Here is a 115343-nt window from a genome sequence, read left to right on the forward strand (position 1 = left end):
CCCGTTAGTTGAACAACCGCTGCCAGTAATTTACTGACAGCCATTTTATTTACTAAGGGGATTCTTTAATTAAGTTGTAGAAAACGTATGATTTCACCGTCAATTATTTCTTCGCTAAACCTCTGAAACCCCAAGGATTCATACAGGTTCCCAGCAATCAAGTTGTCGGGTCTGTGCCCGATCATTAATCTATTACAACCATTTTGACTCATAAGATCAATTAATTTTTCCATTGCTTTTTTGCCAAAACCATTCCCTTGATGATTCTCATCAATCATCAGTGCAGGTATCCAATGGTTACCGTCTTCGTCGGGAGTTTTACAAAAGACAATAAATCCAACTAGCAACGCCTCTGAATATATTGCACGCAACTCAAAATCATGAACGAAATTAGATTCTGCAATCCAATAAACAACAGGAGCTGGAAAAACACTGTTTTGTTCTTGCTTTACATTTAACTTGGTACAATCGTACCAGTTCTCAATTGATACTGGCTTTAATTCAATAACCACATAAATTCCTCCAGAATTTTGATATCACAGAGGAATTCCTCTGTGATTATAATTGAACTTCCTCCGTAACAACCACGACAGCAAAGATTTTCTTCATACCTCACCACTCCCTTCAATAATGGAACACATATCCAATAGTATACTACTAATTAATTCTTTGCGATTAGTATAAAACTGTTATAAAAAAGATTTCTCGAGTCCTGCCTTAGTTTGATCATTCGCCACGTTATCCTGCCCGTTAGCTTAATACGTTCAATTAACAAGCATACCGTAGACTTATTGGAAAGGCACTTATGACCAGTTCATTCCATATATACCTATCACAACATATACAAAAGCTATCAGCAGAACCCAGTATAAGAAATTAAACGGATTATCCCCAAGGTTAAGTTGGACTTTTATCCAATATAGCGGAGCTTTCATTATCCCCCTCCTATAGAGTCAATTAATCATTAAATAATATTAATAATATAAGGTGAATATAAATAATGTAAATATTTATATACAAAAAAAATATTAAATATGTAATATAATTCATAATAATGCTAGATAATTCCTATCTAGCATATTCCCATTGATTATAGAGGAGGTCCATCCGTGAAAAAACAAAGCATACTGCTCTTATTATTCACAATCTTGCTGTTCGCAGTTACTTCACAGGTTAGTGCAGAAAGCACTTCAGTTTACTCGGAAAGTTTGTTGGATAATAGCACGCAGATACTTCCTGTGAGTTCTACCAAGACATTACTCGTAGATAAAATAAATCGTCAAATTCAGCTTCTCGAAATAAACACTGGAAAGATCGTATGGAGTAAGAAGTTTCCTGCCATATATGATTGCGAGGTTCTCATGAACCCAACCAAAATTGTAGTCATTACGGAAGAGAAAAATAAACCTCTGAAAGTAACATTTTCTGTGGAAGGAACGCAGTTAAGTCAGCAGATTTTTGCTACGATAAATCTAACCGAGAATCAGAAGCTTCAATGGTCTCCTGCTAGTCCTCAAGAGAAAGAAAGGTTTGCTCTTGTCAATGAAGACCATATTCTCGTATATCAATCTCCGTGGAAGAAACCCGTTATAAATATATCTATTACAGTACCAAATGATAAGCAGTATGAAAGCCCAATTGTCCAAGACGTTCAATTCAAATCCCCGTACGCCGTAGTCAAAATTTACGGGAGCGGTATTGGTCAGTCGTTGGATTATTATAAAATCATTAACTTGGTAACAAAAAAAGTCAATGTATTCGCGTTAACCTGGAATGTGAAAAGTAGGTTTGTAGTTGAGGGATCGACATTGGTTGTCAATACTTCAAGTATTAGCGGCAGTCCCTTAGGAGTTCCAACAAATACATTGCACACAATTTACGCAAGATATGACTTAAAGACAAACCAAGTTACTTCGAGTATAAAGCGCACTTTTACCATGTTTGATTCCAACTGGTCTTCTAGTTACTTTAACGGTTATCTTCTCATTACGGATTCTGAACAAAATCAACATGCTCTATTTCAACAGAATGGTAAACTCGTCGCTCAGAGACCTGCAACGGCAACCGATTTACACAGCAGATTGGTCGGTTACTACAACGAACAAGCATATAACATAGCTTGGACTGATACTAAAACTGTTGAACTACTTGCCGACAAAATAAATTAACTAAACCTTCATCAATTCGACTAAACCCAAATTTTATTACAATGGGGATGTGAGTAGCACGTTCCCCAACTCTACTGCTCGTTAGTTGAAAAAAGGTAGCCGTTCACTGACCGGCTGCCTTTTTGACTTTATTGAGCTATCGTGTTCCGTTAGTTGAACGACTAACTGCACCATCGAATCCGACTTTTCTACTTTCGCTTAGAACAAATCAACGTAATTTCCCCTCAAGTTGCCTCGACCTTTTCTCAACGAATACAAACGTTGTGGAAGTCAACTTGGACTTATAAGTGATTTCTAGTTAAAATACTTGTTGATAATATAATTTGATTTACGAATTAAAGGAGTAGTTGAATGGCGACACTGCGAGATAAACAGGAAAATGGTACTTATGTTGAATTCTCTTTTTTAAAGTGCATAACAGGTGATTACGAGGGATGTCGACTTAATTTTAAATATTATAAGGAAAATAAAATAGACTATGAGTTAGATTTTGGATGGACAAATCTGACGATAAGAAATTATGTTGAAGTGACTTCGAATTTTCCGCTTGAAGAGTTAAACAACTTTAAGTTAAATGAATTGTATGAATCTTTTGAAAATCATCTTTATGCATTGGGATGGACTAAATTTAAAGAAGAGAACACATATAGGCTCCACTTCTCTGGATCTCAACAAGATTTTACATTAATTGTAATTGATGATGAAGTCAGACAATTTGGACACGTTTTAAAAACGGAATGGGAAAAAGGACTTAGTCTAGCATAGGCATCTTTCAACACATATTGTAAGTATCCTGCCCGTTAGTTCAATAAAGTGCGATTAAACTTGCATAAACATGAGTATTTTTCCACTTAAACCACTATCAGCGACAATGTAGGTAGCATTGTGTCAATAACGATTATGTAGGCACTTTTGTGTCATTGGACATCGGATGTGTCACATTTCGTAAATCGTGATAATTACAAACAAAAGGAGCCTCACTGGCTCCTTTTGTTCTACGAACATTAAAAAATCCCCGTTTGGCGATTATAATAATTTTTTGCGGTCTTCAATACCTTGGTTATAAATGTTCAATATTGTAGCAAGATCAATTGTTGTGTTCTCTATCCTTTCAACTATTTATTCTTCTGCTTTGCAACTTGCATACCGCCGATGATAAGCATGATAATCCCAATTACTGCTAGAATAATCCGAACTAAGAATGGACTCAATGAAAACACAGTTTCACCTTGCCAGTGCAATCCGAACAACCTTTCATTCAGCCCCACAATCGCCAATAATGGCGTAAGAAACAAACTCAGCGCTAATAATACTATCCCCGAAATAATATTGCTATTCATTGATTCAAAACCTCTTTTCCAATTAAGATAAATGAAGATTAGTTCACAATAAAACGATCTATCATTGCCTTAGTCTGCAGTGGAATCCATTCGGGATGTTTCATTGGGTCAAATAATAGTTTTTCCACGCCAACAGCTCCTTATCTAAAGTATCCAATACTATTGATACGGAAAATTATGTAAGTTGTTTCAGTTAAACTATCCTGCCCGTTAGCCATGCATGCAGCGCAAGCGCCGCACCACAGATGATGGAAGTAATTTCGTTCTTCCATGGGAGTATAATAAAAAGAGCAGGATACCGAAGCACCTGCTCATCAATGTGTGTCATTCAACTATCGTGTCCCGTTAGTTTAACGAACACTTCATTAAATCTTATATCCATTTAATAAAAAAGGTATTGTCAAATTTCACGTTGTTCCTTTCTGCCCAAATAGCCAAATCCGCTACGCCTTTCTCTCCATTCTTTACAAACCTAAAACACATATTGATTGGGATAATTTGTGCTCTATAAGGCTTTATTCCAATAACAGGGTTTTTGGAATCCCCCATGCTCATGATGACCTTAATTTGCTCCGCTTTAATTATTCGTCCATTTAATAAGATCGTTTCATCATGCAGGTATAGCTCAATTGGCTTCTTGAATGTTCGATATATGGACCATAACATGACTACTGTAGAAAAACAGAATATCACAATTGCGGTGAACCGTAGTATCGTACTGTCCTTTTCAACCAATGATCCATTTATTAGAAAGAGTGCACATAAAGCAGCCATAGATATAATGTTTTTTATCCCCGAAGGATTTCTGACAGTGTATTTGAATTGACTAAGCTCCAAACTTTTTCGACCTCCCCTAACCCATTTTCCGTTAGTACCATAATACTATTTTTATCCATAACCAAATAGTGAATTTAGGGTTTTCCATATTACAGTCTAGGTGAACCAATTTTTGCACTATCCTGCCCGTTAGTTCAATGAAAAAGCAGGATACCGAAGCATCTGCTCATCAATGTGTATTATTCAACTATCGTTCTCAGTTAGTTCAATTAAGTTACGTTTGAAAATGTTTGTATAGGTCCATGTGGGTCTTTTTGTACTAGCTAATCCGCATCCATGCACATCCATTTGCAGACTTATGACTGCTATGACTCCCCTACGAATCCCTTTACTTTTGATGCAAAAAAAACCCAGCTATTATCATATCCTACGTCAAACGTCCACCCGTTAGAACGCAGCTTCTCGCCTAAATAGATGTAATCGGCACGTTGCTTATCGTTTAGGATAACATCTAAAGTTCCGTCACCAACCTTGAACTCATTCATGTAATCGTGCAATTTCCACAGGATATCTTGCTTATCAATATCTCTTTCCATTCCAATGTGTAAGATAATTGAATCGATGGCATCATCCAGTTTCTGGGTAACAAGAGTTTCGTTTTTCCAATTATTATCTAGTTGATACTGTATAGTTTCTTCAAGTTGAGCTAGTTCTCGGTAAATGTAAGCATTCAATAATTCATATTTCAATTCTTGATTTCTGATAACATGTTTATGATTCATAAATAATTCAACATTCCCGATTAGCGATACTACTAGAATTACTTTAATCCAGTCTATTTTCCTCATACTTTCTCCAATCGCTCCTGAAATATCGACCACTTCCAATAAAGTGCAGTCACACATCTATGGCTGCTTAGGGGTCGATCACTCGTGACAAAGCTACTCCAAATCTGGTAGTAATGTATTAAACGTTTTAATGAAGAAAAAGTTACAAGCAGGTTCCACTAACCTGCCCGTTAGTTGAGAAAACGGCAGCCGATTTCCGACTGCCGTTGAGTTCGTTTTGATTGAGCTATAGTGTCCCGTTAGCACAATAATTTAGGGGTTTATATTATTTTCACTTACATGTGTGACAACGAATCCTGAATCGTAATTGTGACGGAATGTGATTTGATAATTTTCTGTTTTCTTATCTACCTCGTTATTAATAACTTCATGTACACTCGCTAAAACATCTAATTCGTAAAATCCCCCCGTAACCTCTCTCATATCGGTTACTTGAAATGGGTCAAAGTAATAAACATTTTCTTTCCCTGTCTTTAAGTATTGCTTTTCTTGGAGTGCCCATAGTGTCCTCCGTTGCAATTCAGTTGTTAACATTCGCTCCAATCGTTCTTCCCTTGTTTGTGGGGATCCCCATAAAGCAATCCATTCAATTGCATCTTTTCCTTTAGTCGTTTCATCATGTGGTTGAGCAACACTTGCTGACTGAATGGATAGTATCGCCCCAATGGAAAGGACTAGAGTAGATATCAATTTATTTTTCATATTATCACCCACCCATAACTTCCCTCATTTGGCTAGGTTTTATGTACCAAGAAAATGTTCTGTTAAACTGCCCGTTAGCTGAACAACGTTACACGTTGTACCAATACATCGGATGCTCAGCGATTTGATCAAAACCAAGTTTGTTTGCAAGAGATATTGATACTTGATTATCTGAATGACAACTCCAGTTTGGTATTAGTTTTTTACTACGACAGTCATTGATAAACCCGATACCAACTTTAGTTGCGAGCCCTTTCCATTTATGCTCCTCGATTGTAATAATATCAATCTCAGCAAAACCTCCGCCAACGTAAGGGGATGAACAAACGCTTATGATTTTATTCTCTTTTGTAATAAAATGTCCAATGCCTCGCTCATTAAAGTGCTTGTTAGAATCCCACACCAGCTTATAGTAAGTATAGAAATCCTCGCGATATCTATTCGAGATATCTTCGTTTAGAACTTCATAATGCAATCCTTCATTGATCTTTATATGTATGTCTTTACTAATTTCAATAAACTTTTGATCATTAAGTCGGAAATAAGTGCGTTTTATTTTATTTGCATGTACTAGTCGATATTTCTGGAAAGCCCTTTCCCATTCGTCTGTGAACATCGCCAATGCATAAAAGCCAATGTGGTTGTCTTTATTATTTAGAAAGTTTGCTACCGCGTCATTAAATCTATGATCTGTAGCAGTACCAACTAAGCAATAAAACCCACCGCAGCTAATAAGAAATGCAGCAGTCGGATCTATTTTACTGTTTACAAATATCTTTCCTTTTTGCGTCTGTTCAATTACTGAAAACGCAAAGACTGCTTTGTTTTGGATTTTTGAAAACATCGGTAATACTTTAGTAAATTCGTTCCTACTCAGCTCGAACATAGCCCACCTCTTTCATTACAATTATTCGACAATAGTTTCAGTTCACCTTTAACACGCTATCCTGCCCGTTAGTGCAATAAAAGACTGCCGCAGCAGCCTTTCCGTTAGTTGAATATTCTAATCTAATTTTAATGCAGAAAAAATGAGCTGATCGAGGTTTTAGTGGAGCGTGAAAGCCTTATTTCTTTTTAATTCTTGAAATTTGGCATTCTCCTGTGTTTCGTTTTTTGTTCGAATGCAAATGCAATACGAATTAGTGTCGGTTCACTAAAAGCCGTTCCTGCGAATGTAATTCCAAATGCTCTTCCATTCTCTTGGAACCCAGCAGGAACTGCTATGGATGGATAACCCGCTCTCGCACATATATCAGCTCCGACATAAGAAGGAAACAGGATTGTATCCAATCCATACTTTTCTAAAGCATAATCTATACCCCTATTTTGTGAATAATATAAATCAGTAATAGACTCTAGAATATATTTCGGACTCTTTAATGGCTTATCTAGTGTTGATCGATATTTCAATGAATCTTGTCCATATTTCAGAGCCTTCTCCGTATTCTGTTCGTTCCATTCAATTAATTCATTTAAAGTATGAATAGGAAGATGAGCGGGGAGACTTTGCAAATAGTGTTCAACAGAATGCTTAAATTCAATGTTCATTTTGTTATATTCCCACTCTTTATGGAACGATGGAATTTCTACATCTTCTATTACTATGGCTCCAGAATCTTTAAGTTTTGCCACAGCATCATTAAATAATCTTTCATCATACTCGCCAATGTCACGATATTTCTCAGGTGGAACATTTCTGAAAACGCCTATGGTTGCATTACTTAATCCGTCTTTATCCAAAAATGCTGTATAGTCCACATTAGAATGTTCATTCTTCCAGGTAGCGGGATCTCTTTCATCCTTGCCCGCAAGAGCACCCAATAAGATCGCTGCATCAGTCACAGTCCTTGCCATAGGTCCAGCTGTATCCTGAGAATAGGTCCACGGAATTATTCCTAATCGACTTATTAAACCTACGGTTGGCTTTATGCCAACAATAGCGTTCTGTACAGCTGGGCTTAAAATAGAGCCAGATGTTTCTGTCCCAACTGCGATTGTAGTAAGATTTGCTGCAACGGATGCGGCAGATCCCGTACTAGATCCACCAGTAAAAAAATCCCCATATGGATTTTTTGTTTGCCCCCCTATTGAACTGTATCCCGCCCACATTGATGAAGACATCCCATTTGCCCATTCTGTCATATTTGTTTTCCCAAGAATAATTGCACCTGCGTTCCTTAGTTTTTGGACAAGGAAGGCATCCCTTGAGCTTACATGGTTTTCCAAGGCTAGTGCACCCGCACTTGTATGCATTTTATCATTTGTTTCAATATTTCCTTTCAATAATACAGGGACACCATGTAAAGGGCTTCTTGCTCCTACTAATTTTCTTTCTTGGTCTAATGCTTCTGCAATAAAAATCGCATCTGGATTAATTTCCATAATAGAGTTTATCATCGGGCCACTCTGGTCAATCGTTGCGATCCGATACATGTAATACATTACAAGCTCTCTTGAAGTAACTTCCCCCTTATCCATTGCATCCTGTAATTCAAGTATCGTTACTTCTTCACTATTTAATTTTTTTAATCCAAAGATATGTTCCATGATGAGCTCCTACTTTCGATTTTGGGTCATTTCATTCATGTGAATCCTATGATCCTAATTATAGAATTGACTGCTTATAAATATATATATAAAACAATTACTATTCGTATTGCACATAAAAAGGCTTGCGGGTTTACCCCGACAAACCTTATGATCTAGTTATTTTTTGAGTACACAATTTTTTTGATACTATCATGGGAAAGGCAGAATAGTTCTGAGAGCTGATCAATATTAGATCCCTCACCGAATTTCTGGCGAATCTGGCTGTTTCTGAGGTTCAGGTAATTTCTGTTCCCTGATTTTTCACCCCACTTTTTGCGAGACCCTTCAGAGTTGGGGATGTATACCATTCGACCTTGCACATACTTCTGTATTTCCTTAAGTAAGTCTTCTGGCAATAAAGCTTCAGCACTTATATATTTCAAAGTAGATCTACTCCTTAAAATAGAATTTAATTTTAAGGTAGCAAAACCTATACTATAAACTGTTTTCACCATACAAGTCTGAATGAAAACATGCGATTACTTCATTATGCTCCATACAAATAACCGCCGTGGTCATAATATAGACTTTGCATGGAGCTTGTTATTTGCGGCATTATTGTTGTTCAATCTTAACCCTCCTTATCGCGATTTCACGATTTATGATAACCTATTACTAATCACACTTCTTAATAATTATTCTATGTTATTCAAGTTAAATCCTTCTTAACATTAAGCTATCGTGTCCCGTTAGCTCAATAATGATGGTCATAAGTTTTACCGATCTTTTAAAGGTGCATGCCCCTTCAACCAGTGCCACTCGCTTTCTTCTCGAAATCTTGATACCCATCCCTCAGTAGGTTTATCCCACTCCGTATACTCTAGTATCGCATTGCAGAATTTTTCGGAATTTTTATGATTCGGTTCATTGAGCAAGTTATTAATAAGATCCAAAAAGTTATCTGGTTTATTCTTTGCATTTTGTAACTCTGTTAGAAACCATTTGTGATATGGATATAAAATTTTATTGTGTGCTAGAATCATACGTCCACCATAAAGAATTAACTCGTTAATTGCCCATCCCAATAAATACTTGTCATTTCGCTTTTCAGCTTCTGGAACAAACCAGCGTGACGCTTCTAAATGAGCATAAAAAGACTCTATTTTTTCTTTCTGCTCATGTTCCAGATAAATAGGAATCTTTTGAATTAACTTTTCTAGATCAGGAACATGTGAATAGGCTACGAACGCCCCAACATATGCTGCTCTTGTCGGCTCATTTCCTCTTTCGGCAACTTCATATAAAAACCTCAAATTTACAACTGTACCATCAATATAACCGTTTGGATAAGTACAAACATCATTACGGCAATAATGAAAATCCTTGATTAATTCTCTACGCTGAAATTCCTCATCGGTAACGACAAGGATAATATCTACATCCGAATCTTCCCTTTCCCTACCCTTTGCGATTGATCCTCCTATAATTAAAGCTAAATATCGTTTGTCCTCATGTAATTCAGATACAAGATTCTGAATTGTCTTAGCATGGTGTTCCCACATTGACCCCACTCCATTTCAACAAAATCTGATGCTAGTGTTAGGATAACTAGAATTAGGTATGATCGCAATCATTTTCAGATGAATTATCCTGCCCGTTAGCGTAACGAAGGACTACCTTAGGGTAGTCCTTTAAATACCTTTTATTTTCTTTATCAACTAGGAAGGGATGAGTTGATTATTAAGAATCAAATAAAAATACAATACTGCTCCAATAAGGCGGTGGTATTTTGCTCTCATAACGTGGAGTACATTCCTTGATACTTTGGGAAGTACTAGACTCAACCTGTGGTTTCTATGGGGCGCTGCCTCTTGTGCATTATAATTACCATCGTAATTCATCTGCGTTTTGTAATTCGGTATTATTCATTTTGAATGTCTTTGCTTCATCTACGTTTAAGAAGATCCTCGTAGATGTATAGATACCCGTGTCATCAGCTGGCTCAATAAGAATATCAGCTGACTTTTTTTGTTGAGTGTCTATAACTTCTTTCAATACAAAGTTAAAAATCCCTATTGCTTGAAAGATGGTAAGGCTAACTGCCATTATTATAAGTTCGGATTTCTGTATATAGTTTATAGAAATTCGTTGATCCTCTTCCAATGCTTTTTTGAAAAGATGAGCATCCGGCGAGGAGAATTTATCCATTTTCACATATTGTTTAAATGGTGTCTCATCTATCAGAGAACGATACAATTTTGAAAACCACATTGCGTCATCTTGGCTAAGGGGCAACTCCGGAACAAATGAAACACCTAATTTTTTTTCGAGTTCATAAACCATGTTCCAAAATTTCAAAGATTCTAGGTTCTCTTTATTATCCAAATCAGATTTGTCTGCTTCAGGAAAAGGGTAACCACTAATTTTTGCGGATCCCTTTTGGAATGCATCATATAGTGTTAAACTCTCGATAATTTCCTTGATACTTTTGGCTTTATCTATATTTATATTAAAATTGAACTTCATCATACCTTTCAATTCGTCGAGAACATATGAAACTGTAAATGCCTCATCTTGGACGCTTCCATATAAAATTTTATGCATATCGGCATAAGGTTTTCGTTCAACCATGACCTGTTTATCAATAGCTCCCCCCTGAAGTGTTATAACAAACGAAGGTGGAAATGGCTCTGGGGCGATAATGAATTCTTGCATTTCCTGATTCGCGGTGAGAGGGAATTTTATTAGATCTGTAAAATCAAACTTTTTACCATTTATAGTTAGTGACGAGTTCTCTAACGGGATCTCTTGCTGTGTTCGATAAGCGTACTCCATGATTTCCTCAGCTGTTTTTAATTCATCATTGTAAGGAGCTACTGAGATTTCCATCTGCATCTCTCTGTTATTCGTTGTTGTCAGAATTGCTGCACCCTCCGGCCCTTTAGCGTATTTAAAATTTTTAGGTAACTTAGAATTTAAATAATCCAGTATTTCCTTCGGTACACTAATCTCTTGTTTATCTTTTTTGAAGGCATCTCTAAAATTTGCGAACACTTTACCAATCCTCCTTCAATTCCTTAAAAACAAGAATTTTCGAACATAGGATCAATCTTCCCTGTTTATCTGCACTGATTTTATCCATAATGAACGAGATTAATTCCTCTCGGTCTGCTTCTGAATGAACTACCAGATACTTAATATGTTTGAAATCTAGCTTTAGCCAAGAGTTTTCTCTTATAGTGAGGCCATTGGAATACATATTTATTGTATCTGGATTTAAATGCTGTTGAGGCAAAATTAGTGGCATTTCTGAGTCTCTGGGATTAGGGATAAACCTCCACTCTCTTTCGTCATGAAAGTTCATATATTTGTTTTCAGAACCAGTAGTCATATTCCCATTTAGGGGTTTCATAAATAATAAATTCATTAGTAAGTAATTATTATATTTTTCATATCGGGTTGAATCATCTATATCGTCAATTTCTAGGGCTAGGTTAAATACGTGAGCGAAGTCCTTAATAAGATCTGATTCTGTGTTAACATAATTGATAGGCTGAATACCATTATCTATTCCCCATTCTTTATGAAGACCTATCCCATAGTCTCCGTAATTTTCCATATGATGCACAAGTTTGTTGAGATGGATGTCACAGAAACACTTCATAGGAAAACAGATAGATTTAATGTCCTTTAACTTTAAATAGCTGATATCTTCCAAGTTATAGCGGGGAATCAAAGCTTTATTAAGGAGTGTCATTTTAAGATAATCTAATTTCTTCATGAAATTAAAAAGAACATTTGCGCTTTGTTTCGGGACTAAATATGGTGAGTGAGTATCAATAGGCACATCTAGTACTTGTATTTCTGGATTTTCCAGAGTTGTTTCTTCCAATGGATCTGTCAAGTAAGGGTCCTCCTATGAGAAAAAATTATCACCATAGCCAAGATAAGTAATGAATTATGCCGTGTTATTTTACCTAGTTATATATATCACATTAGGAGATACTACTAAAAATGTCCAATGGAATGGAAGCTTCCAATTTTAGAGATGATCTAGCTACGATCATCTTCTCACTGAACTTGAGCAGAGACGCTAACTAAATGCATGTTGAAACATTTCTCTCCTTGCCTCCTGATACCTCTCATTTGCATCTCGTGACGAGGAAGATAACGTACTAATAAATTCATCATTAACATCTAGAATTCTTAAAACAGGCTCAGAAAAATGATATGAAACGTAGCTTTCGATATGATCGTCCACTTGGCTAGCGTCAATCTTTTTACAAAAAAGTGAATAACTATATTCTGTAATACGAAGATCACGCAACTTACTCCATACCGCTTTTTTGTTGCGGCGAACACCCTGGAATAAAGTCATCCACGTCTCGAGATAATTTAAACGAAGATATTCTGTGATTTGAGTCTTGGCGAGAAGATCTGCCGCCTCCCAGTCCGCCTTAAATTTAAGGAAATTCTCATAGTCCTCTCTCTTAACCCATTGGGTTGAAGTCTCAATCATTCCCGATCTGTGATAATTATAGGAGTATGTAACATATGTCATCTCACATTCCGCACAGTGAAGGCTGATAGCTTCCTCTATTCGTCCCCAATCATCCGATCGACATACCGATCGCACGTAACCCTGACCACAAGGGCAAGGCTTTCTATCATCACTGAAAGTCTCCCAACTCATACCGCGCCACCTTTCAATATCTTAATAGTAACTGGTATCTAACTATTTTTGTTTTTTAAACTGTCCACTTGACAAGGAGCACTTCAATTCGGTGTCTGATCCGTATGAACTAACCTTTTATTCAGTATCATATCGTCTGGGTGGAATTTGTGCACGGTTATTTATAATGTACTTTGCCAATTCAGTTTGTTTCTTTATCAGATTTAAACACACGATAATAGATTATTGTATTAAAGATTATCATTAAAAAAGAGCATAATAAACCAGACCCAGAATAACACTTTCTTTTAAAATAGGCTGAGCCTCAATAGATAGGGAGCGACAATCTGTGATGTACCGTGATCCGTTGGAGTCAGATTGCATCACTACCAAATTTACTGACGGTATTGACGAAATATCCATTTCAATGTTCATAATTGCAACTCCTTCTTCTACCTTTTCTACACACTCCAGCGCAAGGTTAAGATATAAAAGGCTTACCTACCGCCGTCATGCAGCACAACACCGCGCGCCGAGAGCTGCGCGCGGCAATAGATCTTCTTCTTTGCTACGACAATGGCCAACTCGTCGTTTTTTTCTTCTGTCCACTGCCTCGATACTTTAATAGTGCAATTAATTTTTCACCTTTCACTGCCTTTTTTTTACTTTTCATCAAAATGAGTATAATAGTTTCTAGTATTCTTTATATCCTTTATTAAGTCTTCTAACTTTATATCTTGGCTTAAAATAACAATAACACTTCAACATCTATTAGTTTTATTGTACTTATTTACCAGCCTTATAGACTCTAAGATTTGATATGTTTTGATTTGATTAATGCGTATTGCAACAATTCCTCTTTATCCTCTGGTTTCATTTGTCTTAAGATATTTAGAAGTTGTAACTCCTTACTTGATAAATCTGCCATTATTATCTGATGAGAGCTATTTCTTTGACTTCCTTTTAGTAGCCAATCCAGAGTGACTTCGAATTGGTTATGTATCGAAAGAATCGTATCCATCGAAGGATTACAGTTGCCCTGTTCAATATCACTCAAAGTCCCTTGGGATACATTAATCTGCTTTGCAAATTCAATTTGAGTGAGACCAACAGCTTTTCGTAACTTTCGAATATTCTGTCCTATGATATTCATTAGTCATCTCCATTTTTATTCATTTCGGAAAGTGTCAATTTACGTTTCCAGATATAAAGCTTGAATAAAATAAATTGCCACTTTCCGTAATATAGATACTTTCCTCTGATTTTATTAAAACCCCCGCAGTCATAGGCTTTCTCATGATTGCGAGGGTTTCAGTTGTGACAGTTCATCTTATTTCTTATGACATTAGTTCATCCAACGTGTGACAACAGTACGTATTACCCACACTTACTTCACAACCACTAAATTTTATATGCCTTCATCGCTTTACGAAGCTCTTTAATTGTTGGGCGCTTACCGTACATAAGTACACCTGTGCGATAGATCTTCGCGGATAACCATCCGAAGAATAAGATTGAGATCACCAGAAGCAGGATCGATACCCATATTTCCCATACCTCTATTTCACCGATACCAATTCGTACAATCATGGTCGTTGGCGATAGAAATGGGATGAATGAAGCTACTTTCATCAACATGGTATTTGGTGCTCCCATACTGAAGCTTCCCACGTAGAATGCAGCAAGCGATAACATCGTAATCGGCATGATAGCCTGACCTAAGTCTTCTGTACGGCTCACAATAGAGCCGACAGCTGCGAACAATACTGCGTATAGGAAATATCCCAAGACATAGAATGTGAACCCGTAGACTAACACATCTATACTGACCTGTGAGAGATCTATATTGAAATCTGCAAGCACTTCTTTATTCTGTGGCATGAATAGATTTCCTAAGATCACCAGTACGAATACAGCAATTTGGGTCAAGCCCACCAAGAACATCCCGATAATCTTCCCGAACATTTGAGTCAATGGTGATACACTTGTGATCAGGATTTCCATAATCCGTGAGCTTTTCTCTGTCGTCACTTCAGAAGCGATCATGTTGCCTGTAGTCATGGAAGTAAAGAAGAATAGAATAATCAGGAGATACACCACTCCGAACTCCATCATCTGTGTTGATTTATCTTTGTCATTAGCCTTAGGAGCAGAAGCATCTGCATTTATATTTTGTGCATTAAATTGTACAGGAGTTTTTAGTTCAGCAATTTGCTCAGGCGTCAGTGAGTCCTGTACAATAACCTGCATCTTAACAGCCTGTAATGCACCTGAAAGCTCTGCCTGTGCGACCGCATTCAGACCATCATCTTCGTCAGAAGAATATACAACGGACGGGAATAGTGTCTTCTGATCTTCTGAGAACTGTAGATATCCGTCAATTGTACCGGCTTCAATATCTTTCTTTAAACTTGCTACATCGGATGTATCATATTTCACGAAAGTAAATTCATCATTGTTCTGTGCCTTCCAATAACTATCTAGCTGTTCAGCCACTTTAGCCTGCTCTCCATATACCAGACCTATCTTCGTACTACCTGACTTCAAGTCTTCCCCCGTAAACAACTGAATGAAATAAGGAATATTAATAGCAATAGACATAATAATAGCCAATATTAGCGTTGTTATGAGAAACGCTTTGGTTCTCACCTTATTGCGAAATGTAAATCCAATGACAGTACCTAATTTATTCATGAGATTCACCTACCTCTTTTATAAAGATTTGATTCAATGTGAGTTCCTTTAACTCGAACTTCTCAACAACACTCTGCTGCATCGCTGTCTGCAATATCTGTTGAGCGGCGGATGCATCGGAAATATTGATCAAATACCCACCTTGTTCCTGAATAGTCACCTTAGTTACGAACGGAATATTCTCAAGTCCAGTGATTTCACTTGTCGTTCCTAAAGCTACCTGTTCGCGTGGATATCTACTTTTGATTTCCTTCAGACTTCCCTGAACAATCGGGTTAGAACGGTGCATAATCGTAATGTTCCGGCATAACTCTTCAACGTGTTCCATTCGATGTGTCGAGAATAGAATACTGGTTCCTTGATCACGTAGCTCCTTAACCGTTGCCTTTAATAACTCCACATTCACAGGATCCAATCCACTGAATGCTTCATCGAGTATGAGGATCTGAGGCTTATGCACAACAGCAGCAATGAACCCAATCTTTTGTTGATTCCCTTTGGATAATTCTTCAATTCGTTTCTCGTAATATTCAGGGACTTCGAAGCGCTCTAACCAATACCGTATGCTCTTATCTGCATCCTTTCGAGACATACCTCGAAGTTGAGCCAAATAACTAAGTTGCTCACTCACTTTAACCTTCGGATAGAGCCCTCGTTCTTCAGGTAGATAGCCCACGATTTGCCGAAGTTCATCACTATGAGGTTTACCATTGTAGCGTATACTTCCTCCATCGGGATATATAAGTCCTAGTACCATACGCATAGTTGTCGTCTTTCCAGCACCGTTTGCTCCAAGAAGTCCATAGATCTCACCTGTCCCTACTCCTAGAGACAATTCATTTACTGCTGTCTTATCTCCAAATTGCTTGATTACCTTTTCCAGCTTCAGTGATTCCATAATTATTCTCCCCTCTCAGACTGCGCTATGACAGCCTCATCTCTTTGAATCCACAGACTTAATATTTCATCTAGCTCTAATCCACGTGTCTTCATTAGTTGTATTCCTGATTGTTGTAAGAGATTCTCGAGTTGCTTGCACTCTGTTGTAATTAAGCGCAACACACCTATGGACTCCTGCTGCGCAGACACAATACCAGGTAAATCCTCTACCATACTACTATCGCCTTTCACCCATACTTCCTTCCAATTATCCAGAAGACTATCTTTCTCGACCATCCCAAGTATTCGCCCCTGATGAACAAGGATGATGAAATCTGCAAGTCTCCTAATCTCATCTACAATATGGGTAGACAATAGAATTGTCGATTCTCCCTGTGCCATATATTCTTGAAGCTCATCAATCATTCTCTTCCAGGCAAAGGGATCAAGCCCAGATGAGGGTTCATCTAACAGTAACAACTTAGGACGTGATGCCAAAGCGACCGAAATTTCAACTTTTCTTCGCTCACCCTTGGACATTTTGTTCAACTTCGTGTTAGCCGGAATATTAAACGACTTGAATAATTTCTGTAACAGCATATCATCCCAATCTGTATACCAATAGGAACGAAACTTGGCGACTTCTTGCGCTGTCATGAGGTCTTCTTCAAGGTTAGACTTCTCTGATACATAGCCAATTTGTTGCTTAATTTCTGGTGGAATCCCACTAGGATAGGACTGACCGAACCATGTAATATCCCCTTCATCAGGTATCACGGTCTGCATCAACATATTCATCATCGTGCTTTTTCCTGACCCATTCTCTCCTACGAGGACAACCACATATCCTTGTGGAATAGACAGATTAAGGGGACCTATTATTTTATTTCTTCGCTTCTTCTTAACAGCTACCATCTGCACAACCATCTGCTCCATAACGATTACTCCTTCCCAATCTTAGGATGATATTTACGGGCTACTATATCTAGAAACAATCTCTTTATCTCTTCTTCACTGCACTGAACGGATATCCCAGCGTCAATCGCTTTGCCCAAAGCATCCTCAACAGATTCTCGCTTGAATGTTTCCCTTTTGGAGTCTCCAACTTTTGCAACAAAAGTTCCTGTTCCTTGCTTCGTTCGGAGTAACCCTTCCCCCTCTAAATCCTGATATACTCTTCGAACCGTAATGACACTACAATTCAATCCACTAGCAAATTCTCTAATCGATGGCAAAAGAGTATTCTCCTCGATCTGACCATTTATGATAAGCGATCTTAGTTGCGTCTTGATCTGATGATACAATGGTTCCGCACTATTCTCGTCTATTTGAATCGGTATCCACACCTTTCACACCTCATTTCTCAACTCTTGTGTAACTAATTACAGAAGATCTCTATGTTGTAATCTTCGAAAGGTTAACTTACCTAATAAAGCCAAACTAATCATTCCACCTACTAAAGCGCCCCACATGACAGGCGATAATACTCCCCACTCATTGCTCATCTTTATTGTATATAACAGCAGATTGCCCCCTAGTGACCAAATGGTGATTGCTACAATAACCGTAATAACCATCATCACCATGGTTAACCAGAAATATTTCCGTCCACTATTAGTGAATTCGAGATGAATATAGATCCCTGTGACACCTAGCGCATATCCAATCCATGTGAGCGCAAAGCATATGTAATTCCCTATAGATATTTCCGATCTCAACTGAGAGCTAAATCCATATATGATACTAAAGACAATCACGCTATTCATCGTAAATGCAATTAACATCTGAATATATCTATAGCACATAATGACTTGGGGTGAGATAGGTAGTGTTCGTAAATAGATTAACATTTGTGTGTATGAATCATCCGTCAAATATTTAAAATACTTCTTTGAGAAATAAAAGCCCAACATCGGAATGATAATTAGTAACATGATATCTGCCATTAGAATAAATTGGTTCTGATCATGATATAGACTCCCGATAAACATACTCATCGAGACACCGATATAACTCATAAAGATAAAAGACATGATCACCATGTATTTATCAATTTTTATATCCTTTTTAAAAATCACCCAAGCATCTCTTATTACAGTGTTCACGCTCATCGCCTCACTCTTAAAGATTATTGTTCTTTATCATTGTGGAATCTCACTGTTATGGTGGTGTGTTCGGTGTGCTTACTGTATATATCTTTATACACAGTATAATGTGTGCTTAAACATACGTCAAGAGTTATTTGATATTTTTTCCATAAAAAAAGACCCCCCAGTTATACTGACGGATCTCATCATTAGAATGCTAATATCTCTTATAACACTGTCTTCCTACATACCGAAAATAGCTTCCCACATTGGCTTCGTATGACCACCTGGATATAGAAGGTATAACAGTGTGTATACAGCAACACCTGTAATCGCCGTAAAGAACCACATAATTGAAGTCACTCTTCCCCATTTACGATGCTTCGCAAACTTGGCTTTAAATCCGAGTGTCAGTGTCGTAAGTCCAAATACCGCCGCAACCGTTGCCAGGGTAATGTGGAATATCAAGAATACGCGATAATAAATCTCAAGATCATCCGGTCCGCCCCATTCGGTATTACCCACGAATATCGTGCGTGATGAGTAGATAACGAAGAAGATTAATGCTGCAATAGCTCCAGCAATCATGACCTTCTTATGTGCTTCTTTCCTACCCTTAATAATAAGGATCCAACCAATGGCAACTAATACTGCACTTATGACTATGAACGAGGTACTTATCGTTGGCAGCAAGAAATATAAATCCATGTATATCCTCCTAAAAGTTTTTTTGTAGCAATGCTTCTTGAAAATACTTCGCAAAAAAACTAGCTTCGGAAGCATTACCTTTTTTTAGCGTTACTTCCGTGTAATCACTTCGTAAAAAATCACTTCGTAAGCGCTACTTAGTTTTTTTATAGCAGCGCTTCTTGAAAATACTTCGTAAAAACTAGCTTCGGAAGCATTACCCTTTTTTAGCGTTACTAAGTTTTCCTACGTATGATTCAATGTACTATCCTTTAGCTCACTTGGATTCATATCATCATCTTCGCGATTCTCTTTCTTATACCAGTGAAAGAATACGTAAGCCAATATCGAAGCGAAAATAATCTCCTGTATGAACTTCATCAGAATACCGCCGACCTGTTGATCAACAAGCGGTGACATGAGATTAAAGAATGTAGGACCACCGAACTTCTCCAACATCGCTAAAGGATCTCCACTAATGCAATATCCCATCGCTTGTGCCCAAACATTCGGATCACTGTATGTAGTATACATCGGCTGGGAAGCAAAAATAATTAATCCACATGCTGGAGTCAATAATACCATATTTAAAAAGATATATCCCATTTTGCCAAGACTAGACCCTTTTTGACTCTCAGGTAATGGGTTAAGAAGTGTCCACCACATTAGCATAGCTGTTACGAACAATACAAGATAATACAACCGGTGTACGTTAAAGTGCAACATGACATAGTCGTGAATAGCTGGAATGTGATAGAGAGAGAATAATCCATTGAATAACAGGGCCGCCACCACCGGCTTCGCCAGAAATTTCAAACTCCGCAATGGATTCACCTTCAATAACGCTCGCCATAACCAACCAGGAATTCCCATCATGATTAACGGAGGTGCCACTAAATACGAAAGCGCCATCGTTAACATATGGAACGAGAACATCATATGACCTAATATACTTACTGGCCCGCCCTGCGCAAGATAGAGCATAAACATACCTGCGATAAACATACCTTTCTTCATCCATGAGACTTGCTTGGCTCCTTCTAGCTTCTCACTAAGTGGACCCACAACAAGCAAATACCCCACAGTTAAGAGTAACATGAATACCAGAAATAATGGACTCCATAAGTCCGCAACACTAAAGTATTCTAATCCGAGCATCTAATAACCTCCTACATAACAAGGCGTATTTTGTCAAAATACGTACAATTTCATTGACAATAACCCATCCAAGAAGAAACGGCTACACAGTCCCTTTAGGGGCGAGTATCCGTCTCTTCATAAATATAAGGAATAGCATAACAAGTGAAACTTATACATTCTTATATTTTAAAAAGAAGAGGTGGCATGAGCCACCTCTTCTCATCTTACCACCACATCCAAGACAATGCAGTAATAATAGCCGTACCTGCTACAAAGAATCCACCTAACATGAATATGATCGGAATCATATGTCCTTTATCCTTCAAGTGCATCCAGTATCCCATCTGTACAAACACCTGCAAGACGGCCATCACCAACAAAATGAGGATGGTAAAGGCTGGATTCACGCCACCTGCACCTACCGCTGCAAAAGCGATTAGTGTCAACACGATGGAGAAGATAAACGCTACAATATGTTTCTGAGGGCCCTCATGACGGTGCCGTTGATTAACAAGTTGGTGCTTATTCTGTTCATCTACAGTCATGACTTAACCCACCTTTCCAAGCAAATAAACGACCGTAAAGATAAATACCCATACTACGTCGATAAAGTGCCAGTACATAGCGGACACGTAAATCTTCGGTGCCGTCACGACCGTTAATCCTTTTTTATACAACTGTCCAATCAGAACGCCGATCCACATTACACCGAAAGCTACGTGAGCCCCGTGGAATCCGACCAATGTGTAGAAGGCTGAACTGAAAGCACTAGTTGTCAATCCGAAATTATCTTTATGCATGTACTCATAAAATTCGTAAATTTCTAGACCTAGAAATCCAAATCCTAAAGCAACTGTGATAATTAACCAGATGATTAGTTCTTTCACCTTATGACGATGCAGCGCTTGAATTGCAAACACACTAGTTAAACTACTTACTAGCAAGATAAATGTTGCAGCTGCCGTTATTGGCAGACTGAAAAGTTCAGCTGCCGTAGGGCCTTCATTCGTCTGATTGCGAAGTGTAAGGAATGTCGCGAAGAGAGTACCAAAGAGTACGGCCTCGCCACCAAGAAATAGCCAGAAAGCAAGAATTTTATTACGACCTTCAAGTGTTGCCTTCTCAGGATAATGAGGCAATTGGCCTTTTCCATGTTCTGTGTGTGCATTAGCCATGTTTATACCCCCTCCTCTTGAAATTCCTCTGGTTCAATGTGCCAACCATGATCATCAAAGAGAGAACGCATCAACATTGATCCGAACGTGATGAGAAGTCCTAATCCACAGACAATCCAGTTATTAAATATAAAGCTCATAAATGAACTAGAGAATTCTTCTCCGCTGAACATTAAACCAAGACCTGCGATAAAAATACCAACGGACATTACAAACGGAAGTATAGTTGGTGAAGGCATATGAATTGGTCCTATAGGCTCTGCAGGAGTCATTTCTGTGTTTCCAGCCGCTTTTTCTTTCCAATAAGCATCAAGACCACGTACAAGTGGTATTTGCTTGAAATTGTATTCTGGTGGAGGAGAAGGAATCGTCCATTCTAATGTGCGTCCATCTTCCCAAGGATCATTAGCACAACCTCTTGGCTGCATGAATGATTTAATAATATTAATCGTGAAGAAAATGATACCCACGCCCATCAAGAAAGCACCTACGGTACTGACTAGATTCATCGTGTCAAACCCTTGATTCGGCAAGTATGTGAACACACGACGTTGCATTCCCATAAGTCCAAGGAAATGTTGTACGAAGAATGTCATATGGAACCCAATTGCAAAGGTCCAGAAGGTCCATTTGCCAAGCGTTTCATTAAGCACACGTCCGAACATTTTCGGCCACCAATAATGAAGTCCTGATAGTAAACCGAACACCATACCACCCACGATAACATAGTGGAAATGGGCTACGACGAAATACGTATCATGGAACTGAAAGTCTGCAGGAGCAGATGCCAACATGACACCCGTTACTCCACCCATGGTGAATGTTGGGATAAACCCAACTGCAAAGAGGTTAGCCGCCGTAAATTTCACTTGACCGCCCCACATCGTGAACAGCCAGTTGAAGATTTTAATACCCGTCGGAACTGCAATTAGCATCGTAGATATAGAGAACAAGGCGTTCGCGACAGGTCCAAGCCCTGTTGTAAACATATGATGCGCCCATACCATGAATCCTAAGAATGCGATCAAGATCGTTGCAAATACCATGGAACTATATCCGAATAACCGCTTACGTGCGAATGTAGGAATAACTTCTGAAATAACACCGAACGCGGGTAAGATAAGTATGTATACTTCTGGGTGCCCAAATATCCAGAATATATGTTGCCATAGAACCGGATTACCCCCACCATCGACGTTAAAGAAATTCGCACCTAGTACTCGGTCAAATGTTAATAGTACTAGACCGACCGTGACAGCTGGGAAAGCGAACAAAATCATCGCTGAAGTAACAAATGAAGCCCATGTAAACATCGGCATACGCATATAGGACATGCCTGGTGCTCTCATTGTTATGATTGTAGCTAGGAAGTTAAGACCCCCAATTAATGTACCCAGTCCCGCAATCTGTAAACCAACGGTATAGAAATCTACCCCATGCGAGGCACTATACATTGTACTAGATAACGGCGTGTACGCTGTCCAACCGGCATCAGGTGCGCCACCCATAACCCAACTAAGATTCAATAAGATTCCTCCGAACAAAAATGTCCAGAAACCTAAAGAATTCAGAAATGGAAATGCGACGTCACGAGCACCAATTTGTAGAGGAATGATAGCATTCATAAGTGCGAACACAATCGGCATAACGCCTAGGAAGATCATCGTCGTACCGTGCATCGTAATTAATTCATTAAAAGTCTGTGCTTCTAACATGTCATTCATCGGTTTAATCAATTGAAGACGAATTAAGATGGCCTCGAATCCGCCGATTGCAAAAAACAATCCACCACCCAGTAAATAAAGAACAGCGATTTTTTTGTGGTCGACAGTCGTTAACCAATCCATTAAGCCCTTGTAACGCTTAACACTATGCGCGTGAGCCAAGGTTGTGTACCCCCTTTAGAGTCCTTGCTGATTAGTATACTAATTTGTAATTGGCTAAGTATTCTGCAATGCCATCAATTTCAGCATCGGTAAGTCCTAAATCCTTAGGTGAAGGCATTTTATTTCCTGGTTTCACTGCTTGCGGATCATGAAGCCATTCTTTCAGGTTATCCACAACGGGGTTTCCTTCATCATTGGTCTCAGAGTTCAGCAAGATACTTGCAACCGATTCACGTGAACCGATTCCGGTAAGATTCGGTCCAACAGCGGTCCCTTGATCACCAACAGCATGGCAAGTTAGACATTGGTTCTTGAATGTTTCTGCAAGTGCCTTATCTTCAATAGCTACCATCGGCGCCTTTATAGCCGCTGTCCATTTCTCAAAGGATTCCGGACTTACGGACTTCACTTTGAACTCCATGAACCCGTGGGAAGGTCCGCATAATTCTGCACATTTACCACGATATACCCCTTCTTTTGGAGCACTGAAGCTGAAACGGTTAATCGTTCCAGCTGGGTTTGTATCCATTTTTCCGGATAGTGATGGTACCCAGAAAGAGTGAATTACATCTGCAGTCTTCAGTTCAAACGCAATGTTCTTATTCGTTGGAATGATCAAATCCTGAGCTGCAGTAATGCCATACTGAGGATATTCAAATTCCCACCAATATTGATGTGAAGTAACCTTTACTTGGATAGCATTCTTATCATTGGCATGATCATCTCCAAATGCAAATACCTCTTTTACTGTAGGTACAGCAAGAACAAGAACTAATATCAATGGAATAACCGTCCAAATCACTTCTAACTTGAAATTACCTTCGACTTGTTCAGGCATGCTATTATGTTCAGGTTTTCTTCTGAACTTAATGATTACATACGCTGAAATTGCAAACACAATCAGTAACACAACTAACATAATCGAGATTGAAAGCTTAATTAAATCATACTGACCTTGTGCCACAGGCCCTTGTGGTCTTAATACCGACAAATCTTCGCGGCCACATCCTGCCAAGAGCAAAGAAAAAATTGCTAGCATTGGAAGAAGTCGTTTCATAACCTGCCATCGTCTCATTAATTATCTACCCCACTTCTGATGCAATTTTACATATCTTTCAAAACATTATCACTTAAAAAAGCCTTCATTTTACCCAAAATATTAACATGTCAATTAAAATAATCACCTATTTTAATATAAGTTTAAGGTAGTACTTTGTCAATGATTGGCGCTTAGTTCACAAAATGTTCAAATATCAAAAAAACAGCATGGTGTAGGCATTTGTAATCGATTTCAAACATCGAAAATAGCTTAAACATTAAGTAGTGTCTCTAGTAATTGCACCCTACCGAAAACCTATTCTCTGTATATTTGACTAAATTGTGTCTTTTAATAATATTATATTGTGCTAATATCCTAGTAATATCCAATTAATTTAGGCACAAAAAAACCGTATTCCACGGTTCATAACCGTAGAAAACAGTCTATAGAGGTCTTCCATTATGTTCAATTCATTGTATTATGAAACGGATGAATTCATACGTCCCAGTTCATGTTCAACCACAGAGGTCAATTCCTCTTCATATCCTCCCATAATATGATATTTCCGGACGTAATCCTTTACAAACTTCTTAGGATCCTTAGGCCGGAAAATTCGTGTCATTTCCCGCAGACTTTCCTTGACTTCGTTATGACCTTTCGTTGCCATAATTGTTCCCTCCCAAAACGCTGAATGAAAAGCTAGGGTTTAGAGAATGCCGAAAAGATCTTCCTTAAAACATCGTGAAGTAACAAGCATTATGAGTTGGATAGAAAGCTCTTCGTCACCGCCAGGCATCTAACAATATAATTACCCAGAACCAGTGTAGCTGAATCACTCATCCACATTATATCATACTTCCCAATATCTTGGGTGAAATGATTCCTTTTTTCTTTTATTGAGCTTGACGGATTGTTATACCCTATCGCAGAACACTCAATAGTCCTCTTATTTAACATGTTATGCTATGTGATGCAATTTCAACTCTGTCATCTGCTGACTAATGATTATTAACTTCTGCGGTAAAAAACTTCCTCATAACTTGTCTAGCCTATACATAGGGTAATAGGGATACTTGGTTTAGCTAATAAGGAGCGTGGTCTACTCATGTCCCCATTCAAATCTTCTTCTGGTTTACCTGAACATATTGCCGCTGCGTTATGTTACTTATTTTCTTTTGTTGGAGGAATCGTCTTCTTAGCTGTGGAACGACGTAGTCAATTTGTTATGTTTCATGCATTACAATCCGTTATATTCTTTTGTGGGATGATGATCATACATGTTATCTTTGGCTTCATTCCGCTTATTGGGCCACTGATCGCATCATTGTTATCCATCCTTACCCTAGTCATGTGGGTGGTATTAGTGGTAAATGCCTTTCAAGGACGATGGTTTAGAATTCCCTTGATAGGTGACATTGCTGAAAGTCAGTTACGTCATCTATAGAATTCCCATATTTTACAGTTTTCTTTTGCATCTTTTCTTCTTAAAATAGATATATCCATTACTTGGAGGAGAAGAGATGTATCTATTCGTTATAAATAAAAAGTCCGGCAATGGAAACGGGTTCCGCACTTGGCTCAAAGTACGTTCCATACTTCAGTCACGTCAGATTCCGTACCGTTATATTTTCACAGAAAATTCCGATCAAGCCGTTCGCTTACTCACAGAAACGTTACAGCAACCACAACCTTGGCAAACTGTTGCCATTATTGGTGGTGATGGCACCATCCATAGTATCCTGCCTATTCTACAAGAAACTGGTATCCCATTAGCGGTTATTCCGGCCGGTTCTGGTAATGACACAGCTCGCAGCTTCGGCATTCCCTTCGACACGGTTGGTGCCTTAAATGTCTTACTTACAGGACAATCTCAGGCTATCGATCTCATTTCAACTTCAGGTACGCTAACTCTAACAGCACTTGCTATTGGCTTCGATGCTCAGGTTGCTGAGAACGTTAACCGTAGCAGCTATAAGAAATGGTGTAATACACTTAGAGCTGGCAAAGTCGCTTATATTATTGGAATTCTACATACCTTACTTACGTTCAGACCAGGAAGAGCCAGCGTTACCTGTGATAACGATACGACTACCTATGAATCCACCTGGATGACGGCTATCTCGAATGTACCCTCTTATGGTGGCGGGTTCAAGATCGCACCACAAGCCCTTCCGAGTGATGGTCAACTAGACATCTGCGTCGTTCATGGTTGTACTCGCTTACAGCTATTACGTCTGTTCCCCAGAGTACTTACGGGAAATCATGTCACCCTTCCATTTGTCACCATGTTACGTGGTCGAGTTATTTCCATCAATAACGAGCATCCAAGGCTAGCCCTTGGCGATGGCGAGAATATACCTCATCTTTCTTACGATTCTATACTATGCCCTAACGCCTTACAGTTGATGCTCCCACAACCGAAGTGAATCATGAATGAAATTAGTATCTACATAATTTGAATGACCATCCATGAGAAGATTGTTTCTTCAGGGGTGGTCCTTTTTTTCTAACACAAAAAGAGGCTTATCTCAGTAAGTCCAATTAGACCTTCTAGGATAAGCCCCCTATTCATTTACTTATGCGGTTTTGCCCGCTTCAGCACCTTTTAATCCATTAAAAATGAGATTCATCGCAATGGCTGTTACACTACCTGCAACGATACCATTATCCACGAGAATACGAGCCCAACTTGGTAATTGCGCAAATAGGTCTGGCACTACTGTAACACCCAGTCCCATACCCACAGAACATGCGATGATGAATAGATTCTCATATCGATTCAGATCCACTTGATCCCCAAGCATACGAATACCAGACGATACAACGAGTCCAAATAACGCGACCATTGCGCCACCCAATACAGACGGAGGAACTAACTGTGTAAGGGCCGCAATCTTAGGAACAAACCCGATAACAACCAGAATTCCACCCGCCACAACGATGACGTCACGTGTCTTGACACGACTCATTTGTACAAGCCCTACATTTTGAGAATACGTCGTATAAGGGAATGAATTAAACAATCCTCCGAGTATAATAGCTAAACCTTCAGCGCGGTAACCACGAGTCAGATCCTTAGAAGTCAGATCTTTATCAACAATTTTACTAAGTGCCATAAAGACACCTGTAGATTCAGCAATACTCACGATAGCAACCAGAATCATCGTCAATATGGCCGATGGATGAAAGGTTGGTGTACCAAAGTAAAATGGCTGTATACCATGGAACCAACTTGCTTCTCTAAGCGGCGTCAAATCAACATGACCGAACATGGCTGCCGCTAACGTCCCTACGACTAAACCAATTAGAACAGATATAGATCGTATAAATCCCTTTGTGAAACGGTTCATTAGAATAATAAACAACAGCACACCAAATCCGAGAGACAGGTTCAAGGGACTTCCAAAGTCAGCTGCCCCCTGCCCTCCTCCAAGGTCCGTTAATGCTACTGGAATAAGCGTCACACCAATGATGGTTACGACAGAACCGGTTACAACAGGCGGGAATATAGCAATCAACTTCCCAAATAAACCAGAGAATAAGAGCACAAAGATACCTGAAGCAATAATGGCTCCATATATAGCAGATACACCATACTGAAGTCCGATAGCGATCATTGGAGATACCGCCTGAAAGGCACAGCCTAACATCACTGGAAGTCCAATCCCGAAGTATCGATTCCCCCATACCTGTAACAATGTCGCCACACCACAAGCAAGCAAATCTATACAAATGAGATATGTTAATTGTTCTGAAGAAAGTCCCAGTTGTCCTGCCACTATTAGAGGAACAATGACTGCACCTGCATACATGGCAAGCACATGTTGGAGACCTAGTGAGAATGTTTGAAGTGGATTTCTATTTTTTCGAAAAATAGGCTCGTGTCCTTGTTCATGCTGTTGCATCTGTCTGTACTTCCCCCTAGATGTGATTGCCTATATGTTTAAGCTTCCTTTATATCTTCCTCTTCTACGAAAGTCACGGTCTCATTATCTAACGCCGCAACACGCACAAGAGATTCTACACGATATCCCGCATCTAATAGTAACTGACGTCCAGGTTGGAATGATTTCTCAATCACGATACCGATTCCTACAACCTTCGCACCTGCCTGCTCTACGATCCGAGCTAGTCCAAATGCTGCTTCCCCATTCGCTAAGAAATCATCAATGATTAACACACGATCATTAGGATCTATGAATTTCTTTGCTACTGTAATTTCATTCGTCTCTTGCTTCGTGAAGGAGTACACTTTCTCTACGTAAATGTCATGCTTAAGTGTTAATGACTTCTGCTTACGTGCAAAGATTAGGGGAACATTTAGCTCAAGTGCCGTCATAATCCCTGGTGCGATACCCGAAGATTCTATCGTTAGAACCCTTGTAATCGCCTCATCTTTAAACCGACTTGTGAACTCCTTGCCCACTTCTTTCATCAATACCGGATCCATCTGGTGATTCAAGAAGGAGTCCACTTTTAATACCTTATTACTCAGGACGATGCCTTCGGCTATGACTTTGTTTCTCAATAATTGCATCCTAGTATCCCCCTTAAATTATTATTCTTCTTAGATATCCTTATCATCACACAAAAAAAAAGAAAAGCCCCTTCACCACTGCTAGTTTTCAGCAGAGAATCGAGGACTTTAGATTAACAAATATACATACCAATCTGTGCTTCACAGTCAAATAAACTGATCACAATGATGGAACGGACAATATTATTAACCCGTAGTCCAATCATTTCGGTGATCGGGTAGAGACATGCAGGCCTATTCCTGCACCTATACGAGAATCATATAAATGTAACTTCGAAAGTATAACGCATAACATAGTATAAAATAAAGAGGAAAATGCTTACTGTTTTACTGTTTATTTTGAAAAAATTCCTATAAGAAATTGCTGAGAATGGTCTTGAGGTCTCTATCTTCCGTGTACTTCTCTTCACCCATATCCAACTCAGTAATTCTAATGGACTCATAATCAGCTGAAGGGTCAACGGGCTTAAACACTAATGAATTGGGATCAGATAGTACGACTACATAATCCATATCTTTAAACATTTCTATAAGTTGTTCATTGCCTGGTTGTTGATTCTCATTAAGAAAAATTAACCCCCGTAGATGCTTTAATTCTGCTTTATGTTTCACTTGAAAATGAACGAGACATTCCTTCATGTGATTATTCCTCCTTGACCTTCTAGTCATTATTTATTCAATGGCCTCAGCTTCTACTGTATCTTGTACTACACTATCTTTGTCATTACTACTCTTATCATTATTCTCCGTGGTTGAATCCATTCCGACATACTTGTTATAAATTAGTTCATAATGTGAACCATAACGTTCTGTTAGTTCATGACCTATGTCATTCTCCACTTCATATAAGACCATCTCCTGTGTGAAATGACTAAGCAGTAACTCCGTCATGACCGGATGAACGGTTACCATAGCCACCGAAGAGCAGTTCTCTCCACGCGTGCCAAGCATGCACCATGTACGATCAATAACGAATGAGAACTTACGTCCTGTACTCTCTGAAGGCTCCGTGGAGGATGAATCCCACCCGGGCCACAACATATGCCGACTCAAAGAAGTTTCTCCGCCATCCGTAGACCAGAGTAACTTCACACCCCTGCTCTCAGCTCGTTCTAATTCACTACGTAAAAGAGCGGCTTCCTCATGACACACATCAATGACAATTTCGCGCTCTGCACGCTCTAGTTCGTGAGTCAGTGCCGCTAGGATCTTCTCGTCTCCTTCAACAGAATAAAAAAGAGGCTGGTCTGTTACATTTCTTGGCATTTGACTCTCAACAAATGACAGCGATTCACGCATTTGACCGGAGATCATATGCGTTAACTCTTCTATCTTAAGCATGCTGTACCGAACAGGTTCCCCCTGACTACTATGTAGAAAGCCCTGTTGGGATAGACGTTGTAACGTAGTATACACATTGGAGCGAGAAACACCTAATCTTTTGGCCACCTCATACCCAGATGAAGGACCCCTTCCAGCCAATTCAACCATCACTTTGGCTTCCATCTCCGTAAATCCTAGATTTCGAAGATGCTGTAACAACTGTTCCATTCTCATGTCCTCCCAAGCTGCATGAACGTGTTCCATTTTCGAAACCATTTGTTAAATTATTATATCTATTGAACTAAAGTTAAATCTGTTCTGCACCACACCGCGGGCACCACTTTGATCCTAATTGTAGGTCTACTGCACAGATCTGACAACTGAAGGTTCCCACTGTTGCTACTGTTTCGTCTTCCACAACCGTTTCGACATTCTTATCGTTGTTCCAATGACGAATTCGACGGTCAAGCTCTAGTTGTCTCTCGCGCTCGCGCTCTAATTCTTCAGCTTGTCTGCGCTCTCTTTCAGCATCATGAGGCTGATCGTCAACACTCTCCACAGGTTCCTCTTTTTCATCATAATCAGGGTAGGCAGGATCTAATATTTTCAAATCTTCAGGCGGTATTGAGTTCTTCTCTGTATAAGTACTCTTTCCCTTCCTATGTTTCGACTCATTTTCCGACAATTTTGTGCCACAATGGGGGCAAAAGTTAACATCTAATGCCACAACATGACCACATTTACATAATCTTTCATTCTTCAACTCTGCAATACGCTCGCGAAGGTCGTCAATTTCTCCCCTCAGGTTATCACAAGCTCTCGACAACTTCACCATCTCTGTCTCTGCAACTCGCATGTCCTCAGCTTGATAACCTTCATAGAATACTTTCCCCATGCTTAAGAAATGGTCATCCATCTTATCCTCAATCTCAATAATCTGACCTTTTATTTTGTTCACTTCCACTATACTCTGAGCCTTACCTGTTGCACGATTAGCGCTATTCTTGATACGTTTCATAATATCCATAGATATATTTTCTCCTCTACTCTGTTAAATTACATTCATTTTCCCATCGTTTATTGCCTATAATAGCCCTATGATGTAGAGCAGGGATTATGCTTATTACTGTTAGAAAAAGGAATGCCTGTCTTCACCCTTGTCATTAGCGTTATAATAATATTACTGGTTCTATTTTTTGACGGAATTTAAAGCTAACTCTATCATACCAAATTTATATAGGGATTGTGAAAAGGGAAATCTCTCACAGTTATCGAAAGGAAGGCCGAAATTGCAACAACCAACCACTAGATATCAATCACATCCGGCCGGTGTGCCCTTATCCACACCATTACCACAGTCTGCATATGCTCCAACAACGACAAGCAAAGACCTTGTTCATTCATCTATCGATGATTCGTTCTACTTCCGTGCCCTCGAGAAAGAAGGCATTCATCTAAATGGTCCACAGATTGAAGCTGTGCGCCACGGTCAAGGCCCGTTACTCACTCTTGCAGGAGCTGGTTGCGGGAAGACTACTGTCTTAGCTGCACGGACTGGTTATTTAATTGCTGTACGGGGAGTTCCTGCTTCCCAAATCCTATTGGTGACTTTCACAAGTAAAGCAGCATCAGAGATCAAAGAACGAATTGCTCGTATTCCTAGTATTAAAGCTAGTGCAGTACGTGCTGTCCAAGCCCGAACATTCCATTCTTTCGGGCTTGCCTTGTTACGTCAGTCTGGACATCACGAGCAAATTCTCAGCGACTTTACAACTAGACATACGATAATGAAAATACTGTTACGTCGTCTAAAAGCAGGAGAAACGTATCAACCAGAGACGCTCCTCGCCGCATTATCTTCTTGGAAAATGAGTGGCGAGTGGCCAGTCGACCTCCCCTCTAACACAGAGGAGGAAAAGAAGATTAAGAATATTCTACTCGCATATGAAGAGTGGAAACAGGGTCGAAATCAATGGGACTTCGACGATATCTTGTTGCATACGTCTGCGTTATTAAATGACCCTCAGCAGTTAACAAAGCTCCAATCGCGATTCACTTATATGATGGTCGATGAATTCCAAGATACGAATTCCGTCCAATACGACATGGTACAGAAATTATCCGCGGGACACCGCAATCTGATGGTTGTAGGGGATGATGATCAGACCATTTACTCTTTTAATGGTGCACGTCAAGAATCTATTCTCGATTTCGATAAAGTATACCCTGATGCCACCATTATTGCCCTTCCGATCAACTATCGAAGTGATAGTCGTATTCTAGGTTTAGGTACATCACTTATTGCTCATAACGAATTTCGACGTCCTAAGCAACTCGTAGCTGCAGGATCTGTTGGATTACCACCTCACTATGCTTCTCCCGCTAATGTCGAGGAAGAGGCTGCTTTCGTGGCGGATCATTTAGAGGAACAAGTACGGCTTGAGAAGGTCACGTACTCAGAAATCGCAATTCTTCACCGTACTGCTGGTAGTAGCCGCGCCATGTTGGAGCAGCTATTGCTTCGGGGAATTCCTTTTGTCCAATATGGGAATAACACCGTATTCTATGATCAGACCTTAATAAAGACGCTCATGGACCACCTCAGACTATCTATGAATCCGCGTTGTAAAGAGGCCTTTCAAAGTACGCTCGGGCCACTTTATATCCCACGTGAAGATGGTATGAGCTATCTCGATGAACAAGAGAAGAGACAACCGAAGAAGTATCCACTTATTCATCTAACGCGTTGGGATCGTCTTAAACCATTCCAGCAAGACGCCGTCAAAGAAAGAATTCGATTGATTAAGAAGCTTACGACATTGAAACCTGTCTACGCGATTCAAGAAATGCGAAGACTCTTTTATGATAAATATTTGGAAGCCGGGGACCCCCTACTTCATACGCAATATAAAGAAACCATGATTGATAGTCTGGATGAACTTGAGAGCGCCGCTGCACAGTTTGGTACAGTTGAGCAATTCATAGCTCATGCAGATGAATTAACACTACGTCATCAGCAAATGGAAGCCATGCGTGATGGAGATGCCGGTGATGCTGTACAACTATTAACGATTCATCGTGCCAAAGGAATGGAATTCCGACATGTATATTGGATTGGGGCAAGTGAAGGAATTCTCCCGCACAGCACCGCATTGAAGGATCAAGTTACTCAAGAAATGAAAGTAACCAATCCACATAAGCTTGAATCTAGCCTAGCTAAAGCAGCGCTTGAGGAAGAACGACGTCTAGCGTATGTAGCCGTAACTCGGGCGAAGGAACGTCTTTATATTACTTCACCCCTTCAGCACCATGGCAAAGCTGCAGAACCATCACGGTTCCTCAAAGAAGCATTTGGTATTCTGAATACCAAATAGGCAACTTAGTAGAACTAAAAAAAGAGGATAAACTCCCCCATTATGGGCAGTTTATCCTCTTTTTTAGTGCTTCATTATCATAACCTCTAATAACTCCAATTTAACATCATTTCTAATCAGAGCTTTCGTGGATATTTTTGCTAATCGCCCTCTTGTTCAGGTAAAATAGAATCATCACCATATTACGAAGTATAGGAGATCACCCATTGAAAGAACATAAAGGTAGTCAACTTATGATAAACCCAATTCATCCACAGGATATAGGAACAAGGGAATTAGCCGACGAACTTTTACTCCAACTCAATGAGTGGAATAATGTTCCACTGTTATATCAACTTGCGCTAGAAGAGTTACAGAATAAGATTAAAGTCATCAAGACAGAACTGAAACAACTCAATGGTTACAGTCCTATTGAACATACTAAAGTAAGAATCAAAGAACCTAAGAGTATCTTGGACAAAATGAAACGTAAGGGCTGTGACCTTACCGTTGATAATATGCTGAACCTCATCCATGACATTGCCGGCATGCGCATTGTATGTGCCTTCGTCAAAGATATTTATCTCTTATTGGAGCACTTCAAACAGCGTAGCGACATTCAGGTACTAGAGGTAAAGGATTATATCAAAGATCCCAAGCCAAACGGCTATCAAAGTCTTCACATCATCCTAGCTGTCCCTCTCATCCTATTAGAAGGAACAAGGTGGATGAAGGTCGAGATTCAGATGCGCACCTTAGCCATGGATTTCTGGGCGAGTATGGAGCATATATTATTCTATAAGTATGAAAAGCAGGTACCTGCTCATGTACACATCGAGTTGAAAGAGGCTTCTGAAGCCGCTTATGCCCTTGATCAGAAGATGCTTAGAATTCAGAAAGAGATTCTATCTGATACAGCAAATTCAGAGTCAACGCTATTATCCCAATAAACAGACCCTTGGATATTAACTATTCATATAAAAAGAAGGCTGCATCCTAAGATTAGGAATGCAGCCTTCTTTTTAACGTATATACAATAGCTATCTCACGTGCTTATAGCTTAATAAATGCATTATCGAAATATTCTTCCACCGTTAATTTACTATTGGCAAGGTCTGGTGCTACGTCAGTTCCTACGTATCGAATATGCCACGGTTCATATATATACCCGGTCTTATCCTCAGCACCTTCAGGATAACGAATAACGAATCCATACTCTGGTGCATGTTCCGCTAACCACTTACCCTCCGTTGTTTCTCCAAAGGATTGCTCTAGTGTATTATCAACACTCGGACTGGATACATCTATCGATAGACCCGTTTGATGTTCGCTATTTCCTGGTACGGAACTAACACGAGAAGCTTCCTTCTCTCCCTTAGTACGAACATTATTCGCGAAAATCACCTTTTGTCGAGCATAAGAACGGTATCCAGATACAGCACGTAACTCGATGTCTTCTGACTCTGCTCTAGCAAATAACTTCTCTAAAGCCTCAGCAGCTTCTTTACGCATAAAGCGTTTCTCATTCGCTCCATCGAAAGAAAACTTAACATTGGGTTCTACAAGATCTTTAGGCTCGTAGCCATCAGGAAGACTACGCTGTTTGTTCACAATAACCGTTACTGCTTCAGGATTCGTTACGACAGATCGTCCGTCTTGCTCTTGAATGGTTGCTTGGAGTGAATTCTCACTTCGCATCGCCATAACGGGATCGGTAGCTTGTCCCTCAACAACTTCCAACTGATCCCCTTGACCGGCTGGACCCTGTAATGCTTGTCCTTCTTGTTGAGCAGACCCTGTATCGGAGTCACAACCAACAAGCATTCCCGACACTATAAGCACTGGGCCAAGAACGCGCAGCCAATGTCTCTTCTCCCATGTCTGTGATTTCATTGATGATTCTCCTTTATGTGAGTTCTTATATACTTATATCATACATCACAGGAACTGAAATCGCACCGACCATTACTCCCCAATAAATTGACGGCGACGTTTCTCAGATATATCTGATGTCTTTTTCATAATCATTTTCAGTGCCTTTTGAACGCCTAGCGATCCTTTTAACAGCGGAGTCCAATCATCGAGTTGATTCTCTCCATCTTCAGGTGGCGTAAGCTTGAGCGTGACTTCCCGAAAGAGTGGACCTGGCTCGTGAAGACGCCCTTGCTCTGCAGCCTCCGCTAGCCATTCGCCTGGGGAGGGACCGCTTTTCCCCTTTTCCTCTATCAAAGATGCCTCCACTCCGGCAAATTCCTTTGCTTTTGGAATGATCGCAGCCGACCATACACCAAATACCCCAGACAATAACTCTTTGCGAGGCAACCCCATAAGCGTTAATCTCATTACTGGATCAGCAGACAACTGTTGCTCTGCATATTTACGCACCGTTATCATCTCTTCACAGTTAGGATTCCCACAATGACATGTCGCTTCGTTCATCATCATGATATCCGTAGATGAAGGCAACAAATCAACAAGCCACATCGGAGTCTCCCCCTTCAAAAGAAGGTACAGATCATGAGCAGCATTCTGTAATTCTATAAGAATCTCTTGTTGAATGAGTGGTGAACATACCTCTACAGGTATGTTCACTTCATGTTTCTTCATTCCCGATAATTCATCTAGGGATCTGTTAACCGTCCCTATCAACAATCCTGGACGGACATCCAGTATGACCTCTGCCATCTCTGTCAAATGTATCCCTCCTAAGCTTCATCACATGTTAGAGCAACTCTTACACGTCATTAGAGTTACATCCAGTCCTCGCCTTGCAGTGCGATAAGATCCTTCAGATCCGCATCCGACATCTCCGTTAACCATGTCTCACCCGAACCTACCACTTGCTCAGACAGTGCCTTTTTATTCTCAATAAGTTCATCAATCCGCTCTTCCAAAGTACCTTGACAGATAAGCTTGTGCACTTGCACATTCTTATGTTGTCCAATACGGAATACACGGTCCGTCGCTTGATTCTCAACAGCAGGATTCCACCAGCGATCATAATGTAGTACATGATTGGCACGGGTCAGGTTTAATCCTACCCCACCTGCCTTTAACGAAAGTACAAAGAATGCAGACCCCTCTTGCTCTTGGAAAGTGTTTACCATCTCATCTCGTTCCTGTTTCGGTACTCCTCCATGCAGGAATGATGGAACTTTACCGTACCTTGCAGCAAGTCGTGAAACAAGTAGTTGTCCCATCGCCACGTATTGAGTGAAAATAAGGGCCGATTCGCCAATCTCCTCAATACTATCAAGCAGCTCGAGCAATCGCTCCATTTTACCAGAGGCCTCTTGTTTAGAGCCCCGACTATCTTCTTTACCGAGTAATTGCGGATGATCACAGATCTGCTTCAGCTTCGTAAGTGAAGATAAGACTAAGCCCTTTCTGGCAATCCCAGTCTCTTGCTCAATCTGCACCAACATTTGATCAACAACAGCCTGATACATCGCACCTTGTACATCTGTTAACGTACAGTAAGATTTAAGTTCAATCTTCTCAGGTAAATCCTTCGCGATATCCGGATCACTCTTCAACCTTCGCAACATGAAGGGTGCCACTAATCGATGAAGTTCCTGTAAGCGCCCCTGTTCATCATCTCCCGTATACCGATGTCTAAATGAGGATGAGGTTCCTAGATAGCCTGGATTAAGAAATTGAAAAATGGACCATAGTTCGCCCAATCGATTCTCTACAGGCGTACCCGTCATCGCGATACGATGAGGAGAAGACAATTTCATCACACTTTGAGCCTGCTTCGTCCGATAGTTCTTAATGTATTGCGCTTCATCCAATACAATGGTTGCCCATGATACCTGCGCCAGATCTACGCCATCTCTACCACATAAATGATACGTCGTAAGAATAACATCATATTCTGTGGCCTTGTTAATGAATGCTTCACCATGTAAGCGTCGATTCCCATGATGGATATATATTGATAAATCCGGAGCGAAACGTTGAAGTTCTCGCTGCCAATTCCCAAGTAATGATGTAGGACACACAATGAGTATAGGATGGGTATGCTCAACCATGCGCTCAAGTAGACACGTGATAACCTGAACTGTCTTACCTAGTCCCATATCATCTGCTAGACACACACCGAAACCTAGATCCCTCATGGCAGAGAGCCACTGATAACCCCGTTCTTGATATGGTCGTAACACGCCATGTAGAGATTCAGGAATCGGGCGAATAGGCACCTTCCGAGAACTACTACCTTCGAGAAGGGAAGATAACATACCTACCGTTTCCATTCCCATAACGGTTAGGCCCTTCCACATCCGCTCATCGCTATCTTCAGCAGTTAAGTGCATCCAGTCGGATATTTCCATCTGGCCTTTCTCATGCTTCTTAATATATCGCATAACCTGACGAATCTCTTTCAGATCGACTTCAATCCATTCGCCGCGGAACTCTGCATATGGAACATCAGACTCTGCCAATTTAGTCATTTCTTCAAGTGTAAGTGTTATGCCACCGAGCGCGGCTTCCACTTCAAATGAGACTAAGTGATCCATACCCAATGCGACCGGTATCCCCACTCTGCTGTCTGTTTCAGCTGGCTGTACCATTTTTAAAGACAACCCAACGCGTCGTTTTTCCTTACTCCAGCGTGAAGGCAACTGAACAGTAACTCCTGCTGAAGTGAGTAGCGGAACAGATTCACGAACAAAGGCAAAGAGTTGTTCTGGCGTAAGCTCCATTCCAATCGGTGCAGGACCCGTCAGAGCATTACTAATCTCAAATGATACTGAAGCTGCTTCCCCAAGAGCCATTAGAAGTTGTTCTTGAACCGCTTCATAATGTCTCCCACGCACCTCCAAGTTCGTTTCCTTTCTACCCCATATATAGTTTGAAGGTAGCCAAGTTCCGTAATCGTCTTGAATTTCTGCCCAAAAGGAAACATACCATCGCTGTTCTTCCTCTAGAAGTCTTGGCTCCATGCGTAGTCCTAAATTCAGGCGGCCAATCTGCCGAGCTTGCTCCTCCTCGCTTCCGATCACAGGAATGGAGGTACCACCAATAAGGGACGCAGTTTTCGTCAGTTCTTCAATTTCATCAGGAGATCCTTGTACGGAAATATCGCGACTTACCGTCAAGAGCCCATCCCACCACAATTCTGAAAGTGGAGAATAACCTCTTCGATAATTAGCCATATATTTAGATAGCTTAGCTTCTAATCCTTGTATCACATCTTTAATTTCCGTATGAATTACGGCACTTAGGAAGGAATGCAACACAGCAGCACCCGCTTCTTCTTTGGTTTCGAAGCCCCCGAATGCGGGCACACCAAATGCAAGTGGTGGCATCGAAGCAGCAAGCTGTAAGAAGATCTCTGCTTCGTGTTTATCCCTTAATTTAGGTTTCCAACGAGATGTCACGACCTGTTCGCCCGTCCGTCTACGTGTACCCGTTGTGACTAGGGGCGCCGTTCCAGGAGATATCCGACCATGAAGCATCAGCTCCAATGCGAACCTTGCCACCTTCACCCAGTAGCTCATTTCAGGGCCAGGTTGTATCCCTCTCGCTAAACAAGTCTCGTCGTCCCATGCAAGGAGCATAAAGAATGCATCCTGTGGCGAAAGAGCAAGCCCCTCTAATGTCCGGCCCATGAGTTGGCGTCTTTCTCCCCTTCTGTTGCTTGCCTTAGGGTTCGCACTAGAAGAAGGGTACCTTAATTCTGCCAACCTAAGAACAGCATTCGCAAATGGACGTACTCCACCCTTCCATTCAAACTGTTTAACTACACGGCTCCAAGCATCTACCTTTGGTTCAGACACTTCACCGGAAAAACAAAAAAACACTTCGCCTAACCATACGCCATATAGCGGTTGATTCATCGTTGTCTCCTGTCGTTTCACTGCTCACATATTTTAATTACATCTTATACGAAAAGGGAATACTTAAAAACCTCTTCACTTTCGGAACATAAACCAAATTATTCCCTTTTTCCTCAGATCTAATTACAATAATGCTACTTTTTATTACCTGACTAATAATGTAAAAAAACCCACCCCAAGTTTACTCTCCAAAGGTGGGTTTGTGGACTTTAGACACAAAACTGGGAACGACTTATTTTGATTTATCAATGTAATTTAACTCCAATTACCACTGTTTATCATACCATACAGATACAAACAATAACAACCAAACCACAATTACCTCTTAAATACTTTTTTCAAATTACCCACACCTATCTTTCCAGCTCTTTCATCTTCATAAAAAAACAGGACAAGTTGAGTACTTTTATAGTAAAAATGGGTATAGCTTTAACGAAGATACTTAACTTCAATGAAAGCAAACCAATGTTATTTAATAAGGAGGTTATATATATGCTGAAAAGAAACCCTTATAAGTGGTGGAATCTTATTGCATTTCTAGCGATGATCGCCGTGAATGTACTCGCCAACACCACACTTATTGGAGGAAGAAGAACAAGCGATGTATCCGATATGTATCCTACTTTGCTGACGCCTGCTGGGTACGCTTTTACCATCTGGTCTGCCATTTACATTCTCTTAAGCGGATTTATCTACTATCAACTCAGAAGGAATAATGAGAGCAGAGATTCCGTACAGTGCATTGGCATATGGTTCATTATCAGCTGCATTTTTAATATGGTATGGCTCTTTTTATGGCAGTATCTCTATATTGAACTATCCGTGATAGCCATGTTATTCCTGTTAATATCTTTGATGATCTTGTATACACGCACACGGCGTATTTCGTATCCTACACAAGGGGAATTTTGGTTCATCAAACTGCCCTTCATCCTATATCTAGGATGGATCAGTGTCGCGACAATATTAAACATTTCAATATCTCTTACCAAAAATAACTGGGCTGGATTCGGACTAGATGATACCACTTGGGCCATCATTATGCTCTGTGCTGGAGCACTAATTGCTATCTTAGCGAGCTACCCCTATCGCGATAGCGTATTCCCTTTGGTATTTGTATGGGCCTACATTGCCATCGCAGTGAAACAAACAAACGTTGAGTATGTCTTCAGTGTTGCATACATACTAGCTGGTGTCCTATTCCTTTATGCGATCTATCTGTTTTTTGTCCGGAAACGGACAAAAAACGGTATGAACTTTCGCCGCTGAATAAATTTATTTACATGAGCCATTTATCATACAAAAAAGCTGAATTACGCGATTGATTCGCGCAATTCAGCTTTTTGTATAATTCGTAAAATTCACACTATGTCTTTAACGCATTATTTCTTCAAAACGACCGCTTCGATCTCAACTAAAGCGTCTTTGGGTAGACGAGCTACCTCTACAGCACTACGTGCTGGGAACGGTTGTGAGAAGAATGAGCTATAGACTTCATTCATTGCAACGAAATCATTCATATCTTTAAGGAAGACCGTTGTCTTCACGACTTGATCCATTCCTACGCCTGCAGCTTCTAGGATCGCTTGTAAGTTAGTTAGAGATTGACGTGTTTGCCCTTCAATACCTTCTCCAAATTGTCCAGTCTCTGGGTTAAGGCCCAATTGACCTGATGTGAAAATAAATCCCCCTGCTTCGATCGCTTGGCTATATGGTCCGATAGCTCCTGGAGCAGATTCTGTTGAAATGACTTGTTTGCCCATTGTTTATGTCCCCTTTTCATTCAATTCATATTCGTATTAAAACATCACTTTAACAGCATTATTGTACCAGCCCCACGACATAAATAACATCATTAGGATAAATATGTACCCCCGTCGGACCCATCAACGCAATACTCACCATGGCGCTTGCGACCACCTCTGCCGGTATTGCCCGGTATTTAGCCGCCTTCCCACGAAATAGAAAGTCGAGAGATGTCATGAGCTTTGCACTTATTGCCTCAGCCATGCGCTTATTGTCACGTTCTCCAAGTATTAACGATGGTCTAAATAAATGCACTGCTGGAAGCCCTACCTTAGAAACGGCGTCCTCCACCTCACCTTTGATCCGATTATAGAAAATCTTGGACATAGGATCTGCCCCCATAGCCGATACCATTAGGAATTGGCGAACTCCTGCGGCATGTGCTAATTGAGCAGCAACTAGAGGATATTCGAAATCCACCTTGCGAAATTGTTCTTGAGATCCAGCCTTTTTGATTGTAGTACCCAAACAACAGAATACATCTAGTACGTCCTCGAACAACTCCTGATGTTGATCCAACGTATCCCAATCCACTAGAATTTCCTTAAGCTTCGGATGTTGTATACCTAGAGGCCTCCTGACAAGTACCTTTACAACATCGTATTCAGCCCGATTCAATAGTTCATTCACTACGAACCCACCCACTAATCCTGTAGCACCTAATACAATGGCCTGAAACCCCATAGAAACCTCCTGAAAGTTATTGCATAGTTTAATCTTCTTGGGAATTACTTCGCAATAACTAGCATCGGAAGCGTAATCTTAAGTTATTAGAGCGTTACTTCAACGGTATACTTCGTTAATAACTACCTCGGAAGCATAATCATCCCTCTCTGAGTATTCGGCGACCGAATGTCAAAGCTACAATTAGCATAACAAATCCTACAACGCTCTGGAAACCATACTGCTGAACCCACTCTGGGAATACCTTCATGACTTTAAATAATTGCCCACCAATCATAGGTCCTAAGAAAGATGTAACACCCGTTATCGCCGCAAACATCGCAATGAACATCGGACGTTCACTCTTCGGTGTATCTCCGATTGTAAAGTTGAATACTAATTGATTGAATCCCCCTACACCTATCCCTAACAAAACATGTGAGATTATCAATACAAGTAGTACAGGAAGGAACGACAGCATTCCCCAAGCGAGGCAGGATCCAGCTATGATGGGTAAAGTCCAGAACAGTAATGTTTTATTGCTATATCTAGCATTTAAGCTGCCCCAAATATAAAAACTCGACATCATAGCAATGGTCTGAACAACCGTTAACAATGAGACGGTCTGATAGTTAATATGTAATAAATCAAGCATGACATAAGAATATAATGGTACAACTAACGTCTGCAGAAATAACCAAGACGCTAAAAAAATAGTGGATTTCATAAATGATGCATCCCGAAGCGGCTTCTTCATCATAGGCATGATCTTGTTCTCTGTTGATCGTTCGAAAGGTAGATCTGGATAGAAAAAGAACGTAACAATATTCATAAGCCCAAAAATCCATGCAAGGATAAATAATATTAAGAACCCTGTACTTTCAGAATGAGTATCTAATATTCTGCCGCCCATAAAAATCATGACGCTTCCCAATGCATTCAAAATGGTATTACGAATCCCAAAATATCTTCCCCTTACCCCCTCAGGAACCATATCACTAAGGAGTGATGTCCATAATACGTTGATTACGTTATTCGCCAAAAATGCTGAAGCGTAAAGAATAATAAAGACCGGTACCCACCATTCTTTGTCCAATACAAATGGAATGAGTCCTGTAGAGCCCCATAACGTCCTTTGAATTGCGATAAATATAACAAGTGTCCATTTACGACTCTGCAATTTCTGAACCATAAATGCGATAAATACTTGCAGGATGTTGACTAACGTTGTAATCGAGAGAACAAATCCTACCACACTTGAATCCGCACCTAAGTACAATAGATATCCGGTGAGAAAGGGCCCTCCTAGTAACATCTGGAAAATAACAGTAGAAATCCCCTCTGTTGTTGCAATGAACAAATGTTTGCGTTGAAGCGATAATTTCCGCCTTCTCTTATAAGCCATACGAATCTGGATGCACTCCTCTACAAATCTCTCTTTTGTCCCCATTCTACACGCAAGTACCCGTCTGTCAATCTTATTTATGTAATCGTTGTGTGCGCTTACATATTCCCCAAATAATGTGCAATTTAACGACGAACAGACAACTCAATATCATCTCCCACCCAATCGAATATTTACCATAAATATCAAATATCCTTGACATGCTCATATATGAATACAGATCGTTCTGGATCTACCTTTTGAAATAAAGAAATAGAGAGGTATAATTACTATGTTCTTAATGTTGTTATTATCACAGAAAAAGGGGATATTCACTTGTCATCTTGGCTAAATAAATCATATATACTGTCTCTCAGTCTCCTTGCTTCACTCGGGGTTATGGCTCTAATCTACAACGTTTTAAATTCAATGACGCACAACTCATTTGTGCTTTCCTCGCCCATCGATAATCTGATTCCTCTAGTGCCTGCCATGAGTATTCCATATTTAGGTTGGTATCCATTTATTTTTCTAGCAATGGCCTATTTGTGCTGGAAGGATCGTCAACTTTATTTCCGAACACTTCTTTCGATGAACATTAGTGTAGCCGTCTGCTATTTGATATATTTCTATTTTCAAACAACCGTACCTCGCCCAATCGTTACCGGTCATAGCTGGGATCGTCAGATGCTGAATTGGATCTATGGAAATGATAAACCGTTCAACTGTTTCCCAAGCATTCACTCCCTGTACTCTTTCCTCGTGATGCGTGGCGCTTGGAACTCAAAGAAAATATCCCTCCGCACAAAAGCCATTTTCTCGATGTGTTCACTAACCATTATCATTGCTACTTTTATGATCAAGCAGCATGTGATTTACGATGCGATTAGTGCAATTCTTTTGGGGGAAACCGTATTTATTCTCATTCTATCTAGTGTAAAGTTCCATAAAAGGAACCGTAGCAAATGGTATGAGCGTTATAGTTCGTAATAATATCTAATACTTTCATATTTTTTCCTTCGATTTTTCCAAATTACTACATTATTTAATAACATTTGGACAAAACCAAGGAAAAAATATTTAAAATTAGTGATATTTTGGCCAAAAGTGTGATTTTTTTCACATATTTGAGATATAGATCATGGTACCATTTCCTTATAGAAATTGGATAATCTAATTCGCCTATACAATAAACTGTTGTAATTTCATTATTTTGAATAGCAAAATGTGTTCCTTTGTTATAATGGTTCACATTTTAATATATTAAATTTAATTCAAATGGGGGAAATTCAAATGAAAAAGAAATGGTCTATCCTATTATGTAGTTTGATGATGGTCGGGGTACTTGCAGCATGCGGTAACAATAATAAAGCAGCTGAACCAACAACTACTGAGCCAACTACGGAAGCTACTGCTCCGGCAGCAACACAAGGTCAATATAAGGACGGAGCATATTACGCTGAAGGTGACTTTGATGCAGAGAGCGGATGGAAACCTTATATTGTGCTAACCGTTAAAGAAGGTAAAATCGCAACAGCAGATTGGAATTTCGTGAGTTCCAAGCTTGGACCTGACAAGAAAACACTAGATAAGGCTGGTAAATATGGCATGAAAGAAAAAGGCAAAGCACAAGCGAATTGGTATGAGCAAGCTGCGTTAGCTGAGAAATTCTTAATTGAGAAACAAGACCCTGCTGCCATTACATTAGATGCAGAAGGTAAAACGGATGCTATTTCAGGCGTATCTATTCACGTAGGCGACTTAACTACTTTAGCTAAGAAAGCGTTGGATGCCGGCCCTGCTGAACCTGGAACTCTTAAAGATGGGACATATCATGCTGAAGCAGATGCTTTTGACGCCTCCTCTGGTTGGAAAGATACCGTTGATCTTACCGTTGCTAACGGCAAAATCATGCATGCTTTCTTCAGTGGTGTAAATGAAGCTGGAGAAGATAAACAAGCGAACTCTGTTGAAGGTAAATACGGTATGAAGGCCAATGGTGGATCTGCTGCTGAATGGCACGAAGAGGCTCAAGCAGCTCAAGCTTTCTTGATTGAGAAACAAGATCCAGCTGCAATTACGTTGAATGCAGAAGGTAAAACAGATGCTATTTCTGGGGTAACCATTCATGTGTCTAACTTTGTTACACTGTCACAAAAGGCGCTTGAATCTGCCAAATAATCACGATCTACAGGTGAATTATTGTTCCCATTAAATATTGAAATACATCCGACATATAACGAGGTGAACTATCAGTGAAGAAAATTGTTCTTTTAGGCGGAGGTTATGGCGGTGTTCTCACCGCCAAGAAATTAGCTAACAAATTCAAGAAAAATAACGACGTTCAAATTCAATTGATTGATCGTAACCCGTATCACACACTCTTAACAGAACTTCATGAGGTAGCAGCTAATCGTACCCCAGAAGATGCAATTAAGATTGATCTGAAGAAGATTTTTGCCAATCAAAAGGTGGATGTTGTCCTTGATAACATTCTCAATATTGATTTCGAGGGTAAAAAGTTAACATCAGACAAAGCAACATATGACTATGATTATTTGGTCATCGGTACAGGTAGTAAACCAACGTTCTTCGGAATTCCAGGGGCAGAAGAAAATGCATTTACGTTGTGGTCTTTCGAAGATGCCGTTCGATTGAAAGAGCAAATTCGTAACATGTTCAGTGAAGCGGCCAAAGAAACAGATCCCGTTATTCGTAAGACAAAACTCTCCTTCGTTGTTGTAGGAGCTGGATTTACGGGTGTGGAACTGATCGGTGAAATGGCTGAGTTCCGCGATGAGTTGTGTAAAGAATTCTACATTGACGCTAAGGATGTTCGCCTAGTCGTTGCAGATATGGCATCTAAGATTCTACCTATTCTGCCAGATAAGTTAATCGCTAAATCAGAAGCGTATCTCCGTAAAAAGGGTGTTGAAATCGTTACAAATGCCAAAATTACAGGAGTTGATCCAACCGCTGTCAAGCTTGGTGATACTGAGATTTCAGCTAACACGATTGTTTGGACAGCTGGTGTTGAAGGTTCTGATCTCGTAGGTTCATTAGACGTGAAGCAACAAGGTCGCAGACGTATTGAAACCAATGACAAATTACAAAGCTTAGATCATGAGAATGTGTATGTTGTTGGAGACAATATTTTCTTCATTCCAGAAGGAGAGTCTCGTCCAGTTCCTCAGATGGTTGAGAACGCAGAACATGCTGCTCCACTGATTGCACATAACATTCATGCAGATGTGACAGGTAAAGCGAAGAAATCTTACAAACCTGCTTTTCACGGAACAATGGTTTCTATCGGTAGCCGTTATGGTGTCGCCAATGTAGGACTTCCTAATAAAATGTTTATGCTTACTGGATTTATGGCTATGGTATCCAAGCACTTTATTAATCTCTTCTATTTATCTACGGTTGCTGGCTTCAATAAAATATGGACTTATATGATGCATGAATTCTTTCATGTTGAGAATCGTAGAAGTTTCTTAGGAGGTCACTTCTCCAAGCGGTCACCGAATTTCTGGCTTGTACCACTCCGTATCTATTTAGGATATATGTGGCTTCATGAAGGTTGGGGGAAAATCGGTAAGATATGGGATGATCCATCGCGTATTTTCTTGATCCCTGCATCTCCTATCGCTGATGTTACCTCAGCAGCAAGTGAAGCTGTAACGGCCGTTGCTCAGACCGTCGATGCTCAAGCAGCAGCTTCTGCGGTCCAAACAACAGGTGAGACATTAACAGCTCTACCCGTACCTGGTTTCATTACTAGCATAATGAATGTATTTATGGATTTATTCTTTTACAACTCAGATGGTGGCTATACCGTATTGGCTCAAGTATTCCAGACGTGTATGGTTCTTGCAGAACTTACTTTCGGTGTACTACTCATTCTTGGTCTGTTCACAGCGGTATCTTCGATTGCAACAATCGGTATGGGCGTTATGATCTGGACTTCAGGTATGGCACCTTATGAAATGCTGTGGTATGTAACGGCTGCAATTGCTACCATCGGTGGTTCAGGAAGCGTATTTGGTCTTGACTACTATGTACTTCCTTGGCTGAAACGACAATGGAAGAAGATCCCGCTCGTTAGACGATGGTACTTATTTACAGACTGACATTTCACATCAGAACTTTAGATATACATTAGAGTAATGTGCAAATCGCACATTACTCTCCTTATTTTATATGGTCTTGAAGGTATGAAAACCGATCCAAGGGGTGAAGCATATGAACACAAAACTTATGAATGAAACCTTCCTACTACTCCAGTCTGAGTGTTCGCCGAAGGCTGGAATTACGTTTCGCATCGATCTTACAGAAATACTGGATACGGAGTCCTTACTGAATAGTTATGATTTAGCTTATGAGCGTAAAGTACATCTTCTCGCACTCTATACTGTGCTTTCGCTTGCTACAAGCCGTCATAAAGACTGCCATCATTCTGATCCGAATCTAACCCGCAAGGTGCTAGATGGTGATTATTTATACAGTCTATATATTCAATTAGCCGTCCAGTTTGAAGAAATCGATCTGATATCATACCTAGCGCCCCACATTAAGAAATGGCAGATCCGAGGTGCTGAAGGACATTCCGGAGTTCAGATGTTATCCACCTGCTTGGAACAGTTCTTAGATCTTGAATTCAGACGGGATACCTATACCACAACCGTAGAACAGGTAGGTTAACAACATGACACTACATGAGACTCTGAATATCAATTTACGACGAATCAACAAGACCATTGAAGATATTGTTAGATTAGATAGAGACGTTCCAGCATCTTCTGTTCTATCTAAAAGTATCCTTGCACTTATTCGATCTGGAGGCAAAAGACTGCGCCCTTTGATGGTTGTTGTAGGGAGTCGGTTTGGCACCCTTCCAACTGGCAAACTACAGCTCCAATTGGCTGCTGCTGCTGAATTCATTCATGCTTCTTCTCTGATTCATGATGACATTATTGACCAATCCGATATGCGACGGGGTCAAAGTGCCATGCATACGATAACGGGAGTATCTGAGGCCGTTCATATTGGCAGTTACATGTCTGCCCGTGTGATTGAACTCCTATCTAGCTATTCCTCTAATAAAGATCGTTATATTCATGACTTATCAGCCGTCGCGACAGCCCAACTGTGTCTTGGAGAGTATGAACAACTGGAACATAGGTATGATTATGATCTAACCTTAGAGCAATACTTAGAGAAATCGAGAAATAAAACAGCTCAATTAATGGCAACTTGTTTACGGGTTGGCGCTTTATCTACGGAAGCTGATCCTGGAGTTGCAGACCTCCTATACACATTTGGTGAGCATCTAGGAATGTCATTTCAAATCCAGGATGATTTATTAGACTTTACTCAGACGCCTGATGTACTTGGCAAGCCTTCAGGAAGTGATCTTATCCAAGGACAAGTCACGTTGCCTGTCATCTACGCCTTGCAAAGACCTGAGCTTGCGCCTACCATTCGAGCTATTCATAGCGGGTCCACTCCTCTGGAGATTCAGGAAGCTATTAGTATCATTTGTTCATCTGGCGCATTACAACAAACAGAACAGCTTAGTCATGATTATTTAAACAAAGCTCAAGGCATTATTGAACAGTTATCCTCTTTCCCTGCACATCATGATCTTCAAGCTTTGCTCGATTATTTTGCAGGACGTGATCATTAAGGTAAGATCTACTTGATCTTCTACAAGAATAAGACCCTCCCTCATCATGTTCAAATGATGTAGAGAGGGTCTTATTCTTATTGCACTGTAGTTCAATGATTTAGGCGATTAGAAAGTAATCCAATAAGGTACAAGCTACGATTACCATACTTATCACTTGATTAAGATTATAAGCAGCAATCTTCATTAATCTAGGTTGGTGAGGCTTGATAATCCCATGCTCCGTCATGAGCAATATAGCCGCAATACCTAATCCGATAAGATACATCCAACTCAAATCTCTGAAATAGTAAAGAAATAATAACAAGATAAGCATAATAATATGCATCGCTTTAGCCATCCATAGTGCGATTTTCAGACCGAAGAAGCTAGGAATGGACCACAATCCATGCTTACGGTCGAATTCAATATCTTGCGTACCATAGATAACATCGAAGCCGGCGATCCAGAGCATTACAATGGTTCCGAGCACAAAGGGTGTGAACGCGAACTCTCCTGTCACCGCAAACCATGCTCCAATCGGTGCAGATGCGATTACAAATCCAAGGTAAAGATGGCTGAGCCATGTAAACCGCTTCGTATATGAATATACCGTAATGAGGAGAATCCCCACCGGGGACAATATCATACACAATGGATTTAACATCGCGGCTGCGATCACAAAGATAAGATAATTGACGATTACAAAAACAATAACTTCACGCGTCCCAAGTAATCTCTGTGGAAGATGCCTTGATGCGGTACGCGGATTCTGTTCATCAAACTTCCGGTCTGCCAGTCTATTGAAAGCATTAGCTCCATTACGTGCACCAATGAGGGCAATTAATCCCCAGATCATAATCCACCACGATGGCCAACCCCCTGCTGCCCATACCATGGAAATCACAGCGAAAGGCAACGAAAATAACGTATGTGAGAACATAACCAATTCACCAAATTGTTTACCTTTATGCAACATTGCTCTAGTCGTCATATGCAATTCACCATTCATCCTCAACGAGAATCCCTTCCTACCCCTACTGTACTTCCTCCTCGGACGGTTCCAATCCTGCTAACACTACCTCTAGCTCCTTAAGCATCTCCTGTATGTCCCTATCTTCAATGACCAGAGGAGGTTGAAATGCCAATACATTACGATGTACCCCATTCTTCCCGATTAGGAAACCTTGTTCCTTCATTTCCTCAAGTACTCGATCCACTAAGATAGCTCCAACATCAGGATTAGATGCCATTAGCTCCACGCCAATCATTAATCCCTTACCACGAACTTCAGAGATCATTGTTCCATACCTGTTCATGAGCTGTTCTAGTCCTTGCTTGAGGATATGACCAAGCTCATCAGAACGCTCAACTAATCTCCCTTCACGGATGTACGCAAGAACTGCCATCCCCGTAACGGAAGAAACAGGATTCCCGCCGAATGTCGAAGCTGATGGCCGATTTAAAGATGCTGCAATATGATTTGTAGTTGCAAATGCCCCAATAGGAACGCCATTCCCTAGCGCCTTCGCCATAGAAATGATATCAGGTACGACGTCGAAATGTTCGATAGCAAACATCCGACCCGTCCGTCCAAACCCCGTCTGAATTTCATCAGCGATCATAAGCACCCCATACGCTTCCAGACGTGTTTTCACTTCCTGTAAATACCCATCTGGCGGTACGATGATGCCCCCATTGCCTTGGATAGGCTCAATGATCAAAGCTGCAATGGTATGTCCTTGTTCCTCAAGTACCTTATCAAGTGCCTTAAGGGAATCTTGTGCTGCCTCTTCAGGAGCAACTCCTGTACGAAAGGGGCGTGGAATGAAGTACACCTCTTCCTCTAAAAAGGGATCTGTACGCCACATGGACAACCCTGTCACACTCATCGTTAGGTTACTTCGACCATGCAGTCCTTGTTCAAGAGCGATAAAGCCTTTACGCCCCGTGTGCATTCTTGCTAATAGAAGTGCTCCTTCATTAGCTTCAGTACCACTGTTAACAAAAAACGTCCGTCGTAATGCTCCAGGCAATAGCTCAGCAAGCCGTTCTGCCAAGTCTACAACTGGCTGTGTTAAATATATCGCAGTCGTGTGCTGTAGCTTCCCAAGCTGACTGATCGTCGCACCCGTGATGGCAGGATTACAATGTCCACAGGCTACAACAGAGACACCTGCAAAAAAGTCCGTATATTCCTTTCCTTGCTCATCGTAAAGATATTGCATTGACCCTTTCACGATCTGAGGTGGGTTCTGATAGAAATGCTGAGTACAGGGATAAAAGTATGATGCTCGCTTTGCCTTGATCCCTTCGGGTCCAATATAGTGTTCTGTCATCGATTTCATATGGATTCTCCCTCTCGTCTGATATGCCAGTAGAATATCGTTGTATCAATCAATTAAAATGCAATGAACCTAATGTATATCCGGCATACACGGGATCAAGCTGTTCAAACAGCTCGCCTGTAGAGGTTTGTTCCATAATGGCTGCCTTATAAGCGCAAATTATGGCACGTAACTGACTCACAGAGTAGGTGGCTCCCTCAATTCGAAAGTGAGACAATCCTGCCTCCGCTAATTCTTTCACCAAGGGAAGATAACAGATTTCTTTGGCCATTGTCAGATGATTCCGACCATGTTGATCACGATATACCGGATTCTCGCCCTTATCTGTCATCAGCACTAGGATCGAATTATCGACATAATGATTATTTTCTTCTCCAACGGATTCTTGTACCTCCGTGTTTGCATAGAGATCATGTTCCATATACATAACCGTAGGGGATCCATGGACCACAGCTTCCAAAGGTAAGGTAGAGTGCTCAAGTAGTCCAGTAAAGTGATCTGCTGTCATCTCAGGTGATATCGTCAATCTCTGAATCCCTAGACCAGCATACATCTCAGCGCTTAAGTGATTATATATATTCAAGCTAGTATCGCCTACCATTGGATAACCCTTATCTGCAAATGCGTGAATAGCCCCACTATTAGTCACGACTATACCGTCAATTCCTAAACGTTCTCGAGAGAGTAATTCGCCATATTGTTCAAAATGGAGCTCCGTCATCATACGAGGCAACCCAAGATATAACTTGGTTGCACCTTTGATGGCACTTAGTTCGATGATGTTCTTCTTCGTAAATGGTACATCTGGTAGATACACATCACCTGAAAGATATAGATGATCAATGCCTTCTTCTATCGCCATACGAGCCTGTTCTATATTGTTCACGCGAACACTTAACTCTGGACGAGTAGATTGTTCTATGCGTTGTACTTGTGCCAGTCTCTCCTTTAGCTCGGCCACGCGTCCTATCGTCAATGAACGTTCAGCTGTTGGAGTACTAAATACTTTGCCTGTGCTATAGAACTTGCCGGTACCTTCGTACCTCCGATTCATATTAGACAATCCCGGTTTACCGAAGGCATAGGCGGTGGAGAAATCCCGTTTACGATTCTCGTGTAACTTGTCACTATCCACTGTGCGATCAAATCCGATTGGGTCTTCAATATACCGATCAATGGCCTCCCCATAACTGTTGATCAATAACAAGATGAAGTTTACATCCCGCATCCGACCTTCGATTTTGAACGAACAAATACCTGACTCAATCAACTCTGGGATATTCTCGTACATATACATATCTTTCACAGCAAGCGGATAATCTGCTGGATAGATATTGCCGTCTTTCTTCACACGATATTCCCAACGACAGGGCTTCATACACTTACCACGACTACCACTCATCCCGAACACGGCAGAACTGAAGTGACAGTTAGCCCCATGTGCTACACACATATCTCCATGAATGAAATACTCTAGTTCCATGCCACTTTGGCTCCAAATATATCTCGCTGTTTGTAGATCCATTTCTCTTGATGTGACGACACGAGTCACACCAAGCTCTTGTAGCAATCGAACGGTTTCTAAATTGTGGACATTCATCATCACTGAGGCATGAACAAGGAGATTCAGTCCCATCTCTTGAATCAGCATCACTACAGCATAGTCCTGCACAATCAGAGCATCGACATGTGCTCCTTCGAGAAAACGCAGGTAATCCTTGGCCTCTTCTACATCATCCTCACTGAGTAGGTTATTCACCGTAACATATACTTTTTTATGTAATTCATGTGCTATCTCAGTCGCTTGAACAATCTCTTCTAATGAGAAGTTGTAGCCTTTGCGCATCATACGCATATTCAGACTCGGTCCACCCAAGTACACCGCATCACAAGGTGCTTGAATTACTTCCTTGAAAATATCAAACGTGCCAACCGGTGCAAGTAGTTCTATTTCTTTTCCATTAAAGAACCGTGCCATAACAATCGCCCCCACCATGAAGTAGTTAACTCTTTACAACGTCCACAACTCTCCAGTTCCATAACCCGACATCCACACCATTGCAATGAGCATGATAATGAAGAAACCTATAAATATTGTATCTCGACTTCTCCATACCAGACTGTGATACTTTGTACGTGGTTCTCCCATACGGAATCCACGAGATTCCATAGAATGAACCAGATCTTCGGCCCTTCTGAATGCACCTACCGTCACAGGAACCAGTAGTGAAACAAGCATTTTCCCTTTCTCTTTCCAGGGAAGTTCTCTTACGTCTGCCCCGCGAGATGCTTGTGCCTTGAGTATAATCTGGGCTTCCTCCAGAATCGACGGAATAAACCGAAGCGCAATGCTGACCATTAAGGTGAAGCGATCAGGTGATACTCGTATAACCTTTAATGGCTTCAGCACGCCCTCTAACCCTTGGTTAAGACGACCCGGTGTCGTCGTGAAGGTTAGAATCGCTGTAAAGGAAACTAGGAATACCATTCGTAACACAGAGAATAATCCTAATTTGAACCCTTCAACATATAGATTCCATGAACCAATACTCAGAAGTATCGCCCCGTTCTTATCGACTACCTTTATACACTGAACAATAAATATGAATAACATTAATACCCATAATGGCTTAGCAGCCCTAATGAAATATTTAATATGAATACGAGTTAATGCGATAATAGCTAAGGAGAACACGACAACACAAGCCATCTCTAACCATGTGTTGGACAAAATGATTATCACAACATACAACATCATCGCTATCATCTTTGCACGAGGATCAATACTGTGCACCCAGGAGCCTGTATCGATCGTTCGGCCGATTAGCAATTTCTCGCTCATCTCGATCCCTCTTCCCTTCAAACGTCCTCCGCGCTAACCAATTCTGCAATCCGCTTAGACATCGCCTCTGCACTCAAGCAAGGATCTTCTCCACTTAATCCGAATTTCTCGGATATCGCTCGCCAATAGCGTATAGACTGCGGAATGACAATACCGTAAGATTCCATTTGATCAGCTTGTTCGATCAAGGCTTTCACCGTCCCTTGAAATACAGTTCTACCTTCGTGCAGAATAACCCACTGATTTGCAAAAGGAAGTAACTCATCCATGCGATGTGTCACAATAATGACCGTCCTTCCTTCTTCCCGACATAGTCGATGTAACAATTGAATTAATTCCGCTCTACTTACGGGATCAAGCGTCGCTGTTGGTTCATCGAGCACTACTATTTCAGGGTCCATCGCTAACACAGAAGCAATAGCTACCTTACGCATTTGTCCACCACTCAGTTGAAATGGATTACGTGAAAGTAGGCTTTCATCCAACCCCATTTTCTCCATCGCTTTGCGCGCTCGTTCTTTGGCTTCATCCACGCTACAACCGAAATTTATTGGACCGAAGCATAAGTCCTTCTCAACTGTATCTTCAAATAATTGCTGTTCAGGAAATTGAAAGACCAGCCCTACTCTTTTGCGCAATTGATGAAGCTTAGGTGCCTTTTCTCCGCCTCTCAGCGTAATATCAAGCACCTGTACAGTCCCTGAGGTGGGTTTCAGTATCCCATTGAACATCTGGAGTAGTGTAGACTTGCCCGAACCTGTGGCTCCAGCAATACCTGCCAATATGCCTGATTCCAAATGTAAATTGACTCCTTGTAGGGCCGCTTGGCTCCACATGCTGTTGGCATCGTACTCATAATTTACTTTCTCAAATGTAATGGCCATAGTGCCTCCATAAGTTCCTTTTCGCAATTGGGAATCGAAATATCCAAGCCGTACCTGTGCAACTCCCTCGTAAGTTGAAAGGCGAAGGGTGCGATGACATGACTCATCTCAAGAATTTTCTCATCCTGAAATAGTTCAGTTGGTGTTCGGTCGGCAATCAGTTTACCTTCGTGCAATACGAGCACTCGCTCAGATGCAGCTATCTCTTGTGCATCATGGGTTATCGAGATAATGGTGTACCTGCCACTCTTATGCATATCCGACAGAATATTCAACAGTTCATTTCGTGTCTTCTCATCCAACATGGATGATGCTTCATCAAAGATAACTACCTCAGGCTCCATACTTAGAATGGACGCAATGGCTACACGTTGCTTTTGACCTCCCGACAGCTCGCTTGGATGCTTGTATAGTAGATCCGTGATGCCTAGCCTCGCCGCATAAGACTTGACTCTCTCCTCCATCACTTCTATAGAAAGACATTGGCCCTCAAGACCAAATACAATATCCTCTTCTACTGTAGCTCCAATAAATTGATTGTCTGGATTCTGAAACACCATACCTATCGTCTGCCGGATCTTTCCTATCGTATCTGATTGTAATTCTAAGCCCTTCACCTTAATGGAACCCTCACCTTTGGGAAGGAGAGCATTCATGAGCTTCACAAGGGTTGATTTGCCACAACCATTTGCTCCGACAAGTGTCACCCATTGCCCTTGTGGAATGCTGAGAGTAATATCATCGATAACCGGTAGGTCTTTGCCGTATCCATAACTTACCCCGACAAGTTCAATAGTTGGAGAATATGGACTTGGCATCACATTAGGATTTCTTACTGTCTCTTCCACTACATTCGTCGTACCATGAGGTCCTTTCAAGTCACGTTGCTTCATGTCTTCACCCTCTTCCTATCGGTTAATCTGAAATTCCTCAAACAAAGATAGCTTAGTTAAAGACGGCACTAGATATTTGACAGCTATACCAACCAGAATTCCTGTTACCAAACCCGTTATCAACAGCAGGGGCATATAATAGTAAATATTCGAACTTTGGAAGACGATAGATGCTGCTGTAATTTGTCCGAAGTTATGTCCCACACCACCTACAATACTTACACCAATCAGACTGACTTGATTACGTCCCAATTTCATAACCAAGAACATCACAACAAAACTAAACAACGATCCAAAAAGGCTAAACAACATGCTTGAGAAGGTTCCGAATATAAAGGCCGTAATAATCGTCTTTAGTATGACTAACATCAGTGCATCTCGACCTCGTAAGAAGTATAAGCAGGTCAGAATCATGATATTGGCTAGCCCTAGTTTGGCACCTGGTATTTGCAAATTCACAGGAATAATAGATTCTACAATACTTAGAACGACAGCTACTGCAGCAAAGATCGCGATAATAACAGTTCTCTTCAACATTTGGGTCGATTCTTCAGTTGATAACGGCATCCAGCTCATCTCCTACATCTTGTACTCCGTTTATTTCAACCATCACGCGATGGGGCAAACAAATAATGCTCTGTTTCGATTTCTTAATAAATCCAAAAGTGAGGCATACTTTATCCGGACAATCTGTATCGTACATTTCAACACCATAATCATGTACCTTTACAACATTCGTCCCTCGTTCCGATTTAATTTCGATAATTTGTTCCTCTTTGGTTAACTCGACGGTCTTATACAACTTACCATTTAGAGTAATGTCAGCCGTAAGCAGTTTATTGTGATTGTTTTCACTTTCATCTCCAGGCAACCATCTAGGAACCAAGAAGAATAACGCCACAGCAGCAATGATAACAATGATTAGTAGGTCTCCGCGTTTCATGGATAACTCCCTTATATTTTAATTATCTAAATCTTAGATGCTTTAAGTATACCTAGCTTGTGGAATTGCTAAATATGACATATATCATATCTTTACTTACAATTTTAAATATAATTTATGGCGTACTGATGATATTTAAATACCCGTCCTCGTGTGTCATCTATCTCAACCTACCCTGAAAATCAATATGTTGCGTAAATAGGTTGATATCAGAATTTATATGTGTTATACTATGAAAAGTGTTAAAATTTAATCCCCTAAGCGTTCCTCGCAAGAAGAATAACCCTTCACCTAATGAAGTTGAAATTTCTATTTTGTTAAAACCCAAATTGAGTAGATTTTTGAAGACGTTTCTGATTCACACTGGCGCGGTCATTGGAGCCGTAAGGACAAAAGAGAGGTAGGGCTTTTGTTGTGTTGGAAGTCAATTATTCTGTAACACCAATGCTAAAGGGACCGACTGTAGCCGAAACATCATGGCTAACGGGATTAAATATATAGCTTGTCATGCTGCAAGCTCAAGCTAAAGCACCCTGAATCCACATTCCGGGTGCTTTTCAAATGATACGAACTATTTCTCACGAGAAAGGGATGTGCCCTCCTTATTACCTAAGGAAGACACATCCCTTTCTCGCTTATTTCTCTACCGTTCACAACTAGCACACCTATCACATATCCTACTATAAAAGGAGTGATTAGCCCTATGCCAAATAATCGAATCATTGTAGATCTCTCAGATCGAAATTTATATTTACTCGACGGTGATCGTGTCATTAGATCCTTTCCCGTAGGGATCGGAAAGATGTTAACAAGGACTCCTGCCGGTGAATACACGATTATTAACAAACAGCTGAATCCAGGTGGCCCATTTGGGGTGTTATGGATGGGTCTATCCAAACCCCACTATGGTATTCATGGCACGGATGACCCTGATTCTATTGGGAGAGAAGTATCCCACGGATGTATTCGAATGTACAACAGTGACGTCCTTGATCTTTCTCCGCTAGCCCCTATAAATACACGTGTAACGATCCGCCCTTGAATAACTTATCGGACAGCTCCACTCACAATTTTGAGCACAGAAATACGGTTAAGCTTGGACTTCCCTGATACGATAGCATCTAATGTTCCCGTCGCAAGTGCAAGAGGGATCTTGCAGAAATTATAAATGGGATCTAACTGAATACGACTCGTATACGATTCAGCAATCTTCAAATTCTGACGTGCATAATCCAACATTTCCTCAAAGCTCCATCCTGGCGGATGAAAATTCACACCACGCTCTGAGTCCTCTGAACGATTACTAATAATATTGACAAGCTGTAATCCTCGTCCAAATGCGACACTTTGATCCTTGTTAACATCATTTTCTCCGTACAACGTCCATAAATCAGACAGCATAATCCCAACTAGACCCGCTACATAATAGGTGTAATCATCTAAATCTTCTTTATTCTGAATGTTCCAATTCTTTATCGCCCACTCCGCCATTCCATGTGCCATGGTCGCAGTATAACGACATATCAGTTCTTTTGTTTGTTGTGGTGCCAACTTGATCCAATCTGTCATTCGAAGACTAACTTCGGGGAGTTCCTTCACATAAGGTGCAAATAAGGACGTGAAATCTTCTTCTGTATACGTCTGATTCAATAATATAGAAATCGATTGTAACAGAGAAATCTTATCTTCCTTAGGAAGCGTCTCGTGATCTTCGATCTCATCAATAGCTCTCATACTTAAGTACCCTGCTGTAACAGCTTCTCGGAGCCCGGGTCCTAGATGGCTAATTGGAATAATAAATGTTCGACTAGTCTGTGCTAATACTTTCGTAGCATCTTTTAGCAATGCAGCATTCCCTTGCACAAATCCACTTCCTCTCACACCGTTACAGTTTCTTTTTTCACTCTTAGTATATGATTTATTCATCATACAATACATTTACCCCAGATGCACATGACGATTACCTCATTAATTACTCTAATCGATCCTTATCAACATCTTACGATACAAATATCATGTATTCCATAAAACAAGCATATATATGAGACAGGTTGTTAGGGATTTATTTAGGGAGCTGTGTATATGCAATCATTTCAAAAATACGCAATTGTTGTACTTGGAAGTTTACTAATCGCTATCGGTACAGACTTCTACCTCGTTCCCTACAAAGTATTAGATGGCGGAATCATTGGCATCGCATTGATTATAAATTACATTTTTGGCTTTAGAATTGGACTGGTTATCTTATTATGTAGTATCCCTATCTTCATCGTGGCATGGGTGCGTAATCGTGCCTTCTTTTATAACAGCTTAACTGGCATGCTTGTTTCGTCTCTTTTTATAGAGCTATTAGCACCGTTCCAATACCATTTTCTCTATTATATTGAATTAGGGCCGCTTACTAGTTCCATGTTCGGTGGATTTCTACTCGGTACTGGACTAGGCTTAATGTTGCGCTTTGAGACAAGTACTGGCGGAACGGATCTACTCGCTAATTTAATATCCAAATATATGCGTTTGAATGTGGGAGTCATCATATTCCTAACCGATGGGCTTATTATTGGGGTAGGGGGACTTCTTATCTCCTGGGAGACCTTCTTCTATTCGGTGATTTCAATCGTCTCAGGGGGCATCGCAACAAGTATTTGTACGTTAAAAAACTGATCTATTCAAAATAGCTGTGAGAAAAGAAGATATCATTCCTCCTTTATCACAGCTAGCTTTACATCATCTCTTACCCTTTAGGTTTCACGAATAATGCAGCAAAGAAAGAGAAAATAATTGCTGCTGATATCCCGGCACTCGTTACCTTAAATATTCCGGTGATAATACCGATCCATCCATCTTCCTTCAATTCTGTTATTGCTCCATGCACCAAGGCATTACCAAAGCTCGTAATCGGAACTGAAGCACCGGCACCGGCAAATTTAATAAGTGGTTCGTACCACCCTATTCCATCTAATACTGCACCTATCACGACAAGTAAGGTCATCGTGTGCGCAGGGTCGAGCTTAAACACATCGAAACAAATTTGTCCAAACACACATATAGCACCACCAACTAGAAAAGCCCATAAAAATATCATGAAATACTCCTCCCAGCTTCGATAGAAACCGCATGTGCGATACAAGGAATACTTTCCCCTTGCTGAAAGCTTATCGGTGATAGAAGCGCCCCCGTTGCAACAACAAGAATCCGTTTGAGTTCCCCTTTGCGCATACGATTAAGTAAATGTCCATAGGTTACGACAGCTGAACAGCCGCACCCACTCGCACCCGATTGAACCATCTGTGTATCATAATCGTAAATCATCATTCCGCAATCCTTATATTCAGTCTGTTGCATTGGAATCTTATGCTTCTTCAACAGTTCACAAGCGATTTCATACCCAACTTTGGACAGATCACCTGTTACTATTAAATCGTAATGACCTGGCTGTATTTTCAAATCACGGAAATGAGCTTCCATGGTATCCACCGCAGCGGGAGCCATAGCAGCACCCATATTAAATGGATCTGTTATTCCCATATCGATAACCCTTCCGATCGTAGCAGAGGTCACTACAGGACCTTCCCCTTTGGCTGATACAATGGCCGCTCCTGCACCAGTTACCGTATATTGCGCCGTTGGCGGTTTCTGTGATCCGTACTCTGTCGGGTAGCGAAACTGCTTCTCTACGCTTGCATTATGACTACATGTACCCGCTAACGCATGATGAGCAGATCCCGAATTCACTATCATCGAAGCGAGTGCCAAGCTTTCCATGGATGTCGCACAAGCACCAAATACACCAAGGTACGGAATAGATAATGTTCGTGCTGCGAAGCTACTACTAATGATCTGATTCATCAAATCACCACCGACATAGAACTGAACTTGCTCTTTCGTCAATCCAGCATTCTCAATTGCCAGTTTGGCGGCTTCTTCAATCAATACTTTCTCAGCCTTCTCCCAGCTATCCTCGTTGAGCATAGAATCTTCGTGAATAATGCTGAAATCATTGGCCAGCGGACCCCTTCCTTCAAAAGGTCCCACAACCGTTGCCGTTCCAAGGATTACCGGCTTATTCTCAAACACCCAACTCTGATGTCCCTTTAACATGTTACGATCCTCCTCCACCTTGAATGATCCATGTTAAAATACCCACTACAAACGCGGCTACCGTACCAAACACGATAACTGGACCCGCAATCTTAAACATTTGTCCACCGACACCAAGAACGATCCCTTCACTGCGATGCTCGATTGCTGCGGACGCCATAGCATTCGCAAACCCGGTCACAGGCACAGCCGTGCCAGCTCCTGACCATTGAGCCAATTTGTCATATACACCAAAGCTCGTCAATATAACGGATATCAGAATCATTACGGCAACTGTAGGATCGGCCGCCGTTTTCTCCGTAAACCCAGCCCAGTGCACAAACATTTCTTGTATCGCTTGCCCAATCAGGCAAAGCACCCCACCTGTGATAAAAGCATGAAGGCAGTTTTTGAGAACAGGTCTTGGTGGTTCGATTCTCTGTGCCAGTTCCTGATACTCCTGTTGGGTTGGGGTTAATTTTTTCTTTTTGTTGTTTGCCATATAGTTATGCCTCCATTTCTAAAATACTCTTGTGATAATTATCGAGTGAGTATCGGTCTAAGTTCATTGATTACATTTTCCATGCTGATAGCGCATTGCTCATACATTTGTTTCACTTGTTGATTGTCAGTAGACAAACTGAACATTTCTAGATCCGCTTCACACTTCTTCAAAGTCGCAAATAATGTAGCCTTATTCTGTGATTTCGGTACAATAATCTGATCATCATATAAATCAACGAAGAGCTCCCCATAAGAGTCAACCTGACCAAGAAACACATTCTCAATGGAGACACCTATTTTCTCCAACTCCGTATCTAACCATCTCTTATTTAATCCAATCGTTGCTAACGGTTCATACATGATGTTTCCATCCATAATGACGCATTGCGTTTCTTGTTCTGGTGCAATCTTTATACCCAAATGACTAGCTGTAAGTGGTTGATTTTCTCTTGTTAATAAGACGTTCACTTCTCCGCTTGATTCCATTACGGCAAATTCTACGTCTGCCAATCTGAATACATCCTTACTTCTTAATTGTTCTAATAACTCATCTGTTGTAAGTCGTTCTTTTTTTAAATTTTCCTCGAGTACTTTACCATCTTTAATCAGGATTGTTGATTTACCATCTAAGAGGTTTCTGGCCATTTTACTTTTAATCGTTAAATATTCGATACCAAAGGAACATGCCACCCAAACAATCAACGATATAAGGCCCAAGTGCCAGGTATCCATTTCAATTGGAATGGTGGCTGCAAGACTACCAATTGTAATTCCAGTTATGTACTCGAATAAAGAAAGCTGGGATACCTGCCTTTTACCTAGTAGCTTTGTCATAAAGAAAAGAACGACAATAGTTAAGATGGTACGTAAAGAAACAATTAACCACTCCTGCATATTGACATACCTCTTTCCAATTCGTTTTTGTTATTACACAGTAAGATGTCCTTTAAGAGATGTTTTTAACCAAATTCAACATATTTTTTAGTTAACAAAAATGATGTATGGCTTTAGCAAAAACCGGATAAGATATGATTCGTTACTTCCTTACGCAAATAAAAAAATGATAAGGAGGTGAAACAGATGACTGTTGCTTCTCAAGTAAAAACATGCTTAGCTTCTTTAAAAGGTGCTCAAGCCAGCCTTGAACAATTCGCTATTGAAACGCAAAACCAAGAAGCAAAAACAACATTTACGAATGCAGCTGAACAAGCTCAACAAATCGTGACGCAAGTAGAAACACGTGTACAGCAATTAGAGAACGAAGAACCTCAATATAAAGGATTCTAAGATAAAATTACATGAGGATTGCCAAAAAAACCACGGATTCCACAGCCTTCAGGCATGTGGTAATCCGTGGTTTTTTTTGTTTTTTTTACGATCCATATACACTAAAAATGGATATTGTCCCATCTTTATTAGAAACCCACACGAGAACAACAAATGATTAATATATTGACGATGTAAGGAGGTGATACATCTTGTTAAGACATCAGAAACCTATCGTCATCGAAGTTCTTGCGGCTCGAAAAGTTCTGATTGTAGCAGCAAGAGGGAATCACCATAGACACCTCTGCTAGTTTGATTCTCATTCCCCCATCTTCATTAGAAACCCACACGAGAACTGCGAATGATTAATATATTGTACTAGTAAGGGAGGTGATACTCATGTGTGGACATAGACACCATAGACGCCATAGACACCACAAAACGATTGAAGTCGTTCTAAGACCTGGTCAAAGACTTTTAGTTAAAGCTAAAAGACGTCATCATCGACATCATCATAGACACTGTTGTTAACAATCAACACGCTATAAATTCACACTGTGATAGCTGACCTACTAGTAAAGGAGGTGATACTCATGTGTGGACATAGACGCCATAGACGCCATAGACACCACAAAACGATTGAAGTCGTTCTAAGACCTGGTCAAAGACTTTTAGTTAAAGCTAAAAGACGTCATCATCGTCATCATCACAGACACTGTTTTTAGTAAGCATCTCTATCAGAGAAGGAGTTCACCCTCCTTCTCCCTCCCCTTTACAAGCAAATTACAGAGCACTAAATACTTACATAGCATTATAAAGGAGGTGATATTCATGTGTGGACATAGACGCCGTAGACACCACAGAACGATTGAAATCGTTCTAAGACCTGGTCAAAGACTTTTAGTTAAAGCTAAAAGACGTCATCATCGCCATCATCACAGACACTGTTGTTGCTAGTAATCATCTCTATGGGAGAAGGAGAGTTTCTTTCCTCCTCCCTCCCTTATATAAGTTGTAATACAACACCCAATATGAGTACATAACATTAGTTGATCCATTCGTTTAGAATCTCGCTACAACAAGCACATCCACATGCCTTGCTGCACGCAGTAATCGTTTCACCACAGAACCTTTCCTTATCACCTGAATGAATCCAAGCTTAGATTGACCTACGATAATCTGAGTCACTTTATGCTCGTTTGCTTGGGTAATGAGAACCGTTGCAATATGCGCGCGACGTCTCGCTTGTAGTATATTAAAGTGACCGCCTAAACGTTCCGTTAGCTTCTCTAACGCCTCAATGCGTACTGAATCTTCTTCTTTCGTTTCTGTATCCTCTAACTGGACATAGGTTACGTACCAAGTTGCTTTGAGGCGATGCGCAATTCGAAATCCTCTACGTATTAAGCTTTCCGCATGAGCTGTTAATTCTACACACACGTATATCACTTCTTCCCGCCGCCAAGGTCCTCTTAATGAACTTGTTCGTTGCCAAGATTCCAATCGCTCATCCACATCGTCTGCTATCTCTCTTAGCGCAAGCTCACGCAAAGCGATCAGGTTACCCGTCTTAAAGAAATTACCGAGCGATTGTTCAACCTTGTCGAGCGCGTACACCTTCCCTTCCCTTATTCTTTGTTGAAGAGACTGAGGCGCTACATCAATTAACTGTACTTCGTCCGCTAGATGTAAAATATGATCAGGTACAGTTTCCCTTACACGAACGCCTGTAATTTGTTCCACAGCATCATTCAGACTCTCTAAATGCTGTACATTCATTGTCGTAATGACAGAAATACCCGCATTCAGAATTTCAATCACATCTTCAAACCTTTTCTTATTCTTACTCCCTGGAACATTGGTATGTGCTAACTCATCCACGAGGACAACATCGGGAGCCTGTCTAATAATTTCCTCCGTATCCATTTCCTCTAGACGCGCGCCTCGGTAATCTATGATTTTCCTTGGAATCGTTCCAAGCGATCCTACCTGAGCCCCTGTCTCTTTACGACCATGCGTTTCAAGAAGACCAATCGTCACATTCGTTCCAATCCGCTCTAAATCATTTCCTTCTCGAAGCATGGTGTATGTTTTACCAACACCAGGTGCAGACCCAATATATACTTTGAATTGTCCCCGTTTAATTCTTTCAATTTGCTGGTCTACCTCTTCAGAGCTTAAACGCCGATACAGCGAGCTTTCTTCAGGACCCTTCAGCTTGGTTGGTAGAATACGTTCCCCCTCATGTTCTGCACGATCTGCAATCACAAATACATCCACGTTGCGTGTCTTTTTCAAGATGTCATGGATAATTGAACCTTGCCAGCATTCCTGCCAGAGCGTTTGCTTCGAATGACCCAACACGATCCGTGTTGCTCGATGCTCCATCGCATACTTAACCAATATATTAGGAAGCGCCCTCCTCGAACTGAAAGGAAGCTCCTCAAATTCACCATTCACTTTTTTAACGAGTTTAACTAGGGACCTTTTAAACGTTTCAGCTTCTCTGCTCATCTTATCTTGTGGGTTCCGAAAGCTAATCACGCACAGATCCCCATTTAGCCTTTTAGCAATTTGTTGGCCTCTTCGAACATAAATCGAACTATTCCAATGATATTGAGCGGATACTAGAATTTTTTCAGTTACACCTGTTGGGCCAAAATTCCCCATCTCATCATTATGCTTCTCCAGTGAATCATTAACACCCTCAGCAACATGACGCAGAGCAAGTTCGCGTAGTATCGCTATATTACCCCTTTTGAAGACAAGATCTGTCTCTGCTTGACTGAGTTGAAATTTCCCTGTCGCAATCCGACTCAATAGTGTTTCTGGTGTTACATCAATCAATCGAACTTCATCCGCTAAGGAAAGCGTATTGGCTGGTACGGTTTCTTTCACTTCAATACCCGTCATTCTACTAGCTACTTCTCGAACACCTTCTAGATCATATATATTTGCCGTGGTAATGACACTAATTCCCTGACTAAGTAAGTGCTGAATATCCTCAAGTCTTGTCATAAAGCGTGCATTTGGTCTATTTCGATGAGCAATCGCGTCCACTAGAACCACTTCTGGATTTCTTTCTAGCAGAACGTCTATATTTAAATCCTTTTGTTCTATTCCATTCTTCATCCAATGAATACTCGGTACACGCTCTAGATCAGCAAGTTGTTCCACTGTCTCAGATCGTTGAGAAGTTGTAACCGCACAAATAACCACATCTATCCCTTGCTGCTTAAGAAGTTGCCCTTCTCTTAGCATATGATACGTTTTCCCTGAACCACTCACAGCTCCAATGAGAATTTCTAATCGGCCGCGATGCAACTTATAGATAGACATAAGGATTTCTTCTGGCGTTTTTCTTTTGAAGGTTTCCATCGTCGCTTCATCCTTTACTGAATTTCTACAATCAAGTAGAACCGGCTACGCCATCCTTCTACAAGGACGGCACCCGTTTACGCGGAAATATAAGGAATAGCGTATGAAGTGAACCTTATACGCTATTCCTTATATTCTTTTAAAAAAAGCCAAAACAAGTGGATGAAATCCGAAATGCCTTGGCTTTTAAGTAGGTATAAATGAGATGAGACACTATTTTATTTGATCGATTGCCAAGATCAGATGCATCCAGCTTGGTAATCCATCATCTCTACTATTTCTTAACTTTTTCCCCCAAATCGATGTTCAACAACAATACGTTGACTCTTGGCTCCCCGAACACGCCCAAGTCACGTTCTTTCGTATGAATATCCACCAACTCCTGAAGCATAGCTTGATCTAATCCAGTCAGTTTGCTGATTCTTGGTATTTGTGCTTTGGCAGAAGCTGGTGAAATATCTGGATCTAGTCCTGAACCTGAGTTCGTTACTAGATCAATCGGTAGCTGTTCTAAAGGAACATCCGGGTTAGCGGCTTCCCAAGCAACCATCGATTCTTGGATCCGTTTCACTAATTCTGGGTTAGACGGTGCATAGTTGTTGGAACCAGAACCTGCCCCATTGTTCTCAATGCTCGATACACGACCTTGGAAGAATGCAGGATTGGTAAATGTCTGTCCAATGAGCTCGGAACCAACCACTTTACCCTCTCTATCTTTCACCATACTACCATTCGCTTGTGAAGGGAAAATCACTTGTGCTATACCTGTACTCACCGTGGGATAAATGATACCGCAAAGTACGATCATTACGAGACTGACACGTATAGCGATACCTATGATTGAATTCTTCTTATGGGACGAATCTATATTGTTCATTGCTATTTCCTGCCTTTCCCTATTATAGTCTATGGCATTTAACGCATGCCATCTTATTCCTGAGGCTTAAATCCATAAGTGTACAATCAGGTCAATTGCTTTAATCCCTACAAAGGGAGCCACAACCCCACCAAGTCCATAGATGAGTAAATTACGACTGAGTAACTTACTTGCGCCCATAGGTTTGTATTTAACACCTTTCATGGCAAGCGGAATGAGCAATGGAATAATCACAGCGTTGAAGATAAGTGCTGAGAGTATGGCCGATAGTGGCGAACCTAAGCCCATCACATTTAGCACATTCATTTCTGGAATAGCGACCATAAACATCGCTGGAATAATGGCAAAATATTTAGCTACATCGTTCGCAATACTAAAGGTTGTTAAGGCTCCTCGTGTCATCAATAATTGTTTACCTATCGCAACAACTTCGATGATTTTGGAAGGATCAGAGTCCAGATCAACCATATTAGCTGCTTCTTTCGCAGCCGTCGTTCCACTATTCATTGCTAAACCTACGTCGGCTTGTGCAAGTGCTGGAGCATCATTTGTACCATCACCTGTCATAGCGACCAGTTTACCTTCGTTTTGTTCACGACGAATGACTGCAATTTTATCTTCCGGTGTACTTTCCGCAATGAAACTGTCAACGCCTGCTTCACGAGCAATGGTCGCTGCTGTCAGCGGATTATCTCCCGTACACATGATGGTTTTGATCCCCATCTGTCTTAATTGGTCAAACCGCTCTTTCATACCTGGTTTTACCGTATCCTTCAAATAAATTAATCCATAGATCACACCGTCTACTGCTACTGCAAGAGGCGTTCCTCCGTCAGACGCAATCACATTCGCCTTATCTTCCAAATCCGCAGGAATGAGTCCGCCTTGGGATTCAACCCACTTCCTTACAGAGTCAACGGCTCCTTTACGTACATGGCGCCCGTCTTTGAGATCAATACCACTCATTCGCGTCTGTGCTTTGAATTCAACGAATTCTCCACCTGATGCAAGTGTATCCTCAATGGTATAATCAAGTTTTCTCATGAGTTCTAGGACAGATCGTCCCTCAGGTGTCTCATCCTTCAAAGAGCTTATGGATGCCCAATAACCTAACTCTTTCTTAGACATTTTACCTACAGGTATAAATTCACTTGCCATCCGATTACCGAACGTAATCGTTCCTGTCTTATCAAGAATCATCGTGTTGATATCACCAGAAGCCTCGACAGCTTTGCCCGACATCGCCAACACGTTGAATTGAGTGACTCTGTCCATACCTGCAATACCGATTGCCGATAATAATCCACCAATTGTTGTTGGTATTAGACACACCAACAATGAGATAAGAACTGGAATCGGCAGATCAATTTCGAAATGTTTGGCGATTGGAGCAAGCGTCACCACTACGATTAGGAATATCAAGGTCAAACAAGTAAGTAACGTATTAAGTGCTATTTCATTTGGTGTCTTTTGACGCGTTGCACCCTCTACGAGCGAGATCATCTTGTCGATAAAGGATTCACCAGGATCAGCAGTAATCCGCACCACGATTTCATCGCTGACTACCCGTGTTCCACCTGTTACCGAGTTGAAATCCCCCCCAGCTTCCTTGATAACAGGAGCCGATTCCCCCGTGATAGCCGATTCATCCACAGATGCTAATCCTTCAATGACTTCACCGTCTCCAGGAATCATCTCTCCACTTGAGACAATAACGACATCACCTTTACGTAATTCTGTAGAATTAACGATTCTTATCTCCAATCCTACGCGCTTAGTTGCTTGAATCTCCCACTTCCCTTTTTTCAAAGAATCAGCTTGTGCCTTACCTCGCCCTTCCGCCAATGATTCAGCGAAGTTAGCGAACAAGACCGTAAATAACAGAATCAAGAACACGCTGATATTAAATCCAAGTTGATCTTCGGTTCCGAAATAACTTGGAAATAGAACCATCATCAGTACAACAAATGTTCCCACTTCAACTACAAACATGACGGGATTCTTTATCATAAACATCGGATTTAATTTAATAAAACTCTCTTTAACAGCATGTTTGGCTATTTCACCATTGAACATGCTCTTGCGTATATTACTCATCGTTCAAGCACCTCGTTCTAATGGAGTGTTAAAAATTCGGCCACAGGACCTAAGACAATGACCGGAAGGAACGTTAGTGCCCCAATCAAAAGTACGACACCGATCAAAATCCCAATAAATAGCTTGTTATCTGTACGGAATGTACCGATCGTCTCCGCTACGGGTTTCTTAACATTTAGTGAACCAGCTACTGCAAGCATCGCAATAATCGACATGTAACGTCCAAAGAACATCACAAGTCCTGTAGATACGTTCCAGAATACATTATTATCCGCAAGCCCTTCGAACCCTGATCCGTTGTTGGCGGCAGATGAAGTGTATTCATATAAGGACTGCGTTAAGCCGTGGAATCCCGGATTACTTATGGAATCATAGCCCGAAGCGGTCATAAATGAGAGCGCCGTAGGTACTAGGATAATAAACGGATGCACCAGAATAACGAGTGCAATCAACTTCATTTCCCTGGCCTCAATCTTACGGCCTAAAAATTCTGGCGTTCGTCCAACCATGAGCCCGCATATAAAGACTCCAAGTATGGCGTACATCAGCATGTTAACTAGCCCGACACCCTTACCTCCAAACACGACGTTGAGCATCATTCCAGAAAGCGCCGCAAGTCCACCAAGAGGTGTTAAAGTATCATGCATGTTGTTAACCGATCCCGTTGTCGCAGCCGTTGTAACGGTAGAGAACAATGCCGATTGCGCTATGCCGAACCGAACCTCTTTTCCTTCCATACTACCTTGAGAAGATTCAATCCCTAGCGTATTGATCGCCGGGTTCCCAGCTTTCTCAGACGAATAACTGATGCTTAGGAATATTAAGAACAGAATCATCATGGATGAAAAAATGACCCATCCTTGCTTCTTGTTTTTGGCAAACAAACCAAACATATACGGAAGTGATGCTGCTAACAACCACATACTTAATATTTCGATAACGTTCGTTAATGGGCTTGGATTCTCAAATGGATGAGATGAGTTGGCTCCAAAGAATCCGCCACCATTCGTTCCAAGATGTTTAATCGATTCTAACGAAGCAATAGGACCCATCGTTATTTGTTGTTCGACACCTTCAAGCGTTGTTACTGTAGCTGTCGGGTCAAACGTTTGAGGAACTTTTAAACCGACCAATAAGATAGTAACAATAAGTGCTAGTGGTAAGAAGATACGAATTATTGCTTTGGTGAAATCCTGAAAAAAGTTACCTAAACCTTCTCCTCGGCGGGTAATCCCGCGAATAAATGCAACTGCAATGGCAGCGCCTGATGCTGCCGATGTGAACATCATCATCGTAACAAAAGCCATTTGCGTTAAGTAAGTCACGCCACTCTCGCCGCTGTAATGCTGTAGATTGGTATTGGTCATAAAACTGATGATCGTGTTAAGTGCAAGCGATGCTTCCATATTCTCGTTACCATTCGGATTTCCTGGAAGGATTCCTTGGAAACGTAGAAGCAAGTAACTAATGGCGATTAACACAGCATTTGTAGCTATAAAACTCAGCACATATTTTTTCCAGTTCATACTGTCACGATTTCTTAATCCGATGATCTTATAAATGATATTTTCGGTTGAACCGAATACTTTGTCCGTTCGGTTAGGTTCATTGGAGAATACATGAAACATATAAGTACCGACTGGCTTCACCAGCAACAGCAGTACAACAATCACAATTCCCATTTGCAGTAATTCCATGCTTTATATCCTCCTTATAGGGATGAATTTTCTTATTTAATGAACAATGACTAGAATTTCTCAGGATTAATTAACGCGTATATTAGGTAAATGAAGATAACTATGGTCAATGCAAGTACAACAATCATTGTTCCCCGCCCCCTCTATCGACCAACGTTCCGCACCAATGCGTGAACAGTAATAATAAGCCGAATGCAACAATTAACGTGATGACCATGTAGACATCCATCATTATTGGAATGCCCCTCTCTCATGCGAATTTTTGATTAATTCTCAACTATCGTTCAAGTAGAAATCCAACGTCGCCATTTCTTGTGTATACAACGTGGTCTGCACCCATCCCTCTATAGATTCCTCGGGGACTCCAAAATCGGGTTACTATATAAATCTCTTGAGACGTCCAAGGACGGCAAATCTGAAGATAACGGCAACTTAAGTTAAGACTACTTTCGAAAATATAGATCTTGTCTACAGCTATCTGTGGGACGATCCATTTCTTGGTCATAAACGTATCAATACGAACAACATGCTTAACACCCATTTTCTGATACATTTTTTCTTCCGCTCGGTTGTTAGTTAACACCGCAAATGATTTTTTTCTATACATTAATTGGTCTACGAATTTTCGTCCGTCCTCATTGGGAGCGATAACCAAAATGATCGCTTCTTCCATAAATAAATCCTCCTATACGTTTAAAGGCAACAAAAAAGAAGCTCAGCGAAAAAGTAGCTTTTCCAGAGCTTCTAAGTAAGTCCATGACAAAATAAACCCATGAACCAGCCAGAAGGCGGTTTGCTGCCTCTCCCTGCACGCTTACGAGGTTAGCTGTCGGATTCGGGCGAGGAAGTCGCCCTATTCTTAAGTACTGGTACAGTATTTAAGAAATTCACCCCATGGATACGTCCGGCGTTTACGCAGCAGACATCTCCGATTGGTTCCCCCGTTTCAGAAATTACACAGAATTCAGCGTTCAAGACATTCTTTCAATAAACTTTACATAACCCATTCTCAAATCAATCTAACTTGGCTTACATTTTCGTTACATTTATTAACTGCAAGAAGAGCTAACACCGCTCTATGGTCGAGTAAGTTCGATCACAAACTTCATCATTCCTCTCTCCAACTTTTGCTTACGAGGTTAGCTGTCGGATTCGAGCGGTGAGAGTCGCTCTACCTAGCAAAGACCTAATTGCCCTTACTAAGATTCACCCCTGTAGCTTCTTATTTTCCGACTCTCACACGAAAAAAAAGTTGCTACTTTTGGTTCCCCCGTTCTCCGCCTCAAAGCGAAAACTCAGCGAAATTAACAATTGAATAAATTAACAATTTGTATTTCGTTATGAATCATACACCCGCCCCAAATTAGTGTAAAGGTGACTCAATCCCTTCCTAGAACCAAATAAGAAGCATCTAGATCGATGGTAACGATTACAAAAATAATTACCTCCTCGCTGCTCGTTAATGCTCCCTATATCTCGTTTTTACGTAAATTTATTCATCTCCGATCTCCCAATACTAAAAAAAGCCCCTCAAATGAGGGGGCTTTGTCTATATTTATATATGTCTATATATACCGCTTTGTTATGTTTGGTTATTTTATCGTTATTGACCCAACTGATGTGGAGAGTGAAAGTAATGGACCGCCACCATTGATGTCACTTGTGCCTCTAGGAGCTCCTGTAATCGATCCGATCTCGCTATCCGTTTCCAGGCTAACTTGAAGTGATTCGGCAAGGTTAGCGTGAATGGAGCCTACTTCAGTCTTAACTTCGAGTCTACTATCATCATCCATTTGTTCGATAGCTACTTTAATGTTACCCGTCTCAGATCCTACATTAGACTTTCCTTGGATATGAGCCCCCTCAATACTTATAGAACCCACTTCATTATGAACATCATATTTACCGTTTAGATTCTTAAGATTAATTTCTCCAACTTCACTTGAGATATTAAAGCTATGAAGCGTATTTGGAATTTCCACCGCATAATCAATGCTGAAGTTTGAGAATCCATATTCTTTCTTTGCCCACCTCCACATATCAAGCTTCTCATCGCCTTTGGGATGCATATTAATTTCCAACTGAGCTCCACTTACAGTCACAGTAATTTCGGCATTATCCATCATTTCTTGGTATTTGTCATCACGTGATGATTTGTCTAGTGACCAGATTGTCCCACTCACGCTAATCTTGTCTCCTGAAGTTCCCTTCACTTCGATATTGCCAACCTCATTTTCCAATTTGAGAACGGATACCGAACTGCTAACTTCTTGCGAGAGCAATATCTCTTTATGGACACCAGTTCTTTTAAACTGATCACCCAATTCTGACGCTGTATCTTTAACTGTATCCCCAATCGCTTGTGTTACCTCTCCAATGCTTGTCTGAATCACGTTACCAGCATTGCTAGTACAACCTGACAGTAATACTAGTGAAACCAATCCCGCAAACAACATTGGCTTATGGTATCTTCTCATATTAAATAACGCCCCCGCTTCGATAATCATTCTTTTTCATATTATACAATATAAGGAAAACTCAAACACCAGTCCACGGGCTTGGAAAGTACTGGACTTGAGTCGGGGGTATTTCACATGATTTCACCTTAGATAATTTCTGAACATCAAGAAGCCCCCTTTGTTAAGGGGGCTAGAATAATAATCTAATTTATAGCATTAAGAATTTATAAAGCATATACGAAAATACAACAGTAAATATAAATGATACGATCGCTAAACTCCGTTGGCTTTTCCAAGCTCTGAATCCATTGGCTGTGTATAAGACTATTACTCCACCGATCATGAAAAATATATTCTGATTAGTCAGAATTACAATAATGTATGTTGCAACTACTAAGGACCAAATAATCTTAAACCACAAGGGGAATTTTGTTAAGTATTTCTTAATCATTAGCTACCTCTATCCATATGTAAAATTATATTATATGCAATTCGATACTTCTTATTGTAATACCTTTAAACACATAGTAAAAACAAAAATACGCGGTATCCCAAACCTTGGAATACCGCGTATTTAACTCGATGTAATTCTTACCTTCTCATTGATTGTTCCTATTTTAATTTGTCCTGAACGGACTGTAGTTTCTGCGCACTAGAAGAAATTTTATCGCGTCGATCATCCAATTTCACAGAAGTTGAGACCCGTTCTGCCCCCGAAATAAATGGAGATTCATGGAGTGTAGCGATCGCCTTCCATACCAATTCAAGCGGTCCTTCAATAATGGTACTCATAGAAGTCAGTTGGTACGTTATTCCTTGCTGCTCTTGGAGTACCCGCTGCATGTCTGCCACATAAGCACTTAGACTTGTCGTCTGCGTTCCAATCGGTATAATTGTAACCTCAGCAATGGCCATCTTCATTTCCTCCTTAAAGTTTTGGTACAAAACTCACTTCGTAAGCATTACTTAAAGTTTTGGAACAAAACTCTCATCGTAAGCATTTACTTAAGTTTTGGAACAAAACTCACTTCGTAAGCATTTCGTTTCTTGATCCATCTTACCCAATTTATAAAGTATTCGCAAAACACAGACACAAATATTTCATATAGCTTAGCAAAACACTCAAAAGGTTAGTCGTAGCGGGCTTGGGAAAAGTTTCACACTTTTTCATTTTAAATTTTCACGATTAACTGTTTACAAACACAATATATTGAGTTAGATTTATATAGCACTACTAAATATAGTGAAAACAGGTGATCCGATTGTTACGGCATATTTGGATCTTAAAAGGGAAGAATGGTGCAAATCCATCGCGGTCCCGCCACTGTATCCCAACCGTTAAGCTGCATACTGCAGACGAATAGCGCAAGCAATGGACTCCGCGTGTACTGCTTATGGAAAGGTACTATTGTCTATATATAGACAATGAAGCTGCTAACTTGGGAAGTCAGAATATCTGCCTGTTGGACATACTCATAACAAATCCTACGTGGAAATAGGCGTTTGTTACTATTTACTTCGGTTACGTAACCAGGAAACATTGTGACATGTCCTGATCACCACTACGGAGTGCTTTTTCTGTCTGATGGCATGGATTGTCTGTTCACGCATGGAGTCAAATTCCAACATCTCGTTTTAAGAAGCTCTACGTATCTTATACAGTGCAAATGGTCCACAAGATTTTACATATTACCTAAACAACGACTCATGATTTCAGTAAATCAGAAAGTTTTAATCCACTCGACAAAATCCCATCTCGAGGCTTCATTACAGGAAGCGGTAGTATTCCACCTTCACCGCCATGGCCTTAGTTGCAATAATATTTCAATGTCCGCAAAATTCTCAATAAAGTGGCGTTTTCTTGAGCAAATTAGATCATGATTTATATCCTTAATTCGTCAAGTCGTTTGCCAAGCAATTTTATAAAAGGTTACACTACTCTATAGCCTAATTTCGCCAACTTAGATGCTACTTTCAGCATTATCGTAGTATCACTATCCTGAATCCGCTAAGAAAGGTGATGGCCTACATGCCGTCATCTTTCTTAATGGATGCCGCGACTGATAAATGGGTTGATTTGATCGGCATATGTGGCATTCGCGATAATATCTCTATCGTGAATTTCGCGAAAATACGGTATTCTTCAACAGTACCAAGTTGTCATCGTTGGTCCTTAAAAAGAATCTTAAAAAAAATACCCATCTCCCCTATCGTGAGAGTTCAAATCAGCGTATTATAGATATTCAGGCAAAATTCAAGACATGATGATGCCACACTGTTGTACATTTAATTATCCATAATTGAAAAACATATATTGAAAGGAAGACGCCTAACCTATGCCACATTCCGTAGTAAAACCGAACAATCGCCAACTCTCTTTTGATGAGAACCGTCTCTCCATCTACACTGATCGCCTTCTAGAAGGATTGGACATGCTTGATAAGGAGCAACTGATCCGAGGGGTACTATCTAAGCTACGTAGAGATGAAGTTACAGGAGAAGACATTAGTAATGCTTTTACCATGTCTGCGCTAGAACTGGTTACGAAAGAAGAACCTAACTGGAAGTTTGCAGCGGCACGTTCCCTACTTACTTCTTTATATAAAAGAGCAGCTCATCACCGCCGTTATAAATCCTATGCAGATGAACCTTATGGTGCCCTTTACCCATTGATCACAGATTTGGTGCACAAAGGCATATACCGTGAGGAATTACTTGAATACTATACAAAAGAACAGATTGAAGAACTCGCTGAACTCATTGACTACAAGCGCGATCTATTGTTCGATTACATCGGTCTTTTAACTCTTACAGAACGTTACCTTACAACCGATTTCGATGGACACATCATGGAGCTTCCACAGGAAAGATATATGATCATTGCAATGTTCCTTATGCATAAAGAACCTGCTGAGAGACGTATGGAGCTTGTGAAGGAATCCTATTGGGCTATGAGTAATCTATATATGACTGCTGCTACCCCGACGATGTCTAATGCCGGTAAAAAAGTAGCTGGACAACTCTCCAGTTGTTTCATCGACACGGTAGACGACTCCTTAGAAGGTATCTTCGACTCCAACACAGATACAGCTCGTCTTAGTAAAATGGGCGGTGGGATCGGTGTCTACCTTGGTAAAGTAAGAGCACGTGGATCAGATATCCGTGGACATAAGAATACAAGTTCCGGTATCATCCCTTGGATTCGTCAGTTAAACAATACGGCTGTCAGCGTAGATCAGTTAGGTACTCGTAAAGGTGCAATCGCAGTCTACATCGATGTGTTCCATAAGGATATCCTTGCGTTCTTAGATCTCAAATTAAACAACGGTGACGAGCGCATGAGAGCGCATGACGTATTCCACGGTATTTGTATTCCCGATTTGTTCATGAGTGCTGTGGAGAACCGTGGAATGTGGAATCTATTCTGTCCTCATGAAGTTAAGAAAGTCATGGGCTGGACAGATAGCAACGGTCGTCCACTTGGACTTGAAGATTTCTATGATGAGAAGCTTGGACAAGGCACTTTCAGTGATAAATATGCTGAAGCTGTTGATCATCCTTTATTATCCCGTATTACAGTCCCTGCTATTGATATCATGAAACGTGTTATGAAATCACAACTTGAGACGGGTACACCATATATGTTCTATCGCGATACCGTAAACCGCGCGAACCCGAATAGTGCACATGGTATGGTCTATTCCTCCAACCTATGTACTGAAATTATGCAGAACCAATCCGCAACTGTTGTGGAAAAAGAAGAACTTGTTACGAAAGATGGACAGACAAGAATTATTATCTCAAAAATCCCTGGCGATTTCGTCGTGTGTAACTTGAACTCCATTCACTTGGCTCGTGCTGTTCCGGCAGGTGTATTAGATCGACTTGTACCTATTCAAGTTCGTATGCTTGATAACGTTATCGACATTAATAACATTGAAGTGCTTCAAGCTCAATATACAAACAGTCAATATCGTGCTATTGGTCTAGGAACTTTCGGACTTCATCACTTACTAGCTCTTGAAGGTATCCGTTGGGAATCTGAGGAAGCTGTCACGTATAACAATAATTTATATGAGAAAATTAACTATTTACTCGTTCGTTCAAGCATGGAGCTATCGAAGGAAAAAGGTCATTATCCGAAATTCAAAGGATCTGACTGGGACAATGGTACTTACTTCACTCAACGTGGTTATACCGACGGTAATCTTGAAGGACCGTTTGTAACGACTGCACAGTGGCAGGAGCTACAACAAGAAGTACAACAGAATGGTGTACGGAATGCTTGGATGTTCGCTATTGCACCGAATGGTTCCACTTCCATTATCGCTGGCTCCACTGCGAGCATCGATCCATTGTATGAATTGTTATCTTATGAAGAGAAAACAACTTACAAAATTGCTAACCCTGCACCGGATCTGTCCGACAAGACCATCTGGTACTATAAAACAGCATTTAATATCGATCAACATTGGTCTATCGACATGGCTGCTGCTCGCCAACGTCATGTGGATCAAGGTCAAAGCTTCAATCTATATGTTCGTCCTGATATTAAAGCAACGGATTTCCTATCGTTACACATTCATGCTTGGAAAGCTGGAATGAAATCGACTTATTATGTAAGAAGTCGGGCGTTGACGATTGAGGAATGTGACAGCTGCAGTTCGTAAAATCTCTTACTAAAACCTTTTCGATCCCTCCCAAACCCTCGCTTCCCAAGCTTATGCTTCCGGAGTGAGCTTCCCAAGGGAAGCTTTCAGGAGGGCCCCATTGGGCTCTGCCCTCTGGACACCCGAAACTCTTTGGTGGAGTGAGGGGATTCGGAGCTTATGTGTGAGGATCGTTTCGTGCTTGGAGCGCTTAGTCCCCCTGTTCGCTTTGCGAATGCGTTTCGGGGACCCGCTCAACTTCGTGGGAGTGAGTAGCTCTTGCTTCGCCGAGCTACGTGTCCTGTTTGATCCGCAAATGCGGTAGAACAAGAACTACTTCATCTTACGAGCATAACTGATCATACTTACTACTCGAATTCGAGATTTAGACCCTCTTCTGTTCGCTACGCGAATGCGGAGAACCTGATACATTTTACTACCCTTGCCTATTCGCTCTCGCGAATAGACAAGATAGCTTATTTATAAAGGAGTAATAGATATGAAATTGCAACAAATTTTCAATACTGAAGCACCCAATCAATCTACACGTATTATCGAAGGTGAATGTTCGGGTATTCTGAACTGGAATGATATTCGTATGCCTCATATGTATAAACTTTATAAGGTACTGTTATTAAATCACTGGATTGCAGATGAAATTCCAATGTCCAAGGATGCACAACAATTCGCAAGATTAGATCCTGAAGAGCAACGCGTCTTCAAGATTAATATTTCATTACTTGCAGTGTTAGATTCTATGCAAACGATGTTTGTAGGCGATGTGAAACGTTACTTTACTGACTCTTCATTAGAAGCGATTTCCGCTATTATTGGTCAACAAGAAGTTGTCCATAATCAATCATATTCATATGTTCTTTCATCCATTGTTTCAGATCAGGAGCAGAAAGAAATTTTTGAATACTGGAAGAAAGATCCGGTTCTTCTGGAACGCAATCGTTTCATTGCTGATATTTATCAAAGTTTCCGTGATGAGCAAAATCCACAGACATTCTTCCACGCTATGGTGGCAGATTTAATTCTTGAAGGTATCTTCTTTTATAGTACATTTGCCTTCTTCTATAACTTGGCTCGCGATCAAAAAATGATGGGCACAAGTCAGATGATCTCGTATATCCAACGCGATGAGAATCAACACTGCTATTTCTTTGCTGAGGTGTTCAAGCAGTTACTCGTTGATTTCCCAGAGCTTAACTCGAAAGAAAACATCGCGTATGTATACAGAACAATTGATGAAGCTGTTCAATTAGAGATTAACTGGGCACATTACACGCTTAGTCAAATCGCTGGAATTGATCTAAATGAGCTTGAGAATTATATTAAGTACACAGCTAACAAGCGTCTTACACTCATGGGCATGGACAAAGCTTATGTAGGTGTAGATGTGAACTGTATGCCTTGGATTAAGCCTTTCTCAGACGATGCGCTCAATTCAACGAAGACTGACTTCTTCGAAGCCAAATCCCGTAACTACGGTAAAGTGGGCGACGATAACGGATTTGACGATTTGTAAGCTTTCAAAGTTTACTTGTGTTCTATACACAACAAAAAGGAGGGGCTCTTATGAGCCACCTCCTTTTTGCTTACACCAACTATAATTCCGATTATTCATCCGCAATGAATCCGTTATCAAGATCCTTAAGTACTTTCCATTCATCATCCTGTTTAACGACTGACATATGTCCTGTTCTGGTCACCACGCTTGTGCCCTTAGATGAAGTCAATTCTGAAGGGCTAAGTTCAAGGTCTATACTATAGCGAAAAGAGAATGTGTCCTTCTCCATATTATCTTGGTTCATATTTTCAAATTCAATGTGTTTAACTTTCATATTGAGCTTATTCTTCATTGCATATCCTGACGCTATTGCGCTTTGTCTATTAGTTGCGAATGCAACATATCCTTGCTCCGTTAGGAATGGCTTAAATTCTTCTTGTTTCTTTATCCTATCCTCTACCGTTGTTCCGATATCAGCAACTTGAATTTCATATTGCATTTTCTTTAAGCTCTCGCCTACTTTTATAGCAGCAGCCTCATCACTTCTTGTTGAGCAACCTGATGCCATAAATAACAGAGAGCAGGTTAGAACCAATGTCCCAACGACGACAGCTTTTGTCATTGTTTTAGATTGTTTCTTCAAAGTAAATCACTCCTTTCATACAATAACGTATGAAAACCGATTTGGTCTCTCTTTTTCGCAAAAAAAGAATGACATGAGAATTCTCAATACAACTAAAAACGAGTGCCACCCTTGGAGAAGGACGACACCCGTTTCAGCGGATATATAAGAAATAGATCCAGTATTTAATCAACCATCTACACCTTTAATTCGTATACTTTATGGTTATGCTCACTTCTCAGGCGTGTTTCACTTGCCAATTCTTCAAGTTCAGCATGCAGACGTGTCCGCAACTCTTCTGCAATTTCCATTCCGCCTTGATCTGTACGAGTCACTTGTGAATCTACCGTGTAGACCCCACCTAGAATGTGACGTGCCCCTAGCGCAGACAGAACAGGCTTCAAGGCATAATCAATAGCAAGTAAATGTGCAAGACTGCCTCCCATAAACAAAGGCAACGTAATTTTACCGGCAAGACCCTTTTGAGGAATGAGATCAAGGAATGTCTTAAGGACACCCGTATAAGACGCTTTATACACGGGACTTGCAATAATTACAGCATCTGCTTCTGCCACTAGCCCGTTGGCTTTGACAATATGTTCGCTTTCAAATTTCGTATGAATGAGATCATCCGTCGGGAGTCTGGCTACATCAATTCGACTCACTTCGAAACCTGAGCCGCCAAGAACTTGTTCCACGTAATCAATAACTGCACCAAGTCGTGAAGTAAGCGAAGGATTACCATTTATAATAACGATTTTGGCCATGTTTTTATTCCCCTTTTCATAAGACTCTACATGAGAATCTCAGTATTTAAATTTATAATTTATAAATCCGATAAGAATAGTATGTTTAAATCATCGTAACAAGGATTACAACATTTGTCAATTGATTAAATGCAACTATTGTTAGGAGTACAGCTCTTCTGAACGCTAACACAATGAACATATCTGCGCTTCTTTTATCAAGCATTTATACCCATTTTGATCCACCATTTCCCTTGCTACAATTATCTTATCTATATATCGAGTAGTATGTATTGCCCTCTTCTATCTCAGCTTTGAACTATATATTGAACTTCCTCTTCTTATAAGCTATACTAAACGACAAAGAATTGAACAGTGAAATTACGCCTATGATCAGAATCCAACTGTGAGGCGTTGGCGACCAGAGAAGGTATATCTTCTCCCTAAGTTAACCGGCATCCGTCCGTTACCGCGGAACCAAGAGGATCGAAGACTGCCTAAAGCTGCTTCGGTCAAGTTGGGTGGCACCGCGAGCAAGCGCTCCTCGTCCCAAAGGATGAGGGCGTTTTTTGTATTTTTTTAGACAAAGGAGCTCGTGAGACATGTTAGACATTCGATTCATCCGGGAGAATCCGGACTTGGTACAACGGACAGCACAACAGAAAAGGTTAGAATTATCGGTCACCGATTTACTGGATTGGGATCAAAAGAGACGCGATCTACTGAAACAGATTGAAGATTTAAGAGCTGATCGCAATCGACTTACACACGCAATCGCTACAAACATCCAACAAGGACAACCAACCTCCACTGAACCTCTCAAAGAACAGGTAAGACAGATCAATCAACAGTTAACTTTGCACGAATCTGCACTAACTCAGGCTAATGATGAATGTGAGCATCGGATGATATCTGTTCCTAACATTGTATCTCCCGACACACCTGTGGGCAGAGATGATACTGACAATGTAGAGATTAGACGAGTCGGTACTCCGCCAGTCTTCGCCTTTGAGACATTAGATCATGTTCAACTAGGTGAACGCCATGATCTGATTGATATTCCACGTGGCGTGAAAGCGGCAGGTAGCCGGAACTATTTTCTCAAGGGAGCCGGTCTATACTTACATCTAGCCGTTCAACGATTAGCACTGGATCTACTCACCAAGTATGGATTCACAGCAATGGACGTTCCAGTTATGGTACGACCAGAAGCGCTCACAAAAACAGGTTTTTTCCCAACGGGAGCGGATCAGACGTTTGAGATTACGGGCGAAGATAAGTGGTTAGTCGGTACTTCTGAAGTTTCGTTAGTATCGTATTATAGCGATGAGATTGTTGATGTAACTGAACCGATCAGACTAGCTGGGATGTCAGCTTGTTTCCGTAAAGAAATTGGATCTGCTGGGCGGGATGTTCGAGGACTATACCGAGTTCATCAGTTCGCTAAAGTTGAGCAAGTTGTTCTTTGCGCGAATAATGCCGAGATCTCGGAGCAGATATTACAGGAAATCACAGGTCATGCAGAGGAAATTCTTCAGCTCTTAGAGCTTCCTTATCGTGTAATGTCAGTATGCACAGGCGACATGTCCCAGAAAACGTATAAACAATATGATATTGAAACATGGATGCCTAGCCGACAGGCCTATGGGGAGACGCATTCATCTTCCAATGTGTTAGACTTCCAAGCACGTCGTTCTAACATTAGATACCGTGATGCCGATGGTAAGCTACAATTCTGCCATACGCTCAATAATACAGCTGTCGCATCACCACGTATTCTGATTCCATTGCTAGAGAATCATCAACACGAGGACGGTTCCATCTATATTCCCAAGGCACTGCGTCCTTATATGGGAGGAATGCAACGATTAATCCCAACCACACAACAATAAGTCAGAGATATGAATAACCAACATGGCTAGCACCAAGAGAGGATATGCAAAGAACAACCCGACACCTCTCAATCCATCCTAAAAAGGCTATCTACCACAAACCATGGTAGATAGCCTTCTTCCGTAGTGCCCCTTTTTTATATACTTCATCATATATTATGTTATTATTTATGCGTTTGACTAATATTGCTATTAGCTTTTATTTACGATTTCATAATATCACGTTTTCGCATATTTGTTAATATTGTAAGCGCTTTATTTGTGTCTATAAAGCGACCTCCATTCCTTGTAAACTGTCTATTGTAACTAGGCATATGCCTAGAACATCCGCATAGGCTTACGACTATGATGAAGGGATGGATTAGAGACACTTAATGAACGCACCAGGGAAGGATTGATATGATGCAGACTAAACAATACTCCCCCATGATGTGGCGTTTACACATCGGGCACTACGTTATAAATAAGCTTGCTTGTGGAGGAATGGCTTTCCTTGTATTAAACCTAATCAATATGGCCACGCATGATTACATCTCTAGCTCAATACTATCGATCTCTCTCGAACAATGGGTGTACGGCATAATTATGATGGCATCCATTACTTTTGATGCCTTATGTGCTATTATTGCCCCTCTTAGAGGGTCGAAATCTATATTTGTTTTGTCTGTATGGGGATATATTGTTGGTTACTCCCTAGCGGTAAATGATATCAGTACCTCTTGGCTTTCGGGTCTCCTCGGATTAGGTACGATCCTATTGTTCTACTTCGGTAGTAGCATAATACGGAAGTATTCTCTCACCTCCCTTGTGCTGGCTTGGATTATTCCTCTAGTATGTATTTGGATATTCAAACCTTAAGAGGGGATTTGCAAATGCAAATCCCCTCTTAAGATTTATGATAATCACACGTTGTACAATTAGCCTGCGTTTCACGCTGAAATAGCGCGAATGCCCACCTGTCACCATTCCAGTATATGCGGTTTATTTCATTATAAACCTCACATTCAGCAATGATAATTCTTACGCTCTACTTAGTAAGCCACTGTAAATCGAGCACGTAAGAAATACGGATCTTCCACTTCATCAATAATGGCAGCAGCATAATCCTCTGCTGATATAGTACTTCTGTCACTCTCATCTAGAATAAGCTTATCCGTCCCGATGCGAAATTGACCTGTACGACGTCCATCAATAATCTGGGCTGGAGGGCTACAATACGTCCAGTCCAAGTCAGACTCACTATATATTTCATACGCCTTAGCATGGGCGACAGCAAGCGGCTTAGATTCGATAGGATATTCATCCGTATCCATCCACTTCACTCCAGATGCTACTTCAAGACTTCCAGCTTCACCTACTATGACAAGTCGGGATACACCCGAACGCTTCGCACCCTCAACGATCGAATGAGCTACAACTGCTAACTCTTCTTCTGCTCCAAGCGTTGTACCTACTGCGCTTATGATTGCCTGATGACCTTCACAAATGGATGCAACTTCATCTACATTCATCACATTTCCTTCTACCACACTCAGATTCTCATACTGCTCTGTCATACGAGTCTGATCACGTACCACAGCAGTAACCTGATAACCACGGTCTAACGCCTCTTTCATAACAAGTTGTCCAATTCTTCCATTAGCTCCAAACAATACAACCTTAACATCCATCGCTCTAGCTCTAACATCTACCACTTCATATTCCCTCTTTCTATGTTGTTCAGGCTTATCCTATGATGCGCCATGAGTTTGATGATTCGTTCTGTTATCTTACCATCTATATAGATTGAACTAAAGGCGAAGCAGATACTTTAGTTCATTCTAGCTATATAGATTGAACTAAAGGCGAATGCAGATACTTTAGTTCATTCTAGCTATATAGATTGAACTAAAGAGTTCATGATTGTCTATAGTGTTCCCAAACAAGAATGGGGTATATAAGTATTAATCAATCTTATACTTATACCATTGGGTTTATTATCTGCACTAATGAATGTAGAATTGATATAAGACCATCATATATAAGAAACGGTAGGTGTTACAAAAAAATGTCTAACACATCCAGACTGTTGAAATGGATTACATTTGCGTTCGAAGCCTTTTTTGCTATTCCATTTGTAGGAGGTGCGTACATTCTTTCTCACGGGTGGTTACCTCTCGGAATTGCATTGCTTCTACACATCGTGGCCATTGTCTCTCTCTTAAAGGATCGAGCATCCATTATTGGTAATGGACTCGGTGTTGTCACTTCCTTAGTGGGCATTATTCCTATTGTGGGATGGATTATGCATGGAATCACTGCTATTGTATTGCTTATCGAAGCTGTTAGCGGTTCACGCAGAAGACCACGGTTTTAGCTAAGGTAGACTGTTATCTGCACCCTTCATCATCTTGAAATATTAGTGTCCTTATGCAATAGTGGAGGTAGAATAATGAAGGGGGCATCGGGTTGTTCCATATGGTTACGACATTCATCAATACGCTCTCCAGTTCAGTAGAAGGCTTTATATTAGCTGGTTTAATGGTTGTTCTGTTTATATGGCTGTACATACGCACAGCGATACAACTACAAACAACCGGCAAGGAACAATTAGAGCGACTACAGAAGTCTTTGATGTTATATAGCCGTGTTACTGGCCCCCTCAGTGAAATGATGGAGCGTGAGGATCACAGCCTTGAAGAGATATGTCAATTGATCGCTCTTTTAGAGGAGTGTAAGGCGGCACCACTACTTACAAGCGATCTTCATGAGCAGATTGACGCTTATATAAGAGAACGGGATCCGTCTCGTTTATCGATGCTTCACAAAACGTGGGTACGTGAGGTTAATCGGCGGATCGAGGAACAAAGTACTCTTTTACGCAAATGGGACCGCCCAAGCTGGGGATTTAGCTTCTGGGGATTGTTGAAACCAGCTCTCCCCTTTATGGCTCTAGTAGCAATTCTGATATGGAGTCTACAGCTATATCAGACGCTTATTGGATTACCTGAATCGCATGTCATTTATGCTTGGGCTCGCTTTGTCTCTTGTGTTATTGCTACGGCTTCCCTTTACCTCGTATTCATGTATACTCGTAGGCTCCCATATAACCTAGTCTACACAGGTCTGTATGTTTTGATCGCATTAGTTGCCTTATTTCACTTGTTGGGTTTAAATATGGCACTTTATATTATTTCTGTACAAGTTATCCTCTTTATCGCTGGTTTTACGTTCACCACCAAACGCACACGTCGGGAACGTCCTTATGCGGGTCGTGATCTTGTGATAACAGTTGCACCCACGTTAATCACTGAGGAGACCGTAACCTCACTTGCTACGACTCCTAGTCAAGACATATCTGAGCTACCCAGACGTTCCAGACGTATGAATAACAAATAAAGAGCTAAGTCAACGAGTATCAATGTCTATTCTCAAAAATAGCCCCACTGTCCTACGAACGCTTCTTATTTGCAGAAACGTTCGTCTTGAACAGTGAGGCTATTTGCAATAATCATCGTTTAATGGGAACTGGATTCCCTAAGATGTCGCGTTCCTGGCCGAGGAGCAGAACTAGACTTGGCGATCCCCAAGGGTTTATTCTCAAATCGCTTCCGTTCCGTTCTTTCCATTTGTACAATCTGCCCCTCATGTACTACGATCTGAAGTGATCCAAATTCCATATTATTCAGTAACTCAGCAATACGCCCCAACCAAACTTCGTCCACTTGAAGTGGTTTTGCCATAGTGTCGCCCCTTCGCCAGGTTATTAAGTCAATATAATGTGACTTATAATAACACTTGCCTCAATTCACTCTTATCCAACCGAATTAGTATGAATTAACATTAACATGTTCTGGAAAGAAGTGTCAATGGGCATCTTTCCGTGTAAACCAGCTCTTCAAAAGTAACGTTACCATTGCTAATAGGAGCAATAATGATGCGACTGCAAATGAAGCTGAGAATTGATATTCATTGTACAAAATTTCAACATGGAGTGGGAGTGTATTCGTCTCTCCTCGAATATGTCCGGACACGACAGAGACAGCTCCAAATTCCCCCATCGCTCTGGCATTACATAAAATAATGCCATAAAGAAGTCCCCACTTAATGTTAGGCAATGTCACTTTGAAGAAAATCGTCCAACCGCGCGCCCCTAAAGTGACCGCAGCCTCCTCTTCTTGTTGACCCTGATCTTCCATCAATGGAATTAGCTCTCTAGCTACAAATGGGAAGGTGATGAATAGTGTGGCCAGAACAATACCAGGTACAGCAAATATGATTTTGATATTATGCGCGTCAAGCCAAGATCCAAACCACCCATGAGCACCGAATACCAAGACGTAGATCAGTCCGCCTATCACAGGTGAAACTGCAAAAGGTAGGTCAATTAAGGTGATTAATAGTCCTTTGCCACGGAACTTAAATTTGGTTACCGCCCATGCAGCGACCACGCCAAACACAGTGTTCAAAGGTACTGTAATGAGTGCTACAAGTAACGTTAGCTTTAAGGCTGACATGGCATCTGGATCAGTAAGCGCAGCAGCATACACCGACCAACCCTTTTTCAAAGCTTCTGTTAATACAATAACGAGTGGAAGTACGATCAACCACAGCAACACCAAACCTGCAGTACCAATCAAAAACCACCTAGCCCATCTGGGTTCGGTTGCCGCTGTTGAGATACTCCCTTGTAGTACAGGTGATGCTATCACCGGATCAGTTCCCGCCATCTGCCTTTCCTCCTTTTAACAAAGTGGTTGCAATGACTCCCTTTGTTAGCGAGAGGTTCGGCGCACCCATCGTTGTAGTGAATTAATTAAAAGTAACAAAAGAAAAGAAATACTCAATAGGATAATAGCTACGGCAGTTGCACCCGCATAATCATATTGCTCAAGCTTCGACATGATCAACAACGGCGCAATCTCGGTCCTCATCGGCATGTTACCAGAGATAAAGACAACAGAACCATACTCCCCTATGCCACGTGCAAATGCTAAAGCAAATCCCGTTAAAAGTGGTGGTAACAAATGAGGGAATATTACTTTGCAGAATGTACGAAAACGTCCTGCGCCCAATGTTGCCGCTGCTTCCTCCGCATCCCTCTCCATATCCTCTAATACAGGCTGCACCGTGCGAACCACGAATGGAATACCAATAAACATCAAGGCTAGTGTTATCCCTAAGGGAGTAAATGCTACTTTGATCCCTAGAGGTTCCAATAATGAACCTATCCATCCATTCTGCGCATACAGTGCAGTTAACGAGACCCCCGCAACTGCCGTAGGCAGTGCGAAAGGAAGGTCAATCAAAGCATCAAACAATGCCTTACCGGGGAATTTATAACGTACTAGCACCCATGCCAAAAGTAGACCCAACACTGCATCTAGTAATGCAGCTGCCGCCGCCGTTGTAAAACTGACACGATAAGAAGCCAGTACCCGCGGATCGGTCGCTACTTGCCAGAACTTATCCCAAGTGAGTCCAGTAGAATTAAAGAGTAACGCCGCCAAAGGAATAAGTACAACTACACTAAGATAGAACACACTGAATCCCATCGTCAGTCCGAATCCGGGAATGACTTTTCGTTGGATACTTTTAATTTGACTCATACCCTTGTATCCTATCCTTTCCGTGCCTTCGACCTATACGTCGATCAGCTATTCACGATTAGTCTATTTACCAGGTACGTATATCTGATCAAATACGCCGCCATCTTTGAAATGCTTCGTTTGCGTTTCTTTCCATGTACCAAATACATCTTTTAAAGTAAATAATTCAATAGCTGGGAAGGCATCTTTAAATTTATCTTTCACACTCTGTAGCGTTGGACGGTAAAAGTTCTCAGCGGCAATCGTCTGTCCTTCTTCCGAATACAAGTACTTCAAGTAAGCCTCGGATACTTCGCGTGTTCCTCGTTTGTCTACTACTTTATCAACTACAGCTACCGGAGGCTCAGCCAGAATACTTACGGAAGGATATACGATATCGAACTTATCTGGACCTAATTCCTTCACAGACAGGATCGCCTCATTCTCCCAAGCAATAAGAACATCACCAATTCCACGTTCCACAAATGTTGTTGTTGAACCACGAGCTCCTGTGTCTAGAACCGGTACATGCGTGAAGAGATTCTTAACAAACTCCTGAGCTTTTGCCTCATCATTTCCGTTCTTTTTCAGTGCGTATCCCCATGCAGCAAGATAGTTCCAACGTGCTCCCCCTGATGTTTTAGGGTTAGGCGTAATCACTTCCACACCATCTTTAACTAAATCAGACCAATCTTTAATATTTTTTGGATTTCCTTTTTTCACTAGGAATACAATTGTGGAGGTATATGGTGAACTATTAAGTTCAAATTTACTTTCCCAACCCTCTTTAATTAGACCGTCTTCTTGAAGTGCATCAATATCATATCCAAGCGCTAACGTAACCACATCTGCTTCTAACCCATCAATAACGGCCCGACTCTGTTTGCCCGAACCTCCGTGGGACTGCTTAATAGTAACTTTCTGTCCTTTTTCTTTCTCCCAATACGCAGCAAATGCTTTATTGTAACTTGCATAAAGTTCACGAGTTGGATCGTAGGATACGTTCAATAGCTCAACGTCCTTGAGTTTCTCTGTCTTTTTCGTATCAGTAGGAGCTGGTGTAGCAGCATTCTCTTTCTCAGTCGTTTTATCTCCACATGCGGCAATCGTTGCAGTCATAAGTAATACCAAACCCATTAGAACCCCTTGCTTTAGCGCCTTCTTCATAATCATTATCACTCCTAATTGTTCTTCTCTTCTTACTAACAGGAACACAAAACAGACGCAGGAAAATCACTTAACCTTGTTGTCATACCAGTCACATAGAACTGTGTTTGCAACATTAGCGAGTGATTTCCTCCGTCTGTACGGTAAGAAATATTATTTATTATTCCGACCTGTTTAATAAGGTATATGAGTATTGTAATTAAATGGAGATAAAGTGTCAAACCTTTTTTATTAAAGTTTGGATAATTTTATAATAAAATAAAGCTACTCCTTTAGTAAAAGGAATAGCCTACGATATATTCATTCTTTACGGCATAAATAATTAATATATTAAAGTTAACATTTAATCATACGAATAGTATTCCCTTAATGAGAATGACGTTATTGTTGGATTTATAGAGAGTGAACACACATTGGTCTCGGTAGCTTTAGTATACATCCAGTCGCTGATAAGCGTCCTGTCTCTGCATCTACAAAGTAGGAGACCACATTCCCGCTATTATGATTGGCTACAAGAACAAACTCCCCTTCTACGATCGTAAAATTTCGAGGGTACTCGCCATGAGTACTTTGCCAATCCACGGCTGTTAAGCTACCTGTATCTAAATTTATATCGTATTGTACGATACTGTCATGTCCTCGATTAGAGGCATATAAGAACCGTCCACAAGACGACACATGAATATCAGCAGGATATGAAACCCCTTCGTTGTAGTCATCAGGAAGTGTCGAAATACTTTGAATCGCTTGAAGGTCTGCGGTCTTATCATCATACGTAAATACTGTGACTTCATTATTAAGTTCATTCACACCATATGCCCATTTACCTGTAGGATGAAAGTCGAAGTGACGTGGTCCCGCACCTGGCGGAAGATCTACCTCACGATGCTTCACTAATTGCCCTTCTTCTAGACGATAGGTCACGATCTGATCTATTCCTAGATCACACACCATAACGAAATTACCAGATGGATCTGGGTAAATCGAATGAGGATGTGGGGATTCCTGTCTGTCCGGATTCACACTGTGTCCACTATGAGTAATCATACAGGACTCATCTATCGTCCCATGATCACTGATTCGGAATACGTTCACATTACCACCAGAATAATTAGCTACGAATAGATATTGACCATCCGTGGATAAACTTATGAAACATGGATCAGCACCTTGTGTCGGTTTGCGATCCAACAACTGCAACTCTCCTGTTTCATTATCAATAGCATAGACAAAAATCTCACCCTCAGATTTTTCACTGACAGCATACAGACGATCGCCTATTGAATTTACAACTAAGTATGTAGAATTTTCGATACCTTCCGTACTACCCACAATACGCATAGATCCGTCCAGTTTATTAAGAGCACATCGGAATATGCCTTTCTCTGCATCCTTCGTTTGTGTCCCTGTAAAAAAAACAATTTCATTCTGAGTGCTCATGAGACTATTCCTCCTAAAAGCTTTACGAAGTAAAGCTATCTTCGTAAGCATATTCTTAGCTTTACGAAGTAAAGATCGCTCCGTAAGCATATCCCTAGCTTTACGAAGTAAACCTAACTTCGTAAGCACCATTCTAGCTATTCCGATCTTGATCATCTTAAATATAATTTATAATCCCTCCAAGTTCAACGGGAATAAATACGCATACAAAAATAGCCCTGCGAATACGCAGGACTCATCCATTTTAATAGTTATTAACGTTAAGGCTGGTTCTCCGATTGAATATCACGTGTAACATCCAATAATGTGATGTTATCGTAGTGGCGTTCAAGAGCCAATTCCCCACCGCTATAAATTCGTTCCATAACCTCTTGTATATGTTCGGATACCACGCAGGTTGACTCTCCACCTCCGGAACACCAACTCGGTTGTAATGAACCCCGTGCAAGAAGACGATACAAGTCGCCAAGCGTCACCTTCGAACTATCAGCATTCAGCAGATAGCCTCCGCCAACACCTTCCTTGGTCGTTACATAACCTTGTTTCCGAAGTAAGCCGAGCACTTTACGGACACGCGCAGGATGCGTACATACACTCTTAGCAATCTCATCACTATTAGCCATGTGGTCTTTCTTTAAGCTAAGAAGGGTTAAACAATGGACGGCAATATTGAATTCACTATTCATTTCATCGCTCCCTCTCATCTGTAATTATATGCATAACAGTTTTTGGATGTCAAGCTTCCAATTTTGGAAATACCCTTTTTAATGAATGATTTCTTAATCTTTACTAAACCTTGAAATTGAATGTGGTAATCCATGTGCTATAATATTTGTAACTGACAGATGATCAAGTTAAGTACAACGGGATTGATCATTCGTAAATAGTATACTAATTATAGAGAGGGGTTCTAAAACGTGCCTCATATCAGTCCCTCATATCTTCAAATTGGTACTACGCTTGGGACTATTCTCATTGCGTTACTTACCATTTTCATTCGACTTAAAGCAAGTAGTTCACCCGTCACAATTAAGAAAATTCTTATTCCACCTTTAGGTATGTCTACAGGATTTCTCATGTTTGTTGCACCGTTTACACATATTCCTTTGTGGTGGGCTGCTCTCGCTTTTGTAATAGGCTGGTTTCTGTTCTCTTACCCTCTCATCCGAAGCACTCATTTCAAGACTGTCGACGGTCAAGTCTACGCCGAGCGCTCTCGAAGCTTCATTGTTATCTTGTTTGCATTACTTATAGTACGTACGTTGCTTCACCAAATTATTGAACAGTATGTTTCCATTGCCCAGACTGGCGCTTTATTCTTCCTATTAGCATTTGGAATGATTGTTCGTTGGCGCTTATTCATGTATAAGGAATACAAACACATCCTTCAAGCCAATGACAACATGAAATAACGTTAATCCTCAGAAAGTAAGCACTTCGAACAATGTACAGCCCAAGTATTTTATGGTATATTTAAGCTATTCTTAAGAAGAATACTTACAGTGTTTCTTCGGAATTATAAGACGTGTTGTATGAAGTGAAACTTATACTTTTTTACATTTAAAATGAATTATTATCTAACCAAAAGGCAATGCTACCTATACCTAAAGGTACAACCTCGGCTGCTTCTCAGTCCTGTGTTGTACCTTTTTTTGTATGAGGAAAATGAGGAGGAGATTATTATGTTATTAGAGGCTATCTATCATCGCCCGAAACAAAACTGGTGTTATGCTTATGACGGGAAGACACTCCATATTAGAATTCGTACCAAGAGAAACGATGTCACCTCTATAGAAGCAATGACCGGCGATAAATATGCTTGGGACCGTACGGTTACATATGTTCCGATGTCGATCCTATCGTCTGATGAATTTTTTGATTACTGGGAATGCGAGGTTGTCCCTCCGTACCGTCGTTTAAGATATGGTTTCTTGTTACAAAAGGATGATCAGAAAGTATGGATGACGGAATTCGCTTTCTTGAATGAAGAACCGAGCGATCCCAATCGAATGTTCGACTTTCCTTATATCAATATGATTGATGTGTTCAAAACCCCTGATTGGGTCAAAGATGCAGTATTCTATCAGATATTCCCCGAACGGTTCGCCAATGGAGATCCAAGTATTGACCCTCCAGGTACGTTACCATGGGGTGGACAACCGCAAAGAGATAATTTCTTTGGCGGCGATTTACAAGGTGTTATCGATCACATAGATCATCTTAGTAACCTAGGCATCAATGCACTCTACTTCACCCCATTATTTACTGCCACAACCAATCATAAATACGATACTGAAGATTATCTTCAGATTGATTCCCAATTCGGTGATATCAACTTATTGAAGAAATTAGTGGCCCTCTGTCATGAGCGTGGAATTCGTGTCATTATGGACGCCGTATTTAACCATTCTGGCAGAACATTTGCACCGTTCGTTGATGTCCAGAAGAACGGAGAAGCTTCACGTTACAAGGATTGGTTCCATATTTCCAAGTTCCCTATTCGTGTTGAGGACGGTATTCCAACGTATGAGACTTTCGCTTTTGAACCCTTGATGCCGAAACTTAACACGGAGAATCCAGAAGTTAAAGCCTATCTTCTTCATGTCGCAGAATATTGGATTAAAGAAGTTGATATCGACGGATGGAGACTAGATGTAGCTAATGAAGTGGATCACCAGTTCTGGAGAGAATTCAGACAAGTGATTAAGAAGGCCAAACCAGACGCGTATATTCTAGGGGAGATATGGCATGATTCCTACAATTGGCTACAAGGTGATCAATTTGATGCCGTCATGAACTATCCATTCACTAATGCTACACTCGACTTCTTCGTAGAAGGCTCGACAGATGCAGAACAATTCTCACAAGCCATTGGCAAACAGATAGCCCTTTACCCGCGTCAAGCAAATGAAGTTGCCTTCAACTTACTCGACAGCCATGATACAGCGCGTCTAATCACACTATGTAAAGACGACAAACGCAAAATGAAGCTCGCTGTGCTATTCCTATTCACATATACAGGCACCCCATGTATATATTACGGTGATGAAGTTGGAATAACAGGTGCGCATGATCCAGACTGCCGTAAGTGTATGGAATGGGACCCTGCGAAGCAAGACCATGACCTATTCACGTTCTACCAAGAACTGATTAAGTTGCGCTTGGATCACAGCGCTCTGCGTACAGGTACACTCACATTCCTGTCCTCTCAATCAGGAAGTACTACACTAGCTTACTCGCGCGAGGATGAGAAGGATAAATTTATTATTCTCATGAATAACGACAGTAAGCAGCAGTCCATCGAGATATCTTTAGCGGAGACTCAATTAGAGGATATTCACACAGGAAAAGCCTATTTGATAAAGAATGGTGCACTGAACGTAGAATTATCTCCATTTAGCTCAATGATGTTTAAAGTTATTTAAGAGTAGCTTCCTATAACCTTATTAGTATTACAATGAGGCTTATACTTTCTGATAATTTAACAAAGCGGCTAAGGATATTAATCCTTAGCCGCTTGTCCATTTTCAAACCTCAAATTGGGTATCTGCACCATTCACATCATGTTTTAAATTTCACCAATACATGCTTAAATGTCTCTGACATCTCTTCAAGTCTACTCGATAAACCCACCAACTGTTCACTTACAACATACTGCTGTGAAGACATGGAAGCTACCTCCTCCGTCGAAGCACTCGTCTCCTCCACTACTGCACTAATAGAAGAAATAGACACTGATAAAAGCTGTTGCGATTCGATTAACTCTTTAACAGCAATGGAAGAGTTATCAATCTCAGTGAGAAACTCATCCATTTGCTGTTTCACATTCTGAAACATAGTAGATGCTTCCTTAACGGACACCATTTGCTCAGCCAACACAGGTGAAACGGCATTTAAGGATGCTGTGGTGTGTTCAATTCCACGTCTGATCTCGTCCGTTATTTCAGCTACCGTTTGTATGGATTGCTTCGAACTGTCTGCGAGATTTCTAATTTCATTAGCCACCACCATAAATCCTCGTCCTGCTTCACCCGCTCTAGCTGCCTCAATCGTAGCATTCATGGATAGAATATTGGTTTGCTGAGTCAAGTTACTCATAAGTTCCAATATTTTTTGTATAGAGGCTGTGCTTTTCTTTAATCCCTCTGCCTGACTAACAATCGTTCTATTCATATCCACGATAACATCCGTTTTATGTACTAACTGATCCATATAATCCGACCCTTGTCCACTTACTTGTAATACGCGGTGCGCTGATTGTTCCATAGCATAATTGGAAGTGGATACTTTATGGATTTTCTCAGCGATATGTTCTGCCAACACACTCTCACTTTCGGCTTCCATGGCCAGATTAGAGGCTCCTACAGCAATTTCTCGCGAGGCATCCGCAATCTCCCCAGCTGATAAAGACGTGCTCTTCGAGACTTGCGTTAACTCATCCGCAGTCTCCAATACCTCTTGAGCCGAACGATTCGTCTGATCTACAAGCATTCCTATCTGATGCATCATTTGATTAAAACTAGAACCTAATCGACCGATCTCATCCTCACTTTGGAAAGTGGTGCGCACCTGAAGATTACCTTGCTCCCCCTCCTCCATTAAGTTGCACAATTTCGCAAGTGGTCTACCTACATTCAAGAAGACATAATATCCAATGAATAACGCAAATATCACTGCCAAGAGGATCACGATCAAAGTAACATACAGCAACTGATTCGTACCTTTTACGAAATCGCTAATAGGAGCATAACCCATCATGGTCCATTTGGTTGTTTTCAATGTTTTGTATACAACTAGTTGCTCTATGCCTTCCTCATCATCCGCTGTAAATGTTGTTTCACCTCCTGCACTTTCCTTATTAATGTGAATAAAAGACTGCGATTCTAGAAGATTATTATCTTTCGCATGAACAATTCTATTACTGTCTGTTATGACTTCAACTTGACCGCTTACTCCAATTTGGAGATTTGCTAGCATTTCTGTGATGGACTTCTCCTTGATTTCAAACAACAATATATATTCCGCCTCGGGATGATTCATATTTCGAAGCAATCTTCCCATGGTGAGCGCGGGTTCAGCATACGAATTGAAAAATCCTTTCTTACTTGTCGGGAACCATACAATCTTACCCTTCGCATCCTCGATCTCTTTCATTTTCGCTTGAATATCATCATCTGTACGAACACCAGGAATACCAGAAGATTTATAGGAATCAACTTCTACTAAGCTCTCTTTCACTAAGCGAACACCTAGAAGCCTACTATCAGACCCCGAAATCGAACTCAGTTTGCTACGGACTTTTTCTTCTGAATTATGCCTTTGTAAAGTTCCAATTTCAGCTTGATCGATGCTCTCTAAATTTCGCTTCAGTTCCGAATCTACAGCCAGTTGTTTGGATAACGATTCATATTGGAGGAATAGGAAATCAAGTTTATCGGCAGCTTGAACAATAGCCTGTAAGGACGCCAAGGAGACCTCATCTTTAATAATCCCTTTAGATAATTGATAAGAAGAAAGGCCAAGTATTGTAGACAATCCAACAATGGCACAGAACATGATTACGAATAATTTCATTCCAATCGATTTAAAACGGAGAAAATGTATTTTACTATGTATTTTATTCATGAATATTTCTCCCCTTTCGTCGTTCTTCATGATGATGTTCCAAATAAAAGAATGGTACAGCCCTCTTGTGCGAGAGTTGTACCAAGTTATCATATTACTAATGTTTAGAACCTCAAATTCTTATGTTACTCATGATTTAGTGTGTTATTAGTCGGCTGTGTCTTAACCCTTACTCGCTCCGGACGTCAAACCCTCCACAAGAAGACGCTGAAGGAACATGAACAGAATCGTAATTGGCACGGCGATCAGAACTGCACCTGCTGCGAACATTGTGAAATTTGAATTCGTGTTCGTACTCACCATATCATACAGCCCCACAGCCACTGTCCATTTCTCCTTAGACCGCAGTACCATCTTCGCAAAGATAAAGTCAACCCACGGACCAACGAATTGCGTTAGCGCCATATAAGTGAGCATGGGCCGAGAAAGTGGCAGAATGATTCGGGTGAATATCCTGAAATTACTTGCTCCATCGATCCTGGCCGCTTCATCCAATGATCTTGGGATCGTATCCAGGAATCCTTTAGCTATAAAGGTTCCCCCAAGCGGAGCACCTGCTGCGTACACAATAATTAATGCAAGATGTGTATCAAGCAAATGGAACTCTTTAAGAAGTAAATAAATGGCAATCATACTCATAAATCCAGGGAACATCCCCAGAATCAATACCGTTGAGAGCGCCGTCTGCCGTCCGCGGAATCGAAAGCGTGATACGGCATAGCTGGTTAACAATGTGAGGACAATACCGATCAACATAGAAATGATCGAAATTTTCAACGTATTCATGTACCAGCTACCAAACATGTAACTCTTGGATGTAAATAATTCTCTATAGTGTTCCAGTGTAAAACTACTAGGAATCAGTGACTTACTATACAGAGATTTACCAGGTCGAACGGAACCCAAAATGACCCATAACGCTGGATACACGGAACCAATCACCATGATAATGAGAATGATATAACTTAGCGTCAAACTCAAGGATTTTTTCACTTTTCGTCCACTCATTGGATCATATCCTCCTCTTTAAATGACTTCGTTCTGCGGTAGTTATAGATTGAGAACGAGGCGACAATTAGGAAAATAATGATCCCCACAGCAGAAGCCATATTGTATTTGTTCTGATCTAACGTTAACTTGTACAACCAAGTGACGAGCAGATCGGTTGCTCCTGCATATTGGTAATCCCCCACTACAGGATTTCCACTTGTTAGCAAGTAAATTGCGCTAAAGTTATTGATATTTCCAGCAAATTGCGCAATCAGTGTTGGCGCTGTTGTGAACAATATCATGGGCAGGGTAACGATTCGAAACTTCTGATAATTATTTGCCCCATCTACCTCAGCTGCTTCATACATATCCCGTGGAATCGTAGTCAATACCCCCATAATTAATATCATAGAGACTGGAATACCAACCCACATATTGACGACAATAACCGTAACCTTGGCCCAGAAAGGATCAGTCAACCATGGAAGTCCACCAAATCCGAAATATCCGAGATACTGATTAACCGGCCCGAATTGACCGTTAAACATATTTCTCATCACAAGCAGCGAAATAAGCTGCGGAATAGCATAAGGAATAATTAAAATCGTTCTCCACAAACCCTTAAATTTGATTCCCTTTTGGTTAATAAGTAACGCTACGAGCAGGCCTCCAAAATAAGTAGTTACCGTGGATAGAACGGCCCAAATAATGGTCCAGGTCAGAACTCCATAGAACGTGTGGCTCCACGTTTTGAGTGAAACTAAATCTCTAAATGTATCAAATCCTACCCAATCTATCAGCTTAGCTGGTGGGATGTGATTAGGTGCAGAGTAATTCGTAAATGCCAGCATAACCATAAAGATGATGGGCATAACCGTGAAGAATAGAATACCTATTGCCGGTAAAGTCAAAAAGGCTTGCGCGAATTTATAATCCAGAACATACCGAATGGACTGTTTGAAACTGTTCGGTTGGATTCCCTTTTCTCTTTTCTCCGCAGTTTTACGCGCGTCTCTTACATTCATGATATAAATAATGACAAAAATAATTAAAAGTAAAATGGTTATCAAGCTTTGGATTAGAATAAAGATCGAGTGATCTCCTTCCATCCACTTACCGTTGACTCTCATTCTTGGTGTATCTCCAAGTGTTACAATGCCCCACAAAGATCTACCTAGATTACTACTGAAATAGATGATCGCATACGCCTCAATTAGCAGATATATGAGGCCTTTTATAAACTGGCGGTTATATATTTGTCCCAGTCCCATGCTTATAAGCGACAGTATTGTGGCTTTGTTGCGATATCGGTCCACGAGCTTTCTCCTCTCCCTAGAAAACCGAGGAATTACCCGCCGCATGATGCGACGGGCACTTCAAACTGTTATCCCTCGAGCAGTCTATCCTAATTTACTTCGTTGCACCGCCATTTAAGTCTTTAATTTGTTGTACTGCCTTATCCATCGCTTCTTTCGGATCTTTACCGTTATCCCAAATTTCCGGGAAAGCTGCATTTACAGGACTCCATACATTTCCCATTTCAGGAATGGTAGGCATAGGTTGAGAATTGATAACTTGTTGAGCAAAACCTGATACAAACGGATCATTCTTAATCTGATCAGATGCCAATGCTTCATTGTTTGTCGGTATAGAACCCACTTTTTCATTCAGAAGAAGTTGTGCTTCCTTAGTGGATGCGAACTCAGCGAACAATTGTGCCGCATTAGGATACTGCGTAAAAGAGTTAACGTACCAAGCTTTAATACCAGACAATGAAATGGCAGGTTTGCCATCAATCGTTGGAATAGGTGCAATTCCAAGCTTATCTCCTAGCGCTTTTTTGTAACCTGCAAGTTCCCAAGGACCCGTAATATCCATGGCTACATCACCAGCGTTGAATAAGCTACGTTTAATATCTGGCGTAATATCAGCGCTCTTAATAGGGAGTGCTGCTTTTAGTTTCACATACGTTTGTAATCCTGCAAGAGCTCCAGCCGAATTGATTCCAATGTCATCTTTGTTCGTACCATTATCACCGAAAATATATCCACCTCCGGTAGCAATAAACGGATAGTTGAAATACAGGTTACCTGGTTCCCACATAATTCCGTATCTGTTCTTCGATTTATCTGTGAACGTTTTGCTGAATTCGATAACATCATCGAATGATTTCGGAGCTTCCTTTACAAGCTCTTTATTATAAAAAAGTGCATAGGTTTCAGCTGCTCTTGGGTAACCGTACAACTCACCCTTAAAAGTGACCCCTTGAATGGATGCTGGTGTATTGTTAGCTATTGTTTCTTTAGCTAGGGCTTCATTCGTTAGCAACAAACCCGCTTCTGCCGCTCTACCCAAGTTGTCATGCGGGAACATTACAATATCGGCACCTAATCCTGAAGGACCATCTTGAGTCAATTTCGTAACTTGATCTGTTGCTGCTACTTCTTCAACTTTGACAGGAATGCTATATTTCTCTTCAAATTGCTTTGCCATTTCATCTGTGAATGTTCTCTCTTCCTTACTTTCCCAAACAATCAGTGTAGCGCCCTCTTCTGGTTGAAGCTCAACTACCTCCTCTGGAGAAACAACTGGTTCTACCGTCGTATTGGTACTTGGAGCAGGCTCCGCATTTTTACTCGGTGCATTGTTGGAACCACAGGCCGTAATTGAGAAAACCATGGTTAAGGCAGCAACTAACGTCATTACTTTGTTTATTTTCATTCTTAAATTAACCCCTCTCTAATTGGTCTAACGTTAACCTTACGTAAAACTAAGACTATGCGCAAACGATTTCACAAATTCACTAATTCCCCCGCTTAAAAATGTGATTATCTAGCTGTTAATCTTAATGCGAGTTATGTAAGCGCTTAATTCATGGGTTTATCATACACAAAATAATTTGTTTTGTAAAAACGTTTGCACATGCTGATTTTACCTATATTATTCTAATTCCAATACAATACCCCTCTAAATCATTGTTTCTTACAAAATAACACAGTATTCCTTCCATTTACTTCAAAATGACTGATGCGTATGGGGAAATGACTAAGTAATTAGAGTTAATATTTGTATTTTGATCTGTTGATTTTAAAATTTCAGTGTATTTATGCTCTTCTCCTTCTCGATCAAGCACAATTCGCTGCTCCTCAGACGATACATTATGCACAATAAGAACTTCTTCAGAGTTCGTACGTCGGATATACGATACGATTTGTGCATTTCCTGTATCATAATATTGGATATTCCCATCATGAAGTGCTGCAATTTCATTTCTCCATCTCAGCATCTCCTGATAATGAGCCAATAAAGAATTCTTCTCGCTCAATTGTGATTCAACGCTTGCCATATGTGCTCCAGAGTTAAGAATAGGTTCTTCCCACGTTGTTTGACCCTTACCTTTCACTCCATCCTTGTGCCAGATCATTGGTTCGCGGATTTGTTCATCCGGCTTCGCACCTAACATACCGATCTCTTCACCGTAATAAATAAACGGGTTTCCTGGCAACGTCAGCAGAATAGAAGCAGCCATCTTCGCATGATCCATATTACTATCCAGTTGACTCATCACTCGGTTCTGATCATGATTTGTCAAAAACACGGCATCAACAAATTCTCCCTCTGATTTAGCATGGAATAATTTATTAGTCCGCTCTAGCGTAAATGCCATATTGTTGTCTCGTTCATTCTTCACAATGCTAATGATCGATTCAGCGAGACTGAAGTTGAACCCTGAATCGAAGGCTTTATCCAAATAAGGTGCCACGGAAGTAACTGAATTCTCCCATACTTCTCCTACGATGTAGGCTTCAGCATTAATTTCATTCATACTACTTCGAAATTCTTGCCACCAAGCAACATTCTTTGCTTCAACTTCCTTGTTTTTATCTGTTATTAGATCTTCAAAAATATGTTTTGCTGCATCCAGTCGAAACCCATCAATTCCTAACTTCAACCAATACTGACCAACATCTTTCATTTCTTTTCGTACAGCAGCATTGTCGAAATTAAGATCAGGCATACCATCCCAGAACCCCGCCATATAGTGAGCGCCATTCATTTCATACCAAGGATTAGTACCTGATGCCGCACTCGTTCCACTCGGATCCCGATTCTGATCTTCAGCCCATACATACCAATCTCTATAAGAGCTAAGCTTGCTATCTGCAGATTGCTTGAACCACGGATGTTCCCTACTTGTGTGATTAACAACCAGATCCATAATGACTTTAATACCACGTTTGTGCGCTTCATCGATCAACATTGTCATATCTTCCATTGTCCCGTAATCAGGATTGATACTTCTATAATCGGTTACATCATATCCATGATAGCTTGGAGAAGGTTGAATCGGCATAAGCCATATCCCACCTACACCAAGGTCATCTTTCGTAGATGGGTTCCCATCATTCAAATAATCAAGTTTCTCAATTACGCCGCGTAAATCGCCAATACCATCACCATCTGAATCATAGAAGGAGCGAACAAAAATCTCATAATAGACTGTTGAGGGTTGCTCATCCATGAGATCCCCTGACGCTGAATCAGCTGGTGACTTATTCTGTGTTTTTGTAAGGGGTAAAGAAGTATTTTGTTTGTTCTGTTCTGTTTGTGTTACATTAACATTATCGTTATTACAACCTGCCAATAACGATCCGAGCAGCATCATTCCCATAAATCCAATAGAGAGATGTTTGGTTTGTCTGGGTGATTTTAAATTATCCATCAGAAAATCCTCCTTCACTCGTAAAATTTGGTACTTTACGGTTATTATCATAACGAAGGAATCTTTATAGTCCAAACGTCAATACTTCCATATTTCGTAAAATCCGTTGATTTAGAGAAGATAATATAGGTTCTGTCTTCTTATTTCTTCACTTTTTAACTTTTCAAACCAATTCGTTCTTATTTTTGTTATAATCATGTTCATCATGACAGGTTTGTCATTTACAAGCCGTTAACATTAGATTAAGATATCAATTGTAAAAATAAATAACTCGTTTGTTTGATTACACTTATTTACGCAAACGGTATCATCCGGGAGGTTATTATGTCTGTAACGATTAAAGATGTTGCTAAAAAAGCTGGCGTCTCTCCCTCTACGGTGTCCCGCGTGCTATCAAATCACCCTAGGATTAGTCGTGAAACTTCTCGTAAAGTAAAGATTATTCTAGAGGAAATGGGATATCACCCAAATATCATGGCTCAGAGCCTAGTATCCAAAACAACAAATAGCATTTGCGTGATTCTTCCTAAGTCTGCTGAAGAGTTATTCTTGAATTCATTTTTCATGGAATTAGTCCGAGGTATCGTGACACAAGCTAACCGTTCTGGTTATGATGTCGTGCTTAGTTCTGGAGGAAGTGAGCAAGAGGAAATCGATGTTGTATCCCGCTTAATTAATGGGAAAAGAGTCGATGGTGCCATACTTCTCTATTCGCGTAAAGATGATTCTGTTGTTGAATTTCTGCAAAGCAATAATCACCCTTTCGTCTTAATTGGGCGAAGTGATAAATATCCCAATTTACTATCAGTCGATAATGATAATGTTCAGGCCGCTTATGATGCTACCAAGCATATGATTTCCTTCGGGCATAAACGAATTGGATTCGTCAGCGGACCACCTAATCATGTACTTTCAGTAGATCGACTTAAGGGATATCAAAGAGCTCTTGAAGAAAGTGGAATTGAAATGCGCAAGGACTGGATTGTTGAAGGAGAATTTCTTCAAGAAAGTGGATACCGGGCTATGTCATTCTTTATGAATTTACCCGAACGCCCTACGGCCTTAGTTGTGGTAGACGATATTGTATCATTTGGTGTACTACGCGGCTTACATGAACTTGGATATAAAGTGCCTGATGATCTAAGTATTGTTAGCTTTAATAATATATCAATTGCAGAACTCTCTAATCCACCATTAAGCAGTATCGATATTGGTATATATAATCTTGGGTATACTGCTTCACAAGCATTAATCCAATCGATTCAACATCAGGGAGAGCCACAATTTCAGAAAAGACACATTATCCCACATCGGCTCGTAGTACGGGAGTCTTCTATGATTTCTGTGGTTGATCAAACTCACCAAATTTAGGCATACTAGAGATGAAGCAATTCCTTGCTTCAGTTATATTGAACAAAATAATACCACTGAAGCAAGTTCTTGCATCAGTTATATTGAACGAAGTAATACCACTGAAGCAAGGAATTGCGTCAGTTATATTGTTCAAAGTAATATACCTGAAGCAAGCCATTGCTTCATATATTTTTAAAAGTAGTACAAACGTTTGCACAAATAAGGAGGAACCCATTATGAACGCTACACATTCACCTATACAAGCATGTTTATTTGACCTAGACGGCGTACTTGTTGATACTGCCAAGTATCATTTCTTAGCTTGGAAACGGCTCGCCGATGAATTAGGATTTGAGTTTACTGAGAAAGATAATGAAAGATTGAAGGGCGTTAGCCGTATGGCTTCCTTAGATATCTTACTTGAAGTTGGTAACGTTCAACTCGATGAAGCAAGCAAGATTGCACTCGCTGAAAAGAAGAACACCTGGTACGTAGACTACATTTCATCCATGGATGATTCCGAAATCTTACCCGGTTCCCTCTCCTTTCTTAAAGAGCTGAAACAATATGGGATTAAAGTAGCGTTAGGTTCCGCTAGTAAAAATGCCATGATGATATTAAATAATACCAACTTAGTTCCCTACTTCGACGTCATTATTGACGGAACCACAACATCCAATGCCAAACCCGATCCTGAAGTGTTCATACTGGGAGCAAAAGGCGTTCAAGTATCTCCAGAGTATTGTGTTGTATTCGAGGATGCTGAAGCTGGTATTGAAGCTGCAACCCGTGCAGGCATGCGCAGTATCGGCATTGGATCACAAGGAACACTTACTCAAGCAGAACACGTAGTATCTTCACTTGCAGAAATGTCTGTTGAGAAATTACAACGTATCATGACTAGACATTAATCATATACACACATTACTTAAATCATACTTCTAAAAGGAGACGATTCATGTGAAACAATATTTACAACTGGATCCTTGGAACATTATTGAAGAAGGATTCGATCCTCATCATCATGAAATATCAGAAAGTGTTTTCAGTATTGGTAACGGCTATATGGGACAACGAGCTAATTTTGAGGAAGTCTACAGTGGATCCTCCCTTCAAGGTAGTTATATGGCTGGTGTATATTATCCCGATAAAACACGTGTAGGATGGTGGAAGAATGGCTATCCAGAATACTTCGCCAAAGTATTAAACGCCACCAACTGGATTGGGATTAACGTCCTTATTGACGGTGAAACTCTTGATCTAGCTGTATGCAAGGTTAAAGACTTCGTACGTGTACTTAATATGAAAGAAGGAACCCTTTCTCGTAGCTTTATTGCCGAGACGCCAGAAGGGAAAATCGTAAAAATTGAAGCCTTGCGCTTCATTAGCATTGCTCACAAAGAAATTGGAGCGATTCGATACGCAGTAACGGCACTGAATTTCAGTGGTTCACTTTCCCTGACTCCATACTTAGATGGCGATGTATCTAACAAAGACTCGAATTATGATGAAAAGTTCTGGTTAGAAGTGTTCAAAGAAGTTACTCCAGAGGATGCTGCGCTAACGATCAAGACGAAGAAACTCGACTTCCACATCACATCGGTTATGGCCTATAACCTACTCAAGAATGGCGAACTTATTACTGTAACACCTGAAATGATCCATCAAGATAAATATGTAGCTCATCAGTTACAACTCGAGGTACAAGAGAATGATCAGATCGTCCTCTACAAATATGTTGCGAATGTCACTTCTCGCGATCATGATTGTGATCAGTTATTAACAGTAGGACGTTCACTTCTTACTTCGGCAATGGAGCTAGGATTCGAAACGCTCCTTCATGAACATCTTACTGCGTGGGATGTGAAATGGCGTGAAAGTGACATTGTCATCGAAGGAGACGTAGCTGCACAACAAGCGATTCGTTTTAACATTTTCCAGCTTAATCAGACCTACACTGGCGAAGATGACCGTCTTAACATTGGACCCAAAGGATTTACAGGAGAGAAATATGGCGGAAGTACGTATTGGGACACCGAAGCTTATTGCCTTCCCTTCTATCTCAGTACAGCAGATGCATCCATTGCGCGTAATCTCTTGATCTATCGTTACAAGCACCTTGAGAAAGCAAAAGAAAATGCAAGGAAGCTTGGCTTCAGTAAAGGTGCACTATTCCCTATGGTGACCATGAACGGAGAAGAATGTCATAACGAATGGGAAATTACTTTTGAAGAAATCCACCGTAACGGTGCTATCGCTTATGCTATTTATAATTATGTTAATTATACTGGGGATACGGCCTACCTGGGTCAATATGGTCTTGAAGTCCTTGCTGAAATTTCGCGATTCTGGGAAGAACGTGTCAATTATGTTCCTGCCAAAGATCAATATATGATGTTAGGTGTTACTGGCCCTAATGAATACGAGAATAACGTCAATAACAACTGGTATACGAATAGCATGGCAGTCTGGACAATGAAATACACCCTAGAAGTCCTGAATAATCTACACAAGAATGAACCATCATTATACGATGATCTTATTGCGAAGCTACATCTTACAGCAGATGAAACGACCAAATGGAGCGATATCATCTCCAAAATGTACTACCCGCATGATGAAGAACGTCAAATATTCTTACAACAGGATGGATTCTTAGATAAAGATCTAACACCTGTGAAAGAACTAGACCCTTCCAATTTACCATTGAATCAACAATGGTCTTGGGATCGTATCCTTCGTTCTGCGTATATTAAACAAGCAGATGTACTACAAGGAATTTTCACACTAAGAGACCAGTTCGATCTAGATACCGTCAAACGTAACTTTGATTTCTATGAACCACTTACGGTACATGAATCTTCCCTTTCCCCTTGTGTACATTCCATTCTGGCTTGCGAGTTGGGGTACAAAGAAAAGGCTTATGAAATGTATCTACGTACTTCTCGTCTAGATCTAGACAATTATAACAACGATACCGAAGATGGGTGTCACACAACAAGTATGGCAGGAACTTGGATGTCTGTTGTACAAGGTTTTGGAGGCTTACGTGTTCAGAATGGCGTGCTAAGCTTGAATCCATTCAACCCTGGACATTGGAAATCATTCTCTTTCAAAGTGATGTTCCGGAACTCACGTCTTAAAGTTACTGTTGGTGAGCACGATGTAACTGTCAGCAATGAGACCGAAGCATCTATCAACGTCAATGTATACGGAAGTAATTATACCGTTAACGGACTGAGTCAGATCAAAGTCAGCCTATAGTCATACAAAAAGACCCCACTACCTTACCATAGGTGTGGGGTCCTCATTTATGTATTCTTCTTTTCTAATGTTTCACTATGCTGAACTCTGTGCTAAATCACCATACCAAGGGGTGGGCGCTCAGAAGGCTTCCCGAATAAATATCCTTGGGCCAAATGAATACCTGCGTTTTTACAAAATTGAAAATCTTCATATCGTTCTATTCCCTCAGCCAATACCTGACCATTAAATTGAATTGCCGCTTCCGTTATTCGAGTGATTTCCCGTTGCTTGATCGGATCTTGATCACAGTGGTCAATAAGGCTACGGTCAATCTTGACGTAGTCAGGCTTCAAATCTGACATCAGCTCCACTGTAGAATAGCCAGATCCCACATCATCTAATGCAACAGACATGCCCTTCTCTCGATAAAGATCAAAAATACGTAATAATTGCGGTATATGTTCTATATTCTCCGTTTCTACTACTTCAAAAACAAAATCGTTGGGATCCAAATTCAAACGATCAATCGTCTCAAATGTTTCACTTATACAATACTTCGGATTATTTATGGTTGAAGGTAAGAAGTTAATAAATCTTTTGAAACCATTTGGGACCCATAGTGCACTAGTCTTGATGGCGGTAATCTGTGCTGCACGATCCAACAAAGAATGTAATCCTGTCTCCCGGGCTACCTCAAACAACTGATAAGGTTGAAAAGAACAATCTCCATGTGCAGGTCGCAACAAAAATTCAAATCCCATGATTTGTTCATTCGTATCTACAATGGGTTGCATGTGGCTAGCGAATTTCTCAAATCTAATAATATCCACAACACTTTGATTTTCCACCCTAGCCTCCATCTGAATTACTGGGATCCACGGACTATAGACAGCACGTTCCCCTAATCCCGTTATAGAGATTTTCATGTAAGTTCGGTCATACTTTGGAAGTATTCGTAAACAATGCAACAGATTGAGTATCTCCTCTTTCTTTCTGTAAGATACCACCGTACAATCAGCGATAACTTCCGCACCCATTCCTTGTTCCAGTAAGCTATTCATAAGTGTTGTATTAACGGGCTTGATCCGTACGATTCCTTGATTTTCTATTGGTTGTTTGAGGGTACCTCCGCTGCAACTCATGAACATCCTCCTTGCATATATTGACGAAAAATGTTGAATTCATTATAACATGCCAACCAGATATTAGGTGTTAAATTTATTACTATAGAAAAAGCCTGAGACATTGTCCCAGACTTACGCTATTAGTTTATGCAAACCATTCCCTTTGGTGGCCATCCTTCTCCGTATAAAGAATATGAGTGGGTTGGATATTAAGAATGATATATTCAGGATCTTGGGGTCCATTAAACCACTTTTTCAGATCATCATTCCATACTTTGTCCTTTAATCTATCATCAGTGCAGATGGAGCAAGTTCCTTCAAAGACGATGTCTTCTTTACTTCCACCGATCTCATACCCAATCAGCAAGGATACATGTGGATTATCTTCTAGTTCTTCAACCTTATGCGTTCTACGGTTCGTTGCTAAATAAATACTCAACCCTTCATTATATAGCACCATATATCTCTGCTTTGGTTTATTTCCCTCAATCGTCGCCAGAGAACAAAGCTTATTACGATCCAATGCTTTCGATATTTCTTGCTCTGTTAAGGTTCTTTCCATAGGAATATTATTTCCTTTCTCATATTAATGTGATAAACAACATATACCCCTTAAGTGTACCCACCTCAACTTATAAAATTCAGATTGGAATGGTTTGCGAATCCACCCTTTTTATGAATGACTCCGTGTTCTGGTTAAAGTATGATAGGAATGTCACAACAGAGACGAACTACACTCAAAGAAGGAGTTATATATCATTAATGAAACGGATAATATGGATTGGATGTTTGTCTTATTTCTTAATTGGTTTAGCACATGTTGTATTAGGTTCCGTGCTTCCTGTCATCTTAGAGCATTATGGTCGAGAGTATAGCGAGGGTGGAACACTGATCTTTGCACAGTTCGCAGGGTTTTTGGGAGGTGTGATGCTCTCATCAACGATTAATCGCCGGCTTGGAAAACGAAGGGGACTGATGCTCGCCATTGGAATGTTATTTGTGGCTGAGCTAGTATATACAACTCTTCCTCCGTGGGAATGGATGTATGTTACCGGTGTCATTGCCGGATTCGGATTTGGTATGATCGAAGCCGTTATCGGAACGATTATCATCGCTGCGATAACGGAAAAGACCGCGGTAGCTATGAGTAGACTAGAAGTTTTCTTCGGGATAGGTGCTATGCTCATGCCATTGATCGCTAGTGGTATGATCTCATTGGGATGGTGGCAGTGGTCGTTTCTTGTCGTGTCTGCCTTTGCCCTAATCACGTTTCTATTCTGGGCAAAGGGTTCCTTCGGAACATTAGATGCCATGCTAAATGCAAGCGATCATACCTCAAGAAAACAAAAGACTGTAGTATATACGAAAAGGCAGATGCGAACGCTAGTCGTATTTATTCTCTTCTTCTTTCTATATGTCGGAGTAGAAATGAGCTTAGCTAATTTCATGCCCTCCATGCTCATAGAGAAGATGGGAATGGACAAAGCAGGCGCCGCACTTAGCGTTACTTTCTTTTGGATTGCGATGTCATGTGGCAGGTTATTTGCTGGTTATATCGCTGAGAAAATTCGTTATAAATCCTATGTCCTTTTTAGTAGCTTATCTTCACTATTGATGTTGAGTCTCTTCCCCTTAACGAATCATGTCTGGTCCGCTTTCTTGGTTATTACCTTACTGGGTCTGTTCATGTCGGGGATCTTCTCAATTACATTAGTGTTTGCCAATAAGCTCATGCCTGGTACTGAGGAATCAACGACTAGCTTTCTAATCGCTTCTGGTGGCATGGGAGGCGCTATTCTTCCGCTAATCACAGGCTGGAGCATGGACCATTTAGTCGTTAACCAATCCGCCGGAATGCTTGCCATGTTCACTGTTGGGTTATGTATCCTCAGCATAGTTGCATTCCAAGTTCAGCGTAAGCATGATCATGAACAAGCTTAATTCGTAACATAAGTGCCTTGATACGATACCGTTCTCAACATTATTATCTTTGTTACTAGACACCTTAACAGTACTGGATTATAATTCATGTAGAAATACCCTAACTTCATAAGTACCAGGGGTGCTGGAATAATTGGCCGGCTGAGAGTGTGTCCCACATGACACTGACCCTTATACCTGATCTGGGTAATGCCAGCGTAGGAACGTAACCGATATGATTTCTGTACATATCTATCTTGCGCCCACATGCGTCCCGATTACGGGGCGCTTTTTTTGTCGAATACTAACAAGACTTGTCGAATGACAAGTCGGAACAGAGGAGAGATCGGATGAGAAAGAGAAGAACACAGATGTCATTACTTCTAATGTGCTTGCTATTAATCGTAATAGCCGGTTGTGGAGCTAACAAGAATGCAGATGTAAATTCAACCGAGCCTAAGAAATTGCGAGACATCAAGGTCGTGTTGGACTGGACTCCTAATACCAATCATACGGGACTCTATGTAGCGAAAGATCAAGGGTATTATGAAGCAGAAGGACTCAGCGTTGAGATCATCCAACCAGGTGAGGGTGGAGCCGATACGATGGTCGCATCAGGGGCTGTCCCTTTTGGAATTAGTTATCAGGAGGGTGTAACGCAAGCAAGAACACAAGATGTACCTCTCGTCTCTATTGCAGCAGTAATCCAGCATAACACCTCTGGGTTCGCAGCACCTGTAGACCGGAACATTAAATCTCCTACAGATTTCGAAGGCAAAACGTATGGCGGTTGGGGTTCTCCTATTGAAGAAGCCGTGATGAGTTCCATCATGGAGAAAGATAAAGGCGATGTTAAGAAGGTTAAGATCATTAATATGGGTGACGCTGATTATTTCACTGCGGTTAAGCGTGATATCGATTTCGCTTGGATATTCTATGCTTGGACGGGTATCGAAGCTGAATTACGTAAACAACCACTCGATATGTTATATGTGAAAGATTACGCACCAGAGCTTGATTACTACACCCCTGTTATCGTAACGAATGAGAAGCAGATCAAGGATGACCCAGAGTTAGTTAGAGCTTTCCTTAAAGCTACTGCCAAAGGGTATCAACTCGCTATTGATAATCCAGAACAAGCAGCTGATATCCTTAGTAAAGCCGTCCCTGAGTTGGATAAGGATCTAGTCCTAGCTAGTCAGAAATGGCTTAGTCCACGTTATACTGATGATGCACCTCGTTGGGGTGAGCAGAAGGCATCCGTATGGCAGGGTTATACCGATTGGATGTTACAGCATAAGCTTCTAGATAAACAGATTGATATTAATCAAGCCTATACCAATGATTTTTTAGCGAAGTAACGAATCACTCAAACCCATCTTGAAAGGATGAACATATAATCATGGCAAACACATTATTGAGCATTCAAGTTATTCCGAAGACACCTGGAAATGAAGATTCTATTCCTTATGTAGATCGTGCAATTGAGGTCATCCAACAATCCGGCGTGAAGCACGAGGTTCATCCACTGGAGACTACTATGGAAGGTGAACTTAGCGAGTTATTAGACATCGTGAAGAACATGCATGAGGCGCTTGTCGCTGCGGGTAGCCCTAGTGTTATTTCTCAGATTAAAATCGCACACAATCCAAACGGCATCAGCATGGATAAGTTAACGGAGAAATATCGTCCATGAGGTTGTGGTGGAACAAAATTTGGCCGCCCCTCGTGGCGGTTCTCTTTTTATTGGGGATATGGCAACTATGTACCTCACTCTTTGAGATTGAGAAATGGATTCTACCCTCTCCAATAGATATTGCTCATGAAGCGATAGCGGGATCTGCTGGATTGTGGCACCACACTTTGGCAACAGTTAAGTTAACAGGAGTAGGCTTCACAATTGGAACGTCAATAGGTCTTCTTATTGCCATAGTGTTGCACCGTATTCCTTTTCTTAAATCGGCCCTCTATCCTCTACTTATTCTCAGTCAAAATGTACCTACTATAGCGCTTGCTCCCCTACTTATGATTTGGTTTGGGTTCGGTCTGCTACCTAAAGTGATCGTGATTACCCTTGTTTGTTTCTTTCCCGTGGCTATCGCTATGATGGGTGGGTTACGACAAACTGATCCTATCATGCTTAGCTATATGCGTATGATCGGTGCAAGCAATAGGCAAATATTCCTTAAGTTAGAGCTTCCACATGCACTACCTTCACTCTTCTCAGGTATTAAGATTGCAGCAACGTATAGCGTGATGGGTGCAGTCATTGCTGAATGGATTGGCTCGGATAAAGGTATTGGTTATTATATGATGCTTCAGAAATCCAGTTATCGTACAGACCGTGTATTTATTGCGATAGCCATCATTGTAGTTCTTAGTCTGACCATGTTCGCAATAATTGCCCTGCTCGAGAAATGGTTCGCTCGCTGGAATCAACGGCAGTAAGTTAATGATCCTTTTCTCAAAGAATTCTATCAAATAATAAAGGGTGTGTTGGCATTGTTGGAATTTCCTACTCAGCATGATCGTAACCCTGGCGGCGTAGTTACTTCTGTATCTCCCGCCTTACAGGTTACGGATATTCATAAAAGTTTCAACAGACGACGTCTTGGACTACCCGTGCTTGACGGGGTAACACTTACGGTAGAGCAAGGTGAATTTGTATCGATCGTGGGTCCATCAGGATGTGGAAAGAGTACGCTATTTCATATTATTGGAGGGTTAGTCCAACCGGACTCCGGCGAAGTATGGATGAACGGACAAGAGGTAACTGGAGAACGTGGTCATATCAGCTTTATGCCTCAACAACCCGCTCTATTTCCATGGCGAACGATTGAGGATAATGTGATTCTAGCACAGGAAGTAAAGGGGATTTCCAAGAGGGAAGCACGTATGGATGCCCGAGAGTGGATTGCGAAGGTAGGTCTATCTGGATTCGAGCAAGCTTACCCACATATGTTATCTGGTGGTATGCAGCAGCGAGCTGCATTCCTACGAGCATTACTCAGTCCCGAAGAACTGATGTGCTTAGACGAGCCTTTCAGTGCATTAGATGCACTCACTAGAAGTGATATGCAACGTTGGCTACTCGATATGTGGGAAGAGAATCGTCGCTCTATATTACTCATTACACATAATATAGAGGAAGCGTTACTCCTCTCCAACCGTATTTACGTATTCTCAAGTCGACCTGGTACTGTTCTACAAGAGATTGAGGTACCTTTCCCTCGACCTCGCCAAGAGGCAATGACTGAAGATCCTACATTCTTAGGATTGAAACGAGAACTATCAGAGTTGATGAAGGAAGAACAACGTAAAATGCAGATTTTACGATAGCTAGGTACACAACCTTATCCCCGACTTTTCCCAAAACTTTTATAGTTATTAGCTATGAATATAGAGATAAGAACAATACAAAACAGGACATATGACAGTGTCATCCCCTTAATATTCATATCCGGCATAATAATGGATGAGCTGATAATACCAAACAACCAAATATGTGAAAGTGTACCTACGATAGATGCCCAGGCATACGTGGAGGACTTGATTGGGGATACGGCAGACATAAAGGAAATGAGATTGTTAGGCATAACAGGAATCGTACGTAGAAAGATAATAGACCATCCACCGTATTTATCCATGCCATGTTGCCACTTTTCATACCGTTCCAAACGTTTACCCCATCTTCTGTTGAACCAATTGTAGAAAAAATATCTACACATCGTAAACACCAGAATGGCAGCCACAGAGCCAACTAACCAACTAGCCAGTAATCCAACTTCCAAGCCTAGAATAGATATGTGAAGCACAATTAATGTTGCAAATGGAAACAGACCTAATATGCCCTGAATAATAGCAAGCACTGTCGTAAGGAGGATAATTCCAATACCCTCTAAGCCTGTAAAATTCAGAAGCCATTCAATGACTTGCTCCATCAAATTTGTCATAAAGACGACCGACTCCATTCTATACTTCTGTAATTAATCAAAAAAATTTAAGATAGGAGAGTCGATCAACATGAATCTTTCAGTAAACACGCCACTCTTTGATTCTCATATACATCTTGATTCCTATACACAACAGCACCCATTACACCTTGAGTCGTTATGTAATGACAACGTCACAGGTGTAATTGCTGTATCTATGGACCTTACATCCAGTAAGCGCAACCTAGAACTCTCGAGAATGTACCCCTCTATTGTTCATCCAGCCTTCGGATTCCATCCCGAACAACCCTTGCCGACCATGCAGGAGACTACGCAACTGTTCTCATGGATGGAGCTACATCTTCAAGATATGGTTGCTGTCGGTGAAGTGGGACTTCCCTATTATTCTTACCTAGAAGCCAAAGAGCACGGCCATTCATTTGATCCATTGCCCTATATCGACCTACTAGAGAGGTTTATTTCTTTTGCTGCTATTCATAATAAGCCTATCGTACTCCATGCTGTTTATGAAGACGCCGATATCGTGTGTAACTTACTTGAACATTATAACGTAAAGCGTGCACATTTTCATTGGTTCAAGGGTTCTCGAGACACTATACAGAGGATGGCAAATAACGGATACTATATCTCCTTCACACCCGATCTTGTATATGAAGTCGAAATTCAAGAACTAGCTCGCGTCTATCCAATCCATCAGATCATGGTAGAAACCGATGGTCCGTGGCCTTTCGAAGGACCTTTCTCCGGACAACTAACCCATCCCCGTATGGTTGCTGATGTGATTGAAGCCTGGAGTCAGATACATAACATGAATGTTGTAGAAGCCCGTGCAATGATCTACTCCAACACTAAACTATTTTATGGGATACCATGAGGTCATATGAATTACTTTTTCATAAACCCTTTACTCTCTAGAAATTCCTTCATGTGTAATCGATGTGGTAATGCCAAACGATTAGCCATGACTTGTGACCATGGGGTATCTTTCTTCCCCTCTGTTCTTTCAATCATATATTGTTTCGTAGTCACATCATAAGATTTCACCTGTTCTATGCTTTGTTCCTTATTATAACCATTCTTGTGAAGTACCGCTTCGATGGGTAAGCGTGGTTTCAAATCATTCTCTTGATCCGGGTATCCTACACACATGCCGAATACAGGATACACTAATTCGGGTAAACCAAGAAGTTCTGAGACCTCTGCAATATGGTTTCGAATGCCGCCAATGTACACAATTCCAAGCCCTAATGATTCCGCAGCAATCGCTGCATTCTGAGCCGCTAAAGCCACATCTATCGTGGCTACAATAAAGTTTTCCATCGAGTCTTCGTAGGACGGTTTATCACCT

Annotated in this window: 110 protein-coding genes and 5 riboswitches (1 of these 115 running past the window's edge); of the genes, 32 read left to right on the top strand and 78 right to left on the bottom strand. The window is 40.8% G+C overall.

Annotation, left to right across the window (positions count from 1 at the left end):
• Positions 1–65: 65 nt before the first annotated feature.
• A complete protein-coding gene (locus BW961_RS20815; protein ID WP_076576847.1) occupies positions 66–512 on the bottom strand; it encodes a GNAT family N-acetyltransferase in 447 nt (148 codons plus the stop codon).
• A gap of 597 nt (positions 513–1109) precedes the next feature.
• On the opposite strand from BW961_RS20815, the gene BW961_RS20820 reads away from it, so the two are divergent.
• Complete coding sequence (locus BW961_RS20820; RefSeq protein ID WP_068591850.1) at positions 1110–2168, top strand: hypothetical protein; 1059 nt, start codon at positions 1110–1112, stop codon at positions 2166–2168.
• Between the two features lie 351 nt (positions 2169–2519).
• Entirely contained in the window at positions 2520–2933 is a 414-nt protein-coding gene (locus BW961_RS20825) for a hypothetical protein (RefSeq protein WP_068591852.1), read from the top strand.
• A gap of 350 nt (positions 2934–3283) precedes the next feature.
• Here BW961_RS20825 and BW961_RS20830 read toward each other — a convergent pair whose 3' ends face one another.
• The 26 genes from BW961_RS20830 to BW961_RS20945 all read right to left on the bottom strand — a co-directional run bounded on the left by BW961_RS20830 (position 3284) and on the right by BW961_RS20945 (position 25290).
• Positions 3284–3508: a hypothetical protein gene (locus tag BW961_RS20830; RefSeq protein WP_068591855.1), complete on the bottom strand. Its 225-nt coding sequence runs from the start codon at positions 3506–3508 to the stop codon at positions 3284–3286.
• 193 nt (positions 3509–3701) lie between these two features.
• Positions 3702–3836 carry a hypothetical protein gene (locus BW961_RS31610; protein ID WP_280175217.1) on the bottom strand — a complete coding sequence of 45 codons (135 nt, stop codon included), beginning with the start codon at positions 3834–3836 and terminating at the stop codon, positions 3702–3704.
• Positions 3837–3880: 44 nt separating this feature from the next.
• Positions 3881–4345, bottom strand: coding sequence for a hypothetical protein (locus BW961_RS20835; RefSeq protein WP_068591856.1), 465 nt, complete (start codon positions 4343–4345; stop codon positions 3881–3883).
• A 305-nt stretch (positions 4346–4650) separates the two neighbouring features.
• Entirely contained in the window at positions 4651–5133 is a 483-nt protein-coding gene (locus tag BW961_RS20840) for a hypothetical protein (protein ID WP_068591858.1), read from the bottom strand.
• Positions 5134–5385: 252 nt separating this feature from the next.
• Positions 5386–5835 (bottom strand): hypothetical protein, encoded by a 450-nt coding sequence (locus tag BW961_RS20845; protein WP_068591859.1) that lies wholly within the window; start codon positions 5833–5835, stop codon positions 5386–5388.
• 88 nt (positions 5836–5923) lie between these two features.
• Positions 5924–6721, bottom strand: a complete 798-nt coding sequence (locus tag BW961_RS20850) for a GNAT family N-acetyltransferase (protein WP_068591861.1) — start codon at positions 6719–6721, stop codon at positions 5924–5926.
• A gap of 188 nt (positions 6722–6909) precedes the next feature.
• The gene (locus BW961_RS20855; protein WP_044875993.1) at positions 6910–8382 is read right to left on the bottom strand and encodes an amidase family protein; all 1473 of its coding nucleotides are present in this window, start codon (positions 8380–8382) and stop codon (positions 6910–6912) included.
• Between the two features lie 155 nt (positions 8383–8537).
• Positions 8538–8807, bottom strand: coding sequence for a CD3324 family protein (locus BW961_RS20860; protein WP_068591863.1), 270 nt, complete (start codon positions 8805–8807; stop codon positions 8538–8540).
• A gap of 333 nt (positions 8808–9140) precedes the next feature.
• The gene (locus tag BW961_RS20865) at positions 9141–9926 is read right to left on the bottom strand and encodes a nucleotidyltransferase domain-containing protein (RefSeq protein WP_068591865.1); all 786 of its coding nucleotides are present in this window, start codon (positions 9924–9926) and stop codon (positions 9141–9143) included.
• 322 nt (positions 9927–10248) lie between these two features.
• Entirely contained in the window at positions 10249–11418 is a 1170-nt protein-coding gene (locus tag BW961_RS20870) for an abortive infection system toxin AbiGii family protein (RefSeq protein ID WP_068591866.1), read from the bottom strand.
• A 1-nt stretch (position 11419) separates the two neighbouring features.
• The gene (locus BW961_RS20875; protein WP_082867699.1) at positions 11420–12268 is read right to left on the bottom strand and encodes an abortive infection system antitoxin AbiGi family protein; all 849 of its coding nucleotides are present in this window, start codon (positions 12266–12268) and stop codon (positions 11420–11422) included.
• Between the two features lie 189 nt (positions 12269–12457).
• On the bottom strand, positions 12458–13057 hold the full coding sequence (locus tag BW961_RS20880) for a hypothetical protein (RefSeq protein WP_068591869.1): 600 nt from the start codon (positions 13055–13057) through the stop codon (positions 12458–12460).
• A 641-nt stretch (positions 13058–13698) separates the two neighbouring features.
• The gene (locus BW961_RS31965) at positions 13699–13791 is read right to left on the bottom strand and encodes a HEPN domain-containing protein (RefSeq protein WP_394327656.1); all 93 of its coding nucleotides are present in this window, start codon (positions 13789–13791) and stop codon (positions 13699–13701) included.
• Positions 13792–13844: 53 nt separating this feature from the next.
• Entirely contained in the window at positions 13845–14189 is a 345-nt protein-coding gene (locus BW961_RS20885; RefSeq protein WP_068591871.1) for a helix-turn-helix domain-containing protein, read from the bottom strand.
• A 248-nt stretch (positions 14190–14437) separates the two neighbouring features.
• Positions 14438–15730, bottom strand: a complete 1293-nt coding sequence (locus BW961_RS20890; RefSeq protein WP_068591873.1) for an ABC transporter permease — start codon at positions 15728–15730, stop codon at positions 14438–14440.
• A complete protein-coding gene (locus tag BW961_RS20895) occupies positions 15723–16628 on the bottom strand; it encodes an ABC transporter ATP-binding protein (protein ID WP_068591875.1) in 906 nt (301 codons plus the stop codon). Before BW961_RS20895 ends, BW961_RS20890 begins: the two co-directional genes overlap by 8 nt.
• A gap of 2 nt (positions 16629–16630) precedes the next feature.
• Positions 16631–17545 carry an ABC transporter ATP-binding protein gene (locus BW961_RS20900; protein WP_068591876.1) on the bottom strand — a complete coding sequence of 305 codons (915 nt, stop codon included), beginning with the start codon at positions 17543–17545 and terminating at the stop codon, positions 16631–16633.
• Between the two features lie 5 nt (positions 17546–17550).
• Positions 17551–17955, bottom strand: coding sequence for a GntR family transcriptional regulator (locus BW961_RS20905; RefSeq protein ID WP_068591879.1), 405 nt, complete (start codon positions 17953–17955; stop codon positions 17551–17553).
• Between the two features lie 36 nt (positions 17956–17991).
• Positions 17992–18714, bottom strand: a complete 723-nt coding sequence (locus tag BW961_RS20910) for a hypothetical protein (protein WP_139331707.1) — start codon at positions 18712–18714, stop codon at positions 17992–17994.
• Positions 18715–18939: 225 nt separating this feature from the next.
• Positions 18940–19404: a DUF420 domain-containing protein gene (locus BW961_RS20915; protein WP_068591883.1), complete on the bottom strand. Its 465-nt coding sequence runs from the start codon at positions 19402–19404 to the stop codon at positions 18940–18942.
• A 225-nt stretch (positions 19405–19629) separates the two neighbouring features.
• Complete coding sequence (ctaG, locus tag BW961_RS20920; protein ID WP_068591885.1) at positions 19630–20541, bottom strand: cytochrome c oxidase assembly factor CtaG; 912 nt, start codon at positions 20539–20541, stop codon at positions 19630–19632.
• Between the two features lie 206 nt (positions 20542–20747).
• The gene (locus tag BW961_RS20925; RefSeq protein WP_068591887.1) at positions 20748–21068 is read right to left on the bottom strand and encodes a cytochrome C oxidase subunit IV family protein; all 321 of its coding nucleotides are present in this window, start codon (positions 21066–21068) and stop codon (positions 20748–20750) included.
• 3 nt (positions 21069–21071) lie between these two features.
• Complete coding sequence (locus BW961_RS20930) at positions 21072–21698, bottom strand: cytochrome (ubi)quinol oxidase subunit III (protein WP_068591889.1); 627 nt, start codon at positions 21696–21698, stop codon at positions 21072–21074.
• Positions 21699–21700: 2 nt separating this feature from the next.
• The gene (gene ctaD, locus BW961_RS20935) at positions 21701–23545 is read right to left on the bottom strand and encodes a cytochrome c oxidase subunit I (RefSeq protein ID WP_394327657.1); all 1845 of its coding nucleotides are present in this window, start codon (positions 23543–23545) and stop codon (positions 21701–21703) included.
• A gap of 70 nt (positions 23546–23615) precedes the next feature.
• Entirely contained in the window at positions 23616–24659 is a 1044-nt protein-coding gene (gene coxB, locus BW961_RS20940) for a cytochrome c oxidase subunit II (protein WP_068591892.1), read from the bottom strand.
• Positions 24660–25101: 442 nt separating this feature from the next.
• Positions 25102–25290 (bottom strand): hypothetical protein, encoded by a 189-nt coding sequence (locus BW961_RS20945; protein WP_068529070.1) that lies wholly within the window; start codon positions 25288–25290, stop codon positions 25102–25104.
• Positions 25291–25728: 438 nt separating this feature from the next.
• Here BW961_RS20945 and BW961_RS20950 point away from each other — a divergent pair, with 438 nt between their 5' ends.
• Positions 25729–26067, top strand: a complete 339-nt coding sequence (locus tag BW961_RS20950) for a DUF4870 domain-containing protein (protein ID WP_068591894.1) — start codon at positions 25729–25731, stop codon at positions 26065–26067.
• Positions 26068–26143: 76 nt separating this feature from the next.
• The gene (locus tag BW961_RS20955) at positions 26144–27049 is read left to right on the top strand and encodes a diacylglycerol/lipid kinase family protein (RefSeq protein ID WP_068591895.1); all 906 of its coding nucleotides are present in this window, start codon (positions 26144–26146) and stop codon (positions 27047–27049) included.
• A gap of 150 nt (positions 27050–27199) precedes the next feature.
• Here BW961_RS20955 and BW961_RS20960 read toward each other — a convergent pair whose 3' ends face one another.
• From BW961_RS20960 to BW961_RS20980, 5 genes are all read right to left on the bottom strand, one after another.
• A complete protein-coding gene (locus BW961_RS20960) occupies positions 27200–28528 on the bottom strand; it encodes a nucleobase:cation symporter-2 family protein (RefSeq protein ID WP_068591897.1) in 1329 nt (442 codons plus the stop codon).
• Between the two features lie 38 nt (positions 28529–28566).
• Positions 28567–29160 carry a xanthine phosphoribosyltransferase gene (locus BW961_RS20965; protein ID WP_068591899.1) on the bottom strand — a complete coding sequence of 198 codons (594 nt, stop codon included), beginning with the start codon at positions 29158–29160 and terminating at the stop codon, positions 28567–28569.
• Between the two features lie 174 nt (positions 29161–29334).
• Positions 29335–29434: riboswitch (purine riboswitch) on the bottom strand.
• Positions 29435–29511: 77 nt separating this feature from the next.
• A complete protein-coding gene (locus tag BW961_RS20970; protein WP_068591901.1) occupies positions 29512–29799 on the bottom strand; it encodes a hypothetical protein in 288 nt (95 codons plus the stop codon).
• Between the two features lie 33 nt (positions 29800–29832).
• On the bottom strand, positions 29833–30711 hold the full coding sequence (locus BW961_RS20975; protein WP_068591903.1) for a TrmB family transcriptional regulator: 879 nt from the start codon (positions 30709–30711) through the stop codon (positions 29833–29835).
• A 79-nt stretch (positions 30712–30790) separates the two neighbouring features.
• Positions 30791–31510, bottom strand: coding sequence for a zinc ribbon domain-containing protein (locus BW961_RS20980; RefSeq protein ID WP_068591905.1), 720 nt, complete (start codon positions 31508–31510; stop codon positions 30791–30793).
• A 262-nt stretch (positions 31511–31772) separates the two neighbouring features.
• Between BW961_RS20980 and BW961_RS20985 the strand changes: the two genes are divergently transcribed.
• Both BW961_RS20985 and BW961_RS20990 read left to right on the top strand, forming a co-directional pair.
• Complete coding sequence (locus tag BW961_RS20985) at positions 31773–33857, top strand: ATP-dependent helicase (protein ID WP_068591906.1); 2085 nt, start codon at positions 31773–31775, stop codon at positions 33855–33857.
• A gap of 206 nt (positions 33858–34063) precedes the next feature.
• Positions 34064–34786 (top strand): GTP pyrophosphokinase, encoded by a 723-nt coding sequence (locus BW961_RS20990; protein ID WP_244556012.1) that lies wholly within the window; start codon positions 34064–34066, stop codon positions 34784–34786.
• Positions 34787–34889: 103 nt separating this feature from the next.
• Here BW961_RS20990 and BW961_RS20995 read toward each other — a convergent pair whose 3' ends face one another.
• From BW961_RS20995 to BW961_RS21005, 3 genes are all read right to left on the bottom strand, one after another.
• Positions 34890–35729, bottom strand: coding sequence for a M15 family metallopeptidase (locus BW961_RS20995; RefSeq protein ID WP_068591908.1), 840 nt, complete (start codon positions 35727–35729; stop codon positions 34890–34892).
• Positions 35730–35801: 72 nt separating this feature from the next.
• Positions 35802–36530: a hypothetical protein gene (locus tag BW961_RS21000; protein WP_068591910.1), complete on the bottom strand. Its 729-nt coding sequence runs from the start codon at positions 36528–36530 to the stop codon at positions 35802–35804.
• 56 nt (positions 36531–36586) lie between these two features.
• Positions 36587–39679 carry a DEAD/DEAH box helicase gene (locus BW961_RS21005; protein WP_068591912.1) on the bottom strand — a complete coding sequence of 1031 codons (3093 nt, stop codon included), beginning with the start codon at positions 39677–39679 and terminating at the stop codon, positions 36587–36589.
• A gap of 492 nt (positions 39680–40171) precedes the next feature.
• Between BW961_RS21005 and BW961_RS21010 the strand changes: the two genes are divergently transcribed.
• On the top strand, positions 40172–40948 hold the full coding sequence (locus BW961_RS21010) for a tryptophan-rich sensory protein (protein ID WP_068591915.1): 777 nt from the start codon (positions 40172–40174) through the stop codon (positions 40946–40948).
• Positions 40949–41061: 113 nt separating this feature from the next.
• Here BW961_RS21010 and BW961_RS21015 read toward each other — a convergent pair whose 3' ends face one another.
• The 3 genes from BW961_RS21015 to BW961_RS21025 all read right to left on the bottom strand — a co-directional run bounded on the left by BW961_RS21015 (position 41062) and on the right by BW961_RS21025 (position 43553).
• On the bottom strand, positions 41062–41442 hold the full coding sequence (locus BW961_RS21015; RefSeq protein WP_068591917.1) for a RidA family protein: 381 nt from the start codon (positions 41440–41442) through the stop codon (positions 41062–41064).
• A 58-nt stretch (positions 41443–41500) separates the two neighbouring features.
• Complete coding sequence (locus tag BW961_RS21020) at positions 41501–42169, bottom strand: oxidoreductase (protein ID WP_068591919.1); 669 nt, start codon at positions 42167–42169, stop codon at positions 41501–41503.
• A gap of 139 nt (positions 42170–42308) precedes the next feature.
• Positions 42309–43553 (bottom strand): MFS transporter, encoded by a 1245-nt coding sequence (locus BW961_RS21025; RefSeq protein ID WP_244556013.1) that lies wholly within the window; start codon positions 43551–43553, stop codon positions 42309–42311.
• A gap of 315 nt (positions 43554–43868) precedes the next feature.
• Between BW961_RS21025 and BW961_RS21030 the strand changes: the two genes are divergently transcribed.
• The 5 genes from BW961_RS21030 to BW961_RS21050 all read left to right on the top strand — a co-directional run bounded on the left by BW961_RS21030 (position 43869) and on the right by BW961_RS21050 (position 49218).
• Entirely contained in the window at positions 43869–44522 is a 654-nt protein-coding gene (locus BW961_RS21030; protein WP_068591923.1) for a phosphatase PAP2 family protein, read from the top strand.
• 303 nt (positions 44523–44825) lie between these two features.
• Positions 44826–45713 carry an FMN-binding protein gene (locus BW961_RS21035; protein WP_068591926.1) on the top strand — a complete coding sequence of 296 codons (888 nt, stop codon included), beginning with the start codon at positions 44826–44828 and terminating at the stop codon, positions 45711–45713.
• Between the two features lie 74 nt (positions 45714–45787).
• The gene (locus tag BW961_RS21040) at positions 45788–47662 is read left to right on the top strand and encodes an FAD-dependent oxidoreductase (RefSeq protein WP_068591929.1); all 1875 of its coding nucleotides are present in this window, start codon (positions 45788–45790) and stop codon (positions 47660–47662) included.
• A 112-nt stretch (positions 47663–47774) separates the two neighbouring features.
• Positions 47775–48233 carry a hypothetical protein gene (locus BW961_RS21045; RefSeq protein ID WP_068591931.1) on the top strand — a complete coding sequence of 153 codons (459 nt, stop codon included), beginning with the start codon at positions 47775–47777 and terminating at the stop codon, positions 48231–48233.
• A 4-nt stretch (positions 48234–48237) separates the two neighbouring features.
• A complete protein-coding gene (locus tag BW961_RS21050; RefSeq protein ID WP_068591933.1) occupies positions 48238–49218 on the top strand; it encodes a polyprenyl synthetase family protein in 981 nt (326 codons plus the stop codon).
• Positions 49219–49318: 100 nt separating this feature from the next.
• On the opposite strand, the gene BW961_RS21055 is transcribed toward BW961_RS21050, so the two are convergent.
• Genes BW961_RS21055 through BW961_RS21085 form a run of 8 tightly spaced genes read right to left on the bottom strand, consistent with a single transcriptional unit; the run spans position 49319 to position 57107 of the window.
• Positions 49319–50209, bottom strand: coding sequence for a UbiA-like polyprenyltransferase (locus BW961_RS21055; RefSeq protein ID WP_248912534.1), 891 nt, complete (start codon positions 50207–50209; stop codon positions 49319–49321).
• A 25-nt stretch (positions 50210–50234) separates the two neighbouring features.
• On the bottom strand, positions 50235–51545 hold the full coding sequence (locus BW961_RS21060; protein WP_394327654.1) for an aspartate aminotransferase family protein: 1311 nt from the start codon (positions 51543–51545) through the stop codon (positions 50235–50237).
• Positions 51546–51594: 49 nt separating this feature from the next.
• Positions 51595–53523, bottom strand: a complete 1929-nt coding sequence (locus BW961_RS21065; protein WP_068591935.1) for a peptidase U32 family protein — start codon at positions 53521–53523, stop codon at positions 51595–51597.
• A gap of 33 nt (positions 53524–53556) precedes the next feature.
• A complete protein-coding gene (locus BW961_RS21070) occupies positions 53557–54387 on the bottom strand; it encodes an energy-coupling factor transporter transmembrane component T family protein (RefSeq protein ID WP_068592096.1) in 831 nt (276 codons plus the stop codon).
• A 17-nt stretch (positions 54388–54404) separates the two neighbouring features.
• On the bottom strand, positions 54405–55271 hold the full coding sequence (locus BW961_RS21075; protein WP_068591937.1) for an energy-coupling factor transporter ATPase: 867 nt from the start codon (positions 55269–55271) through the stop codon (positions 54405–54407).
• The gene (locus BW961_RS29585; RefSeq protein ID WP_244556014.1) at positions 55247–56164 is read right to left on the bottom strand and encodes an ATP-binding cassette domain-containing protein; all 918 of its coding nucleotides are present in this window, start codon (positions 56162–56164) and stop codon (positions 55247–55249) included. Before BW961_RS29585 ends, BW961_RS21075 begins: the two co-directional genes overlap by 25 nt.
• A gap of 15 nt (positions 56165–56179) precedes the next feature.
• On the bottom strand, positions 56180–56731 hold the full coding sequence (locus BW961_RS29590) for a Gx transporter family protein (protein WP_068591939.1): 552 nt from the start codon (positions 56729–56731) through the stop codon (positions 56180–56182).
• Entirely contained in the window at positions 56715–57107 is a 393-nt protein-coding gene (locus BW961_RS21085; RefSeq protein ID WP_068591941.1) for a NusG domain II-containing protein, read from the bottom strand. The genes BW961_RS29590 and BW961_RS21085 overlap by 17 nt, the downstream gene beginning before the upstream one ends.
• Positions 57108–57810: 703 nt before the next feature.
• Here BW961_RS21085 and BW961_RS21090 point away from each other — a divergent pair.
• The gene (locus tag BW961_RS21090) at positions 57811–58149 is read left to right on the top strand and encodes a L,D-transpeptidase (protein ID WP_068591943.1); all 339 of its coding nucleotides are present in this window, start codon (positions 57811–57813) and stop codon (positions 58147–58149) included.
• Positions 58150–58154: 5 nt separating this feature from the next.
• Here BW961_RS21090 and BW961_RS21095 read toward each other — a convergent pair whose 3' ends face one another.
• On the bottom strand, positions 58155–59036 hold the full coding sequence (locus BW961_RS21095; protein ID WP_244556015.1) for a squalene/phytoene synthase family protein: 882 nt from the start codon (positions 59034–59036) through the stop codon (positions 58155–58157).
• A gap of 153 nt (positions 59037–59189) precedes the next feature.
• Here BW961_RS21095 and BW961_RS21100 point away from each other — a divergent pair, with 153 nt between their 5' ends.
• Positions 59190–59771 carry a YitT family protein gene (locus tag BW961_RS21100; protein ID WP_068591945.1) on the top strand — a complete coding sequence of 194 codons (582 nt, stop codon included), beginning with the start codon at positions 59190–59192 and terminating at the stop codon, positions 59769–59771.
• A gap of 70 nt (positions 59772–59841) precedes the next feature.
• Here BW961_RS21100 and spoVAE read toward each other — a convergent pair whose 3' ends face one another.
• Genes spoVAE through BW961_RS21120 form a run of 4 tightly spaced genes read right to left on the bottom strand, consistent with a single transcriptional unit; the run spans position 59842 to position 62585 of the window.
• A complete protein-coding gene (gene spoVAE, locus BW961_RS21105; RefSeq protein WP_068591948.1) occupies positions 59842–60192 on the bottom strand; it encodes a stage V sporulation protein AE in 351 nt (116 codons plus the stop codon).
• On the bottom strand, positions 60189–61208 hold the full coding sequence (gene spoVAD / locus BW961_RS21110; protein ID WP_068591950.1) for a stage V sporulation protein AD: 1020 nt from the start codon (positions 61206–61208) through the stop codon (positions 60189–60191). The genes spoVAE and spoVAD overlap by 4 nt, the downstream gene beginning before the upstream one ends.
• Before the next feature lies 1 nt (position 61209).
• Positions 61210–61689, bottom strand: a complete 480-nt coding sequence (spoVAC, locus tag BW961_RS21115) for a stage V sporulation protein AC (protein ID WP_068591952.1) — start codon at positions 61687–61689, stop codon at positions 61210–61212.
• A 38-nt stretch (positions 61690–61727) separates the two neighbouring features.
• On the bottom strand, positions 61728–62585 hold the full coding sequence (locus BW961_RS21120; protein WP_068591954.1) for a DUF421 domain-containing protein: 858 nt from the start codon (positions 62583–62585) through the stop codon (positions 61728–61730).
• A 186-nt stretch (positions 62586–62771) separates the two neighbouring features.
• Here BW961_RS21120 and BW961_RS21125 point away from each other — a divergent pair, with 186 nt between their 5' ends.
• A complete protein-coding gene (locus tag BW961_RS21125) occupies positions 62772–62978 on the top strand; it encodes a DUF1657 domain-containing protein (protein ID WP_068591956.1) in 207 nt (68 codons plus the stop codon).
• Positions 62979–64019: 1041 nt separating this feature from the next.
• Here BW961_RS21125 and BW961_RS21130 read toward each other — a convergent pair.
• The 8 genes from BW961_RS21130 to BW961_RS21170 form a co-directional block, all read right to left on the bottom strand.
• Positions 64020–66335, bottom strand: coding sequence for a universal stress protein (locus BW961_RS21130; protein ID WP_068591958.1), 2316 nt, complete (start codon positions 66333–66335; stop codon positions 64020–64022).
• Between the two features lie 274 nt (positions 66336–66609).
• The gene (gene kdpC, locus BW961_RS21135) at positions 66610–67212 is read right to left on the bottom strand and encodes a potassium-transporting ATPase subunit KdpC (RefSeq protein ID WP_068591960.1); all 603 of its coding nucleotides are present in this window, start codon (positions 67210–67212) and stop codon (positions 66610–66612) included.
• Positions 67213–67278: 66 nt separating this feature from the next.
• The gene (gene kdpB / locus BW961_RS21140) at positions 67279–69309 is read right to left on the bottom strand and encodes a potassium-transporting ATPase subunit KdpB (protein ID WP_068591962.1); all 2031 of its coding nucleotides are present in this window, start codon (positions 69307–69309) and stop codon (positions 67279–67281) included.
• Positions 69310–69326: 17 nt separating this feature from the next.
• A complete protein-coding gene (kdpA, locus tag BW961_RS21145; protein ID WP_068591964.1) occupies positions 69327–71006 on the bottom strand; it encodes a potassium-transporting ATPase subunit KdpA in 1680 nt (559 codons plus the stop codon).
• 50 nt (positions 71007–71056) lie between these two features.
• Positions 71057–71134 carry a K(+)-transporting ATPase subunit F gene (gene kdpF / locus BW961_RS31970; RefSeq protein WP_076576979.1) on the bottom strand — a complete coding sequence of 26 codons (78 nt, stop codon included), beginning with the start codon at positions 71132–71134 and terminating at the stop codon, positions 71057–71059.
• 149 nt (positions 71135–71283) lie between these two features.
• Positions 71284–71679, bottom strand: coding sequence for a hypothetical protein (locus tag BW961_RS21155; RefSeq protein WP_068591967.1), 396 nt, complete (start codon positions 71677–71679; stop codon positions 71284–71286).
• 122 nt (positions 71680–71801) lie between these two features.
• Positions 71802–71986: riboswitch (cyclic di-AMP (ydaO/yuaA leader) on the bottom strand.
• Between the two features lie 133 nt (positions 71987–72119).
• Positions 72120–72317: riboswitch (cyclic di-AMP (ydaO/yuaA leader) on the bottom strand.
• Positions 72318–72598: 281 nt separating this feature from the next.
• The gene (locus BW961_RS21160; RefSeq protein WP_068591968.1) at positions 72599–73483 is read right to left on the bottom strand and encodes a DUF4097 family beta strand repeat-containing protein; all 885 of its coding nucleotides are present in this window, start codon (positions 73481–73483) and stop codon (positions 72599–72601) included.
• 594 nt (positions 73484–74077) lie between these two features.
• The gene (locus BW961_RS21170; RefSeq protein WP_068591972.1) at positions 74078–74380 is read right to left on the bottom strand and encodes an MTH1187 family thiamine-binding protein; all 303 of its coding nucleotides are present in this window, start codon (positions 74378–74380) and stop codon (positions 74078–74080) included.
• A gap of 319 nt (positions 74381–74699) precedes the next feature.
• Positions 74700–74943, top strand: a riboswitch (cobalamin riboswitch).
• Positions 74944–75801: 858 nt separating this feature from the next.
• Here BW961_RS21170 and BW961_RS21175 point away from each other — a divergent pair.
• Both BW961_RS21175 and BW961_RS21180 read left to right on the top strand, forming a co-directional pair.
• On the top strand, positions 75802–78135 hold the full coding sequence (locus tag BW961_RS21175) for a ribonucleoside-diphosphate reductase subunit alpha (protein ID WP_068591974.1): 2334 nt from the start codon (positions 75802–75804) through the stop codon (positions 78133–78135).
• 478 nt (positions 78136–78613) lie between these two features.
• Positions 78614–79645 carry a ribonucleotide-diphosphate reductase subunit beta gene (locus BW961_RS21180; RefSeq protein WP_068591977.1) on the top strand — a complete coding sequence of 344 codons (1032 nt, stop codon included), beginning with the start codon at positions 78614–78616 and terminating at the stop codon, positions 79643–79645.
• A gap of 91 nt (positions 79646–79736) precedes the next feature.
• Here BW961_RS21180 and BW961_RS21185 read toward each other — a convergent pair whose 3' ends face one another.
• The 3 genes from BW961_RS21185 to BW961_RS31615 form a co-directional block, all read right to left on the bottom strand.
• On the bottom strand, positions 79737–80270 hold the full coding sequence (locus BW961_RS21185; RefSeq protein WP_068591979.1) for a hypothetical protein: 534 nt from the start codon (positions 80268–80270) through the stop codon (positions 79737–79739).
• 176 nt (positions 80271–80446) lie between these two features.
• A complete protein-coding gene (ssuE, locus tag BW961_RS21190) occupies positions 80447–81016 on the bottom strand; it encodes an NADPH-dependent FMN reductase (protein ID WP_068591982.1) in 570 nt (189 codons plus the stop codon).
• 372 nt (positions 81017–81388) lie between these two features.
• Positions 81389–81523 carry a hypothetical protein gene (locus BW961_RS31615; protein ID WP_280175218.1) on the bottom strand — a complete coding sequence of 45 codons (135 nt, stop codon included), beginning with the start codon at positions 81521–81523 and terminating at the stop codon, positions 81389–81391.
• Between the two features lie 74 nt (positions 81524–81597).
• Between BW961_RS31615 and serS the strand changes: the two genes are divergently transcribed.
• Positions 81598–82887: a serine--tRNA ligase gene (serS, locus tag BW961_RS21195; RefSeq protein ID WP_068591984.1), complete on the top strand. Its 1290-nt coding sequence runs from the start codon at positions 81598–81600 to the stop codon at positions 82885–82887.
• 399 nt (positions 82888–83286) lie between these two features.
• Positions 83287–83745, top strand: coding sequence for a hypothetical protein (locus BW961_RS21200; RefSeq protein WP_068591986.1), 459 nt, complete (start codon positions 83287–83289; stop codon positions 83743–83745).
• 173 nt (positions 83746–83918) lie between these two features.
• Here BW961_RS21200 and BW961_RS21205 read toward each other — a convergent pair whose 3' ends face one another.
• Positions 83919–84581 (bottom strand): NAD(P)-dependent oxidoreductase, encoded by a 663-nt coding sequence (locus BW961_RS21205; protein WP_394327655.1) that lies wholly within the window; start codon positions 84579–84581, stop codon positions 83919–83921.
• Between the two features lie 353 nt (positions 84582–84934).
• Here BW961_RS21205 and BW961_RS21210 point away from each other — a divergent pair, with 353 nt between their 5' ends.
• Together BW961_RS21210 and BW961_RS21215 are read left to right on the top strand one after the other, a co-directional pair.
• Complete coding sequence (locus BW961_RS21210; protein ID WP_068591988.1) at positions 84935–85243, top strand: hypothetical protein; 309 nt, start codon at positions 84935–84937, stop codon at positions 85241–85243.
• Between the two features lie 92 nt (positions 85244–85335).
• A complete protein-coding gene (locus BW961_RS21215; RefSeq protein WP_068591989.1) occupies positions 85336–86265 on the top strand; it encodes a hypothetical protein in 930 nt (309 codons plus the stop codon).
• A 119-nt stretch (positions 86266–86384) separates the two neighbouring features.
• Here the strand turns inward: BW961_RS21215 and BW961_RS21220 are convergent, their stop codons facing one another.
• From BW961_RS21220 to BW961_RS21245, 6 genes are all read right to left on the bottom strand, one after another.
• Positions 86385–86609 (bottom strand): YezD family protein, encoded by a 225-nt coding sequence (locus BW961_RS21220; RefSeq protein WP_068591992.1) that lies wholly within the window; start codon positions 86607–86609, stop codon positions 86385–86387.
• 123 nt (positions 86610–86732) lie between these two features.
• Entirely contained in the window at positions 86733–87596 is an 864-nt protein-coding gene (gene cysW, locus BW961_RS21225) for a sulfate ABC transporter permease subunit CysW (protein ID WP_068591993.1), read from the bottom strand.
• A gap of 45 nt (positions 87597–87641) precedes the next feature.
• Positions 87642–88475 carry a sulfate ABC transporter permease subunit CysT gene (gene cysT, locus BW961_RS21230; protein WP_068591995.1) on the bottom strand — a complete coding sequence of 278 codons (834 nt, stop codon included), beginning with the start codon at positions 88473–88475 and terminating at the stop codon, positions 87642–87644.
• Between the two features lie 63 nt (positions 88476–88538).
• Entirely contained in the window at positions 88539–89621 is a 1083-nt protein-coding gene (locus tag BW961_RS21235) for a sulfate ABC transporter substrate-binding protein (protein WP_068591997.1), read from the bottom strand.
• 393 nt (positions 89622–90014) lie between these two features.
• Positions 90015–91061 carry a lactonase family protein gene (locus tag BW961_RS21240; protein ID WP_068592104.1) on the bottom strand — a complete coding sequence of 349 codons (1047 nt, stop codon included), beginning with the start codon at positions 91059–91061 and terminating at the stop codon, positions 90015–90017.
• A 260-nt stretch (positions 91062–91321) separates the two neighbouring features.
• Positions 91322–91747, bottom strand: a complete 426-nt coding sequence (locus BW961_RS21245; protein WP_068591999.1) for an Rrf2 family transcriptional regulator — start codon at positions 91745–91747, stop codon at positions 91322–91324.
• A gap of 231 nt (positions 91748–91978) precedes the next feature.
• On the opposite strand from BW961_RS21245, the gene BW961_RS21250 reads away from it, so the two are divergent.
• Both BW961_RS21250 and BW961_RS21255 read left to right on the top strand, forming a co-directional pair.
• Positions 91979–92473: a CcdC family protein gene (locus tag BW961_RS21250; RefSeq protein ID WP_068592001.1), complete on the top strand. Its 495-nt coding sequence runs from the start codon at positions 91979–91981 to the stop codon at positions 92471–92473.
• A gap of 270 nt (positions 92474–92743) precedes the next feature.
• Positions 92744–94486: an alpha-glycosidase gene (locus tag BW961_RS21255; protein ID WP_068592003.1), complete on the top strand. Its 1743-nt coding sequence runs from the start codon at positions 92744–92746 to the stop codon at positions 94484–94486.
• 136 nt (positions 94487–94622) lie between these two features.
• Here the strand turns inward: BW961_RS21255 and BW961_RS21260 are convergent, their stop codons facing one another.
• The 5 genes from BW961_RS21260 to BW961_RS21280 all read right to left on the bottom strand — a co-directional run bounded on the left by BW961_RS21260 (position 94623) and on the right by BW961_RS21280 (position 102399).
• Positions 94623–96686 (bottom strand): methyl-accepting chemotaxis protein, encoded by a 2064-nt coding sequence (locus tag BW961_RS21260; RefSeq protein ID WP_068592005.1) that lies wholly within the window; start codon positions 96684–96686, stop codon positions 94623–94625.
• 162 nt (positions 96687–96848) lie between these two features.
• Entirely contained in the window at positions 96849–97694 is an 846-nt protein-coding gene (locus BW961_RS21265; protein ID WP_068592006.1) for a sugar ABC transporter permease, read from the bottom strand.
• Complete coding sequence (locus BW961_RS21270) at positions 97691–98992, bottom strand: sugar ABC transporter permease (RefSeq protein WP_068592008.1); 1302 nt, start codon at positions 98990–98992, stop codon at positions 97691–97693. The genes BW961_RS21265 and BW961_RS21270 overlap by 4 nt, the downstream gene beginning before the upstream one ends.
• Positions 98993–99086: 94 nt before the next feature.
• Positions 99087–100397, bottom strand: coding sequence for a sugar ABC transporter substrate-binding protein (locus BW961_RS21275; RefSeq protein ID WP_068592010.1), 1311 nt, complete (start codon positions 100395–100397; stop codon positions 99087–99089).
• 289 nt (positions 100398–100686) lie between these two features.
• Positions 100687–102399 (bottom strand): alpha-amylase family glycosyl hydrolase, encoded by a 1713-nt coding sequence (locus BW961_RS21280; RefSeq protein WP_244556016.1) that lies wholly within the window; start codon positions 102397–102399, stop codon positions 100687–100689.
• Between the two features lie 324 nt (positions 102400–102723).
• Between BW961_RS21280 and BW961_RS21285 the strand changes: the two genes are divergently transcribed.
• The 3 genes from BW961_RS21285 (at position 102724) to BW961_RS21295 (ending at position 107016) form a co-directional block, all read left to right on the top strand.
• Positions 102724–103770, top strand: coding sequence for a LacI family DNA-binding transcriptional regulator (locus BW961_RS21285; RefSeq protein WP_068592012.1), 1047 nt, complete (start codon positions 102724–102726; stop codon positions 103768–103770).
• A 218-nt stretch (positions 103771–103988) separates the two neighbouring features.
• Entirely contained in the window at positions 103989–104663 is a 675-nt protein-coding gene (pgmB, locus tag BW961_RS21290; RefSeq protein ID WP_068592014.1) for a beta-phosphoglucomutase, read from the top strand.
• A gap of 49 nt (positions 104664–104712) precedes the next feature.
• The gene (locus BW961_RS21295) at positions 104713–107016 is read left to right on the top strand and encodes a glycoside hydrolase family 65 protein (protein ID WP_068592015.1); all 2304 of its coding nucleotides are present in this window, start codon (positions 104713–104715) and stop codon (positions 107014–107016) included.
• 92 nt (positions 107017–107108) lie between these two features.
• Here the strand turns inward: BW961_RS21295 and BW961_RS21300 are convergent, their stop codons facing one another.
• Entirely contained in the window at positions 107109–108140 is a 1032-nt protein-coding gene (locus BW961_RS21300; RefSeq protein ID WP_068592017.1) for an EAL domain-containing protein, read from the bottom strand.
• Positions 108141–108267: 127 nt separating this feature from the next.
• A complete protein-coding gene (locus BW961_RS21305) occupies positions 108268–108684 on the bottom strand; it encodes a pyridoxamine 5'-phosphate oxidase family protein (RefSeq protein WP_068592019.1) in 417 nt (138 codons plus the stop codon).
• 200 nt (positions 108685–108884) lie between these two features.
• Here BW961_RS21305 and BW961_RS21310 point away from each other — a divergent pair, with 200 nt between their 5' ends.
• The 5 genes from BW961_RS21310 to BW961_RS21330 all read left to right on the top strand — a co-directional run bounded on the left by BW961_RS21310 (position 108885) and on the right by BW961_RS21330 (position 113381).
• Positions 108885–110063: an MFS transporter gene (locus BW961_RS21310; RefSeq protein ID WP_068592021.1), complete on the top strand. Its 1179-nt coding sequence runs from the start codon at positions 108885–108887 to the stop codon at positions 110061–110063.
• A 107-nt stretch (positions 110064–110170) separates the two neighbouring features.
• Positions 110171–110284, top strand: a riboswitch (TPP riboswitch).
• Between the two features lie 144 nt (positions 110285–110428).
• The gene (locus BW961_RS21315) at positions 110429–111403 is read left to right on the top strand and encodes an ABC transporter substrate-binding protein (protein WP_394327658.1); all 975 of its coding nucleotides are present in this window, start codon (positions 110429–110431) and stop codon (positions 111401–111403) included.
• A gap of 41 nt (positions 111404–111444) precedes the next feature.
• A complete protein-coding gene (locus BW961_RS21320; protein ID WP_068528832.1) occupies positions 111445–111738 on the top strand; it encodes a thiamine-binding protein in 294 nt (97 codons plus the stop codon).
• Complete coding sequence (locus BW961_RS21325; RefSeq protein WP_068592025.1) at positions 111735–112490, top strand: ABC transporter permease; 756 nt, start codon at positions 111735–111737, stop codon at positions 112488–112490. The genes BW961_RS21320 and BW961_RS21325 overlap by 4 nt, the downstream gene beginning before the upstream one ends.
• A gap of 57 nt (positions 112491–112547) precedes the next feature.
• Positions 112548–113381, top strand: a complete 834-nt coding sequence (locus tag BW961_RS21330; RefSeq protein ID WP_068592108.1) for an ABC transporter ATP-binding protein — start codon at positions 112548–112550, stop codon at positions 113379–113381.
• A 14-nt stretch (positions 113382–113395) separates the two neighbouring features.
• Here BW961_RS21330 and BW961_RS21335 read toward each other — a convergent pair whose 3' ends face one another.
• On the bottom strand, positions 113396–113995 hold the full coding sequence (locus BW961_RS21335; RefSeq protein WP_068592028.1) for a TVP38/TMEM64 family protein: 600 nt from the start codon (positions 113993–113995) through the stop codon (positions 113396–113398).
• Between the two features lie 70 nt (positions 113996–114065).
• On the opposite strand from BW961_RS21335, the gene BW961_RS21340 reads away from it, so the two are divergent.
• The gene (locus BW961_RS21340) at positions 114066–114869 is read left to right on the top strand and encodes a TatD family hydrolase (protein ID WP_068592030.1); all 804 of its coding nucleotides are present in this window, start codon (positions 114066–114068) and stop codon (positions 114867–114869) included.
• Between the two features lie 11 nt (positions 114870–114880).
• Here the strand turns inward: BW961_RS21340 and nfsA are convergent, their stop codons facing one another.
• Positions 114881–115343 carry the 3' portion of an oxygen-insensitive NADPH nitroreductase gene (gene nfsA, locus BW961_RS21345; protein WP_068592032.1) on the bottom strand. 299 nt of this gene lie beyond the right edge of the window, so 463 of the gene's 762 nt are visible here — the last part of the coding sequence; its start codon lies beyond the right edge, outside the window; its stop codon occupies positions 114881–114883.

The organism is Paenibacillus macquariensis (assembly GCF_900156375.1).
Lineage (GTDB): Bacteria > Bacillota > Bacilli > Paenibacillales > Paenibacillaceae > Paenibacillus_AQ > Paenibacillus_AQ macquariensis.

What these genes read in the sequence shown, in the direction of transcription:
- BW961_RS20840 (WP_068591858.1), bottom strand. Translation starts at nt 5,133, where the DNA reads ATGAGGAAAATAGACTGGATTAAAGTAATTCTAGTAGTATCGCTAATC.
- BW961_RS20930 (WP_068591889.1), bottom strand. Translation starts at nt 21,698, where the DNA reads ATGGCTAATGCACACACAGAACATGGAAAAGGCCAATTGCCTCATTAT.
- BW961_RS20945 (WP_068529070.1), bottom strand. Translation starts at nt 25,290, where the DNA reads ATGGCAACGAAAGGTCATAACGAAGTCAAGGAAAGTCTGCGGGAAATG.
- BW961_RS21025 (WP_244556013.1), bottom strand. Translation starts at nt 43,553, where the DNA reads ATGGCTTATAAGAGAAGGCGGAAATTATCGCTTCAACGCAAACATTTG.
- BW961_RS20980 (WP_068591905.1), bottom strand. Translation starts at nt 31,510, where the DNA reads ATGGATATTATGAAACGTATCAAGAATAGCGCTAATCGTGCAACAGGT.
- BW961_RS21090 (WP_068591943.1), top strand. Translation starts at nt 57,811, where the DNA reads ATGCCAAATAATCGAATCATTGTAGATCTCTCAGATCGAAATTTATAT.
- BW961_RS21200 (WP_068591986.1), top strand. Translation starts at nt 83,287, where the DNA reads ATGATGCAGACTAAACAATACTCCCCCATGATGTGGCGTTTACACATC.
- BW961_RS21325 (WP_068592025.1), top strand. Translation starts at nt 111,735, where the DNA reads ATGAGGTTGTGGTGGAACAAAATTTGGCCGCCCCTCGTGGCGGTTCTC.
- BW961_RS21260 (WP_068592005.1), bottom strand. Translation starts at nt 96,686, where the DNA reads ATGAATAAAATACATAGTAAAATACATTTTCTCCGTTTTAAATCGATT.
- BW961_RS20950 (WP_068591894.1), top strand. Translation starts at nt 25,729, where the DNA reads ATGTCCCCATTCAAATCTTCTTCTGGTTTACCTGAACATATTGCCGCT.
- BW961_RS21335 (WP_068592028.1), bottom strand. Translation starts at nt 113,995, where the DNA reads ATGACAAATTTGATGGAGCAAGTCATTGAATGGCTTCTGAATTTTACA.
- BW961_RS20880 (WP_068591869.1), bottom strand. Translation starts at nt 13,057, where the DNA reads ATGAGTTGGGAGACTTTCAGTGATGATAGAAAGCCTTGCCCTTGTGGT.
- BW961_RS20825 (WP_068591852.1), top strand. Translation starts at nt 2,520, where the DNA reads ATGGCGACACTGCGAGATAAACAGGAAAATGGTACTTATGTTGAATTC.
- BW961_RS21285 (WP_068592012.1), top strand. Translation starts at nt 102,724, where the DNA reads ATGTCTGTAACGATTAAAGATGTTGCTAAAAAAGCTGGCGTCTCTCCC.
- BW961_RS20975 (WP_068591903.1), bottom strand. Translation starts at nt 30,711, where the DNA reads ATGGAACAGTTGTTACAGCATCTTCGAAATCTAGGATTTACGGAGATG.
- BW961_RS21015 (WP_068591917.1), bottom strand. Translation starts at nt 41,442, where the DNA reads ATGGGCAAACAAGTCATTTCAACAGAATCTGCTCCAGGAGCTATCGGA.
- BW961_RS21035 (WP_068591926.1), top strand. Translation starts at nt 44,826, where the DNA reads ATGAAAAAGAAATGGTCTATCCTATTATGTAGTTTGATGATGGTCGGG.
- BW961_RS20895 (WP_068591875.1), bottom strand. Translation starts at nt 16,628, where the DNA reads ATGGAATCACTGAAGCTGGAAAAGGTAATCAAGCAATTTGGAGATAAG.
- BW961_RS21065 (WP_068591935.1), bottom strand. Translation starts at nt 53,523, where the DNA reads ATGGCACGGTTCTTTAATGGAAAAGAAATAGAACTACTTGCACCGGTT.
- ssuE (WP_068591982.1), bottom strand. Translation starts at nt 81,016, where the DNA reads ATGGCCAAAATCGTTATTATAAATGGTAATCCTTCGCTTACTTCACGA.
- BW961_RS21005 (WP_068591912.1), bottom strand. Translation starts at nt 39,679, where the DNA reads ATGAATCAACCGCTATATGGCGTATGGTTAGGCGAAGTGTTTTTTTGT.
- BW961_RS21045 (WP_068591931.1), top strand. Translation starts at nt 47,775, where the DNA reads ATGAACACAAAACTTATGAATGAAACCTTCCTACTACTCCAGTCTGAG.
- BW961_RS21275 (WP_068592010.1), bottom strand. Translation starts at nt 100,397, where the DNA reads ATGAAAATAAACAAAGTAATGACGTTAGTTGCTGCCTTAACCATGGTT.
- BW961_RS21220 (WP_068591992.1), bottom strand. Translation starts at nt 86,609, where the DNA reads ATGGCAAAACCACTTCAAGTGGACGAAGTTTGGTTGGGGCGTATTGCT.
- BW961_RS21130 (WP_068591958.1), bottom strand. Translation starts at nt 66,335, where the DNA reads ATGGAAACCTTCAAAAGAAAAACGCCAGAAGAAATCCTTATGTCTATC.
- BW961_RS21210 (WP_068591988.1), top strand. Translation starts at nt 84,935, where the DNA reads ATGTCTAACACATCCAGACTGTTGAAATGGATTACATTTGCGTTCGAA.
- BW961_RS20865 (WP_068591865.1), bottom strand. Translation starts at nt 9,926, where the DNA reads ATGTGGGAACACCATGCTAAGACAATTCAGAATCTTGTATCTGAATTA.
- BW961_RS21175 (WP_068591974.1), top strand. Translation starts at nt 75,802, where the DNA reads ATGCCACATTCCGTAGTAAAACCGAACAATCGCCAACTCTCTTTTGAT.
- ctaG (WP_068591885.1), bottom strand. Translation starts at nt 20,541, where the DNA reads ATGCTCGGATTAGAATACTTTAGTGTTGCGGACTTATGGAGTCCATTA.
- BW961_RS21120 (WP_068591954.1), bottom strand. Translation starts at nt 62,585, where the DNA reads ATGCAGGAGTGGTTAATTGTTTCTTTACGTACCATCTTAACTATTGTC.
- kdpB (WP_068591962.1), bottom strand. Translation starts at nt 69,309, where the DNA reads ATGAGTAATATACGCAAGAGCATGTTCAATGGTGAAATAGCCAAACAT.
- BW961_RS21070 (WP_068592096.1), bottom strand. Translation starts at nt 54,387, where the DNA reads ATGAGCGAGAAATTGCTAATCGGCCGAACGATCGATACAGGCTCCTGG.
- cysT (WP_068591995.1), bottom strand. Translation starts at nt 88,475, where the DNA reads ATGAGTCAAATTAAAAGTATCCAACGAAAAGTCATTCCCGGATTCGGA.
- BW961_RS20900 (WP_068591876.1), bottom strand. Translation starts at nt 17,545, where the DNA reads ATGGAGCAGATGGTTGTGCAGATGGTAGCTGTTAAGAAGAAGCGAAGA.
- ctaD (WP_394327657.1), bottom strand. Translation starts at nt 23,545, where the DNA reads ATGGATTGGTTAACGACTGTCGACCACAAAAAAATCGCTGTTCTTTAT.
- BW961_RS20955 (WP_068591895.1), top strand. Translation starts at nt 26,144, where the DNA reads ATGTATCTATTCGTTATAAATAAAAAGTCCGGCAATGGAAACGGGTTC.
- serS (WP_068591984.1), top strand. Translation starts at nt 81,598, where the DNA reads ATGTTAGACATTCGATTCATCCGGGAGAATCCGGACTTGGTACAACGG.
- BW961_RS20845 (WP_068591859.1), bottom strand. Translation starts at nt 5,835, where the DNA reads ATGAAAAATAAATTGATATCTACTCTAGTCCTTTCCATTGGGGCGATA.
- spoVAC (WP_068591952.1), bottom strand. Translation starts at nt 61,689, where the DNA reads ATGGCAAACAACAAAAAGAAAAAATTAACCCCAACCCAACAGGAGTAT.
- BW961_RS20850 (WP_068591861.1), bottom strand. Translation starts at nt 6,721, where the DNA reads ATGTTCGAGCTGAGTAGGAACGAATTTACTAAAGTATTACCGATGTTT.
- BW961_RS21125 (WP_068591956.1), top strand. Translation starts at nt 62,772, where the DNA reads ATGACTGTTGCTTCTCAAGTAAAAACATGCTTAGCTTCTTTAAAAGGT.
- BW961_RS20995 (WP_068591908.1), bottom strand. Translation starts at nt 35,729, where the DNA reads ATGAAATCACAGACATGGGAGAAGAGACATTGGCTGCGCGTTCTTGGC.
- BW961_RS21160 (WP_068591968.1), bottom strand. Translation starts at nt 73,483, where the DNA reads ATGAGAAGATACCATAAGCCAATGTTGTTTGCGGGATTGGTTTCACTA.
- BW961_RS20885 (WP_068591871.1), bottom strand. Translation starts at nt 14,189, where the DNA reads ATGAATATCATAGGACAGAATATTCGAAAGTTACGAAAAGCTGTTGGT.
- BW961_RS21100 (WP_068591945.1), top strand. Translation starts at nt 59,190, where the DNA reads ATGCAATCATTTCAAAAATACGCAATTGTTGTACTTGGAAGTTTACTA.
- BW961_RS29590 (WP_068591939.1), bottom strand. Translation starts at nt 56,731, where the DNA reads ATGCCGTTATCAACTGAAGAATCGACCCAAATGTTGAAGAGAACTGTT.
- BW961_RS21310 (WP_068592021.1), top strand. Translation starts at nt 108,885, where the DNA reads ATGAAACGGATAATATGGATTGGATGTTTGTCTTATTTCTTAATTGGT.
- BW961_RS29585 (WP_244556014.1), bottom strand. Translation starts at nt 56,164, where the DNA reads ATGAAGCAACGTGACTTGAAAGGACCTCATGGTACGACGAATGTAGTG.
- BW961_RS21320 (WP_068528832.1), top strand. Translation starts at nt 111,445, where the DNA reads ATGGCAAACACATTATTGAGCATTCAAGTTATTCCGAAGACACCTGGA.
- spoVAE (WP_068591948.1), bottom strand. Translation starts at nt 60,192, where the DNA reads ATGATATTTTTATGGGCTTTTCTAGTTGGTGGTGCTATATGTGTGTTT.
- BW961_RS21155 (WP_068591967.1), bottom strand. Translation starts at nt 71,679, where the DNA reads ATGGAAGAAGCGATCATTTTGGTTATCGCTCCCAATGAGGACGGACGA.
- BW961_RS21265 (WP_068592006.1), bottom strand. Translation starts at nt 97,694, where the DNA reads ATGAGTGGACGAAAAGTGAAAAAATCCTTGAGTTTGACGCTAAGTTAT.
- BW961_RS20890 (WP_068591873.1), bottom strand. Translation starts at nt 15,730, where the DNA reads ATGAATAAATTAGGTACTGTCATTGGATTTACATTTCGCAATAAGGTG.
- cysW (WP_068591993.1), bottom strand. Translation starts at nt 87,596, where the DNA reads ATGGCGGGAACTGATCCGGTGATAGCATCACCTGTACTACAAGGGAGT.
- BW961_RS21075 (WP_068591937.1), bottom strand. Translation starts at nt 55,271, where the DNA reads ATGGCCATTACATTTGAGAAAGTAAATTATGAGTACGATGCCAACAGC.
- BW961_RS21240 (WP_068592104.1), bottom strand. Translation starts at nt 91,061, where the DNA reads ATGAGCACTCAGAATGAAATTGTTTTTTTTACAGGGACACAAACGAAG.
- BW961_RS21020 (WP_068591919.1), bottom strand. Translation starts at nt 42,169, where the DNA reads ATGGGGTTTCAGGCCATTGTATTAGGTGCTACAGGATTAGTGGGTGGG.
- BW961_RS20855 (WP_044875993.1), bottom strand. Translation starts at nt 8,382, where the DNA reads ATGGAACATATCTTTGGATTAAAAAAATTAAATAGTGAAGAAGTAACG.
- BW961_RS20830 (WP_068591855.1), bottom strand. Translation starts at nt 3,508, where the DNA reads ATGAATAGCAATATTATTTCGGGGATAGTATTATTAGCGCTGAGTTTG.
- BW961_RS20915 (WP_068591883.1), bottom strand. Translation starts at nt 19,404, where the DNA reads ATGGATTTATATTTCTTGCTGCCAACGATAAGTACCTCGTTCATAGTC.
- BW961_RS21060 (WP_394327654.1), bottom strand. Translation starts at nt 51,545, where the DNA reads ATGAAATCGATGACAGAACACTATATTGGACCCGAAGGGATCAAGGCA.
- BW961_RS20960 (WP_068591897.1), bottom strand. Translation starts at nt 28,528, where the DNA reads ATGCAACAGCATGAACAAGGACACGAGCCTATTTTTCGAAAAAATAGA.
- BW961_RS21180 (WP_068591977.1), top strand. Translation starts at nt 78,614, where the DNA reads ATGAAATTGCAACAAATTTTCAATACTGAAGCACCCAATCAATCTACA.
- BW961_RS21085 (WP_068591941.1), bottom strand. Translation starts at nt 57,107, where the DNA reads ATGAAACGCGGAGACCTACTAATCATTGTTATCATTGCTGCTGTGGCG.
- BW961_RS21305 (WP_068592019.1), bottom strand. Translation starts at nt 108,684, where the DNA reads ATGGAAAGAACCTTAACAGAGCAAGAAATATCGAAAGCATTGGATCGT.
- kdpF (WP_076576979.1), bottom strand. Translation starts at nt 71,134, where the DNA reads ATGATTGTTGTACTTGCATTGACCATAGTTATCTTCATTTACCTAATA.
- BW961_RS21340 (WP_068592030.1), top strand. Translation starts at nt 114,066, where the DNA reads ATGAATCTTTCAGTAAACACGCCACTCTTTGATTCTCATATACATCTT.
- BW961_RS21055 (WP_248912534.1), bottom strand. Translation starts at nt 50,209, where the DNA reads ATGAATGGTGAATTGCATATGACGACTAGAGCAATGTTGCATAAAGGT.
- BW961_RS21255 (WP_068592003.1), top strand. Translation starts at nt 92,744, where the DNA reads ATGTTATTAGAGGCTATCTATCATCGCCCGAAACAAAACTGGTGTTAT.
- BW961_RS21010 (WP_068591915.1), top strand. Translation starts at nt 40,172, where the DNA reads ATGCTGAAAAGAAACCCTTATAAGTGGTGGAATCTTATTGCATTTCTA.
- BW961_RS21235 (WP_068591997.1), bottom strand. Translation starts at nt 89,621, where the DNA reads ATGAAGAAGGCGCTAAAGCAAGGGGTTCTAATGGGTTTGGTATTACTT.
- pgmB (WP_068592014.1), top strand. Translation starts at nt 103,989, where the DNA reads ATGAACGCTACACATTCACCTATACAAGCATGTTTATTTGACCTAGAC.
- BW961_RS21300 (WP_068592017.1), bottom strand. Translation starts at nt 108,140, where the DNA reads ATGAGTTGCAGCGGAGGTACCCTCAAACAACCAATAGAAAATCAAGGA.
- BW961_RS21280 (WP_244556016.1), bottom strand. Translation starts at nt 102,399, where the DNA reads ATGGATAATTTAAAATCACCCAGACAAACCAAACATCTCTCTATTGGA.
- BW961_RS21050 (WP_068591933.1), top strand. Translation starts at nt 48,238, where the DNA reads ATGACACTACATGAGACTCTGAATATCAATTTACGACGAATCAACAAG.
- BW961_RS21170 (WP_068591972.1), bottom strand. Translation starts at nt 74,380, where the DNA reads ATGGCCATTGCTGAGGTTACAATTATACCGATTGGAACGCAGACGACA.
- kdpA (WP_068591964.1), bottom strand. Translation starts at nt 71,006, where the DNA reads ATGGAATTACTGCAAATGGGAATTGTGATTGTTGTACTGCTGTTGCTG.
- BW961_RS21095 (WP_244556015.1), bottom strand. Translation starts at nt 59,036, where the DNA reads ATGATGAATAAATCATATACTAAGAGTGAAAAAAGAAACTGTAACGGT.
- BW961_RS20965 (WP_068591899.1), bottom strand. Translation starts at nt 29,160, where the DNA reads ATGCAATTATTGAGAAACAAAGTCATAGCCGAAGGCATCGTCCTGAGT.
- spoVAD (WP_068591950.1), bottom strand. Translation starts at nt 61,208, where the DNA reads ATGTTAAAGGGACATCAGAGTTGGGTGTTTGAGAATAAGCCGGTAATC.
- BW961_RS20970 (WP_068591901.1), bottom strand. Translation starts at nt 29,799, where the DNA reads ATGAAGGAATGTCTCGTTCATTTTCAAGTGAAACATAAAGCAGAATTA.
- BW961_RS21315 (WP_394327658.1), top strand. Translation starts at nt 110,429, where the DNA reads ATGTGCTTGCTATTAATCGTAATAGCCGGTTGTGGAGCTAACAAGAAT.
- kdpC (WP_068591960.1), bottom strand. Translation starts at nt 67,212, where the DNA reads ATGAACAATATAGATTCGTCCCATAAGAAGAATTCAATCATAGGTATC.
- BW961_RS21245 (WP_068591999.1), bottom strand. Translation starts at nt 91,747, where the DNA reads ATGAATAGTGAATTCAATATTGCCGTCCATTGTTTAACCCTTCTTAGC.
- coxB (WP_068591892.1), bottom strand. Translation starts at nt 24,659, where the DNA reads ATGAGACGATGGCAGGTTATGAAACGACTTCTTCCAATGCTAGCAATT.
- BW961_RS31610 (WP_280175217.1), bottom strand. Translation starts at nt 3,836, where the DNA reads ATGACACACATTGATGAGCAGGTGCTTCGGTATCCTGCTCTTTTTATT.
- BW961_RS20925 (WP_068591887.1), bottom strand. Translation starts at nt 21,068, where the DNA reads ATGACTGTAGATGAACAGAATAAGCACCAACTTGTTAATCAACGGCAC.